102 protein-coding genes (2 of these 102 running past the window's edge) are annotated in these 115,343 nt (G+C 59.5%); 52 read left to right on the forward strand and 50 right to left on the reverse strand.

The genetic code is table 11. The annotated features are described in order from the left end of the window. The 4 genes from ACM1ZW_RS02495 to ACM1ZW_RS02510 form a co-directional block, all read right to left on the reverse strand. Positions 1-2,269: the beginning of a Tc toxin subunit A gene (locus ACM1ZW_RS02495; RefSeq protein WP_416740114.1), read on the reverse strand. Its footprint begins 2,960 nt before the window's first position; 2,269 of the gene's 5,229 nt are visible here — the first part of the coding sequence; the start codon lies at positions 2,267-2,269; its stop codon lies off the left edge, out of view. Positions 2,270-2,356: 87 nt separating this feature from the next. Continuing rightward, the gene (locus ACM1ZW_RS02500; RefSeq protein ID WP_144425288.1) at positions 2,357-2,737 is read right to left on the reverse strand and encodes a hypothetical protein; all 381 of its coding nucleotides are present in this window, start codon (positions 2,735-2,737) and stop codon (positions 2,357-2,359) included. Positions 2,738-3,077: 340 nt separating this feature from the next. Further along, the gene (locus tag ACM1ZW_RS02505; RefSeq protein ID WP_416740115.1) at positions 3,078-3,437 is read right to left on the reverse strand and encodes a PilZ domain-containing protein; all 360 of its coding nucleotides are present in this window, start codon (positions 3,435-3,437) and stop codon (positions 3,078-3,080) included. A 233-nt stretch (positions 3,438-3,670) separates the two neighbouring features. Further along, on the reverse strand, positions 3,671-4,048 hold the full coding sequence (locus ACM1ZW_RS02510; RefSeq protein WP_017340506.1) for a tetratricopeptide repeat protein: 378 nt from the start codon (positions 4,046-4,048) through the stop codon (positions 3,671-3,673). 157 nt (positions 4,049-4,205) lie between these two features. Here ACM1ZW_RS02510 and pyk point away from each other — a divergent pair, with 157 nt between their 5' ends. Next, positions 4,206-5,657 carry a pyruvate kinase gene (gene pyk, locus ACM1ZW_RS02515; RefSeq protein ID WP_017340507.1) on the forward strand — a complete coding sequence of 484 codons (1,452 nt, stop codon included), beginning with the start codon at positions 4,206-4,208 and terminating at the stop codon, positions 5,655-5,657. A gap of 172 nt (positions 5,658-5,829) precedes the next feature. On the opposite strand, the gene ACM1ZW_RS02520 is transcribed toward pyk, so the two are convergent. From ACM1ZW_RS02520 to ACM1ZW_RS02530, 3 genes are all read right to left on the reverse strand, one after another. After that, positions 5,830-6,579: an enoyl-CoA hydratase-related protein gene (locus ACM1ZW_RS02520; protein ID WP_416740116.1), complete on the reverse strand. Its 750-nt coding sequence runs from the start codon at positions 6,577-6,579 to the stop codon at positions 5,830-5,832. 63 nt (positions 6,580-6,642) lie between these two features. Then, positions 6,643-7,578 (reverse strand): iron-sulfur-binding ferredoxin reductase, encoded by a 936-nt coding sequence (locus ACM1ZW_RS02525; protein ID WP_416740117.1) that lies wholly within the window; start codon positions 7,576-7,578, stop codon positions 6,643-6,645. Further along, positions 7,571-8,677 carry a GGDEF domain-containing protein gene (locus ACM1ZW_RS02530; RefSeq protein ID WP_416740118.1) on the reverse strand — a complete coding sequence of 369 codons (1,107 nt, stop codon included), beginning with the start codon at positions 8,675-8,677 and terminating at the stop codon, positions 7,571-7,573. Before ACM1ZW_RS02530 ends, ACM1ZW_RS02525 begins: the two co-directional genes overlap by 8 nt. A gap of 468 nt (positions 8,678-9,145) precedes the next feature. On the opposite strand from ACM1ZW_RS02530, the gene ACM1ZW_RS02535 reads away from it, so the two are divergent. The 7 genes from ACM1ZW_RS02535 (at position 9,146) to ACM1ZW_RS02565 (ending at position 24,049) form a co-directional block, all read left to right on the forward strand. After that, the gene (locus tag ACM1ZW_RS02535; RefSeq protein WP_017340511.1) at positions 9,146-10,669 is read left to right on the forward strand and encodes a fumarate hydratase; all 1,524 of its coding nucleotides are present in this window, start codon (positions 9,146-9,148) and stop codon (positions 10,667-10,669) included. 184 nt (positions 10,670-10,853) lie between these two features. Further along, positions 10,854-15,500 (forward strand): SpvB/TcaC N-terminal domain-containing protein, encoded by a 4,647-nt coding sequence (locus ACM1ZW_RS02540; protein ID WP_416740120.1) that lies wholly within the window; start codon positions 10,854-10,856, stop codon positions 15,498-15,500. After that, positions 15,500-18,343: an RHS repeat-associated core domain-containing protein gene (locus tag ACM1ZW_RS02545; RefSeq protein ID WP_416740121.1), complete on the forward strand. Its 2,844-nt coding sequence runs from the start codon at positions 15,500-15,502 to the stop codon at positions 18,341-18,343. The genes ACM1ZW_RS02540 and ACM1ZW_RS02545 overlap by 1 nt, the downstream gene beginning before the upstream one ends. Before the next feature lie 122 nt (positions 18,344-18,465). Then, complete coding sequence (locus tag ACM1ZW_RS02550) at positions 18,466-20,232, forward strand: ATP-binding protein (protein WP_416740122.1); 1,767 nt, start codon at positions 18,466-18,468, stop codon at positions 20,230-20,232. Further along, the gene (locus tag ACM1ZW_RS02555; RefSeq protein WP_017340515.1) at positions 20,226-21,560 is read left to right on the forward strand and encodes a sigma-54-dependent transcriptional regulator; all 1,335 of its coding nucleotides are present in this window, start codon (positions 20,226-20,228) and stop codon (positions 21,558-21,560) included. Before ACM1ZW_RS02550 ends, ACM1ZW_RS02555 begins: the two co-directional genes overlap by 7 nt. 299 nt (positions 21,561-21,859) lie before the next feature. After that, on the forward strand, positions 21,860-23,182 hold the full coding sequence (locus ACM1ZW_RS02560; RefSeq protein ID WP_017340516.1) for an MFS transporter: 1,323 nt from the start codon (positions 21,860-21,862) through the stop codon (positions 23,180-23,182). Positions 23,183-23,419: 237 nt separating this feature from the next. After that, the gene (locus ACM1ZW_RS02565; protein ID WP_017340517.1) at positions 23,420-24,049 is read left to right on the forward strand and encodes a flavin reductase family protein; all 630 of its coding nucleotides are present in this window, start codon (positions 23,420-23,422) and stop codon (positions 24,047-24,049) included. Here the strand turns inward: ACM1ZW_RS02565 and ACM1ZW_RS02570 are convergent, their stop codons facing one another. Both ACM1ZW_RS02570 and ACM1ZW_RS02575 read right to left on the reverse strand, forming a co-directional pair. Continuing rightward, positions 24,050-24,280 carry a hypothetical protein gene (locus tag ACM1ZW_RS02570; RefSeq protein WP_017340518.1) on the reverse strand — a complete coding sequence of 77 codons (231 nt, stop codon included), beginning with the start codon at positions 24,278-24,280 and terminating at the stop codon, positions 24,050-24,052. A gap of 41 nt (positions 24,281-24,321) precedes the next feature. Further along, positions 24,322-24,675, reverse strand: a complete 354-nt coding sequence (locus ACM1ZW_RS02575; protein WP_414877848.1) for a putative quinol monooxygenase — start codon at positions 24,673-24,675, stop codon at positions 24,322-24,324. A 334-nt stretch (positions 24,676-25,009) separates the two neighbouring features. Between ACM1ZW_RS02575 and ACM1ZW_RS02580 the strand changes: the two genes are divergently transcribed. Then, a complete protein-coding gene (locus ACM1ZW_RS02580) occupies positions 25,010-25,939 on the forward strand; it encodes an AraC family transcriptional regulator (protein WP_017340520.1) in 930 nt (309 codons plus the stop codon). Positions 25,940-26,090: 151 nt separating this feature from the next. Here the strand turns inward: ACM1ZW_RS02580 and ACM1ZW_RS02585 are convergent, their stop codons facing one another. The 6 genes from ACM1ZW_RS02585 to ACM1ZW_RS02610 form a co-directional block, all read right to left on the reverse strand. Further along, positions 26,091-27,146, reverse strand: a complete 1,056-nt coding sequence (locus tag ACM1ZW_RS02585; protein WP_416740123.1) for an ABC transporter ATP-binding protein — start codon at positions 27,144-27,146, stop codon at positions 26,091-26,093. Between the two features lie 17 nt (positions 27,147-27,163). After that, on the reverse strand, positions 27,164-28,012 hold the full coding sequence (locus tag ACM1ZW_RS02590) for an ABC transporter permease (RefSeq protein WP_017340522.1): 849 nt from the start codon (positions 28,010-28,012) through the stop codon (positions 27,164-27,166). Continuing rightward, a complete protein-coding gene (locus ACM1ZW_RS02595) occupies positions 28,009-28,917 on the reverse strand; it encodes an ABC transporter permease (protein ID WP_017340523.1) in 909 nt (302 codons plus the stop codon). The genes ACM1ZW_RS02590 and ACM1ZW_RS02595 overlap by 4 nt, the downstream gene beginning before the upstream one ends. A gap of 204 nt (positions 28,918-29,121) precedes the next feature. Further along, positions 29,122-30,225, reverse strand: a complete 1,104-nt coding sequence (locus ACM1ZW_RS02600; protein ID WP_010457579.1) for an extracellular solute-binding protein — start codon at positions 30,223-30,225, stop codon at positions 29,122-29,124. A gap of 217 nt (positions 30,226-30,442) precedes the next feature. Beyond that, the gene (locus ACM1ZW_RS02605; RefSeq protein WP_017340524.1) at positions 30,443-31,891 is read right to left on the reverse strand and encodes an aldehyde dehydrogenase family protein; all 1,449 of its coding nucleotides are present in this window, start codon (positions 31,889-31,891) and stop codon (positions 30,443-30,445) included. Further along, positions 31,888-33,525: a 5-guanidino-2-oxopentanoate decarboxylase gene (locus tag ACM1ZW_RS02610; protein ID WP_414877847.1), complete on the reverse strand. Its 1,638-nt coding sequence runs from the start codon at positions 33,523-33,525 to the stop codon at positions 31,888-31,890. The genes ACM1ZW_RS02605 and ACM1ZW_RS02610 overlap by 4 nt, the downstream gene beginning before the upstream one ends. A 160-nt stretch (positions 33,526-33,685) precedes the next feature. Here ACM1ZW_RS02610 and ACM1ZW_RS02615 point away from each other — a divergent pair, with 160 nt between their 5' ends. Beyond that, complete coding sequence (locus ACM1ZW_RS02615; protein WP_017340526.1) at positions 33,686-34,567, forward strand: LysR substrate-binding domain-containing protein; 882 nt, start codon at positions 33,686-33,688, stop codon at positions 34,565-34,567. A gap of 60 nt (positions 34,568-34,627) precedes the next feature. Here the strand turns inward: ACM1ZW_RS02615 and ACM1ZW_RS02620 are convergent, their stop codons facing one another. Together ACM1ZW_RS02620 and ACM1ZW_RS02625 are read right to left on the reverse strand one after the other, a co-directional pair. Beyond that, positions 34,628-35,242: an NAD(P)-dependent oxidoreductase gene (locus ACM1ZW_RS02620; protein ID WP_017340527.1), complete on the reverse strand. Its 615-nt coding sequence runs from the start codon at positions 35,240-35,242 to the stop codon at positions 34,628-34,630. Between the two features lie 174 nt (positions 35,243-35,416). After that, positions 35,417-36,301, reverse strand: a complete 885-nt coding sequence (locus tag ACM1ZW_RS02625) for an MBL fold metallo-hydrolase (RefSeq protein WP_416740124.1) — start codon at positions 36,299-36,301, stop codon at positions 35,417-35,419. Positions 36,302-36,415: 114 nt separating this feature from the next. On the opposite strand from ACM1ZW_RS02625, the gene ACM1ZW_RS02630 reads away from it, so the two are divergent. Then, positions 36,416-37,321, forward strand: coding sequence for a LysR family transcriptional regulator (locus ACM1ZW_RS02630; protein WP_416740125.1), 906 nt, complete (start codon positions 36,416-36,418; stop codon positions 37,319-37,321). Positions 37,322-37,454: 133 nt separating this feature from the next. Continuing rightward, positions 37,455-37,631 carry a hypothetical protein gene (locus tag ACM1ZW_RS02635; protein WP_017340530.1) on the forward strand — a complete coding sequence of 59 codons (177 nt, stop codon included), beginning with the start codon at positions 37,455-37,457 and terminating at the stop codon, positions 37,629-37,631. Between the two features lie 9 nt (positions 37,632-37,640). Here ACM1ZW_RS02635 and ACM1ZW_RS02640 read toward each other — a convergent pair whose 3' ends face one another. Further along, positions 37,641-38,537, reverse strand: coding sequence for a helix-turn-helix domain-containing protein (locus ACM1ZW_RS02640; RefSeq protein ID WP_017340531.1), 897 nt, complete (start codon positions 38,535-38,537; stop codon positions 37,641-37,643). A gap of 188 nt (positions 38,538-38,725) precedes the next feature. Here ACM1ZW_RS02640 and pobA point away from each other — a divergent pair, with 188 nt between their 5' ends. Then, positions 38,726-39,910 carry a 4-hydroxybenzoate 3-monooxygenase gene (gene pobA / locus ACM1ZW_RS02645; RefSeq protein ID WP_414877909.1) on the forward strand — a complete coding sequence of 395 codons (1,185 nt, stop codon included), beginning with the start codon at positions 38,726-38,728 and terminating at the stop codon, positions 39,908-39,910. Between the two features lie 79 nt (positions 39,911-39,989). Beyond that, positions 39,990-41,507, forward strand: coding sequence for an MDR family MFS transporter (locus ACM1ZW_RS02650; protein WP_416740126.1), 1,518 nt, complete (start codon positions 39,990-39,992; stop codon positions 41,505-41,507). Between the two features lie 133 nt (positions 41,508-41,640). Here ACM1ZW_RS02650 and ACM1ZW_RS02655 read toward each other — a convergent pair whose 3' ends face one another. The 4 genes from ACM1ZW_RS02655 to ACM1ZW_RS02670 form a co-directional block, all read right to left on the reverse strand. Beyond that, complete coding sequence (locus ACM1ZW_RS02655; RefSeq protein WP_017340534.1) at positions 41,641-42,489, reverse strand: cache domain-containing protein; 849 nt, start codon at positions 42,487-42,489, stop codon at positions 41,641-41,643. Between the two features lie 259 nt (positions 42,490-42,748). Continuing rightward, positions 42,749-43,627 carry an ATPase gene (locus ACM1ZW_RS02660; RefSeq protein WP_017340535.1) on the reverse strand — a complete coding sequence of 293 codons (879 nt, stop codon included), beginning with the start codon at positions 43,625-43,627 and terminating at the stop codon, positions 42,749-42,751. A 116-nt stretch (positions 43,628-43,743) separates the two neighbouring features. Then, complete coding sequence (locus ACM1ZW_RS02665) at positions 43,744-44,736, reverse strand: NAD-dependent epimerase/dehydratase family protein (protein ID WP_017340536.1); 993 nt, start codon at positions 44,734-44,736, stop codon at positions 43,744-43,746. Positions 44,737-44,790: 54 nt separating this feature from the next. Beyond that, positions 44,791-45,684: a LysR family transcriptional regulator ArgP gene (locus ACM1ZW_RS02670; protein ID WP_017340537.1), complete on the reverse strand. Its 894-nt coding sequence runs from the start codon at positions 45,682-45,684 to the stop codon at positions 44,791-44,793. Positions 45,685-45,779: 95 nt separating this feature from the next. On the opposite strand from ACM1ZW_RS02670, the gene ACM1ZW_RS02675 reads away from it, so the two are divergent. From ACM1ZW_RS02675 to ACM1ZW_RS02720, 10 genes are all read left to right on the forward strand, one after another. Next, on the forward strand, positions 45,780-46,181 hold the full coding sequence (locus ACM1ZW_RS02675; protein WP_017340538.1) for an ACT domain-containing protein: 402 nt from the start codon (positions 45,780-45,782) through the stop codon (positions 46,179-46,181). A gap of 6 nt (positions 46,182-46,187) precedes the next feature. Next, positions 46,188-46,790 (forward strand): LysE/ArgO family amino acid transporter, encoded by a 603-nt coding sequence (locus ACM1ZW_RS02680; protein WP_017340539.1) that lies wholly within the window; start codon positions 46,188-46,190, stop codon positions 46,788-46,790. A 176-nt stretch (positions 46,791-46,966) separates the two neighbouring features. Then, positions 46,967-47,563 (forward strand): superoxide dismutase, encoded by a 597-nt coding sequence (locus ACM1ZW_RS02685; RefSeq protein ID WP_017340540.1) that lies wholly within the window; start codon positions 46,967-46,969, stop codon positions 47,561-47,563. A 467-nt stretch (positions 47,564-48,030) separates the two neighbouring features. After that, positions 48,031-50,082: a putative bifunctional diguanylate cyclase/phosphodiesterase gene (locus ACM1ZW_RS02690; protein WP_017340541.1), complete on the forward strand. Its 2,052-nt coding sequence runs from the start codon at positions 48,031-48,033 to the stop codon at positions 50,080-50,082. 300 nt (positions 50,083-50,382) lie between these two features. Next, positions 50,383-51,726 (forward strand): imelysin family protein, encoded by a 1,344-nt coding sequence (locus tag ACM1ZW_RS02695; RefSeq protein WP_414877840.1) that lies wholly within the window; start codon positions 50,383-50,385, stop codon positions 51,724-51,726. Positions 51,727-51,936: 210 nt separating this feature from the next. Further along, on the forward strand, positions 51,937-53,364 hold the full coding sequence (locus ACM1ZW_RS02700) for a di-heme oxidoredictase family protein (protein WP_416740127.1): 1,428 nt from the start codon (positions 51,937-51,939) through the stop codon (positions 53,362-53,364). 27 nt (positions 53,365-53,391) lie between these two features. Further along, positions 53,392-54,456 carry an imelysin family protein gene (locus ACM1ZW_RS02705; protein ID WP_416740128.1) on the forward strand — a complete coding sequence of 355 codons (1,065 nt, stop codon included), beginning with the start codon at positions 53,392-53,394 and terminating at the stop codon, positions 54,454-54,456. Between the two features lie 14 nt (positions 54,457-54,470). Beyond that, complete coding sequence (locus ACM1ZW_RS02710; RefSeq protein ID WP_416740129.1) at positions 54,471-55,568, forward strand: DUF1513 domain-containing protein; 1,098 nt, start codon at positions 54,471-54,473, stop codon at positions 55,566-55,568. Between the two features lie 173 nt (positions 55,569-55,741). Further along, positions 55,742-56,890 (forward strand): efflux RND transporter periplasmic adaptor subunit, encoded by a 1,149-nt coding sequence (locus ACM1ZW_RS02715; protein WP_416740130.1) that lies wholly within the window; start codon positions 55,742-55,744, stop codon positions 56,888-56,890. A gap of 13 nt (positions 56,891-56,903) precedes the next feature. Further along, positions 56,904-59,939 carry a multidrug efflux RND transporter permease subunit gene (locus ACM1ZW_RS02720; protein ID WP_416740131.1) on the forward strand — a complete coding sequence of 1,012 codons (3,036 nt, stop codon included), beginning with the start codon at positions 56,904-56,906 and terminating at the stop codon, positions 59,937-59,939. A 114-nt stretch (positions 59,940-60,053) separates the two neighbouring features. Here ACM1ZW_RS02720 and ACM1ZW_RS02725 read toward each other — a convergent pair whose 3' ends face one another. From ACM1ZW_RS02725 to colR, 5 genes are all read right to left on the reverse strand, one after another. After that, entirely contained in the window at positions 60,054-60,281 is a 228-nt protein-coding gene (locus tag ACM1ZW_RS02725) for a hypothetical protein (RefSeq protein ID WP_416740132.1), read from the reverse strand. Positions 60,282-60,283: 2 nt separating this feature from the next. Continuing rightward, positions 60,284-60,994, reverse strand: a complete 711-nt coding sequence (locus ACM1ZW_RS02730; protein ID WP_414884219.1) for a lipopolysaccharide kinase InaA family protein — start codon at positions 60,992-60,994, stop codon at positions 60,284-60,286. Positions 60,995-60,997: 3 nt separating this feature from the next. Further along, on the reverse strand, positions 60,998-61,666 hold the full coding sequence (locus ACM1ZW_RS02735) for a class I SAM-dependent methyltransferase (protein WP_414884270.1): 669 nt from the start codon (positions 61,664-61,666) through the stop codon (positions 60,998-61,000). A 177-nt stretch (positions 61,667-61,843) separates the two neighbouring features. Then, a complete protein-coding gene (locus tag ACM1ZW_RS02740) occupies positions 61,844-63,112 on the reverse strand; it encodes a sensor histidine kinase (RefSeq protein ID WP_017340551.1) in 1,269 nt (422 codons plus the stop codon). Next, the gene (gene colR / locus ACM1ZW_RS02745) at positions 63,102-63,785 is read right to left on the reverse strand and encodes a two-component system response regulator ColR (RefSeq protein ID WP_008032118.1); all 684 of its coding nucleotides are present in this window, start codon (positions 63,783-63,785) and stop codon (positions 63,102-63,104) included. The genes ACM1ZW_RS02740 and colR overlap by 11 nt, the downstream gene beginning before the upstream one ends. 216 nt (positions 63,786-64,001) lie before the next feature. Between colR and ACM1ZW_RS02750 the strand changes: the two genes are divergently transcribed. Then, positions 64,002-64,745, forward strand: coding sequence for a phosphatase PAP2 family protein (locus ACM1ZW_RS02750; protein ID WP_414877836.1), 744 nt, complete (start codon positions 64,002-64,004; stop codon positions 64,743-64,745). A 105-nt stretch (positions 64,746-64,850) separates the two neighbouring features. Here ACM1ZW_RS02750 and groL read toward each other — a convergent pair whose 3' ends face one another. The 4 genes from groL to ACM1ZW_RS02770 form a co-directional block, all read right to left on the reverse strand. Further along, positions 64,851-66,494 (reverse strand): chaperonin GroEL, encoded by a 1,644-nt coding sequence (groL, locus tag ACM1ZW_RS02755; RefSeq protein ID WP_008032122.1) that lies wholly within the window; start codon positions 66,492-66,494, stop codon positions 64,851-64,853. A gap of 49 nt (positions 66,495-66,543) precedes the next feature. After that, positions 66,544-66,837 (reverse strand): co-chaperone GroES, encoded by a 294-nt coding sequence (locus tag ACM1ZW_RS02760; RefSeq protein WP_017340553.1) that lies wholly within the window; start codon positions 66,835-66,837, stop codon positions 66,544-66,546. Positions 66,838-67,084: 247 nt separating this feature from the next. Continuing rightward, positions 67,085-67,561, reverse strand: a complete 477-nt coding sequence (locus ACM1ZW_RS02765; protein WP_017340554.1) for an FxsA family protein — start codon at positions 67,559-67,561, stop codon at positions 67,085-67,087. Positions 67,562-67,627: 66 nt separating this feature from the next. After that, entirely contained in the window at positions 67,628-68,359 is a 732-nt protein-coding gene (locus ACM1ZW_RS02770; RefSeq protein ID WP_017340555.1) for a HugZ family protein, read from the reverse strand. Between the two features lie 155 nt (positions 68,360-68,514). On the opposite strand from ACM1ZW_RS02770, the gene ACM1ZW_RS02775 reads away from it, so the two are divergent. Continuing rightward, complete coding sequence (locus ACM1ZW_RS02775; protein ID WP_017340556.1) at positions 68,515-69,273, forward strand: SDR family oxidoreductase; 759 nt, start codon at positions 68,515-68,517, stop codon at positions 69,271-69,273. A gap of 131 nt (positions 69,274-69,404) precedes the next feature. Here ACM1ZW_RS02775 and apbC read toward each other — a convergent pair whose 3' ends face one another. Beyond that, a complete protein-coding gene (apbC, locus tag ACM1ZW_RS02780) occupies positions 69,405-70,499 on the reverse strand; it encodes an iron-sulfur cluster carrier protein ApbC (protein WP_416740134.1) in 1,095 nt (364 codons plus the stop codon). 340 nt (positions 70,500-70,839) lie between these two features. On the opposite strand from apbC, the gene metG reads away from it, so the two are divergent. The 8 genes from metG (at position 70,840) to ACM1ZW_RS02820 (ending at position 77,849) form a co-directional block, all read left to right on the forward strand. Then, the gene (gene metG / locus ACM1ZW_RS02785) at positions 70,840-72,891 is read left to right on the forward strand and encodes a methionine--tRNA ligase (RefSeq protein ID WP_017340558.1); all 2,052 of its coding nucleotides are present in this window, start codon (positions 70,840-70,842) and stop codon (positions 72,889-72,891) included. A 139-nt stretch (positions 72,892-73,030) separates the two neighbouring features. Beyond that, positions 73,031-73,600 (forward strand): Rnf-Nqr domain containing protein, encoded by a 570-nt coding sequence (locus ACM1ZW_RS02790; protein WP_416740136.1) that lies wholly within the window; start codon positions 73,031-73,033, stop codon positions 73,598-73,600. After that, entirely contained in the window at positions 73,597-74,811 is a 1,215-nt protein-coding gene (rsxB, locus tag ACM1ZW_RS02795; RefSeq protein ID WP_416740137.1) for an electron transport complex subunit RsxB, read from the forward strand. Before ACM1ZW_RS02790 ends, rsxB begins: the two co-directional genes overlap by 4 nt. Next, positions 74,798-75,787: an RnfABCDGE type electron transport complex subunit D gene (locus tag ACM1ZW_RS02800; protein ID WP_416740138.1), complete on the forward strand. Its 990-nt coding sequence runs from the start codon at positions 74,798-74,800 to the stop codon at positions 75,785-75,787. Before rsxB ends, ACM1ZW_RS02800 begins: the two co-directional genes overlap by 14 nt. Continuing rightward, positions 75,784-76,392 carry an RnfABCDGE type electron transport complex subunit G gene (locus ACM1ZW_RS02805; protein ID WP_416740140.1) on the forward strand — a complete coding sequence of 203 codons (609 nt, stop codon included), beginning with the start codon at positions 75,784-75,786 and terminating at the stop codon, positions 76,390-76,392. Before ACM1ZW_RS02800 ends, ACM1ZW_RS02805 begins: the two co-directional genes overlap by 4 nt. Continuing rightward, positions 76,389-76,898 carry an Rnf-Nqr domain containing protein gene (locus tag ACM1ZW_RS02810; protein ID WP_414877832.1) on the forward strand — a complete coding sequence of 170 codons (510 nt, stop codon included), beginning with the start codon at positions 76,389-76,391 and terminating at the stop codon, positions 76,896-76,898. Before ACM1ZW_RS02805 ends, ACM1ZW_RS02810 begins: the two co-directional genes overlap by 4 nt. Positions 76,899-76,923: 25 nt before the next feature. Further along, positions 76,924-77,562 (forward strand): endonuclease III, encoded by a 639-nt coding sequence (nth, locus tag ACM1ZW_RS02815; RefSeq protein WP_008032146.1) that lies wholly within the window; start codon positions 76,924-76,926, stop codon positions 77,560-77,562. Positions 77,563-77,669: 107 nt separating this feature from the next. Beyond that, positions 77,670-77,849: a PA3496 family putative envelope integrity protein gene (locus tag ACM1ZW_RS02820; RefSeq protein WP_017340564.1), complete on the forward strand. Its 180-nt coding sequence runs from the start codon at positions 77,670-77,672 to the stop codon at positions 77,847-77,849. 90 nt (positions 77,850-77,939) lie between these two features. Here the strand turns inward: ACM1ZW_RS02820 and ACM1ZW_RS02825 are convergent, their stop codons facing one another. Further along, positions 77,940-78,566 carry a response regulator transcription factor gene (locus tag ACM1ZW_RS02825; protein ID WP_017340565.1) on the reverse strand — a complete coding sequence of 209 codons (627 nt, stop codon included), beginning with the start codon at positions 78,564-78,566 and terminating at the stop codon, positions 77,940-77,942. A gap of 477 nt (positions 78,567-79,043) precedes the next feature. On the opposite strand from ACM1ZW_RS02825, the gene ACM1ZW_RS02830 reads away from it, so the two are divergent. Further along, positions 79,044-79,670: a hypothetical protein gene (locus ACM1ZW_RS02830; RefSeq protein ID WP_414877831.1), complete on the forward strand. Its 627-nt coding sequence runs from the start codon at positions 79,044-79,046 to the stop codon at positions 79,668-79,670. A gap of 150 nt (positions 79,671-79,820) precedes the next feature. On the opposite strand, the gene ACM1ZW_RS02835 is transcribed toward ACM1ZW_RS02830, so the two are convergent. Continuing rightward, a complete protein-coding gene (locus ACM1ZW_RS02835) occupies positions 79,821-81,038 on the reverse strand; it encodes an argininosuccinate synthase (RefSeq protein ID WP_007898502.1) in 1,218 nt (405 codons plus the stop codon). A 129-nt stretch (positions 81,039-81,167) separates the two neighbouring features. Continuing rightward, complete coding sequence (locus ACM1ZW_RS02840; protein ID WP_414877830.1) at positions 81,168-82,076, reverse strand: flagellar protein MotY; 909 nt, start codon at positions 82,074-82,076, stop codon at positions 81,168-81,170. A 159-nt stretch (positions 82,077-82,235) separates the two neighbouring features. Between ACM1ZW_RS02840 and pyrC the strand changes: the two genes are divergently transcribed. Beyond that, positions 82,236-83,282 (forward strand): dihydroorotase, encoded by a 1,047-nt coding sequence (gene pyrC / locus ACM1ZW_RS02845; RefSeq protein ID WP_017340568.1) that lies wholly within the window; start codon positions 82,236-82,238, stop codon positions 83,280-83,282. Then, positions 83,279-83,956 carry a ribonuclease T gene (gene rnt, locus ACM1ZW_RS02850; protein ID WP_017340569.1) on the forward strand — a complete coding sequence of 226 codons (678 nt, stop codon included), beginning with the start codon at positions 83,279-83,281 and terminating at the stop codon, positions 83,954-83,956. Before pyrC ends, rnt begins: the two co-directional genes overlap by 4 nt. Before the next feature lie 134 nt (positions 83,957-84,090). Here rnt and ACM1ZW_RS02855 read toward each other — a convergent pair whose 3' ends face one another. Then, positions 84,091-84,693, reverse strand: a complete 603-nt coding sequence (locus ACM1ZW_RS02855; RefSeq protein WP_017340570.1) for a peroxiredoxin — start codon at positions 84,691-84,693, stop codon at positions 84,091-84,093. A 315-nt stretch (positions 84,694-85,008) separates the two neighbouring features. On the opposite strand from ACM1ZW_RS02855, the gene ACM1ZW_RS02860 reads away from it, so the two are divergent. Together ACM1ZW_RS02860 and bfr are read left to right on the forward strand one after the other, a co-directional pair. Further along, on the forward strand, positions 85,009-85,227 hold the full coding sequence (locus ACM1ZW_RS02860) for a bacterioferritin-associated ferredoxin (RefSeq protein WP_008032160.1): 219 nt from the start codon (positions 85,009-85,011) through the stop codon (positions 85,225-85,227). Positions 85,228-85,427: 200 nt separating this feature from the next. Then, the gene (gene bfr / locus ACM1ZW_RS02865) at positions 85,428-85,901 is read left to right on the forward strand and encodes a bacterioferritin (RefSeq protein WP_017340571.1); all 474 of its coding nucleotides are present in this window, start codon (positions 85,428-85,430) and stop codon (positions 85,899-85,901) included. A gap of 134 nt (positions 85,902-86,035) precedes the next feature. Here the strand turns inward: bfr and grxD are convergent, their stop codons facing one another. From grxD to ACM1ZW_RS02880, 3 genes are all read right to left on the reverse strand, one after another. Next, positions 86,036-86,377 carry a Grx4 family monothiol glutaredoxin gene (gene grxD / locus ACM1ZW_RS02870; protein ID WP_016773402.1) on the reverse strand — a complete coding sequence of 114 codons (342 nt, stop codon included), beginning with the start codon at positions 86,375-86,377 and terminating at the stop codon, positions 86,036-86,038. Positions 86,378-86,474: 97 nt separating this feature from the next. After that, positions 86,475-88,580 carry a molybdopterin oxidoreductase family protein gene (locus ACM1ZW_RS02875; protein WP_017340572.1) on the reverse strand — a complete coding sequence of 702 codons (2,106 nt, stop codon included), beginning with the start codon at positions 88,578-88,580 and terminating at the stop codon, positions 86,475-86,477. Positions 88,581-88,714: 134 nt separating this feature from the next. Then, complete coding sequence (locus ACM1ZW_RS02880; RefSeq protein ID WP_017340573.1) at positions 88,715-89,005, reverse strand: hypothetical protein; 291 nt, start codon at positions 89,003-89,005, stop codon at positions 88,715-88,717. A 405-nt stretch (positions 89,006-89,410) separates the two neighbouring features. Here ACM1ZW_RS02880 and argF point away from each other — a divergent pair, with 405 nt between their 5' ends. Continuing rightward, positions 89,411-90,331: an ornithine carbamoyltransferase gene (gene argF / locus ACM1ZW_RS02885; protein WP_031319095.1), complete on the forward strand. Its 921-nt coding sequence runs from the start codon at positions 89,411-89,413 to the stop codon at positions 90,329-90,331. Next, complete coding sequence (locus ACM1ZW_RS02890) at positions 90,328-91,437, forward strand: ABC transporter ATP-binding protein (RefSeq protein WP_017340575.1); 1,110 nt, start codon at positions 90,328-90,330, stop codon at positions 91,435-91,437. Before argF ends, ACM1ZW_RS02890 begins: the two co-directional genes overlap by 4 nt. 89 nt (positions 91,438-91,526) lie before the next feature. On the opposite strand, the gene ACM1ZW_RS02895 is transcribed toward ACM1ZW_RS02890, so the two are convergent. Continuing rightward, complete coding sequence (locus ACM1ZW_RS02895; RefSeq protein ID WP_017340576.1) at positions 91,527-92,309, reverse strand: PhzF family phenazine biosynthesis protein; 783 nt, start codon at positions 92,307-92,309, stop codon at positions 91,527-91,529. A gap of 15 nt (positions 92,310-92,324) precedes the next feature. Next, positions 92,325-92,795, reverse strand: coding sequence for a Cys-tRNA(Pro) deacylase (ybaK, locus tag ACM1ZW_RS02900; RefSeq protein ID WP_007971306.1), 471 nt, complete (start codon positions 92,793-92,795; stop codon positions 92,325-92,327). 369 nt (positions 92,796-93,164) lie between these two features. Between ybaK and ACM1ZW_RS02905 the strand changes: the two genes are divergently transcribed. The 10 genes from ACM1ZW_RS02905 (at position 93,165) to ACM1ZW_RS02950 (ending at position 105,379) form a co-directional block, all read left to right on the forward strand. Next, complete coding sequence (locus tag ACM1ZW_RS02905; RefSeq protein WP_017340577.1) at positions 93,165-94,016, forward strand: MIP/aquaporin family protein; 852 nt, start codon at positions 93,165-93,167, stop codon at positions 94,014-94,016. A 75-nt stretch (positions 94,017-94,091) separates the two neighbouring features. Continuing rightward, on the forward strand, positions 94,092-95,597 hold the full coding sequence (gene glpK / locus ACM1ZW_RS02910) for a glycerol kinase GlpK (protein ID WP_150654075.1): 1,506 nt from the start codon (positions 94,092-94,094) through the stop codon (positions 95,595-95,597). Between the two features lie 95 nt (positions 95,598-95,692). Next, positions 95,693-96,448: a DeoR/GlpR family transcriptional regulator gene (locus ACM1ZW_RS02915; RefSeq protein WP_017340579.1), complete on the forward strand. Its 756-nt coding sequence runs from the start codon at positions 95,693-95,695 to the stop codon at positions 96,446-96,448. Between the two features lie 328 nt (positions 96,449-96,776). Next, positions 96,777-98,315: a glycerol-3-phosphate dehydrogenase gene (gene glpD, locus ACM1ZW_RS02920; protein WP_414880577.1), complete on the forward strand. Its 1,539-nt coding sequence runs from the start codon at positions 96,777-96,779 to the stop codon at positions 98,313-98,315. Positions 98,316-98,671: 356 nt separating this feature from the next. Beyond that, positions 98,672-99,586 carry a glutamate/aspartate ABC transporter substrate-binding protein gene (locus tag ACM1ZW_RS02925; protein WP_416740141.1) on the forward strand — a complete coding sequence of 305 codons (915 nt, stop codon included), beginning with the start codon at positions 98,672-98,674 and terminating at the stop codon, positions 99,584-99,586. Positions 99,587-99,778: 192 nt separating this feature from the next. After that, on the forward strand, positions 99,779-100,525 hold the full coding sequence (locus ACM1ZW_RS02930) for an amino acid ABC transporter permease (RefSeq protein WP_017340582.1): 747 nt from the start codon (positions 99,779-99,781) through the stop codon (positions 100,523-100,525). Next, positions 100,525-101,196, forward strand: a complete 672-nt coding sequence (locus tag ACM1ZW_RS02935) for an amino acid ABC transporter permease (RefSeq protein WP_017340583.1) — start codon at positions 100,525-100,527, stop codon at positions 101,194-101,196. The genes ACM1ZW_RS02930 and ACM1ZW_RS02935 overlap by 1 nt, the downstream gene beginning before the upstream one ends. Next, complete coding sequence (locus ACM1ZW_RS02940) at positions 101,193-101,927, forward strand: amino acid ABC transporter ATP-binding protein (RefSeq protein WP_008032183.1); 735 nt, start codon at positions 101,193-101,195, stop codon at positions 101,925-101,927. The genes ACM1ZW_RS02935 and ACM1ZW_RS02940 overlap by 4 nt, the downstream gene beginning before the upstream one ends. A 225-nt stretch (positions 101,928-102,152) precedes the next feature. After that, positions 102,153-104,054, forward strand: a complete 1,902-nt coding sequence (locus ACM1ZW_RS02945; protein WP_414880575.1) for a sensor histidine kinase — start codon at positions 102,153-102,155, stop codon at positions 104,052-104,054. A gap of 44 nt (positions 104,055-104,098) precedes the next feature. Then, positions 104,099-105,379, forward strand: coding sequence for a sigma-54-dependent transcriptional regulator (locus ACM1ZW_RS02950; protein WP_238588354.1), 1,281 nt, complete (start codon positions 104,099-104,101; stop codon positions 105,377-105,379). A gap of 132 nt (positions 105,380-105,511) precedes the next feature. On the opposite strand, the gene ACM1ZW_RS02955 is transcribed toward ACM1ZW_RS02950, so the two are convergent. From ACM1ZW_RS02955 to metE, 5 genes are all read right to left on the reverse strand, one after another. Then, the gene (locus ACM1ZW_RS02955; protein ID WP_017340587.1) at positions 105,512-106,417 is read right to left on the reverse strand and encodes a hypothetical protein; all 906 of its coding nucleotides are present in this window, start codon (positions 106,415-106,417) and stop codon (positions 105,512-105,514) included. Next, positions 106,414-107,109: a hypothetical protein gene (locus tag ACM1ZW_RS02960; RefSeq protein WP_017340588.1), complete on the reverse strand. Its 696-nt coding sequence runs from the start codon at positions 107,107-107,109 to the stop codon at positions 106,414-106,416. Before ACM1ZW_RS02960 ends, ACM1ZW_RS02955 begins: the two co-directional genes overlap by 4 nt. Positions 107,110-107,209: 100 nt before the next feature. After that, complete coding sequence (locus ACM1ZW_RS02965; protein ID WP_416740142.1) at positions 107,210-107,875, reverse strand: DsbA family oxidoreductase; 666 nt, start codon at positions 107,873-107,875, stop codon at positions 107,210-107,212. A gap of 134 nt (positions 107,876-108,009) precedes the next feature. Next, a complete protein-coding gene (locus tag ACM1ZW_RS02970; protein WP_416740143.1) occupies positions 108,010-109,044 on the reverse strand; it encodes an alpha/beta fold hydrolase in 1,035 nt (344 codons plus the stop codon). 157 nt (positions 109,045-109,201) lie between these two features. Then, positions 109,202-111,514, reverse strand: a complete 2,313-nt coding sequence (gene metE / locus ACM1ZW_RS02975; protein WP_017340591.1) for a 5-methyltetrahydropteroyltriglutamate--homocysteine S-methyltransferase — start codon at positions 111,512-111,514, stop codon at positions 109,202-109,204. Between the two features lie 121 nt (positions 111,515-111,635). Here metE and metR point away from each other — a divergent pair, with 121 nt between their 5' ends. After that, positions 111,636-112,553 carry a transcriptional regulator MetR gene (metR, locus tag ACM1ZW_RS02980; RefSeq protein ID WP_017340592.1) on the forward strand — a complete coding sequence of 306 codons (918 nt, stop codon included), beginning with the start codon at positions 111,636-111,638 and terminating at the stop codon, positions 112,551-112,553. Between the two features lie 163 nt (positions 112,554-112,716). Here metR and ACM1ZW_RS02985 read toward each other — a convergent pair whose 3' ends face one another. From ACM1ZW_RS02985 to ACM1ZW_RS03000, 4 genes are all read right to left on the reverse strand, one after another. Continuing rightward, positions 112,717-113,226, reverse strand: a complete 510-nt coding sequence (locus tag ACM1ZW_RS02985) for a GNAT family N-acetyltransferase (RefSeq protein WP_414884269.1) — start codon at positions 113,224-113,226, stop codon at positions 112,717-112,719. Between the two features lie 2 nt (positions 113,227-113,228). Then, a complete protein-coding gene (locus tag ACM1ZW_RS02990) occupies positions 113,229-113,867 on the reverse strand; it encodes a LysE family translocator (RefSeq protein WP_416740144.1) in 639 nt (212 codons plus the stop codon). A 24-nt stretch (positions 113,868-113,891) separates the two neighbouring features. Next, positions 113,892-114,326 (reverse strand): NUDIX hydrolase, encoded by a 435-nt coding sequence (locus ACM1ZW_RS02995; RefSeq protein ID WP_414880572.1) that lies wholly within the window; start codon positions 114,324-114,326, stop codon positions 113,892-113,894. Positions 114,327-114,582: 256 nt separating this feature from the next. Then, positions 114,583-115,343 carry the 3' portion of an HD domain-containing phosphohydrolase gene (locus tag ACM1ZW_RS03000; RefSeq protein ID WP_416740145.1) on the reverse strand. It continues 619 nt past the right edge of the window, so only the last 761 of its 1,380 coding nucleotides appear in the window; the start codon falls outside the window, past its right edge; it ends in the stop codon at positions 114,583-114,585.

The following is a 115,343-nucleotide window of genomic DNA, read 5'->3' on the forward strand; positions in this document are numbered from 1 at the left end:
CAACCTCCGCCATTTCGACCGCACCGTTGATTTCGTCTTTGGCCCAGCTTTCGTACGACGCGTCATCTACAGCATGACCTTTGACGATCAAGCCCTTTTCTTCAACGATCTCGTTCAGCAAGGCCAGCCAATTCGTGCCGAGCTCTGCACGAACCGGTGGAATGCCTGCGCCCAACAGCGCTTCTTCGGTCAGGCGAGTCGGTTCCAGACGCTTGCGCAATTCTTGCAACAGCGCCAATTCGGCTTCTGAAGCCGCTGTCGGCACCTCGACCGGCGACACGTGTTGCACCAGCCAGATCACCTCAAGGTTATTTTCCCGGCACCATTTCACGCAGGACTGAACGGCATGCAGTACATCCAGCACGTCGGCCCTGCCGATCGTTCTATAGCTACCAATGTGGGGGTGCCCCAACAACTCACGCAGCCAATCGCTGCCCATGGGGCTCATGGTTTCCAGCAGCGCTGCCAGCTCTATCGAGGTCACCCCACAGAAAGACGACAGCCTGACCAGTCGATAAAAGCTTGAGACGACCCTGACACTACGCTCCAGCTCATTGCGCATGCCGTAACATTCGGCGACCACTCGAGCGAGATAACGCCAGGTTTCCAGATTAATGCCCAAGCCACTACAGATCTGATCTACCGTGCGACGATCACTGTCGGTTTGCGGGTGAATGGCAAACTTGCCGCCATCGAGGCGAAGCGGTGTGTCGAACAACGATTGGCCGTTAAACACGCGGTCAAACTGAGATTGCTCTTCGCCGCGAGCACAGACGCTCATCTCGTCGATCAATGCCGCAAAATCCTCGGCTGTGCATCTGAACTCCCGACGGAAATCCTGAAAAAGCCCAATGGCTCGCAGCGTACTGTCGGTGATTTTGTAGGATTGAGTCGCTAGCTCTTTTGCCACAGGCTCATTCGCCGATTTGCGTGCCTGGGCACGGCCGGCGGCCACCAACAGCAGATCGCATTCGTCGTACGGCAGATCGATGTGCCGAGCCAGGCGAAGCATGCGGTTAATCAGGTCGAAGTGCCGTTTGGTCGCGTTTATCAGTTTCCTGTCTGTCACCGCGCCCGAAGGTTGGGACACGCTGATTGCATCTGCATTGCCTTCCGCGTTGATAAACACCGAGCCGAACGTTTTCGCGTCCGCCATGGGAGGGGAGGAGACATTCGGAGAAATGTGGGGGGCATAACGTTCAATCGACAACAAGCTGGCCAACTGATCCGAATTGATCGAGGTCTGGGTGCAAAACGTCACTACATCAAGCAAATCGTCGTAATTGGCACCGAAATTGTCTTTGAAAAAATCGTCGTTGGTGGCTTGCGGATCAGGATCGATACGGCCTGTACGGCGATCCACTCGCTGGAGCTTCACTTCCTCGGGCTCCTCCGTCATGACGTACTTATTCTCCGACAGCAACGCCTGCATCGCCGGTCCCAGGCCGCTGGCCTGGCGCATGGCAATACTGGAGCGCCCTCCGTGAGCCCCTGCTTCTTTCCAGTACGGATATTTCGGATCGGCGATCCGCACCACATCCCCCAGGCTCAAACCCTTTTGCTGCAGCACATGGTTCCATTGCACCCGGTACCATTCGAACGGCAACGTGGTCATGGGATAGCGTGCCTGGAGCAGCCGGTCCTCAACAACTTCATCGGCCAGAAGAGGGTCTTCAGGCTGATTTTCGATGATGTGACTCAGTACTTTGTTCACCAACACCACCGTCGGTGTCATCTGGTAAGCCATTGTCGGATCGATGACACGGGTTCCCAGATCAGGCCGCCGGACCGCCATTGTTATTTTTTTTGCACAACCTGCATCTGCGCGCACTTCGAGTTCAAGGGCCTTGGTGAACAGCTCCACGAAGTACGCCACCGGTGCATCGTTGGCATCAAGGTTACCCGGCAGCGTGGTCTCACCCCAGGCGGGATTGAACAGTTTTTCATGGTTCGGGCCATCGACCAGCGCGCTGATGCCGGTGTAGTGCAAAGCGTTGCGCGGTGTATGGCGAGTCAATCGGTGATTGCGAAACTGGCGTGCAACATGCACCAGCACACTGTTGGATTTGTTCTGTACAAGTCTGGCTTCATGGCTGGACAGGCCGAACGTATCCATCAATCCCTGATGCCCCATCCGCACCAGTTGCAAGACCGAGCTGTTATCAGCGGTGAGTTGCTGGTCTTGCGTCAGGCTTTGCATCCGCTCCTGGCCGACCGTCGAATCGAAAAGTTGTGAAATGAGTGAATTACCGCTGGTTTCCTTTGTCATGGGAGATTTCCTGAAAGCGACGAGGGAGACTTCGTGCTACAGGTTTAAGCGATTCAGGAGCAAGCCGTAACCTGTGATAAATGACAGTCACGATGAACGGTCTTCGATCTTGTGCGGTGCATAGTCCAGAGAGGATGTCGCAGGGGGGGTCAATACATAGAACCATTCAACAAAGGTCCAAGGGGAATTATCCTGATCTTGCCGTTTACTGACCGCATGCAGTTGGTGGGGCCCCGGCGACAGATCCTGCCAAAAGTGCCTATCGTGTAGATTTTTGTATGTTCCCATAGGCCCAGAAGGATGAAAGTCGATCTGAAAACCATCAGGTGTTAAACGCCCTCCTTCTCCTTCCTCAAGTTCAACTCTCAGGCTACGACCAGCATGGGCGTAGTAGGCCTTATGAGATTGAGGTGTGTTTACAACAGGGGCCGCTAGATTGGATTTCGGGTCATTCTGAACTGCTGTCATGTTTTCGCTCTCCTGCGGTTGAATAGCGTTCTCCTGGCTATTGCTACCTAACCAAACAGCGAATGGCTACCTGTAATAACTGACAGTCCCGACGAGTGGCTCCCCTCAGGCAGCTTGATTTGGCCGAGAGCCTTGAAGACAATCCCCCGGCATCTGGCAGTGGCGATTTAACAATTGAGTGAGTTGGGTTGTTGCGGGTGGAGAAGTCGCTGGAAAACGGACAGGCGTTCAGCGCGGCTTAGTCTCTATACGTTCAGGATGTGTTGTTTGGTCCGGCGCTTTCGCGAGCAAGCTCCGGGCGGCGTTTCGACGAAAGCGATTGCACCGGCGCCGCAAAACGTCAGGCAGAGGCCGGCAACGGCTGAAAACTGAAGTACTGCTTCAACGCCGCCACCAGTTGCCCATACTCCGGCGGTGCCCGTTGCAGGCTGAACCCGGCGTCATAGTGGTGAGGTGTCGCGTCTTCGTGGCACCACAGGCAGCAGGCCTTGAGGTCGATGACCTGATGGCAGCCATCGGCCATGGGGATTTTCAAGCGCAGATCAAAATCGGCGCCGATCATCATCGGTAACTGACTGATGAGCATCAGCCCGTCTTCAGAGACGTTGCCCAGGAAACCAATCGGTTTGTCAGTGACGCTGTTGAACACTTTCAGAAAATACGGCAGTTGATGCCGCTCGATCCGGCGGTCAGTGAACATGCGCAATTCGCCCAGCAAGGCCCTTAAGCAGGGCCGCACTAATGCTTCGGAACGGGCCTGCCTTTATAGATAGGCAATGGGCGCGCTCTCCCCGATCCCGGTGCGACAGTCCATGGAACCGCTGTCGCTTACTCCTGCCGATCACAGGTGTTACGTCGGCTTGACAGCAAGGCTCTAAACCGGCTTATTCGACTATAGCTCACCACCGCCAGTGAGCCAGCCGCTGGATGCAATCAGAACCGGGTCGGGCGAACCACGGCGGCAGAGTTGCGCAGCGGGTAATGACCCAGCGACTGCAAGGTTTCCAGTCGGGCGCGGGCACGATAGGCGTACTCGCTTTGCGGGTAGGAGGCGATGATGAACTGGTAGGTCTGCGCCGCATCGACAAACAGCTTTTGTCGTTCCAGGCACAAACCGCGCAGCATCGACACTTCCGGCCATACGTAAGACCGCGCGCGGCTGGCGCGTTCGACTTTGGACAGTTCAAGCGTCACTTGCTCGCAATTGCCACGGTCATAAGCCTTGTAGGCATTATTCAAATGATGGTTCATCGAAAAACGGGTGCAGCCCACAACACTGAGGGCAAGAATGGCTATGAGCACGAATCGCATGGGGGTTCTCCTGTCTTGAGTTCTGTATCGACCCGTGGCGCAAAATCTTCAAGATTGTTCGTTTAAAGATATAAACGAATAAGTAGTGCAAACGAACAATGACTACAACCGGAGACCATAGTAGCCTCACTCAGCGCTTGAACTCAGGAGTCTATGCATGTCCGTCCGTCGCACCAAAATCGTCGCTACCCTTGGCCCGGCCAGTAACTCGCCGGAAGTTCTCGAACAGCTGATTCTGGCTGGCCTGGACGTCGCCCGCCTGAACTTCTCCCACGGCACCCCCGACGAGCACAAGGCTCGCGCGAAGCTGGTGCGTGACCTCGCTGCCAAGCACGGCCGCTTCGTGGCCCTGCTGGGTGACCTGCAAGGCCCGAAAATCCGTATCGCCAAATTCGCCAACAAGAAGATCGAGCTGAAGATCGGTGATCAATTCACCTTCTCCACCAGCCATCCTCTGACCGAAGGCAACCAGCAAGTGGTCGGCATCGATTACCCGGACCTGGTCAAGGACTGCGGCGTGGGCGACGAGCTGCTGCTCGACGACGGTCGTGTAGTGATGCGCGTCGATACCGCCACCGCCACCGAACTGAACTGCACCGTGACCATCGGCGGCCCGCTGTCGGACCATAAAGGCATCAACCGTCGCGGCGGTGGCCTGACTGCTCCGGCCCTGACCGAGAAAGACAAGGCCGACATCAAGCTCGCCGCAGAAATGCAGGTCGACTACCTGGCCGTGTCCTTCCCCCGTGATGCGGCCGACATGAACTACGCCCGTCAACTGCGCGACGAGGCCGGCGGTACTGCCTGGCTGGTGGCGAAAATCGAACGCGCCGAAGCCGTGGCCGACGATGAAACCCTCGACGGTCTGATCCAGGCTTCCGACGCGGTGATGGTTGCCCGTGGCGACCTGGGCGTGGAAATCGGCGACGCCGAGCTGGTGGGCATTCAGAAGAAAATCATTCTGCACGCACGCCGCCACAACAAGGCTGTGATCGTGGCGACCCAGATGATGGAGTCGATGATCCAGAACCCGATGCCGACCCGTGCCGAAGTGTCCGACGTGGCCAACGCCGTGCTCGACTACACAGACGCCGTGATGCTGTCCGCCGAATCCGCCGCCGGCCTGTATCCGCTGGAAGCCGTGCAAGCAATGGCGCGCATTTGCGTCGGCGCTGAAAAGCACCCGACCGGCAAGACCTCCAGCCACCGCATCGGCAAGGAATTCACCCGCTGCGACGAGAGCATCGCGCTGGCGACCATGTACACCGCCAACCACTTCCCGGGCGTCAAAGCGATCATCGCATTGACCGAAAGCGGCTACACCCCGCTGATCATGTCGCGCATCCGTTCTTCGGTGCCGATCTATGCGTATTCGCCGCACCGCGAAACCCAGGCGCGCGCAGCGATGTTCCGTGGCGTGTACACCATTCCGTTCGACCCGGCCTCGCTGGAGCCACACGAAGTCAGCCAGAAGGCGATCGACGAGCTGGTCAAGCGCGGCGTCGTGGAGAAAGGCGACTGGGTCATCCTGACCAAGGGCGACAGCTACCACACCACCGGCGGCACCAACGGGATGAAAATCCTGCACGTTGGCGATCCGCAGGTCTGAGTGACCGGTTGCTGAAAAAACAAAGCCCTGCCATATGAATGGCGGGGCTTTTGGTTTCTGATCCTGAAGCTGCAGTGTCTGGGCGGACCTCATCGCGAGCAGGCTCGCTCCCACAGGGGATTTGTGGTGTACCGAGCCTGCTCGCGATGAGGCCCGCCCGGCCACCGTCGATTCAATGTCGGTTGATAAACCCCGACAACGCCGCAAGCGCTTCCGGCGAGCGCAGCCGTTGGGTGAACAACGCGCCCTCTTCTTCTATCACCTTGCGCAATTGCTCGCGATCCGGGGCTTTCATCAATTGCTTGCTGATGCGCACCGCTTCCGGTGGCAGCGATTCGAAACGCAGCGCCATCTCCCGCGCCTTGGCCAATGCGGCTTCGCCACTGCCCAAAGCCTCGGTCGCAATACCCCACTCGGCCGCTTGCTCTCCACTGAAACCTTCACCGAGCAGCAACAGTTCCGCCGCTTTGGCATGCCCGAGCAATCGAGGCAAAAGCAGGCTGGAGCCAAACTCCGGGCATAAACCGAGGTTGACGAAGGGCATGCGCAAGCGCGCATCACGGCTGACATACACCAGATCGCAATGCAGCAGCAACGTCGTGCCGATCCCCACCGCTGCACCTGCCACGGCAGCGATCACCGGCTTGCGGCATTCAAGCAAGGTGAGCATGAACTGAAACACCGGGCTGTCGAGGTTGCTCGGAGGCGCTTGCAGGAAATCGGCAATATCGTTGCCGGCGGTGAAGCATTCGCTGCTGCCAGTGATCAGCACCGCGTTGATTTCGGGGTCGTTGTCAGCCTGTTCCAGCGCTTCGGCCAAATGGCTGTACATGGCGCGGGTCAGGGCGTTTTTCTTGTCGGGGCGGTTCAGGCATAGCGTCAGCAGGCCGCGTTCGCGTTCAATCTGGATGGCATCGGGCATGGCGTGTCCTGATCTGAGAGGATCAACTGTGGCGAGAGTGCTTGCTCGCTACAAAGTCAGCGCTCAACCGCGAGGCAGGAAGACGTCGGCCAGCAGTTGATTGCGCGGCAGTCCCGCCAGATACAGGCGCCGGGCAAAGGCATCGACGCTGTCGGGGGACCCGCAGAGTAAGGCTAGGGTTTGCCGGGAAACAAGCCGCAGTTGCGCCAAAGCCGCGGGCAACTCGGTCGGCGTCCACAGTTCGATACTGAGGTTCGGGCGGCTGGCGGCCATGGCCTGCAGAGGTTTGGCCAGATAATGCTCATCGGTATCATGGGCGAGGTGAATCACGCGGATGCCGCCCTGGTGATCCTGGCGCAGGGCTTCGCGCAAGACGCCGAACAACGGGCCCAGCCCGGTTCCGGCGGCCATCAGCCAGAGTGGCCGGGTGTGCCAGTCCGGATCGTAATGCAAGGCCCCGCCGCGCAATTCGCCGAGACGCAGCGGATCGCCGATTTTCAACTGACGCGCCGCCTCACTGAATTCGCCCGGTTGGCGACAGTCGACATGGAACTCCAGAAAGCGGTCTTCTTCCGGCAGGCTGGCCAAGGAATAAGGCCGCGCCACGTTGCCGCTCCACAACACCAGATGCTGCCCGGCGCTGTAGCGCAACGGGCGTTGCGGCGTCAGGCGCAGACGCAAAACGCTGCTGCTCAACCAATCGACGGCGGCGACCTCGGCCGGACGACCGTCCTGTTGCGGGTCGAAAGCATGCACCTGCAAATCCTCAACCACCTGGCACTGACACGCCAGGCGCCAGCCTTGCTGACGCTGCTCTGCGCTCAGGGCATCGGGCCGGCTGTCGCTCGGCAATCCTTGCGTGCATTGCACCAGACACGCATGACAACTGCCGGCGCGGCAGCTGTAAGGAACGGACACGCCGTTTTGATTCAACGCATCAAGCAGGTTGCTGCCAGACGCCACCGACCATTGACGATCGCCGACCCGTAACTCAGGCATCGACGTTCTCCCACGCCGCCGCGCAACGATTGCGGCCGTCGCGCTTGGCGCGATACAGCGCCTGGTCGGCGCGCTGCAAAGCGTCGTCGAGATCATCGCCCAGCTCCAGCAGGGTCATGCCTGCCGACAGGCTGAGATTGCCGACCTTCAGGCCGATCAACTCGACGTCGGTGAAAGCAATCCGCAACCGCTCGCAGCAGGAAGTCAGGCGTTCCGGGCTGCAGTCGGGCAGCAGCAACACGAACTCTTCGCCGCCATAACGAGCCAGCACGTCCCCCTCACGCAGACAGGCGCTGGCCACACCGGCAAAGGCTTGCAGCACCTGATCGCCGGCAGCGTGGCCGTGCACATCGTTGATGCGTTTGAAATGGTCGAGGTCGATCAGCGCCAGGCCATGCACCACGCCGAGCTCCATGGCGTTGAGTTCGCGTGAGGCCAGGCGCAGGAAATGCCGACGGTTGAACAGCCCGGTCAACTCGTCGGTGGCGACCAGGTCTTCGAGCTGGCGCATCATTCCGCGCAGGGTGTCCTGATGCGCCTGCAAGGCGAAGCGGCGTTGGCGCATCCGTTGGCGTGACGCCTGTACGTAGCGGGCGTAAAGCTCCAGCCAGACCAGCACGATAAACAGTACGCACACCTGCAACGCGGCCAGTGCCGGGTCGGCCAACTGGAAGTGGTAGCCCTTCCACAGCGTGATCGCGCTGAAACTGAAAAACACCAACAGCGCGCACCGCACAAAGGCCCGGCGCGACAGATGAAACAGCCCGAACAGCAAAATCAGCACGTAGAACACCAGAAAAGCGCCGCGTGCCTCATCCAGATTAGCAACCAGCCAGGTTTGCCAACCCAGCCCCAGCAACACTTGCGCTTCGGTCAGGCTGGGGTCGGAGAACCGCAGGTTCCAGCCACTGTAGAAGACCGCGAACAACGTCGCCTGGCTGATGACCACCAGCGCGCTGCCGACAGCGACATTGGCCAGGGGCTCATCGTAATGGCCGGTAAAAAACGCCAGCCACAGCAGCAGCAGGGCCAGGGCGTAGGTGCCGGCTGCGAGGGCAAAACGTTTGAGCAAAAGGCGCTGGATGGCGTTATGGGTCAATCGTTGACTCACCGTGCGAAAGGAGGCTGACCGAGTGTCCTACTCTACAGACCGAATGCCACTTTAGTGGCGTGTCTGACAAATGACCATTCAATTTTCAACGCATAAAACTGGCGTCAAAGCGATGACCCCAATGAACCGATTTCCTGTGGTGAGGGGGATTATCTGTGGCGAGGGGATTTATCCCCGTTGGGTGGCGTAGCCGCCCCAAAACATGCACCTCGGTGCGTCAGGTATTTCGCGTGTGTCGGATTGACGACTGCTTCGCAGCCGAACGGGGATAAATCCCCTCGCCACAAGATTGACTGCCGGCGCGTGTGCCGGCCTGCGAGGCGCGTTATACTGCCGCGCCTTTTTAGCGTCGCGCCAGCATGCCCGGCGTGCCTTGAAAGGTGCTTGCAACCGACCGATGCACCCAAGCTGCAAGCACCTTATTGAATGTTCCCGTCTTTTAGAGGAGCGCGACTCATGACCGTGATCAAGCAAGACGACCTGATTCAGAGCGTTGCCGACGCCCTGCAGTTCATATCCTATTACCACCCCGTTGATTTCATTCAGGCGATGCACGAAGCCTACCTGCGCGAAGAATCGCCAGCGGCCCGTGACTCGATGGCGCAAATCCTGATCAACTCGCGCATGTGCGCCACCGGCCACCGCCCGATCTGCCAGGACACCGGCATCGTCACCGTGTTTGTCCGCGTGGGTATGGACGTGCGTTGGGATGGCGCCACCATGGGCCTGGACGACATGATCAACGAAGGCGTGCGCCGGGCTTACAACCTGCCGGAAAACGTCTTGCGTGCCTCGATCCTCGCCGACCCGGCGGGCGCTCGTAAAAACACCAAGGACAACACCCCGGCTGTTATCCACTACTCCATCGTTCCGGGTAACACCGTGGAAGTGGACGTGGCGGCCAAGGGCGGCGGCTCCGAGAACAAGTCGAAAATGGCCATGCTCAACCCGTCCGACTCGATCGTCGACTGGGTATTGAAGACCGTTCCGACCATGGGCGCCGGCTGGTGCCCACCGGGCATGCTCGGCATCGGCATCGGCGGTACCGCCGAGAAAGCCGCGGTGATGGCCAAGGAAGTGTTGATGGAATCCATCGACATTCACGAGCTGAAAAAGCGCGGCCCGTCCAACCGTATCGAAGAGATGCGCCTGGAGCTGTTCGAGAAGGTCAACCAGCTGGGCATCGGCGCCCAGGGCCTGGGTGGCCTGACCACCGTGCTCGACGTGAAGATCATGGATTACCCGACCCACGCCGCTTCGTTGCCGGTGTGCATGATCCCGAACTGCGCCGCCACCCGTCACGCGCACTTCGTATTGGATGGCTCCGGCCCGGCGACCCTGGAAGCGCCACCGCTGGACGCCTACCCGGAAATCGTCTGGGAAGCCGGCCCGTCGGCCCGTCGCGTCAACCTCGACACCCTGACCCCGGAAGACGTGCAGAGCTGGAAGCCGGGCGAAACCGTCCTGCTCAACGGCAAGATGCTCACCGGTCGCGACGCCGCGCACAAGCGCATGGTCGAGATGCTGAACAAGGGTGAAACCCTGCCAGTGGACCTCAAAGGTCGCTTCATCTACTACGTCGGCCCGGTTGATCCGGTGCGCGAAGAAGTCGTTGGCCCTGCCGGTCCGACCACTGCAACGCGGATGGACAAGTTCACCCGTCAGATCCTCGAGCAAACCGGCCTGCTGGGCATGATCGGCAAATCCGAGCGCGGCCCTACCGCGATCGACGCGATCAAGGACCACAAGGCCGTTTACCTGATGGCAGTGGGCGGCGCGGCTTACCTGGTGGCGCAAGCGATCAAGAAGTCTCGCGTGGTGGCTTTCGCCGAACTGGGCATGGAAGCGATCTACGAGTTCGACGTGAAAGACATGCCGGTGACGGTTGCGGTGGATAGCAAGGGTGAGTCGGTGCATATCACTGGGCCTGCTATCTGGCAGAAGAAGATCAGTGAGAGTCTGGCGGTGGAAGTGCAGTAAGTTACGCTGCCCCCCCCTGAAAAGAACCGGCCTGTTGGTGACGACAGCCGGTTTTTTTTCGCCTGGAGTACGCCAGGGATTTTTCCGGCCAACAAGGCAGACCTGTCAGATATGACAGGTCACAACCACCGCGCCCCCTGATAAGTTGAATGCACTTGTGCGTCCTTGTCAGGTGGAAACGGAAATGGCCACGGAAGAACAAAAAGGCACTATCAATATTTCAGCTCCCGCCCAACCGAAAATCGGTGGCGCCATTGCCAGCTTTGGCGGCTGGGGGGCAGTGGGCACGACAGGTTCGGCCTCGTTGGCCATACCGCTGCCCGTTTCCCAGGCGCCCAACCGGGAAATGGTGCCGGCCCTTTCGCTTGGCTACAGCAGTCACGTGGGCAACAGTATTTTCGGTATCGGCTGGCATTTGACCGTGAATGCAATAACGGTGCGCACGAGCAAGGGCGTTCCGCTGTACGACAAGCGCAAGGATCTGCTGGTCGGCGCCGACGGCGAAACCTGGATGCCGGAGCTGGATGCCGACGGCGAGATCGTTGACAGACTCGTCACCCTCGGGACAACCAGCTATCGAGCCATTCGCTATCAGCCACGCATCGAGGGTGGTTTTGCCAAAATCGAACGGCTGATCAGTGACGACGATGCGGCAGGTTTCTGGCTGATTCATAGCGCCGATGGCAATCGCCATGTCTATGGCAAGACACTGGCGTCGCGCCGGGCGGAACCAAGGGACGAGAGCAAAGCGCTGGAACCTGAACGCGTCGGGGTCTGGCTGCTGGACGAAACCGTTACTCCCCGCGGTGAGCACATCGTCTATGAATACAAGGCCGAAACGGAAAAACCGGTCGCGCCGGATTTTCGCGACTATCGTGCCCAGCGGTATCTGCACCGGGTGCTCTATGGCAATGCAGTGGCGGAGCCTGAACTGTACTCGCTGAAAGTCGGTGAATGGAAAGACGTCGACTTCCATTTTCATCTGCTGTTCGATTACGGCGAACGCAGTCACGACCTGACGCAAATACCGGTATACGGTCCACCTTACACATCCGGCGGCGATCAGTACGGCGAATGGCTGGAACGCAGCGACCCGTTCTGGAATCACGATTACGGATTTGAACTGGGCACTCGACGTCTGTGCAGACAAGTCATGATGTTTCACCATTTCCGCGACGAACTGGGTAACTCACCGAAACTGGTTCAACGGCTTCTTCTGGAGCACCACCAAGGCGCGCTGGACTACAACCATCTGACTGCCGCTCATCTTCAGGCTTACGGCAAGCAAGACGATATCGAGAGCCGGCCACCGTTCGAATTCAACTACGCGCCCTTCGATCTGGAAAAAGCTGATCAACCCGGCTGGAAAGCGTTCCCGCAGATGCCAGGCCTCAATGAAGGTCAGCGTTACCAGTTGGTGGATTTGTACAGCAAAGGTATGCCCGGCATTTTATGCCGCTATGACAAGGCCTGGTATTACCGCGAACCGTTGCGCGATAACTACCCCAGCGATGACGTTCGCTACGGCGACTTGAAAGAACTGCCATACATTCCGCTGGCCGACAGCAGTAAATCGCTGCGTCAGACGCTCACTGACCTGAACGGTGACGGCAAGCTCGAATGGGGCGTACACGCCCCGACCATGAACGGCTGTTTCACCCTGAATCCTGACCGCCAGTGGTCAGGATTTGTCCCCTATAAAGCCTTTCCGCTGGAATATTTCCATCCTCAGGCGCAAATGACCGATCTGGTCGGCGACGGTCGCACTCACGTGGCCCTGATCGGCAGCAACAGTGTGCGTTTGTACACAAATCTGGGCGATGACCAGGGGTTCAGTGCCGGCCGGAATGTTGAACACGACAAAGACGATGCCCTGCCACTGCCGAGCAATTCAGAAACCGAAGTGGTGGGCTTCAGTGATGTACTGGGCAGCGGCAAACAGCACCTGTTCCGTATCCGTCACAACAGCCTGGAGTGCTGGCCCAACCTCGGCCATGGGCGCTTCGGGACAAGAATCGTGCTCAGCTCACCAACGTTCCCTTACGAGACATTCAATGCCTCGCAAGTGCTCCTGGCGGACCTCGACGGTTCAGGCGCAACGGACCTGATCTACCTGCAATCCGACGGATTTCTGATCTTCATGAACCACTGCGGCAAGGGCTTCGTCACCGAACCTGTCGAAGTGCCCTGGCCCGAAGGCGTGCGCTACGATCGGTTGTGTCAGGTCACCACGGCGGACCTGCTGGGAATGGGTTGCACCAGCCTGATCCTGACCGTACCGCACATGTCTCCCCGGCACTGGCGCTACGATTTCGTCAACGCCAAGCCCTACCTGGTCAACCGCAGCAACAACAACATGGGCGCCCTCAGCTTTATCGACTATCGCAGTTCGGCGCAGGAGTTCCTCGATGAGGAATACGAACATCACCTGATCGACAAGGACGCCGTCGTCGAGTCCGAACTGCCATTCGCCATGCATCTGGTCAAGCGCCAGACTCAGGTCGATGAAATCACCGGCAATAAACTGACCCAGCTCATGAGTTACCGCCAGGGTTACTACGACCCCTTCGAACGGGAGTTTCGCGGTTTTGGCCTGTTATTGCAGACCGACACCGAAGCCACCGAAGCGGTACGTGCAACCTTGGGGTTCACCGCTCCGATCCTGAGTAAAACCTGGTTTCACGTTGGCAAATCCATTAATCAGCCAAGGGTCGGGTATTACAGCGACGATGCGCAGGCTGTTGCGCTGCAACCGACCAAACTGGAACGCTTCCACCTACGGGACAGGGTTGGAGAACCGCTTGAGCCTGACGAGGAAACGACCCGCCAGATCGCACGATCGCTCAGTGGCTCGACATTGCGCTCTGAAGTGTTCGCTTTGGATAATCCAGTGGTGCCCTATGCGGTGACGGAAGCTCGCTTTCTGGTGCGCCTGCTGCGGGCGAAAAGCGAGCACTACCCCTATGCCGTGCTGCAACCCATGGCGCTGGAATCGATCAGCTATCAGTACGAACCTGAAATGCCCGACGATCCACGCTGCGAGCACACCCTCAATCTGAAATGGGATGAGTTCGGCAGTCCGCTGCACGCCTTCATCGTCTACTACGCACGGCGCAAAACCGACGAAACACCGCCCTTCGACGACGAGCATGACAACCGATACTGGAAGGACGCCCACGACGAGGCGCAACAGCGCTGGTATCTGACCGAGTCCAAGGCCGAACTCATCCATCTGTACGATGAAGCGACCTGGAAACCGGGAACGCCTTTTCGACTGGGGTTGCCGTATCGCGAGCGCGGGAATGCGCTGGTACTGGAAAAGGCGCAGTTAAGTATCAAGGATATCCATCACGAGAATTTCCTGGCGTGGAGCGAGGACGAGGGGGAGTGGGCGAAGCAGTCGGTGCTCGCCGGCATGTCGATGCAGTTATACATTGACCCTGCCACCCACCAGACCATGGAAAAAGGCGACGCGACAATTCACGCGCTGCCTGGCTACGTGGAAATCGCCGAACTGGATGCCCACGCCTTGAGCGCTTACGACAAACTCAAGGATGATCAGGGGCAGATGCCCTTCAATCTCAAGGAGAAGCTTGAATCCCCCGAGGTGGGCTATCACATCATGAAGTGGTTCCTGCCCGAGCTGGAACAGGCCGAGCCTGATGATCCGACCGAAGCGAAAAACTACCTGTGGTCCGTGCACCGTGGTTTCCCGCGCTACCTTGGTCCGGAGGGTTTCTACAATGTCGAATCCTTCCAGCAGACGCAAAGTCACGGCGTCACGAAAGTCACGTATGACCCCTACTGGTGCCTGCACACGGCAATCGAGTTACCGGACGGTTGCGTCACCCAGATCCTCGATGTCGATTACTGCACGTTCTTGCCCGCAGCCATCAAAGACCCCAACCAAAACACTCAGGAAGCGTGTTACAACGCCTTTGGCGAAGTGTTGGTCACCAGTTTTCATGGCACCGAACTGGGCCTGCCAGTGGGCTTCGATCCGCTACAGGACTACGTACGCCCTACAGATCGCAGCCCGGCTCACGCCATCGAATCGCCCAAGGTTGCCATCGGCAACTTCGCCATGGCCATGTTCAGCGATGCATTGAGCTGGATGGGGCAAATCCCCAAGACCGAGTCACCGGGTGCGCAATGGTTGGCCTGGGCACGGGAACAAGGCTTTGTGTTGCCCAGCGGGCATCTCTGCGATCGCGCCCGCCAGCACGTGCTGGCGCTCGAAAACCCGAGTGCGCAAGAACAGCTTCTTCAGCAATACGTCGACGCCGCCCACCGAGAACCGGTTCACGTCGCCACCTTGCAAGCGGACCGTTACCCGGGTGATCCGGAGTTACAGATTCGCATCGCCATCCTCCATCAGGATGGCTTTGGCCGGGTGCTGCAAACCAAACAGGAAGTCGAGCCTGGCAAGGCCTGGGTGGTGCTGGAAGACGGCACGCTGAAACTCAAGGAAGATGGCCAGCCGGAAGAAGCCGAAGCCACACGGCGCTGGCGGGTCAGCGAACCGGTCGAATACAACAACAAGGGCGAGAAAGTGCGCATCTACCGGCCTTACTTCGCGGATCAGTTCCGACGTATCAACGATGACTCGCTACGCGTGTTCGCCTATCACGACCAGCAGTTCTACGACGCCGCCGGCCGACCGACCCACACCATCCTGGCAAAAAAAATGCCGCAAGGCGAAAATTCGGAACTCAAACCGTTGCGCCGGGAACAGCGCTACCGCTGCTGGTACGTCATCGCCTTCGATGAAAACGATCTGTTTGATGAACCACCCGCAGCAACACGGCGCCTCAACAGAACGCTGCATTGATGCCAGCCATTGATGAACAAACTCCACACGTTGGAGTCATCGACAACCGTAACCTGTCAGTACGTGAGGTGGCGTACTGGCGGCGGGACGCCAGCGAACTCAAGCCTGAATCGCGGGTGACGGCTCAGCAGTACGACGCGGCCGGCCGTTTGGTTGCGCAACGGGATCCGCGCTTCCTCGCGCCTGGGTCCCGCCCGAACACGGCCACCGTTTACAGCTTGTCCGGCACTGCGTTGTGCACTGAAAGTCTCGACGCCGGATGGCGCCTGGGTTTACCGGACGGGACCGGGCAAATGCGCGAGCATTGGGATGGTCGAGGCAGTCATTGGCAGCATGATTACGACGTACAGCGACGGCTGACAGCAGTCCATGAGCACATGCAGGGCTTGACCGTACGCACCGTTGAACGCCTGACCTATGCCGACAACGCGGGCGAATTTGCCGAGCGCAACCAGTGCGGGCAACTGATCCGCCACGATGATCGAGCCGGTGCAGTGTGGCTCGACCAGCAGGCACTCAGCGGCGGAGTCGTCCGGCAACGTCGACGGTTTTTACCGGACCAATGCGAAGTCCATCCCCACTGGCCCGTTGTCGAAGCGGAACGCGACACCCTGCTGCAACCCGGCGTGGGGTACACCACCACCGCCCGCTTCGGGTCGCTGGGACAAGTGCTTGAGCAAACCGATGCCGGAAGTCACCGTAAGCACTTCAGCCTTGATCGCGCCGGGCAATTGCAGCGCATTGACCTGACCCTCGAATCTCAAGGCCGGCAACCGCTGTTGAAAGCGGCGAGCTACAACGCCGAAGGCCAACTGTTGACTCAGCTGACCGGCAACGACGTCACCAGCAGTGCGACCTACGAGGCAGCAGGCGGTCAGCTGGAACGCTTGACCGCCATCACCTCGGCAGGCGTTCGTTTGCAGGATCTGCGCTCTGAGTACGACCCGGTCGGCAACATTCTGCGACTGCTGGACCACACCCAACCCATCACGTTTTTCGCCAACCAGCGTGTAGAGGCAGCAAACACTTTTTCCTACGACAGCCTTTACCAGCTGACCTGCGCCACGGGTCGTGAGACCGTCAATGCCGGTCAGCCCCCCGGTTTGCCGGAACTCATCATTCCCAGTCCCATCGATCCTGGCAGGCTACTCAACTACACCGAGTATTACGAGTACGACGCGGGCGGTAACCGCACCGGGTTGCGCCATGTCAGCGATAGAAATCCGCTCAGGCAACAGCTGCGCGTCGATCCGCACAGCAACCGCGCCTTGCCCTGGAACGAGGGTGACGACGAACCGGACTTCCTGCGTGACTTCGACGCGAATGGCAATCTGCAACGGCTGGTTCCCGGTGCTCAGGCGATGAACTGGGATGCGCTGAATCAGCTACAAAGCGTGACCACCGTTCGCCGCCCGACCGCCGCCGATGACGGTGAAGGGTATCGCTACAGCGCTGGCGGTGAACGGGTCGTCAAATTCAGTGCCCAACAGGGCCGCGCCGTTACCCACCGACGTGTCGTCCATTACTTGCCCGGACTGGAAGTGCGCACAACCGATGACGACGAAGAACTTCAGGTCATCTGCGTTCCACTGGCTCGTGGCAGCGTGCGGTGCCTGCATTGGGTCAAAGGCAAACCCGATGATATCGACGCTGATCAACTGCGCTACAGCGTCGACGATCATGTGGGGTCTTGCAGTCTGGAACTGGATAAAGACGCGGGTGTGATCAGTCATGAAGGCTATTACCCATTCGGCGGTACAGCTTGGTGGGCGGCTCGTTCGCGAGTTGATGCCGATCACAAGACCATTCGGTATTCGGGCAAGGAACAGGATGCTTGTGGGCTTTATTACTATGGGTTCAGATATTACGCGCCGTGGCTGGGGCGTTGGGTGAATCCGGATCCGGCGGGAGATGTTGATGGGCTAAATCGCTATGGAATGGTCGGTAACAATCCTATTGTGTATAGAGACTCATGGGGGACAGAAAAAAAACCGATTAATAAAGACATTCATATGATATGGATTGGCGAAGCACCAGAAAAACTAGCCGCACACATAGCCAACATCAACAACACCGTCAAGCAGGCCAGCGGTTACAAAGTGCACTTATACTTGGAGACAGCTATCAAAGACAGATACTCCAAAATACTGACACAACTCAATGTTCACGACATTATTTATTTGAGAGACAGTGAGCTTTTCAACGAATTCCAGAAAACCGAAATATCGACCTTATACAATGATTTCAGATTGGGAGACCCAAAAAACCTCGCTTATGTAGCGGACACTTTAAGACCGTTCATCGTGTATAAACTCGGTGGAATGTACTCCGATGTCGACGATATCTACCTCGAAGACGATAGGACATATGATGGAGAGCAATTAGGCAACACACCATTAATGGCAGAACCTGACGAACTTATTACACACGAACCTGTGTATGTATCTTGGCAAGGAGAGCTGCCTGCCTCCCTGATACCTAACAGCTCGTTCGCTGCCCATGCAGGAAACTCGATTTTGAAGGACGTCATGGATGAAATGACCTTACGTTATACACAAGTTGTCAATTCCGGAAGGTACTCCAAAAGCGGTGGATATATCGGGCAGTCAATACTCGAAAAAAACCCAGATGACAGACCCACAATAATGGGCAACATGGTAGGACCTCTAGTATATACAGACGTCATTCTGCGTCATGACGAACAAGTAGCAGAAATGCTCAGCCTTGACCAAAAGATACAATCATACGAAGAAAAAGCTCCAATGCTTTTTTATCAAGAAATGACATACAAAATGCCGCTTGGCCGATACATCCAACTCGGCAACAATAACTCTTGGAAGTAAGCGCCACTTAAAACTTAGCGGCAAAAAAATCAGGGATAACGTGGTGACTGATCATTGGATTGATAGTTCATACTCACCTCCCATGCTATGGTGCCCTCCTTATTTTTACCTGTTCCCACAGCATGCTGCCGACTTCCCGATCCCTGCGCCTGGCGCTATATACCTTGCTGATCATCGCGGGCACTGTCCTCGCCGCCACCCTGGCCATGCGTCACGCCGAGCGTCAGGCCTTGGTGGAAGACGCGGCCCGCGCCAATCTGCAATTGGGTTTGTACGCCACCTCCCTGCATACCCTGATCGAACGCTACCGCGCCCTGCCCGCCGTGCTGGCGCTGGACCCGGAACTGCGTTCGGCGCTCAAAGGGCCGGTAACGCCCGAACAACAGGATGTGCTGAACCGCAAACTGGAAAAGATCAACGGTGCCGCGCAATCCTCCACCCTGGAACTGCTTGATCACACCGGCCTTGCCGTGGCGGCGAGCAACTGGCGTTTGCCCAGCAGTTATGTCGGCCACAACTACGGTTTTCGTCCCTATTTCAGCCAGACCCGAACCCAGGGCACCGGGCGCTTTTATGCAGTAGGGGTGACCAGCGGGATTCCGGGGTACTTCCTGTCCAGCGCCGTCACGGGTGACGACGGGAAGTTTCTCGGCGCGATGGTGGTGAAACTCGAGTTTCCGGAACTGGAACGCGAATGGCGTCAGGGCAGCGACACGCTGCTGGTCAGCGATGCACGCGGAATCATCTTCATCGCCAATCGGCCGGGCTGGCGCTATCGCCAATTGAAACCGCTGAGCGAGAGCGATCACGCCGAGCTCAAGGCCACCCGCCAATACGACAAGCAACCGCTGACACTGCTGGACTATCAATCGCTGCGCCGCTTCGACGACAACAGTGAGCTGGCGCAGGTCGATGGCCCGGACGGCAAAACGGACTACCTGTGGGAATCCCTGCCGCTGACCACCGAAGGCTGGACCCTGCACCTGCTGCGCCGCCCCCAGGTGGCGTTCGAAGACAGTCGCAACGCCGCACTCGCCGCTGCCGGCCTGTGGCTGACACTGGTGTTTCTCCTGCTCTTCCTCAACCAGCGCTGGCGCCTGGCGAAAATTCGCCAGCGCAGTCGCGAAGAGCTCGAACAACTGGTGGAAGAACGCACCCGCGACCTGCGCACGGCTCAGGACGGCCTGGTGCAATCGGCCAAACTCGCGGCCCTCGGCCAGATGTCTGCCGCCCTGGCCCATGAAATCAACCAGCCACTGACCGCCCAGCGCATGCAACTCGCGACCTTGCGTCTGCTGCTCGATCACGGCCGCATCGACGACGCCTACAAGGCACTGAAACCGGTGGATGACATGCTGACGCGCATGGCCGCCCTCACTGGCCACCTGAAAACCTTCGCCCGCAAAAGCCCCAGCGGCTTGCGCGAACGCCTGGACCTGGCAGCGGTGGTGGATCAGTCGCTCGAGCTGCTCGACACGCGCCTGCGCGATGAACAGGTCAGCACCGTGCTGCACCTGACGCGCCCGGCCTGGGTGCGCGGCGATGCGATTCGTCTGGAACAGGTGCTGATCAACTTGCTGCGCAATGCGCTGGATGCGATGCAGGACAAACCCTGCAAACGCCTGGAAATCCGCCTCGAAGCCGACGAACAACTGTGGCGCCTGAATGTCATCGACAACGGCAGTGGCATCGCCGAGGAAAATCTTGCGAAGGTGTTCGACCCGTTTTTCACCACCAAACCGGTGGGCGATGGCCTGGGCATCGGTCTGGCCGTATCCTTTGCCATTGTTCACGAATCGGGCGGACGCTTGAGCGCCGATAATCACGACAACGGCGCGGTGTTCACACTCACCCTGCCCATCGACCCGGAGGCGCCTGGCGCATGCTGAATTCAGTGATGGTGGTCGACGACGAAAGCAGTATCCGCAGCGCCGTCGAACAATGGCTGAGCCTGTCGGGTTTCGAGGTGCAACTGTTCAGCCGCGCCGAGGAGTGCCTGGCGCAGTTGCCGAAGCATTTCCCCGGCGTGATCCTCAGCGACGTGCGCATGCCCGGCATGACCGGGCTGGAACTGCTGGCCGAAGTGCAGCGCCGTGACGCCGATTTGCCGGTGATTCTGCTGACTGGCCACGGCGATGTGCCAATGGCCGTCGATGCCATGCGCGATGGCGCTTACGATTTCCTCGAAAAACCCTTCAGCCCGGAAACCCTGCTGGGCAGCCTGCGCCGGGCGCTGGACAAGCGCCGGCTGGTGCTGGAAAACCGCGCCTTGCATGAGCAGGCCGACAACCGCGCCAAACTCGACGCGACGCTGCTGGGTGTGTCCCGTGGCTTGCAGACGCTGCGTCGGCAAGTGCTGGACCTGGCGGCGTTGCCGGTCAACGTGTTGATCCGTGGTGAAACCGGCAGCGGCAAGGAGCTGGTTGCCCGGTGCCTGCACGACTTCGGGCCGCGCGCCGGCAAACCGTTTGTCGCGCTCAATTGCGCGGCGATTCCCGAGCAGTTGTTCGAGGCGGAGCTGTTCGGTCACGAGAGCGGCGCTTTCACCGGTGCTCAGGGCAAACGCATCGGCAAGCTCGAATACGCCGATGGCGGCACGCTGTTTCTCGATGAAATCGAAAGCATGCCGCTGGCCCAGCAGGTGAAACTGTTGCGGGTGTTGCAGGAGCAGAAGCTGGAACGGTTGGGTTCCAATCAGAGCATCCGCGTGGACTTGCGGATCATCGCTGCGACCAAACCCGATCTGCTGGATGAGGCGCGGGCCGGGCGGTTTCGCGAGGATCTGGCCTATCGGCTGAACGTCGCTGAATTGCGCTTGCCGCCGCTGCGTGAGCGTCGCGAAGACATTCCGCTGTTGTTCGAGTCGTTTGCGCACAGCGCTGCCGAACGATTGGGCCGCACATTCCCGCCGTTGAGCGGCCCGCAATTGAGCCATCTGCTGAGCCATGACTGGCCGGGTAATGTGCGTGAACTGGCGAACGTGGCCGAGCGGCAGGTGTTGGGGCTGGGCGAGCCGGAACCGGTCGGGATGGATCCCGGGCAATCGCTGGCGGCGCAAGCGGAAGCGTTCGAAGCACATTGCCTGCGCGCGGCGCTGACCCGACACAAGGGCGATGTAAAGGCAGTGCTTGAAGAGCTGCAACTGCCCCGTCGGACCTTTAATGAAAAGATGCAGCGGCATGGGCTCACGCGGGAGATGTTCCTGCAAGACAGCTGATTTTTTGTTGCCTGATCCGGCCTCATCGCGAGCAGGATCGCTCCCACATTTGAACTGTGTACACCGGCCCCTTGTGGGAGCGAGCCTGCTCGCGATGAGGCCGGCACACACAAACACAAATCCCAGGGCCATAAGCGATTATCCGCTCACCCCCAATTCCCAATAAGCGGATTTCCGCTCACTCAAACCTCAACACCCCTCTAAACCGGCCCTCATTCCGTTGGCACAGCTCCTGCTATAGCCCACGCAGGCTGCGTTTCAACGCGCTCCACAAAAACAATTAAACGAAGGATCCTTCAATGGATAACTCCAACGCCCTGCCCCTTGGGTCGGCTGCCGTGCCGGCCAAAGAAAGAACCACCGCCAGTCGCATCAAATCGATTTTCAGCGGCTCGGTCGGCAACATGGTCGAGTGGTACGACTGGTACGTCTACGCCGCCTTCTCGCTGTACTTCGCCAAAGCCTTCTTCCCCAAAGGCGACACCACCGCGCAACTGCTCAACACCGCTGCGATCTTCGCCGTGGGCTTCCTGATGCGCCCGATCGGTGGCTGGCTGATGGGTCTCTATGCCGACAAGGCCGGGCGCAAGAAAGCGCTGATGGCTTCGGTGTACCTGATGTGCTTCGGCTCACTTCTGATCGCCCTGAGCCCGGGGTATGAAACCATCGGCATCGGCGCGCCGATCCTGCTGATTTTCGCGCGTCTGCTGCAAGGCCTGTCGGTCGGCGGCGAGTACGGCACTTCGGCCACCTACCTCAGCGAGATGGCGACCAAGGACCGTCGCGGTTTCTTCTCCAGCTTCCAGTACGTGACCCTGATCTCCGGCCAGCTCATCGCGCTGGGCGTGCTGATCGTGCTGCAAAACTTCCTGACCACCGAAGAGCTGTATGCCTGGGGCTGGCGCATCCCGTTCGCCATCGGCGCACTGTGTGCCGTGGTCGCGCTGTACCTGCGTCGTGGCATGGAAGAGACCGAGTCGTTCACCAAGGTCAAGAAAGAGAAAAAAGAAAGCGCCATGCGCACGCTGATGCGCCATCCAAAGGAACTGATGACCGTGGTCGGCCTGACCATGGGCGGCACCCTGGCGTTCTACACCTACACCACGTACATGCAGAAATACCTGGTGAACACCGTCGGCATGAGCATCTCCGACTCCACCACCATTTCCGCTGCCACGCTGTTCCTGTTCATGTGCCTGCAACCGATCATCGGTGGGCTGTCGGATAAAGTCGGTCGTCGGCCGATCCTGATTGCCTTCGGCATCCTCGGCACGCTGTTCACCGTGCCGATCCTGACCACCCTGCACACCATCCAGAGCTGGTGGGGCGCGTTCTTCCTGATCATGGCGGCGCTGATCATCGTCAGCGGCTACACCTCGATCAACGCGGTGGTGAAAGCCGAGCTGTTCCCGACCGAAATCCGCGCACTGGGCGTTGGCTTGCCGTATGCGCTGACCGTGTCGATCTTCGGCGGCACCGCTGAATACATCGCGCTGTGGTTCAAGAGCATTGGCATGGAAACCGGTTACTACTGGTACGTGACGGCGTGTATTGCCGTGTCGTTGCTGGTGTACATCACCATGAAAGACACCCGCAAGCATTCGCGAATCGAGACGGACTGAGTTCGTTAGCGCCACAAAAACAGGGGCAGACCTTAACGGGTCTGCCCCTTTTCTTTGCCCCACACAAAACCCTGTGGGAGCGAGCCTGCTCGCGATAGCGGCGTATCAGCAACACATTGGCTGACTGACACACCGCTATCGCGAGCAGGCTCGCTCCCATATTTGAATCTCATCGCTGGAAATTATCCGTTCGTCCTTGCACCATGACTGCCTCCCGATCCTCCCGGAATATATGCCATGCCCGACGACATCCACTACTACGAACCCGCCAACGGCCACGGCTTGCCCCATGACCCGTTCAACGCCATCGTCGGCCCGCGCCCCATTGGCTGGATTTCTTCCCAGGATGCCGACGGCCGCCTGAACCTGGCGCCGTACAGTTTCTTCAACGCCTTCAATTACATTCCGCCGATCATCGGGTTCTCCAGCGTCGGGCGCAAAGACAGCCTGAACAATATCGAGCAGACCGGCGAGTTCGCCTGGAACCTGGCGACCCGGCCACTGGCCGAACAGATGAACCAGAGCTGCGCGATGGTCGGGCCGGAGGTCAACGAGTTCGAGTTGTCCGGGCTGACGCCTGTGGCGTCGAAAGTCATTCAGGTGCCACGGGTTGCCGAAAGCCCGGTGTCCTTCGAGTGCAAGGTCACGCAGATCATTCAGTTGCAGCGGGCCGACGGCAACGTGGTGCCGAGCTGGCTGATTCTCGGCGAAGTGGTGGCCGTGCACATTGCCAAATGGCTGCTGAAGGACGGCGTGTACGACACCGCCGCGGCAGAACCGATTCTGCGCGGTGGCGGACCCGCGGATTATTTCCAGCTGGGGCCGGAGGCCTTGTTCAAGATGTTCCGCCCGGGGGCGGTCAAGTAGTTACCAGATCAGCTCGCCGTCTTCGCCGACGCCCTTGAGGTGCGTCAGTTGCAGGGCGGCAGCCTCGTCCGCTTCTCTGGCGGTCTTGAAGGTTTGCTCTTCCAGCAATTTGTTGAAGCGCGGTGCACCCGAGCCACCGATGGCTTTGGTGGCAATCGCCGCGTAGTAACCGCCTTCGCGGGGCACTACAGCGGATACGGCTTCGAAGGTGTCAAAGGCTTTGCGTGCCATGTCGCGGATCCTGGCTGATGGAAACTCGAGCCATTAAACCCTCAACCCGCCATTTTGTGTACCCAGGACTGGGTCTGACCCAGCGCCTGGACAGCCGAGACCTCTTTGAAGGTATGAAAATCGAGGCTGTTGACCACCAGTTCCTGCACCAGCTCGGCGAAAATCTCCATCGCCGGCGTGCTGAAATAAGCGGTCATGGCTTGCTGATGGGTCCAGAAACCGGACACCAGCCACAACTCCGGATCGCATTGCGAATGCTGCAGGGTAAAGCTCAGGCATCCGGGCGCGGTGCGCGATGGTTCGATCAAGGCGCTGAGGCGCGCACCGAGCTCCGCCGAACGCCCGGCGCGGGCGCGGACAAAGGCCATATGACTGACGGGGATCTGCGTAGACATGTTCAACCCTCCCAGGTACTCGAGTGGCAGCCGTGGGACGGGCTGCGACAGGATCCAAGGTTAAGCGCCCGCACGCTGCCCTGTTAGTCGATTCCTGCCGGCTTGTTGCACAATCCTGCGAAGCTGCCTTCAGCACCTGTAACAATGTGTAAAACCTGTCACGGCGCTGAAACACGAGGTTCGAGCAAGTTTTCCCTGTGCTAAACCGCCAGAACCACCCGCCTCTGCAACCTCGTGCAGAATCAGGCAAGCTTTTGGCAGGATGTGTCTACCGCTGCGCCTTGCACAAATTTAAGCTCAGCTCATTCCCACTGCTTCGCCGAGGATGCCCTGCATGTCGTCGCTCGATCACTTTCAAGCCCCGCTGGACGCCGACATGGAGAAACAGCGCGCGGAACTGGCGGCCATCATCCGTCGTAACACCACGGAGGATGGCAATTATGAGACCGCCGTCGGTTCGCTGTTTCTGGGCAAACACAGCAAGTCCCATGACTTCGCCCCGGTGCTGGCGCAACCGGCGTTGTGCATCATGGCGCAGGGGCGCAAAGAGGTCAGGCTGGCGGACGAATTCTTCAATTACGATCCGCTGAATTACCTGGTGGTGTCGGTTTCCATGCCCCTGAGCGGGCGGATCGTGAACGTCACGTCTGATGAACCGATCCTCTCGGTACGGCTGGACATCGACCCGGCGGAAATCACCGCGCTGATTGCCGACGCCGGCCCGCTCGGCGTACCAACCCGTCCGACCGGGCGTGGCCTGTATGTCGAACGGATCGACACGGCGATGCTCGACGCGGTGCTGCGCCTGGCGCGATTGCTGGACACACCGAAAGACATCGCCATGCTCGCGCCGCTGATTCGTCGGGAGATTCTCTATCGGTTGTTGCGCAGTCAGCAGGGCTATCGGTTGTATGAAATTGCCATCGCCAACAGTCAGAGCCATCGCATCAGCCAGGCGATCAAATGGCTCAATGGCAATTATGAGCAGCCGCTGCGCATCGATGATTTGGCCAGGGAGGTGAATTTGAGCGTGTCGACGCTGCATCACCGGTTCAAGGCCATGACGGCGATGAGTCCGTTGCAGTATCAGAAGCAGTTGCGGTTGCAGGAAGCGCGGCGGTTGATGCTGGCGGAAGGATTGGAAGCGTCGGCGGCGGGGTATCGCGTCGGGTATGAAAGCCCGTCACAGTTCAGCCGGGAGTACAGCCGGTTGTTCGGGGCGCCGCCGTTGCGGGATTTGGCGCGGTTGCGGTTGACGGTCTGATTCAGCCTTGAGGGGGTAACGGATGGCCCCATCGCTGGCTGGCCAGCTCCCACAGGGATTGTGGGTGATCACAAAATCGTGTGAACACCGATAAACCTGTGGGAGCTGGCCTGCCAGCGATGGGGCCAGTAAGGCCGACATCAAATCCGGATCAGGCACCCAGTACGCGGCAAGCCTCAGCCGGCAAGGTCACCGACACCGGGTTGCCAATGCTCAGCCCAAACCCCTGGCACGGCGTGCTCAACGCCGTAAACGACACGCCCGAACACTCAACGGTCGTCTCGATCGTCGCGCCGATATCACGCACGAACGTCACCTTGCCCAGCAACCGATTCCCCGCCGTCGCCTGCGGGTGCGACAGCTGCAGGTCTTCAGGGCGGATCAGCATTTTCACTTTCTCACCGACCACGATACTGCTGCAGATCGGCACGTCCAGTGCATCGCCGCCGGGCAAGCCCACCTTGCCATTACCCAGCGCCGTGGCCGGAAAGATGTTGCCCGAGCCGATGAAGTCCGCGACGAATTCGTTGGCCGGATGACGATAAATTTCGATCGGCGTGCCGACCTGCTGCACACGATGCTCACCCAGCACCACGACGATGTCGGCCATGGTCATGGCTTCACGCTGATCGTGGGTCACCATGATGGTAGTGATGTTCAGGCGCTGTTGCAGTTGACGGATTTCCACCTGCATCGACTCGCGCAGCTTGGCGTCCAGCGCCGACAGCGGTTCATCCAGCAGAAGGATTTTCGGGTGGTTGGCAATCGCCCGGGCGATCGCCACGCGCTGGCGCTGGCCGCCCGAGAGTTTCGCCACCGGGCGATCAATCATTTCCTTTAACTGAATCAGTTCCAGCAATTCCACGACCCGCGCCTGCTGGTCAGCCTTGCTGACCCCGCGCAGTTTCAGCGGATAAGCGATGTTCTCCCCCACGGTCATGTGCGGGAACAGCGCCAACGATTGAAACACCATGCCGAAATTGCGCTGATGCGCCGGTGTGTGGCCGATGTCTTCACCGTCCAGGCGAATCTCGCCGCCGGTCAGGGTTTCGAGCCCGGCGATCATCCGCAGCAGCGTGGTTTTGCCGCAACCCGAAGGGCCGAGGAAACACACCAGTTTGCCTTCCGGCAAATGCAGGTTCACATCCTTTACCGCACAGGCCGAGCCGTAATGTTTCTCGACGTTTTCCAGAATCAGACCAGACATATGAATCACCTCAAGAATCAGAACGAAACGCCACCTTCACCGACCAGCTTCTCCAGCGCCCAGATCAGGACGAAGTCGATCAGCACGATCAGCACGGCAAACGAAAATACGGTGGGGTCGAGCGACGACACAGTGCGGCTGTACATCCAGATCGGCACGGTCATCACGTCGATGGTGTAGAGAAAATAGGTCACGGTGAATTCGTTGAACGAGACGATGAACGCCAGCAGCATCCCCGCCAGAATCCCCGACTTCATCAGCGGCACCACCACATCAATGATCGCTCGCGTTGGCGAAGCACCGAGCATTTGCGCGGCTTCTTCGACTTCGCTGCCGATGGAAAGCATCGCCGCCGTGCAGTTTTTCACCACAAAGGGCAACGCCAGGATCACGTGGGCAATCACCAGCCGCGAGGTGGTCATCTGAAACGGCAGGCTGTCGAACACCAGCAACAACGCCAGGCCCAACACCACCATCGGAAACACCAGTGGCAGCGACATCAATTGCAGCGCCACGGCTTTGCCACGGAACTCGCAACGGGTCAGCGCATACGCCGCCGGCACCGCGATGATGGTGGCGAAGACCATGGTCAGGCACGCGACCATCAGGCTGGTGGTCATGGCTTTGCCGAGGCTCAGCACATCGCTGGAATCCGGCGAAACGAAGGTGTGCCAGGCGGCCTTGTACCATTGCAGGCTGTAGCTGCTCGGCGGGAAGTCGAGGTTCGACGCACCGCTGAACGACATGACGATCATGGTCAGGATCGGCAGTACCGCCAGCAGCAGGATGAAACCCGAGAGGATACCGGCGAACTTGCCGGTATCACCCGGCAACAGTGAATGCCGCTTCTTGATCACAGCGCTCATTGCGAAGCCTCCAGCATGCGGCGACGACGGCCGGTGATGTATTCGGAGAAGGTCATGATCGCGAGCGTGGTGACAATCAGTACCACACCGGCGGCGGACGCAGCGGGCCAGTTCATCAGCGGGGCGATCTGGTCATGCACCATCACCGCCAGCATCGGCACGCGCCGGCCGCCGAGCAGCAAAGGCACCACGAAACTGCTGGCGTTGTAGGCGAATACCAACGTCGCACCGGTGATGATCCCCGGAAAACTCATCGGCAACACCACCTGACGGAACACCTGCAAACGACTGGCGCCCAGCGTGGCGGCGGCCTCTTCGTAGGTACGGGCGACGCCGCGCATGGCGCTGGCGATCGGCAACACGGCCAACGGGAACGCGGTTTGCACCAGGCCCATCAGCACGCCGTTCTGGTTGTACAGCAGCATGATCGGTCGCTTGATCAGGCCCAGGCCCATCAGTGCCTGATTGAGCATCCCGCCCGGGCCGAGAATCACCAGCCAGCCGTAGCTTTGCAGCAGCAGGTTGACCAGCAATGGCAAGAGCACGGCGGCGAGGAAGATCCGGCGCACGAACGGTGAGGTCAGGCGCGACATGGTGTAGGCCACCGGGATCGCCAGCACGACGGCGATCACTGCGCTGATCAGCGCCAGACGCAAGGTCAGCAGCAGGGATTTCAGGTAGTACGGTTCCAGCAACTGGGCGTAGCTGGCCAGGCTGAACCCGGTCCACTCCGCGCCTTTGGTGCCCACGCTCATGCGCAGCACCAGCAGGCTGGCGGCAATCAGCACGCCGAGAAACAGCATCGACGGCGAGAGGAAAAACCAGGCGCGAGTCGTCGGCGAAACACCCCGATGGGCGCGCGCCGGAGCGGTAACGACCGGATGAGTCAGAGGTTGGTGTTCCATAGCAAGGGTCTCGTCAATGGAAAGCAGCAAGACTGAGATAAGGCAAAAACCTGTGGCGAGGGAGCTTGCTCCCGCTGGGTCGCGAAGCGGCCCTGATCATTCACCGCGCCCGTTCAGACAAAACGCGGTGTCAGGTTTCGCGGCTGCTACGCAGCCGAGCGGGAGCAAGCTCCCTCGCCACAATGGATCTTCAGACCTCAAGAATCAGGAAGAAAAGATTTCCGTGTAGCGACGAATCCATTGGTCATGCACGGAGGCCAGGAAGGCGTTGTCGTGCATGATCGCCTTCTCGGCAATCTGCTCTGGCGTGAGGATGTACGGGCTCTTGCGCGCTTCGGCGGAGATGATCGCCTTGGCGTTGACCGGGCCGTTGTAGATATCTTCAGCCATCTTGCCCTGCACCAGCGGGTCCAGAGAGTGGTTGATGAAGGCGTAGGTCAGGTCGGTATCGCCCGGACGATTCTTCGGCATTACCGAGAGCATCAGGTCGGTGTAGAAACCTTCCTTCATGCCGAACGTGGCACCCAGGCCGTAGGCCGGATCGCGGATCTGTTTCGGGAAGAAGGCCGGGGCGTACAGGCCACCCATATCCAGGGAACCGGTGCGGAACAGCTCGGCGATCTGGTTCGGGTTTTCACCCAGGGTCACCACACGGTCTTTCAGCTCGGCGAGTTTCTTGAAGCCTGGCTCGATGTTGTGCTCGTCACCACCGGCCAGTTTGGCGGCGATGATGATCAGGTCCATGGCCTCGGTCCAGTTCGGCGGCGGCAGGAAGATGTTCGGCGACAGCTCCGCGTCCCACAGGGCAGCGTAACTGTCCGGCGCTTCCTTGATGGTGCGGGTGCTGTAGACCAGGCTGTTGCACCAGAGCAGGTAACCGATCCCGTGGCCGTTGGCGCCGGTGCGGTATTTCTCCGGGACGTCGACCAGATTGGGAATGCGGTTGAGGTCGGGTTTTTCCAGCAGGTTGGCGGCGGCCAGACCTTCGGCGCCGACGCCAGCCAGGGTGATGATGTCGTACTGCGGACGATCACCCGCGGCCTTGAGTTTGGCGACCATTTCCGAGGTGCTGCCGGTGCGGTCAGCGATGACCTTGCAGCCGTACTTGTCTTCGAAAGTCGCCGCAATGTTGCGCAGCGCAGCCAGGCCGGTGTCATCAGACCAGGTCAGCAAGCGCAGGGTCTTGCCCTGGAAACGGGTGTCGCTGGCATTGGCCTTGACGAAGGGCAAGCTCATGGCCGCCGCTGCAACCGAAGCCACGCCCACGGTTTTGATAAATTGACGTCTGTTCAGATCATGCTCGCCCATTACGGACTCCCTTTGTTTTTGTAGGTATAAGGCAGGTCGAAACTGTTGCATCCGCGCGGCCGGACCAGCGCTATCCCTCGTATTTTCGGGGGTTTGGCTGAACCAGTGAGTTCATCCTGAGGTCGTGCAAAAAAGCTGACTATCGATAAAAACTCATCGAAGCCATGACATCAGTGCATGCCTCTATACGAAGCATGCACTCACCTTTTTCGTGCCGTCAGACGGCGCGAATCACGTGTTTGATTTCCTGGAAAGCCTGCAAGCCCCACGGCCCCAATTCGCGGCCGATGCTGCTCTGCTTGTAGCCGCCCCAGGCGGTCTGCGGGAAGATCACTTGCGGCGCGTTGATCCACACAAGTCCCGCCTGCAAAGCGTTGGCGACCCGATCCGCCGCCTCGGCGTCGCGCGTCACAACGCTGGCGACCAGACCGAACTGGCTGTCGTTGGCCAAGGCAATCGCCTCGGCTTCGGTGGTGAAACTGCGCACACAGATCACCGGGCCGAAAATCTCCTCACACCACAACGCACTGTCGAGGGGCACTTCGGTAAAAATCGTCGGTTGCAAAAAATATCCGCGGGGCAGGTCTGCGGGGCGATTGCCGCCGCAAATCAGCTTGGCGCCGGCACTCAAACCGCGATCGATGTGACCGAGCACGCGCTGGTATTGCGCCTGATTGACCAGCGCGCCCATTTCCACGTTCGGGTCGAACGGGTCGGCAACGCGAATGGCTTCGGCGCGGGCCTTCAGGCGCAGGAGGAATTCGTCGGCCAGTTCATCGGCGACCAGCACGCGGCTGGTGGCCGAGCACATTTGCCCGGCGTTGAAGAAACCACCGCCACAGGCCACTTCCACCGCCAACGCGATGTCGGCGTCCTTGAGCACCAGCAACGAAGATTTGCCACCCAGTTCGAGGCTCACGCCCTTCACGGTTTCGGCGGCGCGTTGCATCACTTGCACGCCGACCGCATTGCTGCCGGTGAAGGAAATCCTGGCAATGCGCGGGTCTGCCGAGAGGGGCGCACCCACTGCCAGGCCGGTGCCGCAGACCACGTTGAACACGCCCTTCGGCAATCCGGCGTCGGCGATGATCGCCGCCAGTTCCAGCTCCGGCAGTGGCGTCACTTCGGACGGTTTGAGCACTACGCAGCAACCGGCGGCCAGGGCCGGGGCGAGTTTCCACGCGGTGGTGACCATCGGGAAATTCCACGGCACGATCAGGCCGACCACACCGCACGGCTCGCGGCGCACACGGGCGCTGAAGTCATCGGTGGGCAACTCGACATTGCTGTCTTGTTTGGCATCGAGGCCTTCGGCCAGACCGGCGTAGTACTCGAACGTCGCGATCACGTCATCGACGTCGATGGCCGCTTCGAACAGCGGTTTGCCGTTGTTGCTCGACTGCAACTGCATCAACTGCTCGCGACCGGCCTGCACGCCGGCGGCAATCTTGCGCAGGATCGCACCACGCTCGGTGCCGGTGGTTTGCGACCAGGCCAAGAAGGCTTCGGTCGCTGCGTTCACGGCGTCATCGACGGCGTTTGCATCGCCGCCGTTCACGGTGGTCAGCAGCGCTTCGGTGGCCGGGTTGATCACGCGCAGATGTTCGCTGCCGGCCGACCATTTACCGTTGATGAACAAGCCATCCAGGGTGGTTGGAAAACTCATTTCGACACCGCCTTCATCCACTGGGTCTGATCGATTTCGATCAGGGTCGGGCCTTGGCGATCGGTAGCGCAGCGCAGTGCATTGCGCAATTGATCGACACCGTTGACCGCTTCAGCCGCGCAGCCCAGCGCCTTGGCGACGCCGATGAAGTCCGGGGTGTAGATGTCCACGCCAACCGGTTCGATGGCGCGGTTGACCATGTATTTCTTGATCTCTTCGTAGCCCTGGTTATTCCACAGCAGGACGATCACCGGCGTGCGCGCTTCAACGGCGCTGGCCAGTTCCGGCAGAGTGAATTGCAGACCGCCATCACCGATCAGACACACCACCGGAGGACGTGCGCCACTTTCAACGCTGCCGCCGAGCCAGGCGCCAATCGCCGCCGGCAAGGCGTAACCGAGGGTGCCGTAGCCGGTGGACGAGTTGAACCAGCGGCGCGGGCGTTCCGGGTTGAAGGTCAGGTTGCCGGTGTACACCGGTTGGGTCGAATCGCCGACGAACACGGCGTCCGGCAATTCGTGCAGGACGGTTTCGAGGAAGCGGGTCTGGGCCAGGGTCGGGGCATCCCAGGTGGCGGCGAGGTCTTCACGCAGACGTGCGGCGCGGACCTGGCCCCAATCGTTGCGGCGCTCGGCCAGCGACTTGTGGGACAGCGCGCTCAACAAGGCTTGGGCAGCGTTGCGCGAATCGGCCACCAGGGCGACTGTCGGCGGGTAGTTGCGCACGGTCTGGTCAGGGTCGATGTCCACGCGCAACAGCGCACCGGGAATCTCGAAACCGCCGGCGAAGGTGACGTCGTAGTCGGTTTCCGCCAGTTCGGTGCCAATCGCCAGCACCACGTCGGCCTCGGCCACCAGGGCGCGGGTCGCGACCAGGCTTTGGGTCGAGCCGATCAGCAGCGGATGGCTGGATTCGAGCATGCCTTTGGCGTTGATGGTCAGGGCCACCGGCGCGTCGAGCAGTTCGGCCAGCTCCGTCAGTTCCGCGGCAGCATCGATGGCGCCGCCACCGGCAAGAATCAGCGGGCGCCTGGCGCCGGCGAGCAGGTCGGTCATGCGGCTGATCGCGCTTGGCGAAGCACCGGCGCGGTCGATGTTGACCGGCCGGCTGGCGAGCAGGTCATCGGCCTCTTCGACCAGCACGTCCAGCGGAATTTCGATGTGCACGGGACGCGGGCGACCGGCCTGGAACAGGGCAAAGGCGCGAGCCAATACACCCGGCAATTCGGACGCCGACATCAGGGTGTGGGAGAACGCTGCCACGCCACCGACCAATGCGCCCTGGTTCGGCAGCTCATGGAGCTTGCCGCGACCGCCGCCCAACTGGTTGCGGGTCTGCACGCTGGAGATCACCAGCATCGGAATCGAGTCGGCGTAGGCCTGGCCCATGGCGGTGGTGATGTTGGTCATGCCAGGGCCGGTGATGATGAAGCACACACCCGGTTTGCCGCTGGTGCGTGCATAGCCGTCGGCCATGAAACCGGCGCCCTGTTCGTGACGCGGAGTGACGTGGTTGATGCTCGAACGGGCCAGCCCGCGATACAGCTCCACGGTGTGAACCCCGGGAATGCCGAACACCTGCTCAACCCCGTAGTCTTCGAGTAACTTGACCAATACTTCGCCGCACGTCGCCATGTCTTTTGCCCTTTTTGTTCGTTTGAGACGCCGGGCCTGCGCAGTGTTTATGATGAATGGGCAGGTCCAGGGATGGCCTCATTGGAACGGGCGACACGTAGCCGTAACAATGGATAAAAAGTCATACTAGCCATGTCCTCACGTCATACCTTGGATCCCAATGAAACGATTGCCTCCCCTGCCGGCGCTGCACACTTTTCTGATCACCGCGCAGTGCTGCAACTTCACCCGTGCGGCCGAACAGCTGTTCATCACTCAGGGCGCGGTGAGTCGGCAGATCGCCGGGCTGGAAGAACATCTGGGTTATGAGCTGTTCATTCGCCAGGCCCGCGGCCTGGATTTGACGGCTGAAGGGCGGGAGTGGCTGCCACGGGTGCAGCAGATTTTCGGCTTGATCGACGAGGCAGTCGAACAGATCGGCGAGAAGCGCGAAACCCTGCAACTCAAGGCACCGACCTGCGTGATGCGCTGGTTGTTGCCGCGTCTGTTGCAGTGGCAACGGGAGCGTCCGGACGTGCCCGTGGAATTGACCACCACGGTGAAGCACGGTGTGGATTTCCATCGCGAACAGTTCGATGCGGCGGTGATGTATGGAGCGCCACCGGACCGTGCGTTGACGTCTTATCTGCTGTTCGATGAGCAACTGACGCCGGTGTGTTCACGGCCGATGCTGGACGGGCCGATGGCGTTGCAGACACCGGCAGATCTGCAACAACACTTGCTGCTGCACCCGACACGGGATGAGCGCGACTGGAATGCCTGGTTGAAAGCGGCGGATCTGCAATTGAGCAACGTCAGCAAAGGCCAGCATTTCGAGACCCTGGACCTGGCGATGTCGATGGCGTCCCAAGGGACCGGTGTGGCGATCGGCGATTGGTCGTTGATCGGCGACGACCTGAGTGCCGGGCGGCTGGTCATGCCGTTTGAATTGAAGGTGAAGACGGGGTTGGCGTATTACCTGGTGTTCCCGGAGAAACCGGCACCTTCACCGCAGTTGCGCGAGTTGATGGGGTGGTTGGTAGCGCAGGCTCAGGCCCGCTGAGCGGACAAACTCCGTAGGAGCTGCCGAAGGCTGCTCCTACGGATGGGCGGTGTTTCTGGATCAGTAGCCGACTGTAAACCGCTGACGGGAATGCTTCGGCGCTTCCACTTCATCGATCATCGCAATCGCATAATCGGCGAAGGTAATCCAGCTGCGCCCTGCACCGCTCACCAGCAAATCGTCCTTGCCAATCCGGAACGTACCGGTGCGCTCACCTTCGACAAACTCTGCCGACGGCGACACAAAGGTCCAGTCCAGTTCGTTTTCCTGACGCAGGTTCTCCAGGAATTGAGCACCGGCACTGGCCTCGGTTTTGTACGCTTCAGGGAAACCTTTGCTGTCGATCACGCGAGTACCGTCCGGCAACAACAGCGAACCCGCACCCCCGACCACCAACAGACGTTTCACCCCGGCCTGTTTCACCGGCCCGATGACGGCGCGGGCTGGAAGGGTCGCAAAGTGCGCGGCGCTGATCACCACGTCATGACCTGCGACCGCCGCTTGCAACGCTTCGGCATCGAGGGCATCAACTTTCTTGCTGACGACTCCGGCACGCTGACCGATCTTCGACGTATCGCGGGCAATGGCCGTGACGCTATGGCCTCGGCGCAGGGCTTCTTCCAACAGCTGGCTGCCGGCACGGCCGGTGGCACCGATGATTGCGATGTTGCTCATGATGTTCTCCAGTTGGCTTGGGTGATCTTTGCAAATTTGAATGGTAGAAGGGCTTTTGTGGCGAGGGGATTTATCCCCGTTCGGCTGCAAAGCAGTCGTCAAAGCTTGGGACTGCTGCGCAGTCCAACGGGGATAAATCCCCTCGCCACAGGTGTGCGTGTTCATCACATAAATTCACTCACCCCACTTCATCTCGCCCTTGGCGACCTTGGCGCTCAGCTCCAGTGAGCTTTCTTCGCCGAGGGTCGGGAAGCGTTTTTTCATCGCAGCAATCAACGCCGCAGCGTCTTTGGCCTTGGCGGTTTCTTCGTCGAAGGCCTTGATGTAGTCCGCAGTGAATTGCACAGCGGCCAGGGAGCGCGCGCTCTTGCCGAGGTAATGACCCGGCACGAGAGTATTCGGTTTCAGGGTTTCAATGCTGTGCAGCGTAGCCAGCCAGTCGGTGTGGGATTGTGCGGTTTGGGTGTCGGCCATCCACACGTGAATGTTTTCCGCGACCACCACGCCCCCGACCACCGCCTTGATCGACGGGATCCACACAAAGGTGCGATCCGGTTGCTTGCCCTCCAGCCCCACCACCTGCAACTTCTGCCCTTCGAGTATCAGGCTGTCGCCCTCAAGCACGCCCGGCACGATGGTTCTGGCCGGTACATCGGCGCCCATTTTCGGGCCCCAGAACGCCAGTTTGCCGTCGACGGTTTTCTTGATGTGATCCACTGTCGCTTGCGAAGCGAGCACCTTGGCGTGGGGGAACGCAGCGGTCAGGGTGTCGAGGCCGAAGTAGTAATCCGGGTCACCGTGGCTGATGTAAATGGTGGTCAGTTGCTTGCCACTGGCGCGGATTCTTTCAACCACTTGCTCGGCCTGGGATTTGCCGAATTGCGCGTCCACCAGGATCGCGTCTTTCTCGCCACTGACCAGAACCGAGGTCACCGGGAAGATCGCCTTGTCGCCCGGGTTGTACACATCCAGTGTCAACGTCGATGCCGCCGCGTGAGCCGCGAAGCCAAGGGTGGCCGTGGCCAGCAAAATACGCTTGATGGAAGTGAAACCGATCATCTGTTGCTCCGTTGTCCGAGTGCCGTGCTTGGCGATGGATCAGAGCTTAGTTGCACGACTCAGTACAAAAAATGCGATGCTGGAACATAGTTTGTTTCTGAAATCGGGCAAATCATGGATCGTCTACAAGCAATGCGGGTGTTCGTCACGGTGGTCGACCTCGGTAGCCAGTCGGCCGCCGCCGATCATCTGGAGCTCTCACGGCCGGTGGTTTCGCGGTATCTGGCAGAACTGGAAGACTGGGTCGGCGCGCGCCTGATGCACCGCACCACACGCAAGTTGAGCCTGACAGCCGCCGGCAGCGAGATCCTGCCACGGTGTCGGCAGATGCTCGACTTGTCTTCGGACATGCAGGCTGCCGTCAGCGAGCCGGACGATGCACCGCGCGGCCTGCTGCGGATCAGCGTCAGCACTTCGTTCGGCCAGGCACAACTGGCCGATGCCATGGCGGCGTACGTCAAGCGTTACCCCGGCGTCAGCATCGACCTGCAGATGCTCGACCGCACGGTAAACCTGGTGGATGAGCGCATCGACCTGGCGATTCGCACCAGCAATGACCTGGACCCGAACCTCATTGCGCGGCGGCTGACGGTCTGCCGCTCGGTGATCTGCGCCGCCCCCGCTTACCTGGACGAGCATCCGGCACCGACGCAGGTCGAAGACCTGAGCCTGCACAACTGCCTGACGCACTCCTATTTCGGTAAAAGCCTGTGGCATTTCGAACAGGATGGAGAACAGGTCTCGGTACCGGTGCAGGGCAACATCAGCGCCAATGAAGCCAGTACGTTGCTGCGCGCGACGATGGCCGGCGCCGGGGTGGCGATGTTGCCGACTTATCAGGCCGGTGTGCATATCCACCGTGGTGAACTGATCCGCCTGTTGCCCCAGGCCGAACCACGCCAGATGAATATCTACGCGGTGTACGCCTCACGCAAACACATGCCGGCGGCACTGCGCAGCGTGCTGGATTTTCTGGTGCTCAGATTCCCCGAAGACCCAGCCTGGGATATCGGACTTTAAGAGGCCCGCTCCCACGGGGAACATCAGTGTTCTGAATGTCGGCCTACATGCGCAGAACGCGTGACTGGCAACTCACTGCCGCTGACCTATGCTGAAATAAGTACCGAAGGGTATTCGTTCAGAGGTCAACGCCATGAACATCAAAACAAGAAGATACCTCGCGATTTTCATCACCTGCGCGGCCACGCTGGCGCTGTATGGCACGGCGGCCTGGCGCGTCGAGCAGTTGCGACAACTGCCCCGTGAATACGCGAGCTGTAACTTCGAGCGTTGCATCCCCCACAACGCGACCCTCAACGCCCTTCGATAACGAAGCGGATCAGGCCTCGTTGTCCTGATCGGCCTTCAAGCGGTCGCGAAAAGCCTTGGGCGAGATCCCCACCCGGCGCCGGAACAGGCGCGTGAAGTTGGTCGGATCGGAAAACCCCAACACGTCGGACATTTCGTAAATGGTCATGCTGGTGTAGGTCAGCAAACGCTTGGCCTCCAGCAATTGCCGCTCGTGCATGATCTGCAACGCCGGTTGTCCTGCCAACTCACGGCAGGTGCCGTTGAGGTGCGACACGGAAATTCCCAGCCGATGCGCCAGGTCCTCTACCTTGACGTGTTGGCGATACGTCTCTTCCACCAGCTGGATGAACCCGTTGAGGTATTCCCGCGCACGCTGCGGACGTTGACTGGCGGAGCGACGTTGAAGCGCCTGACGGCTGACCCACACCATGATCACGCTGACCAGCGAATGCATGAGCATTTCCCGGGCCGGTTGATGGCCGGTGTACTCGTTCTGCAATGCAGAAAACAGACTGTTGAGGTACTCACCGTCATTGCCGGCCGGATAACTTTCGGCCTGGGCCAGGGCATTCACCGAGTTGCCCAGTTGCGCCTGGAGATGAGCGACCAGCGGCGCGGCCAGGGTCACGACAAACCCTTCGACATCCTCGGAAAAACGATAACCGTGCACCGATAACGGCGGCAGAACCAGGATCGCCGGTTCGCTCAGCTGCGTGCGTTTGCCTTCGATTTCAAGCTCTGCCTGACCTTTGAACACGAAGAGCAACTGGCACAGATCGGCGTGGCGATGGGGTTTGATTTCCCACTGATGTTCGCGGCTGCGTTTGGAGATGGTTTCGCAGTGCAACAAGTCCGGGGTCGGCCATTCCAGGCTTTCACCATAGAGCTTGAACACCGGTATCGAAGGCAGGTCAGGCTTGTTCATAACTTCAATCCAGGCCTCGGAAGGTGGTGGGCGATAATCGCACCGATTGGCAGAATGTACAGCTATCGGCTCAGTTTTCACCTTCAATTGACAGACCCGCAAGTGAAAAATGCAAGCACTCGATCCATAAAAATAATTCACCGACTCTGGTCGCGTGGAGCTTGCGAGTCATAAAAACAATGAAAACGCTGAAAACCCAAATCGCCATCATCGGTGCCGGCCCGTCCGGATTGCTGCTCGGCCAATTGCTGCACAACGCCGGTATCGACACCCTCATCCTCGAACGCCAGACCCCGGACTATGTGCTCGGGCGAATCCGCGCCGGTGTTCTCGAACAAGGCATGGCAGAGCTGCTGCGTCAGGCCGGCGTCGGCCAGCGCATGGACGCCGAAGGGCTGGTTCACGGCGGCTTCGAACTGGCCCTCGACGGGCGTCGGGTGCACATTGATCTGCAGGCCCTGACCGGGGGAAAAACCGTGATGATCTACGGGCAGACCGAGGTCACCCGTGACTTGATGGCCGCTCGTCGGGAGGCCGGCGCGCAGACGATTTACGAAGCCGGCAACGTCGTACCCCACGGCATGAAAACCGATGAAGCCTTCGTGACGTTCGAAAAGGATGGCGAAACCTGGCGGCTCGATTGCGACTACATCGCCGGTTGCGACGGCTTCCATGGCGTGGCGCGGCAATCGATTCCCGCCGAGAATTTGAAGGTGTTCGAACGGGTTTATCCATTCGGCTGGCTTGGGATTCTCGCTGACACCCCCCCCGTCCACGATGAGTTGGTCTACGCCCGTCACGAACGCGGCTTTGCCCTGTGCAGCATGCGCTCGGCGACGCGTACCCGGTATTACCTTCAGGTTCCTGCCGACGAACACGTCGAGAATTGGTCCGATCAGCGTTTCTGGGATGAGCTCAAGTCCCGGCTGCCTGCTGCGTTGGCAGAGTCTTTGGTGACCGGGCCGTCCATCGAAAAAAGCATCGCGCCGCTGCGCAGTTTCGTGGTCGAACCGATGCAGTACGGGCGGATGTTTCTGGTCGGCGACGCCGCGCACATCGTGCCGCCCACCGGCGCCAAAGGCCTGAACCTGGCGGCGAGCGACGTCAGTACGTTGTTCAATATTCTGCTGAAGGTTTACCGCGAAGGCCGGGTCGACTTGCTGGAGAAGTACTCTGAGGTTTGCCTGCGCCGGGTCTGGAAAGCCGAGCGGTTTTCCTGGTGGATGACCTCGATGTTGCATCGCTTTGACGATCACGACGGGTTCAGCCAGCGCATCAGTGAGTCGGAGCTGGACTACTTCGTCAGTTCTGAGGCGGGTCGAAAAACCATTGCAGAAAATTACGTCGGACTTCCGTACGAGGCTATCGAATAGCCTCCTATCGACTTACACTGGCGAGCATCCCCGCTCGCCCATGCCTCTTGCGGGACCCTCACTGCCCGCAGGTTCTCCCGTGACCAATCTCAACCAGCCTGACACGCCCAAACCGGCCATTCGCAGCGTGCTGATCGCCCTGATGCTGGCGATTTTTCTCGGCGCACTGGACCAGACCATTGTCGCCGTATCGATGCCGGCTATTTCCGCGCAGTTCAAGGATGTCAGCCTGCTGGCCTGGGTGATTTCCGGCTACATGGTGGCGATGACCGTGGCGGTGCCGATCTACGGAAAACTCGGCGACCTGTACGGTCGGCGCACGTTGATGCTGTTCGGCATGGGGCTGTTCACGATGGCTTCGTTGTTCTGCGGCATGGCCCAGAGCATGGAGCAACTGGTACTGGCGCGGATTGTTCAGGGCATCGGTGCCGGCGGGATGATTTCGGTCAGCCAGGCAATCATCGGCGATATCGTGCCGCCTCGCGAACGGGGTCGCTATCAAGGTTACTTCAGCAGCATGTACGCGGTGGCCAGCGTGGCCGGTCCGGTGCTCGGCGGTTACATGACCGAATACCTGTCGTGGCGCTGGGTGTTCCTGATTAATCTGCCACTGGGCCTGGGGGCGTGGCTGGTGGCCAATCGCACGCTGGTGGGGCTGCCCGTACCACAGCGAAAGCCGATCATCGATTACCTTGGCACGCTGTTAATGATCATCGGCCTGACGGCCTTGTTGCTCGGTATCACCCAGTTCGGCCAGGGGCATTCGTGGCGCAGCGCCGAAGTGTTGGGCTTGCTGGGTTGTGCGGTGGTGGTCCTGGCCTTGTTCGTCCGGCATGAGCGCCGTGCGCAGGAGCCGTTGCTGCCCATGCACCTGTTCGCCAACCGCAATGCGATCCTGTGCTGGTGCACAATTTTCTTTACCAGTTTCCAGGCGATCTCGCTGATCGTGCTGATGCCGTTGCGCTTCCAGAGCGTGACGGGTGCCGGGGCTGACAGTGCCGCGCTGCACCTGTTGCCCTTGGCCATGGGATTGCCGATCGGTGCGTATTTCGCCGGGCGGCGGACCTCGGTGACCGGGCGCTACAAACCGATGATCCTCACCGGTGCGATCCTGATGCCAATGTCGATTCTCGGCATGGCGTTCAGTCCGCCCCAGGCGGTGGTGCTCAGCAGCTTGTTCATGGTGCTCAGCGGTATCGCCTCTGGCATGCAGTTCCCGACCTCACTGGTCGGGACACAGAATTCAGTGGAGCAACGGGACATCGGCGTCGCGACCAGCACCACCAACCTGTTCCGTTCCCTGGGCGGTGCGGTGGGGGTGGCGTTGATGTCGGCGCTGTTGCTGGCGTTGCTGCAAGACTCGAGTTTCGCACACCTGGCTGGCTCGACACTGATTGCCGAGGGCCGTTCGGGGAACGTCTTGCTGGACGGCCTGAACGCAGCGCCGGGGGATGCGCAGGACGCCTTGCGCGCTGAGCTGTTGCTGACCTTCCGGCATTTGCTGATGGTCAGTGCAGCGGTGTCGTTGCTGGGGTTGGCGGCGGCGATTGCCATGCCGAACCGGGTGTTGCGGGGGCGCGAAGACAAGGCTCGATAGATAGACCGAGTCGCCTGCAATCGCGAGCAGGCTCGCTCCCACACTTGATCTCTGTCGCACACAATTCTGTGATCACTGGAGATCTACTGTGGGAGCGAGCCTGCTCGCGATTGCGGTCTGTCAGTCACCACCATCAAGGGCTGTAATACCCGACCGCCACCAGAAAATGCCCGACCTTTTTCAGGTACGCATGCTTGTTCTCGATCTTGCCGGTCACCGGGTTTTTCCACCGATATTCGTATTCGCCATAATCCTGTTCAGCCATCAACCCCAGGATCGGCTCGCCCACCGGCTTGCCTTCAGGGTCCTTGATCTTGCCGAAATCGGTATTGATCAGCCGCAGGTTGGTGCCGTGCGCGACATAGCGCTGGGTGTCCAGGTCGACGACGAACACATACAGGTCATCCTGCAAATAACCACCCTTGAGTGAGTTGATGGCGGTGAGCGTGCCCTTCTCGTCCCTGGCCAGGTCGGTTGCCGCTTTGTTCAGCAGCGCCATCGCCTGCTCCGCCGACGCCCGTGGCAGGTAATAACCCACTGCCAGAATGCGCTGGCCGATCCGTTGGTAGAACACATGCTTGCGTTCGACCTTGCCGTCTGACCAGTTCTGCCAGCGATATTCCGCCTGCTGGATGCCATTGCCCTCCGGCACTTTCAACGCGTCCTTGAAGGCTTTCTGCACATCCGGGCCGAGCACCTCAGACACATCGCGCCCGATCAACGCCGAAGACGGCCCGCCACTGGCGAGCATCACACCTTTGGTATCGACGACGAACACGTAGCGGTCCTTGTCGACAAACTCGCCCTGGCGGCTGAAGGCCGCGAACGCCTTGTCACCGTTGTCGTGGTAGTAGGCCAGGGCTTTTTCCAGCAAGGCGATGGCGGCCTGGCTGTCATCCTTCTCGGTCCCGGCAGCTTGAGCCTGCCCCAGACACAGCAACAGCATCCCGCCCAGCAGGGCCAACCTGTGCAAAAACCCCATTGCGCATTCCTCATTCTTGTCGATGTTTCAAGAGCGTAGACGGCTTGGGGATATGTACGAACATTCAGGGAACGGTGTGAGGGTGGGGAGCTGAGGTTTTTGTGGCGAGGGAGCTCGCTCCCGCCGGCCGATCCGCGTCCGGGCGCAGCAGACGCAAATCAGGCACCGCGGATTATCTGAAAATCCGCGGTGGATGCTTTGGGGCGGCTTCGCCCCCAGCGGGAGCAAGCCCCCTCGCCACAAGTATTCGCGTGCAGGGTTATTGCGCTCGGGCACGCAACTGCTGCTGCAAATTCTGGATCTGCGCCTGCAGGGTGTTGATGTTGCGGGTGACAGAAGCACGGAAAGCGTCGAACTCGGCCGTGCTGGACGAGGCAGGCCCGGCGGCCGGGCGGTTGTCCTGTTCGCTTTTGAGCACAATCATGTCTTGTTCCAGACGTTCAATGGCGGCGCTCGGGTTGCCTTGTTTTTTCAGCGCAACGATGTCGGCACCGAGGCTTTTCAGCTGAGCGTCGAATTTGTCAGTGTCCGCCGGCGCGCTTTTCAGGGCGGCCAGTTCACCGCTCAGGGCTTTGACCTGGGCCTGCAATTGCGTGTTGGCGGTCTGGTGCTCGGTGTTCTGGGCGGTGGCTTGCGCCAGGCGCTTGTCCAGATCGGCGGTTTGCGCGGTCATTTGCGCCAGGCGCTTGTCCAGGTCGGAAGTCTGGCCGACAACGCCCTGCTGCTGCTTGCTCTGATCCTGGAGTTTGCTTTCCAGCTGCTTGATCTGCAGTTTCAGTGCTTCGCTGTCGCTGGTGACGTTGGTCTGGCTGGCGACGACCTTGCCGGAAATGTCCTGCAAGCGCCCCGCCGCATCCTCACTGATGCGCGCGAAACTTTCCTGGGTCGCCACCAGTTGCTGTTCCATCAGCGAGATCTGCTGGAAGCTCCACCAGGCAAGGCCGGCGAAGGCAAAAAACAAGGCGCCGACCAGTGCCCACAACGGGCCGGTGCTGGCAGCCTTGACCTTGACCACCGGCGGGGTGCGCGAATGCACGGCGGTGCGGGCGGAGGGCACAAAATCATCGTCGTCGAGGCTGTCGGCACGCAGGCTCGGTACATCGTCGAAGTCGTCGTTGGCATCGTTACGCATGGACATTGAGTCAACCTTTGTGGAACGCGGTGATGGCTTGATGGGGCGAAGTATAAACCCGTCAGCCGCATCGATTGACCCTTGATTCCCGGACTCGGTTCAGTATCGGGACTGCCTGTGTGTCAGCGAATGTCCTGAGCCTTCCACCAGCCGCAGAATTCATCGAGGGCGGTCCAGAGACTGACCTTCGGATCGTAGTCCAGATAATGCCGCGCGCGGCTGATGTCCAAGGTGAAATTTTTGTTCATCACCTGCATGCCCAGGCGCGACAGGGTTGGCTCGGGACGACCCGGCCAGAGCTTGCACATGCCCTCGTTGAGCGCCGCCACGGTGTAGGCCAGGCCGTAGGAACGGTAGCGGGTCACCTGTGGGACATCCATCTTGCGCATGACGTAATTGACCACGTCCCACAACGGGATCGGCGTTCCGTTGCTGATGTTGTAGGCCTTGCCCAACGCCGATCCGCCGGCCAGCAAACTGCTGAGCAACGCCTCGTTGAGGTTTTGTACGCTGGTGAAATCGACTTTGTTCAAACCGTTGCCGACAATGGCCAGCCGCCCCTTGCGTTGCATCGTCAGCAGACGCGGGAAGATGCTCATGTCGCCCGCACCGGTCACGAAGCGCGGACGCAGGGCCAGGGTTTCGAGGCCGAATTCCTGGGCACCGAAGACCTTCTGCTCGGCCAGGTATTTGGTCGCGGCGTAGGGATGTTTGAAGCGCTTGGGGACCTGCTCTTCGGTCAACCCGAGGTGATCGCGGCCATCGAAGTAGATCGACGGCGAGGACAAGTGCACCAGCCTCCGGACACGCTGTTTCAGGCAGGCTTCGACGATGTTTTCGGTGACCTGCACGTTGCCCAGATGAAAGTCCTGATAACGTCCCCACACGCCTACAGCGCCGGCGCAATGCACCACGGCTTCGACGTCGGAACACAGGTTGCGCGCCAGTTCCGGGTCGCTCAAGTCACCCTGCACGAACTCGGCGCCTCGGCGCACCAGGTGTTCGACGCTTTCGGCCCGGCGACCGTTGACCCGCACGTCCAGGCCCTGCTCCAGGGCGAAACGCGCAAAGCGTCCGCCGATGAAGCCGCTTGCGCCGGTGACCAGAATCTTCATGTAGTGCTCCGAATATTTCGTTTTGCGTAGTGCGTGAGGTCTTGACGCTGCCGGTCAGTCCAACGGCACCAGCCATTGCTTCGACGAGCGCACCAATTGATCGGTCAGCAACCCCAGCAACTGACCGCCATTGCGCCAATGATGCCAGTACAGCGGCACATCGATGGGCTTATCTGGCAAAAGCTCGCGCAAAACCCCGCGTTCCAGCTGATCGCGCACCTGCAATTCAGGCACCAGCCCCCACCCCAGGCCGGCTTCGGTCAGGCGAATGAAGCCTTCGGACGACGGGCACAAATGGTGTTCGAAACCGCCATCTACGCCGAGGGACGCGAGGTAGCGATGCTGCAGGAAATCGTCCGGGCCAAAGACCAGCGCCGGCGTTTTCGACAACTGATCGGCGCGAACGCCTTGCGGAAAATGCCGGGCGATGAAGGCCGGGCTGGCCAATGCGCGATAACGCATGGCGCCCAACAGAACGCTGCGCGCCCCGGCGACCGGACGTTCGCTGGCACAGACACACGCCGCCACTTCGCCTGCGCGCATGCGCTTGAGGCCGACGGTCTGGTCTTCGACCACCAGATCCAGCAACAGGTGTTGTTCGGCGCAAAAATCTCCGACCGCTTCGGCCCACCACGTGGCGAGGCTGTCGGCGTTCAGGGCGATGCGCAGACGTTCCGGCAGGCCTTCTTCATCCAGCGCCGGAACCAGGGTTTGCAGGTCCCGCTCCAGGAGGCGCACCTGCTGCACATGGTTGAGCAAACGCCGACCGATTTCAGTCGGCGCCGGCGGTGTCATCCGCACCAGCACCGGTTGGCCGACCCGCGCTTCCAGCAGTTTGATGCGCTGGGAGATCGCCGATTGCGACAAGCCGAGCACCTGGGCGGCGCGTTCAAAACCGGCCTGCTCGATCACGGCGGCCAACGCGGAAAGCAATTTATAGTCGAACATCAGTTTTCCTAATGAGCGATCAGCATGATTGGTTTTTCTTATACCGCTTGTGGACGGAGAATGGCCAGCAAGAACTCTGAGCAAGGAACACCGACATGGCTGGCGAAACTTCATTGGCAACGCTTTTGCGCAGCATGAGCCCGCAACTCAACGCGGGCGAGTATGTGTTCTGCACGTTGCGCGACGGCCATTTGCCGCCGGGTCTTGAGATCATCGGCAGTTTTCGCGAGCAGGAAGGCCTGACGGTGATTCTGGAACGCTCCCAGGCCGAGAAGGCCGGTTTCAGCTTCGACTACGTTGCCGCCTGGATCACCCTGAACGTGCACTCCGCGCTGGAAGCCGTCGGCCTGACAGCCGCCTTCGCCACGGCATTGGGCCAGGCCGGCATCAGCTGCAACGTGATCGCCGGTTATTTCCACGACCATTTATTCGTCGGCCAGGCCGATGCCGAACGCGCCCTGCACGTGTTGCGGGATCTGGCAGCGAATGCGGAGTAAATCCTTATGTGGCAAAGCTATGTAAACGGCCTGTTGGTGGCCGCGGGGCTGATCATGGCGATCGGCACTCAGAACGCGTTTGTGCTGGCCCAGAGCCTGCGGCGGGAACATCACCTGCCGGTGGCGGCGCTCTGCGTGACGTGCGATGCGTTGCTGGTGGCTGCCGGCGTGTTCGGTCTGGCCACCGTGCTGGCGCAAAATCCGACATTGCTGGCGGTGGCCCGTTGGGGCGGCGCGGTGTTCCTGATCTGGTACGGCAGCCTCGCGTTGCGCCGGGCCTTCTCGAAACAGAGCTTGCAACAGAATGAAAACCAGACCGTACGTTCACTGCGCGCCGTGCTGCTCAGCGCCTTGGCGGTCACCCTGCTCAACCCGCACGTTTATCTGGATACCGTATTGCTGATTGGCTCCCTTGGCGCACAACAGACCGAGCCTGGTGCCTATGTCGTGGGCGCGGCCAGTGCGTCGTTGCTGTGGTTCTTCACGTTGGCGCTGGGCGCTGCATGGCTGGCGCCGTGGCTGGCTCGGCCGAGCACCTGGCGGATTCTGGATCTGTTGGTCGCCGTGATGATGTTCACCGTAGCCTTTCAATTAATCATCGTCTCCTGATTATTCCAAAAGGCTCTGGAACCTCTATTCCACACAGTTGTTGCGTGGTTATGCCGCACCCCCGGTGCTATGATCCGGTTCGATGCGCCGCAAAGAGTACAAACTCCCCGGCGCTTGTCTGGCCGCCCGTGATCGGCCTTGCGACCACCGCAACTGACCTGATTAGGAGAATCATCATGGCTTTCGAATTGCCGCCGCTGCCCTACGCACACGATGCCCTGCAGCCGCACATTTCCAAGGAAACCCTGGAATACCACCACGACAAGCACCACAACACCTACGTCGTGAACCTGAACAACCTGGTGCCAGGCACCGAGTTCGAAGGCAAGACCCTGGAAGAAATCGTCAAGTCTTCCTCGGGTGGCATCTTCAACAACGCCGCTCAGGTCTGGAACCACACTTTCTACTGGAACTGCCTGGCGCCAAACGCCGGCGGTCAACCAACCGGCGCACTGGCTGAAGCCATCAACGCAGCCTTCGGTTCGTTCGACAAGTTCAAAGAAGAATTCAGCAAAACCTCCATCGGTACCTTCGGTTCCGGTTGGGGCTGGCTGGTGAAAAAGGCTGACGGCTCCCTGGCCCTGGCCAGCACCATCGGCGCCGGCAACCCGCTGACCAGCGGCGACACCCCGCTGCTGACCTGCGACGTCTGGGAACACGCTTACTACATCGACTACCGCAACCTGCGTCCGAAGTACGTAGAAGCGTTCTGGAACCTGGTCAACTGGAAATTCGTGGCTGAGCAGTTCGAAGGCAAAACCTTCACCGCTTAAGATCGACGCCAGTCAAGAAACCCGGCTTTTGCCGGGTTTTTTTTGGGTTTTGGAATGCCTGCCGAATTCGAGTACAGCCGAAGAATATCTGTCCTCTGTCAGGTCGTCATCGCTGGCAAGCCAGCGCCCACAAGGTCCGAGGACACCCGCGAAAATCGGGCCGCCCTCACAAGCAGTCTCGTCCCCGCACAAAGGCCGATTTCCCACAATGAAACCAGCCTTCCCCCCCTTGCCCCACCGCCATAGCCGTCTAACATCAACCAAATGGAAAATATCTCTACCCTCCCCTCAAGTTGAAGGACTCGACTACCGACACAGTACTAATAGGACAAATACTCCAGGCAACAGCATTTCGGCCAACCCACAGGCAAATTCCCCTGTGTTTGATTGTCCCTTTGACTGCCATCACGGGATTGCCAATACTCATGGCAACTTGATGCTACCTGCACGGAACAAGGAATGACTCTTTGAAGCTGGAACTCAAGAACAGCTTGTCGGTAAAGTTGCTCCGGGTCGTGCTCCTGTCGGCATTGATCGTCGGCGTGGTCTTGAGCTGCGCGCAGATCGTTTTCGATGCCTATAAAACACGCCAGGCCGTGGCCAGCGATGCCCAGCGCATCCTCGACATGTTCCGCGACCCCTCGACCCAGGCCGTCTACAGCCTGGACCGGGAAATGGGCATGCAGGTGATCGAAGGCCTGTTCCAGGACGACGCTGTGCGCCAGGCCTCCATCGGCCATCCCAATGAAGCCATGCTCGCGCAAAAATCCCGCGACCTGCAGCAATCCAGCAGTCGCTGGCTGACCGACCTGATCCTGGGCAAGGAACGCACCTTCACCACTCAACTGGTGGGTCGCGGCCCCTACAGCGAGTACTACGGCGACCTGAGCATCACCCTCGACACCGCCACGTACGGCGAGGGATTTATCGTCAATTCGGTGATCATCTTCATTTCCGGTGTATTGCGGGCCCTGGCCATGGGGCTGGTGCTGTATCTGGTCTATCACTGGCTGCTGACCAAACCGTTGTCGCGGATCATCGAGCACCTCACCGAAATCAACCCGGACCGCCCGAGCGAGCATAAGATTCCGCAGCTCAGGGGCCACGAAAAAAACGAACTGGGCATCTGGATCAACACCGCCAACCAGTTGCTCGAATCCATCGAACGCAACACGCACCTGCGCCACGAAGCGGAAAACAGCCTGCTGCGCATGGCCCAATACGACTTCCTCACCGGTCTGCCGAACCGCCAGCAATTGCAGCAACAACTGGACAAGATTCTCGTCGACGCCGGCAAGTTGCAGCGGCGGGTTGCGGTGCTGTGTGTCGGCCTCGATGACTTCAAGGGCATCAACGAACAGTTCAGCTATCAGACCGGCGACCAGTTGTTGCTGGCCCTGGCTGATCGCCTGCGGGCCCACAGCGGTCGCCTCGGCGCCCTCGCCCGCCTCGGTGGCGACCAGTTCGCCCTCGTTCAGGCCGATATCGAACAACCCTACGAAGCGGCCGAACTGGCCCAGAGCATTCTCGATGATCTCGAAGCGGCGTTCGCCCTCGATCATCAGGAAATTCGACTGCGCGCCACCATCGGCATCACCCTGTTCCCCGAGGACGGTGACAGCACCGAGAAGCTGCTGCAAAAGGCCGAGCAGACCATGACCCTGGCCAAGACCCGCTCGCGCAACCGTTATCAGTTCTATATCGCCAGCGTCGACACTGAAATGCGTCGCCGTCGCGAGCTGGAAAAAGACCTGCGCGACGCCCTGGCGCGCGACCAGTTCTACCTGGTCTACCAACCGCAGATCAGCTACCGCGATCATCGGGTAGTGGGCGTCGAAGCATTGATTCGCTGGCAGCATCCCGAACATGGGCTGGTGCCACCGGACCTGTTCATCCCGCTGGCCGAGCAGAACGGCACCATCATCGCCATCGGCGAATGGGTGCTGGATCAGGCCTGCAAACAATTGCGCGACTGGCATGACCAGGGTTTCACCGACCTGCGCATGGCCGTGAACCTGTCCACCGTCCAGTTGCACCACGCCGAACTGCCGCGAGTGGTCAACAACCTGCTGCAGATGTACCGCCTGCCACCCCGCAGCCTGGAGCTGGAAGTCACCGAAACCGGCCTGATGGAAGACATCAGCACCGCCGCCCAGCACCTGCTGAGCCTGCGTCGCTCCGGCGCGCTGATCGCCATCGACGACTTCGGCACCGGGTACTCATCGCTCAGTTATCTGAAAAGCCTGCCACTGGACAAGATCAAGATCGACAAGAGCTTCGTTCAGGACCTGCTCGATGACGACGACGATGCGACCATCGTCCGGGCCATCATTCAGTTGGGCAAGAGCCTGGGCATGCAGGTCATTGCCGAAGGTGTGGAAACCATCGAACAAGAGGCCTACATCATCTCTGAAGGCTGCCATGAAGGTCAGGGCTACTTCTACAGCAAACCGCTGCCGGCGCGAGAACTGGGCGCTTACCTGAAACAGGCCCAGCGCAGTAATGCCGCGATCCTCTGAACCTGTGGCAGGGAGCTTGCTCCCGCTGACTGGCAAAGCCGCCCCAAATCCTGCCCCCACGGTTCTGACAGAAAATTCCAGTCGACCTGATTACGACTGTTGCACTTTCCAGCGGGAGCAAGCTCCCCTCGCCACAGTGATTGCCAGCTGATACAGGTCATGCTGCTGGCATTCATTCGTGTGAATAAGACATATTTACAAGCACAACCCTTTACAGATAATGCGAAAGATTTGCATTATGTCGCAGTTTCGCGCGCTTGCTGCGCCATTCCACCCCCCTTTCGAAGCAGGATGTTCGCCATGATTCGTATGCCTCTGGCTACCGCCAGTCTGTTGGCCATCGCTATTTCCCTCGCCGGTTGTGGCGAAGGCAAAGACAAAGCTGCCGCTCCAGCGCCGACTCCGTCCGCCAGCACCGCTGCACCGGCTGCCGCACCCGCAGCGACCAGTAAAGTCGACGAAGCCGCCGCCAAAGCCGTTGTCGCGCACTACGCCGACATCGTCTTCGCCGTTTACAGCGATGCCGAATCCACTGCGAAGACCCTGCAAACCGCTATCGACGCTTTCCTCGCCAAGCCGAACGCCGACACCCTGAAAGCCGCCAAGGCTGCCTGGGTCGCAGCTCGCGTTCCTTACCTGCAGAGCGAAGTGTTCCGCTTCGGCAACACCATCATCGACGACTGGGAAGGTCAGGTGAACGCCTGGCCACTGGACGAAGGCCTGATCGACTACGTCGACAAATCCTACGAGCACGCCCTGGGTAACCCGGGTGCCACGGCCAACATCATCGCCAACACTCAGGTTCAGGTCGGCGAAGACAAGATCGACGTCAAGGACATCACCCCGGAAAAACTCGCCAGCCTGAACGAGCTGGGCGGTTCCGAGGCCAACGTCGCCACCGGTTACCACGCCATCGAATTCCTGCTCTGGGGCCAGGACCTGAACGGCACCGGCCCTGGCGCCGGCAACCGCCCAGCTTCCGACTACCTGGAAGGCAAAGGCGCTACGGGCGGTCACAACGATCGTCGTCGCGCTTACCTGAAGTCGGTGACCCAGCTGCTGGTCAGCGACCTTGAAGAAATGGTCGGTAACTGGAAACCGAACGTGGCCGACAACTACCGCGCCACCCTGGAAGCGGAACCGGCCGAATCCGGCCTGCGCAAAATGCTGTTCGGCATGGGCAGCCTGTCCCTGGGCGAACTGGCGGGCGAGCGGATGAAGGTTTCCCTGGAAGCCAACTCCCCGGAAGACGAACACGACTGCTTCAGCGACAACACCCACAACTCGCAGTTCTACGATGCCAAAGGCGTTCGTAACGTGTACCTGGGCGAATACACCCGCGTCGACGGCACCAAAATGACCGGCGCCAGCCTGTCGTCCCTGGTGGCCAAGGCCGACCCGGCTGCCGACACCGCGCTGAAGGCCGACCTGGCTGCGACCGAAGCCAAGATGCAGGTCATCGTCGATCACGCCAACAAGGGTGAGCACTACGACCAATTGATCGCCGCCGGCAACACTGCCGGTAACCAGATCGTCCGTGACGCCATCGCTTCGCTGGTCAAACAGACCGGTTCGATCGAAGCCGCCGCCGGCAAACTGGGCATCAGCGACCTGAACCCGGACAACGCTGATCACGAGTTCTGATCAACGCTGGCTGAACAAAAGGCGACCTTCGGGTCGCCTTTTTTATTGGTCCGAACACCGCTCCCACATTGGACGGTGCTGAATCAGTAAGAGTGATGACAGTTTTGAAAAACCCTGCTCCACATCAACCAAACGATAATTCCTCTTATTCAATCTCCACTGCCCTGTTAGACTTTGCGCCCTTGTTTTGCTCGTCTTGCAGGATGTCTGATGCCTTCGCTGCCTCTTCGCTTGTCCGCACTGTTTCTGGCCCTGGGCTTGAGTGCCTGCGATGACGCCCCGCGTTTTACCAAAGCCGAACCCGGTGAAGCCCGGTCCGGTGGCGCCGCGACCGTGCGCAAGACCGATCAGAACGCCTTCTCCCTGCCCTCCGCCAATCTGCCGCCCTCCCGGCGTGTGGACTTCAGCGTCGGCAACAGCTTCTTCCGCAACCCGTGGGTGATCGCCCCGTCGACCACCACCGCCCGGGACGGCCTCGGGCCGTTGTTCAACACCAACGCCTGCCAGAACTGCCACATCAAGGACGGCCGCGGTCATCCGCCCACGCCTGATGCGCAGAGCGCCGTGTCGATGCTGGTGCGCCTGTCGATCCCTGATGCGCCGGCCTACGCCAAAATCATCGAACAGCTCGGCGTGGTCCCCGAGCCGGTCTACGGCGGGCAACTCCAGGACATGGCCATCCCCGGTGTACTTCCGGAAGGCAAGGTGCGGGTCGACTACACGCCGGTGCCGGTCCGCTTCAAGGACGGCACCGAGATCGAATTACGCAAACCCAGCCTGAACATCACCCAACTGGGGTACGGTCCGATGCACCCTGACACCCGTTTCTCGGCCAGGGTCGCGCCACCCATGATTGGCCTCGGCTTGCTTGAAGCCATCCCCGATGAGGCGATCCTGGCCAATGCCGAGGCTCAGGCAAAAGAGAAAAACGGTATCGCCGGACGCCCGAACCAGGTCTGGGATGACGCCCAACAGAAAACCGTCCTCGGACGATTTGGCTGGAAGGCCGGGCAACCGAACCTCAATCAACAAAACGTTCATGCGTTTTCGGGAGACATGGGCCTCACCACAAGCCTGCGCCCGATGGACGACTGCACCGATGCGCAAACCGCGTGCAAACAAGCGCCCAGCGGCAATGGCCCGGAGGGCGAACCGGAAGTCAGCGACAACATCCTGCGTCTGGTGCTGTTCTACAGCCGTAACCTGGCCGTACCGGCCCGACGCGACGTCGGCACGCCTGAAGTGCTGGCCGGCAAGAGCCTGTTTTTCCAGGCCGGCTGCCAGTCCTGTCACACACCGAAATACACCACTGCCGCCAACGCGGCAGAACCTGAACTGGCCAATCAAGTGATTCGCCCCTACAGCGATCTGCTGCTGCACGACATGGGCGACGGACTGGCTGACAACCGCAGCGAATTCCAGGCCAGTGGCCGCGACTGGCGCACCCCGCCGTTGTGGGGCATCGGCCTGACGCAGGCGGTCAGTGGCCACACCCAATTCCTGCATGACGGCCGCGCTCGCAATCTGCTCGAAGCCGTGCTCTGGCATGGCGGCGAGGCGCAGGCCGCGCAGCAACAGGTTTTGTCTTTCAACGCCGAACAGCGCGCCGCGTTGCTGGCATTTTTGAATTCCCTTTAAACACTTATAAAGAATCGGGAGCCCGACATGTTCCGTCCCAAGTTGTTATTCACCAGCCTTGCCGCACTCGCCCTTGGTGCCTGCTCACCGCAGGATCCGCAAGCTGTCACGTCGGCGGCCATTGCCAAGTCGGTGATCCTGCCGACCTACACCCGCTGGGTTGAAGCCGACCGCCAACTGGCTGTCAGCGCGCTGGCCTACTGCGAAGGCAAGGAAAATCTCGACACCGCCCGCGCCGACTTCCTGCACGCGCAGAAAGCCTGGGCCGAGCTGCAACCGCTGCTGATCGGTCCGCTGGCTGAAGGCAATCGCGCCTGGCAGGTGCAGTTCTGGCCGGACAAGAAAAACCTTGTCGGCCGTCAGGTCGAGCAAATGGTCGACGCCCAGCCGCAGATCGATGCCGCGGCGCTGGCCAAATCCAGCGTTGTGGTTCAGGGCCTCTCGGCCTACGAATACATCCTGTTCGACAACAAGCCTGACGTGGCCAACGACGCGCAGAAAGCCAAGTACTGCCCGCTGCTGAAAGCGATTGGCGAGCGCCAGAAACTGATGGCCGAAGACATTCTGAAAAGCTGGAACAACACCGACGGCATGCTCGCGCAGATGAGCAAGTTTCCGAACCAGCGCTACGCCGATTCCCACGAGGCCATCGCCGATCTGCTGCGCGTGCAGGTCACCGCCCTGGACAGCCTGAAGAAAAAACTCGGCACGCCGATGGGCCGTCAGAGCAAGGGCGTGCCGCAACCGTTCCAGGCCGATGCATGGCGCAGCCAGTCTTCCCTGACCGGCCTCGAAGCCAGCCTCGCCGCCGCCAAAACCGTCTGGGAAGGTGTCGACAACAAAGGCCTGCGCGGCTTGTTGCCGAGCGAGCAGAAGCCGTTGGCCGACAAGATCGACGCCGCTTATGCCTCCTCGCTGAAGCTGTTCGCCAGCAACCAGCGCTCACTGACCGAGATGCTCAACGACGACGCCGGTCGCCAACAGCTCAACGACCTCTACGACAGCCTCAACGTGGTCCATCGCCTGCACGAAGGCGAGCTGGCCAAGGCGCTGGGCATCCAACTGGGCTTCAACGCCAACGACGGTGACTGATGAGGGCGAGTGCCATGCTGCGACGACAGGCTCTGACGTTAGGTAGTTTGCTGCTGGGAGCAGTGACACTGGGCGGCTGGACGCTGTTCAAGCAAAAGGACAAGAGCCCGCTATTGCTCTCGGCGCGGGACGATACGGACGGCAAGCATTACGCCGTCGGATATCGGTTGGACGGTACACGGGTATTCGCTACCCAGGTCGGTCAGCGTTGCCACGACATCATCAATCATCCGGCCCTGCCGATTGCGCTGTTTGTCGCCCGTCGCCCAGGCACCGAGAGCTACCTGATCGACCTGCGCGACGGCACGCTGTTGCAAACCGTAGCCTCGCAGCCGAACCGCCATTTCTATGGTCACGCGGTGATTCACCACAGCGGCGACTGGCTGTACGCCACCGAGAACGACACGACCGACCCGGGTCGCGGCTTGCTCGGTGTGTATAAGTTCGAAGGCGAGCGCCTCGTGCACAGTGGCGAAATGTCCACCCACGGTATCGGCCCGCATCAGGTGTCGTGGATGCCCGATGGCGAAACCCTGGTGGTGGCCAACGGCGGGATTCGCACCGAGGCGGAAAGCCGGGTCGAGATGAACCTGAACGCCATGGAGCCGAGCCTGGTGCTGATGCAACGCGACGGTACTTTACTGAGCAAGGAAACCCTCGCCCAGCAGATGAACAGCGTGCGGCACCTGGGGATCGCCAGTGACGGCACCATCGTCGCCGGTCAGCAATTCATGGGCCCGTCCCACGAATCTTCGGAACTGTTGGCCATCAAGCGGCCCGGTCAGGCGTTCGTGGCGTTCCCGGTGCCCGAGCACCAGTTGCAGGCGATGGGGCATTACACCGCCAGCGTCGCGGTACACAGTGACTTGCGGCTGGTCGCGTTGACCGCGCCACGGGGCAATCGCTTTTTCATCTGGGACCTGGACAGCGGTGAAGTGCGCCTCGATGCGCCACTTCCCGATTGCGCCGGGGTCGGTGCAGTGGCTGACGGTTTTGTCGTGACGTCGGGTCAAGGGCGTTGCCGTTACTACGATTGCCGCCAGACCGATCTGGTTGCTAAACCGTTAGAGCTGCCTGCGGGGCTTTGGGACAACCACCTTCATTTGATCTGACGCCACCTCCCTTTCGGTGGATCTAACCTGTGGTGAGGGAGCTTGCTCCCTCACCACAGGTTTTTTGTTCCCCCGCAGTGCATGCTCGCCTGTGAAAAGTGGCAGTTGGATTCACTGCCGCTCTCGGAGTAATGTTCCCGTCTGTCTCATGATTTCTCCAAGGAACTGGAAATATGCTGCGTCGCCGCATGCTGATCATGTTGGGTGTTGTTCTGCTGGTCGTGCTGGTCCTGGCCGGTTATAAAGCCTTCTCCATCTACACGATGATTCAAGGCTTCTCCGCGCCGAAACCGCCTATAAGCGTTGCCGTGGCCACGGCCATCGAACGGCCCTGGCAAGCCCGCCTGCCTACCGTCGGCACGCTCACGGCGCTGCAAGGCGTAGACCTGAGCCTGGAAACCGACGGCACCGTCATCGATTTGCAGTTCGAGTCAGGGCAGAAGGTCAAGGCCGGCCAACCCCTCATGCGTCTCGACAGCGCCGTGGAAACTGCCTTTCTGGAAACCGCCCAGGCCGACCTCGGGCTGGCCCAGCTCGATTACGGTCGCGGTAGCCAACTGGTGGGCAGCCAGGCCATTTCCAAAGGCGAATTCGACCGTCTTTCGGCGGTGCTGAAAAAAAGCAAAGCCACCGTCAATCAACTCAAGGCTGCGCTCGGCAAAAAAAGCATCGTTGCGCCCTTCAGCGGCACTATCGGCATTCGCCAGGTGGACGTTGGCGACTATCTTGCCAGCGGCACCATGATTGCCACTCTGCAAGACCTCAGCAGTCTCTACGTCGACTTTTTCGTGCCCGAGCAGTCGGTGCCGAAGATCGCCATCGGTCAGCCGGTCGAAATCATTGTCGCGGCCTACCCGACGCAGACCTTCCCCGGCACCATCAGCGCGATCAATCCGAAACTCGAGAACAGCACGCGCAACATGCAGGTCCGCGCGACCCTGGCCAACCCCGACGGCAAACTGTTGCCGGGCATGTTCGCCAACCTGCAGGTGATATTGCCCGACCCGCAGTTACGCGTCGTCGTGCCGGAAAGCGCGATCACGTACACGCTGTACGGCAATTCGCTGTACGTCGTCGCACAGAAAAAAACCGAAGACGGCCAGGTTGAAAAAGACGCCAAGGGTGAACCCATCCTGATCGCCGAACGCCGTTTCATCGAAACCGGTGAACGCCGCGACGGTGTGGTGGTGATTGCCAAAGGTGTGCGCAACGGTGAAAAAGTGGTCACCGCCGGCCAGATCAAACTGGACAACGGCGCACACATTGCCATCAGCGACGACAAGACTTTAGCCGAGCAGAACAGCCCGCCGCGCGCGGACTGATCAAGGAATCCCCATGGCTTTTACCGACCCGTTCATCCGCCGCCCGGTGCTCGCCTCCGTGGTCAGCCTGCTGATTGTGCTGCTGGGTTTCCAGGCCTGGAGCAAGCTACCGCTGCGCCAGTATCCGCAAATGGAAAACGCCCTGATCACGGTGACCACCGCGTACCCCGGCGCCAACGCCGAAACCATCCAGGGCTACATCACGCAACCGATGCAGCAAAGCCTGGCGAGTGCCGAAGGCATCGACTACATGACCTCGGTCAGTCGCCAGAACTTCTCGGTGATCTCGATCTACGCGCGCGTCGGTTCCAACAGCGACCGATTGTTCACCGAGTTGCTGGCCAAGGCCAACGAAGTGAAAAACAAGTTGCCTCAGGACGCCGAAGACCCGGTACTGAGCAAGGAGGCCGCCGACGCCTCGGCGCTGATGTACATCAGCTTCTTCAGCAAGGAACTGAGCAACCCGCAGATCACCGACTACCTGTCGCGGGTCATCCAGCCCAAACTTGCCACCTTGCCGGGCATGGCCGAGGCCGAGATTCTCGGCAACCAGGTGTTCGCCATGCGCCTGTGGCTGGACCCGGTGAAACTGGCTGGCTTCGGCCTGAGCGCCAGCGATGTGACCGATGCCGTGCGCAAGTACAACTTCCTTTCCGCTGCCGGTGAAGTGAAAGGCGAGTACGTGGTCACCAGCATCAACGCCAACACCGAGCTCAAATCCGCGCAAGCCTTCGCTGCGATTCCACTCAAGGTCGATGGTGACAGCCGCGTGCTGCTCAGTGATGTCGCGCGGGTGGAAATGGGCGCGGAGAACTACGACACCATCAGCTCCTTTGGTGGCACGCCCTCGGTCTACATCGGCATCAAGGCCACCCCCGGCGCGAACCCGCTGGACGTGATCAAGGAAGTGCGCAAGATCATGCCGGACCTTGAGGCCCAGCTGCCGCCGAACCTCAAGGGTGAAATCGCCTACGACGCCACACTGTTCATCCAGGCTTCGATCGACGAAGTGGTGAAAACCCTGTTCGAAGCGGTGCTGATCGTGATCGTGGTCGTGTTCCTGTTCCTCGGGGCGCTGCGCTCGGTCGTGATCCCGGTGGTGACGATTCCGCTGTCGATGATCGGCGTGATGTTCTTCATGCAGATGATGGGCTACTCGATCAACCTGCTGACCCTGCTGGCGATGGTGTTGGCCATCGGCCTGGTGGTGGACGACGCCATCGTGGTGGTGGAAAACATTCACCGGCACATCGAGGAAGGCAAGCCCCCGCTGGACGCGGCTATCGAGGGTGCACGGGAAATCGCCATGCCGGTGGTTTCGATGACCATTACCCTGGCGGCGGTCTATGCGCCCATCGGTTTCCTGACCGGCCTCACCGGAGCGCTGTTCAAGGAGTTCGCCCTGACCCTGGCCGGGGCGGTGGTGATCTCCGGCATCGTCGCCCTGACGCTGTCGCCGATGATGTGCGCCTTCCTGCTGCGCCACGACGAAAACCCCAGCGGCCTGGCTCACCGGCTGGACCTGATTTTCGAAGGCCTCAAGCGCCGCTACCAGCGTCTGTTGCACGGAACGCTCAACACGCGGCCGGTGGTGCTGGTGTTCGCGGTGATCGTACTGTGCCTGATTCCGGTGCTGCTCACCTTCACCAAGTCGGAACTGGCACCGGACGAGGATCAGGGCATCATCTTCATGCTGGCCAGCGCCCCGCAGCCAACCAACCTTGATTACCTGAACACCTACACCGACGAATTCATCAGCATCTTCAAGGCGTTTCCCGAGTACTACTCCTCGTTCCAGATCAACGGCTTCAACGGCGTGCAATCGGGGATTGGCGGTTTCCTGCTCAAACCGTGGAACGAGCGCGATCGCACGCAAATGGAAATCCTGCCCGAGGTGCAGAGCAAACTGGAGAGCATTCCGGGATTGCAGGTTTTCGGCTTCAACCTGCCCTCCCTGCCGGGCACCGGCGAGGGGCTACCGTTTCAGTTCGTCGTCAATACCGCCAACGATTACGAGTCGCTGTTGCAAGTGATGGACCGGGTGAAGAAACGCGCGATGGCGTCCGGCAAATTCGCCTTCGTCGACGTCGACCTGGCGTTCGACAAACCCGAAGTCGTGGTCGATATCGATCGCGCCAAGGCCGCGCAGATGGGTGTGTCGATGCAGGATCTGGGCGGGACATTGGCGACGTTGCTGGGTGAAGCGGAAATCAACCGTTTCACCATTGAAGGCCGCAGTTACAAAGTGATCGCGCAGGTTGAACGGCCATTCCGGGACAACCCCGGCTGGCTGAACAACTATTACGTGAAAAACACCAAGGGTGAGCTGCTGGCCCTGTCGACCCTGATCACCGTTTCCGACCGGGCCCGCCCACGGCAATTGAATCAGTTCCAGCAGCTCAACTCGGCCATTCTCTCCGGGGTTCCGCTGGTGAGCATGGGTGAAGCCCTCGACGCGGTGCGGCAGATTGCCCGGGAAGAGGCGCCGGCGGGTTTTGCCGTCGACTATGCCGGGGCATCGCGGCAGTACGTTCAGGAAGGTAGCGCGCTGTGGGTGACGTTTGCCCTGGCGCTGGCGATCATTTTCCTGGTGCTGGCGGCTCAGTTCGAAAGTTTCCGCGACCCGTTGGTGATTCTGGTAACGGTGCCGCTGTCGATCTGTGGTGCGTTGATCCCGCTGTTCCTCGGCTGGTCGAGCATGAACATCTACACCCAGGTCGGGCTGGTGACGCTGATCGGGCTGATCAGCAAGCACGGGATCCTGATCGTCGAATTCGCCAACCAGCTGCGCAAGGAAAAGGGCCTGACGCCGCGCGAGGCGGTCGAGGAGGCAGCGGCCATACGCCTGCGCCCGGTGTTGATGACCACCGCGGCGATGGTGTTCGGCATGGTGCCGTTGATCATTGCCACGGGCGCGGGCGCTGTCAGCCGGTTCGACATCGGCACGGTGATCGCTACGGGGATGTCGATCGGGACGTTGTTTACGTTGTTCGTATTGCCGTGTGTGTACACGTTGTTGGCTAAACCCGATAAACCTGTAAACGCTTGACCCCTGTAGGAGCCAGAAAGCCGACTCCTGCAAGGGTCGACGCAGGTCTCGAGTCATCAGGCATAAACAAAAGGCCTCGCATATGCGAGGCCTTTTATTTGGGCTTCAATCTGGTCAACTCTGCGGCCTCAGTCCTTGAGAAAGTCCGAACATGAACAGCAATAAATCATGATCGGGTTGGGTTGCAACGGTTGCCTTTGCAACCCGTGGCATCGGACAACGCATGTCCCCGTTCACTGAACTGAGGACTTGCGTGCGGGGCTGCTCCCAAGCCGCCACCGCCAGTGAAGCAACTGCCAAGGCTCCTATTAAAAACAAACCTCGTGCAATTTCGAGTTTCATTGCTATAAACCCTTGATAGCGCTGCCAAACGCTGTCTCATAAAGGTAGACGAGTTTCTTCCAGTCTGTCGTGCTGAACGACGAGTGGCGACGCAGTTGCTTCAGGTCATGGGACGCGGCGCGACGGGCGGTCAAACGCTGACGGCATTTCTCCAGATCGATCAACGCAACTTCGACTTTCGTCGCCTCGCCCTCACCGGTAACCCGGACAAAGACGTGCTTGATGTAGAGGCAACTGTGCTGCCACCGCCCCTTGTGCATGCGCACCAGGTTATCGGCCAGTTCCTTCAGCACGCGATCATGCACCGCCTCGCCATGACGTTCGCGGCCACCGCCTGCGTACCAGTGCTCGATTTCCTCAAAACCGTCCAGAGCCTTGGTCACCAACAACGCGCGCCACTTGTGGACAGGATCGCGTTGCGCACCACAGAAAATTATCTCCGGAACACGCACGCCGATCCGACTCAACCCGATGAGCGCGTCCCGCTCACGCAGCACCGTCGGCCGACCCAACGGGTACTGCCAGCTGCGATAGACATGCCCGTTCTGACGCTTGGCGTAGAACAACTGTCCATCAATGCTCTTGATGCGTTGCACACCACTTTCACCACCGCGACGAACGTTAGGCTCTTCAACCCATTCGCCCTGCTGGTTCCAGTAATAGTCAAAGTCCCGGGAATCGATGTCCGCATCTGCTGCATATTGCACTGCCATCAGTTACCTCTTGCGTAATACATAAACCCGCCACATGGCATAGAGCGGTATAAAGTCCAGTTGTTCCTGAATACGGAACCCCGCCTGCTCGAATTCCTTTTCGACCGTAGCAGCCGGTAACACAAACCGATTTTGGTAACCTTCCTGTTCACGCTTTTTCTCGGAGCGCTTGCGTTTCCAGGCTTTGAAATTGCCGTCGACCCATAACGAAAGGATCACGCTGTCACGGCTGACGCGCTCGAATTCACGCAGAATGGCCAGTCGATGCTCGGCTTCACCGATGTGGTGCAGCAAACGCATGCAAAAAATGCTGTCGACGGCGTTATCAGGCAAGGCGATGTCGAATGCAGAAGTGTGCAAGGGTTGTACCCTTTTCACGACTTGCGCGGGTTGCGCCTGCAAAGCGATCTTGAGCATGGATTCGGAGTTGTCCGCACCGATGATCACCCGGTTGGTTTTTTCCGCCAGCAATGGCCAGAAACGTCCGGCACCACAGGGTAGATCGAGGACAAGTCCGGGTTCGCCGACCAACGCCAGTGCCTTGCGCGCCAGTTGTTCATCGCGCCAATGGGACAGTCGACGACCGAGGCCGTCCTGATGTTTTTGCAGGTATTTCCGAGCATGCTGATCGTCGTATTTATCGGAAAAATCGAGTTTGATCGGGGCGGCCATCATCAAGGACTCCTGAACGTCTGATGACAATTACCTTAGGTAGCGCCGTGTCAGCGTCCGGTCATGCCTTTGTGAAAAAATTGTCATGTTAACCCCCGAATTATTTCAGGGTTTTACATGAGCAAAATGATGGCTTAGGGCCACCCAATACCAGGCGTTCGATCAGTACGAGGGTGGTTAACCCAGTTCCACCTGAAACCGACAGCCATGAGGCTCCATGTTGGTCAGACTGACGCTCCACCCCTGGTTTTCGCAAATCCGCTGCACCAGCGACAGGCCCAGTCCCAGGCCCTCGCCGCGTTTTTCATTACCCCGCACGAAAGGTTCGAACATCGCTTCGCGTTTTTCCTCGGGAATGCCTACGCCACTGTCTTCGACCCGGAAACCCGTAGTGGTCAGGGTCAAGCGAATGAAACCCTGTTCGGTGTAATGCAGCGCATTGCGTAACAGGTTGCCCATGACCGCGTGCAGAAGCGTGGCGTTGTAGCAGGTGCTGTCCGGATTGCCCGGTTCGAACATCAGCGACAGCCCTTTGGCCTCGATCGGTTCGCGCCACAGGTTGAGCAGACCGTCGGCGACCTGGGCCAGCGACTGTTGCGGCGCCATACTGGCGTCTTCACGTTGGGCCCGGGCCAGCATCAGAAAGGTCTGCACCAGCTCGCGCATCTCTTCGCAGGCACGGGCGATTCGTTCGACCTGAGCCCGACCGCGCTGGTCGATGCCGGAGTTTTCCAGCAACAGCTCACAGGAACTGGCCAACACCATCAACGGGGTGCGCAACTCGTGGCTGACGTCACTGGTGAACAAGCGCTCCCGGGTCAATGCCTGGCGCAGGCGACCGAGGGTGGCGTCGAAAGCCACGGCCAGCTCGCCCACTTCATCCGCGGCATAGTCCGGTGCCAGCGGTGGCGCCAGCCCCAGCAACTGGTCGCGGTGGCGCACCTGACGGGCCAGCCGCACCACAGGCGCCATCACCTTGCGCGCCAGGATCCAGCCGAGGAATACCGCCAACGCCAGACTCAGGACGAAGCCCACCAGCACCACGGCGAACAACACCCGCTCCCGTTCTTCGAAATCACTCTGGTCCTGCAGCAACACATAACGCCGGCCATCGACGACTTCGACCATCGCGTGATACGACAGCTGCTCGCGAAACACTTCGTGGAAACCCGGATCAAGATGGCGCAAATCCTTGGGCAGCTCGAAATCGCCCGGTCCGCCGCTGAAATAGAACAGCTGGTCCGGCTCGGGGCGATGGCTCCAGTCCGACACACTGTCCATCAACAGCAGGCGTTGCAAATCCCCGCCGAGGCCTGCCGAAATCAGTTTTTCTTCTACCAGGTGCACGGTCGCCACAATCCCCATGGCGAAGGCCCCGGCCACCAATGCGCTCATCAGCGCAAAGGCGATGATGATCCGTTGAGCAAGGCTCTGTCTAAACTCCATCACGGCCCTCGGCCAAGCGATAACCCACACCGTGCACGGTTTGCAGCAAAGGCTTGGCGAACGGTTTGTCGATCACCTGACGCAATTGGTGGACGTGGCTGCGCAGGCTGTCACTGTCCGGGCAATCATCGCCCCACAGGGCTTCTTCGAGAATTTCCCGGCGCAGGACGTGCGGGCTTTTCTGCATCAGCACGGCCAGCAACTTCAGGCCCACCGGGTTGAGCTTCAGCAAGCGCCCTTCGCGGGTGACTTCCAGGGTATCGAGGTCGTAACTCAAATCCCCGACCTGCAAGGTACGACGGCCGCCGCCCTGTGCCCGACGCATCACGGCTTCGATCCGCGCAGCCAGTTCAGACAGGGCAAAGGGTTTGATCAGGTAATCGTCGGCGCCGGACTTGAAGCCTTGCAGGCGGTCGTCCAGTTGATCGCGGGCTGTGAGCATGATCACCGGCGTGTCGCGACGGGCGTCTTCGCGCAGGCGTTTGCACAAGGTGTAGCCGTCGATACCGGGCAACATGATGTCGAGCACGATCAAATCGTAGTGCTCGGTGGCCGCCAGGTGCAGGCCTGACAAACCATCCTGCGCGCAATCCACGGTGTAGCCCTTGAGCCCCAGGTAATCGGCCAGATTGGCCAGGATATCGCGGTTATCTTCAACCAACAGAATGCGCATGGGCACCTCCTCCGTACACAGTAACGGCCGTCTTGGCCCGCGCAGCTTAAGGCCTGGCGTGGCTGAGGGCTAGGACTGCGTGCAGTGGAAAACCCTGCCGGCAAACCTGTCGAGCCCTTGACGACTTTTTCACTATCGATTCACACAGCAGCGACACAACCGGGTTCAAACTCCGCGCGGCTGCGCTCTCAAGAACTTACCGACTAAGGAACTGCCATGGTTTCGACCCTTGCCCGCCCCGCCTCTCGCCCGCTCAATTTCTGGGTGTGCCTGGGTGTTCCCGTCGTTGCGGCGATCATTCTGGTGCTGCTCGAACTGACGTCCCTGGACATGGACCTGGCCCGGCTGTTCTATGACCCGGCGGCTGGAGACTTCATCGGGCGCCACAGTTTTTTCCTCGAAGACATCCTGCATGACCGTGCCAAGCAAGTGGTCATCGCCTTCTCGGTGTTCGCGATTTTCGGTTTCATCGGTGCCTTTTTCATCGACAGGCTCAAACCGTTCAAACGGGAATTGGGTTGTATGGTGCTGTCCCTGGGACTGGCGACATCCTTTGTCACGCCGATGAAAGCGGTGACGGCGGTTCAATGCCCGTGGAGTCTGGAACAATTCGGCGGGCATGAGACCTACAGCGAACTCCTCAGCCCTCGCCCGCAGACGGACAAACCCGGCCGTTGCTGGCCCGGCGGGCATGCCGCGACCGGGTTCACGCTGTTTGCCTTGTTCTTTGTGCTGCGGGATCGGCGTCCGCGTCTGGCACGTAAAGCCTTTATTTTTGCCTTCACGTTGGGCACGGTGTTTTCCGTGAGCCGGATGATGCAGGGCGCGCACTTTTTCTCGCACAACGTGTGGACGGCGATTTTCTGCTGGCTCATTTGTCTGGGATCGTACTACTACACCCTGTATCGCCCGGCTACCAACGTTGAGCGGGTTACCAAGTCACAAGCGGTTAGCGTTTGAACTGACATCATCGCGACTCGGTCTCCGGACGGCCCCACATCAAAGGCAATAAAAAACCCCGCCTGCTTTCGCAGGCGGGGTTTTTTCGTACGGGGTAAGGCTGGCTTACATCATGCCGCCCATGCCGCCCATACCGCCCATGTCTGGCATACCGCCGCCAGCTGGTGCGTCTTCCTTGATCTCGGCGATCATGGCTTCGGTGGTGATCATCAGGCTGGCAATCGACGAAGCCGCTTGCAGAGCCGAACGAGTCACTTTGGCCGGGTCCAGGATACCCATTTCGATCATGTCGCCGTATTCGCCGGTGGCAGCGTTGTAACCGTAGTTACCCGAACCCTGCTTGACCTTGTCGACCACTACGCTTGGCTCGTCGCCGGAGTTGGCAACGATCTGGCGCAGTGGCGCTTCAACAGCGCGACGCAGCAACTGGATGCCAACGTTCTGGTCATCGTTGTCGCCTTTCAGCTCGGAGATTGCCTGCAGAGCGCGAACCAGTGCCACGCCGCCGCCAGGTACCACGCCTTCTTCAACGGCTGCACGGGTAGCGTGCAGGGCGTCTTCAACGCGGGCTTTCTTCTCTTTCATTTCAACTTCGGAACCAGCGCCAACCTTGATCACAGCAACGCCGCCGGACAGCTTGGCCAGACGCTCTTGCAGTTTTTCACGGTCGTAGTCGGACGAAGTGTCGGCCACTTGCTGACGGATCTGCAGAACGCGAGCCTGGATGTCAGCCTCAACGCCGGCGCCGTCGATCACGGTGGTGTTTTCTTTGGACAGGATCACGCGCTTGGCATTACCCAGGTGTTCCAGGGTAGTGCTTTCCAGGCTCAGACCGATCTCTTCGGAGATAACGGTACCGCCAGTCAGAACAGCGATGTCCTGCAGCATGGCCTTGCGACGGTCGCCGAAGCCTGGAGCCTTGACGGCTGCGACTTTGACGATGCCACGCATGTTGTTCACAACCAGAGTCGCCAGGGCTTCGCCTTCAACGTCTTCAGCCACGATCAGCAGTGGACGGCCGGCTTTGGCAACGGCTTCCAGGACTGGCAGCATTTCGCGGATGTTCGAGATCTTTTTGTCGACCAGCAGGATCAGCGGACCGTCCAGCTCGGCAGTCATGGTCTCTGGCTTGTTGACGAAGTACGGGGACAGGTAGCCACGGTCGAACTGCATGCCTTCAACAACCGACAGTTCGTTTTCCAGGCCCGAGCCTTCTTCAACGGTGATCACGCCTTCTTTACCGACTTTTTCCATGGCTTCGGCAATGATGTCGCCGATGGAGTTGTCGGAGTTGGCCGAGATGGTGCCGACCTGAGCGATGGCCTTGGTGTCAGCGCAAGGCTTGGACAGGGCTTTGAGCTCTTTGACGATCGCGATGGTCGCTTTGTCGATACCGCGCTTCAGGTCCATCGGGTTCATGCCGGCAGCGACGGCTTTCAGGCCTTCGTTGACGATCGACTGAGCCAGAACGGTAGCGGTGGTGGTGCCGTCGCCTGCGTCATCGTTGGCACGGGAGGCAACGTCTTTGACCAGCTGCGCGCCCATGTTTTCGAAACGGTCTTTCAGTTCGATTTCTTTAGCGACGGACACGCCGTCCTTGGTGATGGTCGGAGCGCCGAAGCTCTTCTCGATGATCACGTTGCGGCCTTTAGGGCCCAGGGTCGCTTTTACTGCGTCAGCCAGGACGTTGACACCGGCGAGCATTTTCTTACGGGCGGAATCGCCGAATTTAACTTCTTTAGCAGCCATGATCGATATTCCTTAAATACTTTGTAGTAGCGGGAAAATGAGCGGGAAATCAGCCTTCGACAACAGCGAGGATTTCGCTCTCGCCGATGACCAGCAGGTCTTCGCCGTCAACTTTCACAGTGTTGCTGCCGGAGTAAGGGCCGAACACAACCTTGTCACCCACTTTCACGGACAGCGCACGCACTTCACCGTTTTCCAGAACTTTGCCTGGGCCTACAGCGAGGACTTCGCCCTGGTTTGGCTTTTCAGCAGCCGAACCTGGCAGGACGATACCGCCAGCGGTTTTCTTTTCTTCTTCGCTGCGACGGACGACGACGCGGTCATGCAGAGGACGAAGCTTCATTGTCGATCTCTCCTAATTGTGGTTTTCATCGGCCGGTGTATTCCCGGCGGGTTTAACAAATCCGGCAGTGCCGGGTGCGGTTCGTCAAGCGAACCGCGGAAGTCTGTCTGGCATGATCGCCAGAAACCTTGCGGTGACCGTTACATAAGGGCGCATAAGCTTATTACAAGGGCGCGGATCGAAAATTTTTACATCCATGACCCGAAAACGAACACGGCACCCGAAGGTGCCGTGCAGGTGAAACGGTTTACTTGGAATCCCGGTGCTCGAACTCGCCTTCGATCACGTTCGGCTCGCGGCCCAGCGGCTGCTGCGGGGCAGGACCGCCCCGAGGCTGAAGGTCATCGGCGAACGCACGCTGACGGATCGCCGCCTCTTCGGCGCGCTGGCGCATTTTATTGGCCAGCAACCGGCGAGAGATCGGCAGCAACATGATCAGGCCCAGCACGTCGGTGACGAAGCCCGGCAGAATCAACAAACCACCCGCCAGGGCCAGCATCAGGCCTTCGAGCATGGTCTGGGCCGGCAGCTCGCCGCGGTTCAGGCTTTCACGCGCACGCAGCGCGGTTGCCAGGCCGGCGATACGCAGCACGAACACGCCGAGCATCGAGCCGAGAATGACCAGTAGCAGGGCCGGGAAAAACCCGATTGCACCGCTCACCTTGACGAATACGAACAGCTCCAACACCGGAAACAGTACAAAGAGCAATAAAAAAGGGCGCATCAAATGGTTCCTCAACGCAAGAATGCCTTGCCAGTGTTCCCTAGATGACGTCGCCATTGCGTGAATTCAAGCGTCGGCCACTTCATTTTTCGGCCAATGCTCGGCGTGAGCCAGAAAAACCAAGGCTTCGCGTACTTGTGTCGGCGTATTACATGGGGCTTGGAACGGTAGCCAGTAGAGCCCCTGGCCGATGCGCAGGTGCATGCCTTCCGAGTCGATCCCGGCCAATTGCGCCGGCTCGGTGTCCGGCAGGCCGGCGAGCTCGACATAGTGGGCGATGGCTTTGGCGTGGTCGGCATTCATGTGCTCGACCATGCTCACTTCCGCCTTGCCCGCGAAAGGATTGGCCAGTGTCAGCTGATCGACCCAGTGAATCGCACCAAAACCGCCGATGTAGCGGTGACGCACAGGGTTGAGCACCCAGAAATCGAAATCGTGGGCCTTGTGGTAGCTCTGCGAATCCGGGAAATAGCGGTAGTAACGCTCGGCCGCCGCATCGATGGCGGCCTCGTCCTCAAGCTTTTGCGCTTCGGCGAGGTAAGTCAGGCGACCGACGGCTTGCACGTCTTCGGCTTCACGCTCGCCCACGAACAGCGAACATTTCGGGTCTTTTTGCAGGTTATGCGTGTGCTGGGCGATGCGGCTGATCAGGATCAGCGGCCGACCCTGCCCGTCCAGGCAGTACGGAACCACCGAGCCAAACGGGAAGCCGGGCATCGCCTTGGAGTGCGTCGAGAGCACTCCACGGTATTCCTTGAGAAGCAATTCTCGGGCATTCTTGGCCGCTTCAACGCTCAATTTATGACTCCTTATATAGAATCCGTCGAAAAAACGGACAGGCGACTGATGAAAGTTACAGTCCGCCATCGGGGCAGTTCTCATGTGCACGTCCGGTGCAGATCGAGAGGCTCTCTTGCAGGAAGACCACTTCAACCTGTTACCGGGGCATGCGAATGCAACTCACTGACAAAGTAATCATTATCACGGGCGGTTGCCAGGGTTTAGGCCGCTCCATGGCCGAGTATTTCGCCGGCAAAGGCGCGAAGCTTGCGCTGGTTGACCTGAACCCGGAAAAGCTCGATGACGCCGTTGCCGCGTGCAAGGCCAAGGGTGTCGAGGCCCGCGCCTACCTGTGCAACGTCGCCAATGAAGAGCAAGTGACGCACATGGTCGCCCAGGTGGCCGAAGACTTCGGCGCGATCCATGGTCTGATCAACAACGCAGGGATCCTGCGCGACGGCCTGCTGCTGAAGGTCAAGGACGGCGAGATGACCAAGATGAGCCTGGCTCAATGGCAGGCGGTCATCGATGTCAACCTGACCGGCGTGTTCCTGTGCACCCGTGAAGTCGCGGCGAAAATGGTCGAGCTGAACAACAACGGCACGATCATCAATATCTCGTCGATCTCCCGTGCCGGCAACGTCGGTCAGACCAACTACTCCGCTGCCAAGGCCGGTGTCGCGGCAGCGACCGTGACTTGGGCAAAAGAGCTGGCGCGCTACGGCATTCGTGTGGCGGGTATTGCTCCGGGCTTTATCGAAACCGAGATGACGTTGGGCATGAAGCCTGAAGCGCTGGAGAAAATGACGTCCGGGATTCCGCTCAAGCGGATGGGCAAGCCGGAAGAAATCGCCCACTCGGCGGCGTACATTTTCGAGAATGACTACTACACCGGCCGGATCCTGGAGATGGATGGCGGGTTGCGGATCTAAACCCCGACGCAAAACAACTGTGGGGGCGACGGACCTGCTCGCGATAACGGTGTGCCATTCAACAGATGAGTTGACTGATCTAACGCTATCGCGAGCAGGCTCGCTCCCACAGGGGATCGTATTTCAGATCATCAATCGTCGCTGATGGTGATATTCGGCATCGCCGGGGTCGCCGCTTCCTGCAACACAATCCGCGCGCCGACATGGCGGGCGAGTTCCTGGTAGACCAGCGCGATCGGGCTGTCCGGCTCGGCGATCACCGTTGGCTTGCCGCCGTCGGCCTGTTCGCGAATGGCCATTGCCAGCGGCAACGAAGCCAGCAGTTCAACGCCATATTGGTTCGCCAGTTTCACACCACCGCCCTCACCGAACAGATGCTCGGCATGCCCGCAGTTCGAGCAGATGTGCACGGCCATGTTTTCCACCACGCCCAGCACCGGGATGTTGACCTTGCGGAACATCTCCACGCCTTTGCGCGCGTCCAGCAACGCCAGGTCTTGCGGGGTGGTGACAATGACCGCGCCGGCCACCGGGACTTTCTGCGCCAGGGTCAGCTGAATGTCACCGGTGCCTGGCGGCATGTCGATGACCAGGTAATCCAGGTCGCCCCACGCGGTTTGCGTGACCAGTTGCAACAGCGCGCCGGAAACCATCGGACCGCGCCAGACCATCGGCGTGTTGTCGTCGGTCAGGAACGCCATGGACATCACTTCGACGCCATGGGACTCGATTGGCACGAACCACTTCTGATCCTTTACCTTTGGTCGGGTGCCTTCGGGAATACCGAACATGATGCCCTGGCTCGGCCCGTAAATGTCCGCGTCGAGGATCCCGACCTTGGCGCCTTCGCGGGCCAGGGCCAGCGCGAGGTTGGCGGCGGTGGTGGATTTGCCCACGCCGCCTTTGCCGGACGCCACGGCGACAACATTCTTGACGTTGGCCAGGCCCGGAATCTGCGCCTGCGCCTTGTGCGCGGCGATCACAGTGGTGATATCAACGCGGGCACTGGTGACGCCGTCGAGGCCTTCGATGGCCATCTGCAGCATCTGTGCCCAGCCACTTTTGAACAGACCGGCGGCGTACCCCAACTCCAGCTGGACGCTGACGCGATCACCCTGGATGTCGATGTTGCGCACGCATCCGGCGCTGACCGGGTCCTGGTTCAGGTAAGGGTCGGTGTACTGGCGAAGGACGGCTTCCACCGCTGCGCGATTGACGGCGCTCATGGGCAACTCCGATAGCAAGACTGGAAAATCAGGCAGGTATCCTACGCCGGACATACATTTGTGGCGAGGGAGCTTGCTCCCGCCGGCCGATCCGCGTCCGGGCGAAGCAGTCGCAATCAGGCAGACGCACTCCTTCCGCCGAAAACGGGTTGCAGGGTTTGGGGCGGCTTCGCCACCCAGCGGGAGCAAGCTCCCTCACCACACACAAGCATTTTCACGCTGTTACTGCCTGTTCACAGGTTTGGGCATTCGATGCAACCGGAAACAGGCTGACGGGGTGAAAAATATGCGCCAGCGCTTTATAGTGGCCGACCTCCGTTTCATCAAGTAGCCGAGCCCCATGTCCGAGCCACGCAAGATCCTCGTCACCAGCGCCCTGCCCTATGCCAATGGTTCGATCCATCTTGGCCACATGCTGGAATACATCCAGACCGATATGTGGGTGCGCTTCCAGAAGCACCGCGGCAATCAATGCATCTATGTCTGCGCCGACGACGCCCACGGTTCGGCCATCATGCTGCGTGCGGAAAAGGAAGGCATCACCCCGGAACAACTGATCGCCAACGTCCAGGCTGAACACAGCGCCGACTTTGCCGAGTTCCTGGTGGACTTCGACAACTTCCACTCCACTCACGCCGAAGAAAACCGTGAGCTGTCGAGCCAGATCTACCTGAAGCTGCGTGACGCCGGGCACATCGCCACGCGCTCGATCACGCAATACTTCGACCCGGAAAAGAAAATGTTCCTGGCCGACCGCTTCATCAAGGGCACCTGCCCGAAATGCGGCACTGAAGACCAGTACGGCGACAACTGCGAAAAATGCGGCGCGACCTACGCACCGACCGACCTGAAGGATCCGAAGTCGGCGATCTCCGGCGCTACCCCGGTGCTCAAGGATTCCCAGCACTTCTTCTTCAAGCTGCCGGACTTCCAGGAAATGCTGCAAGCCTGGACCCGCAGTGGCACACTGCAAGACGCCGTCGCGAACAAGATCGCCGAATGGCTGGATGCCGGCCTGCAACAGTGGGACATTTCCCGCGATGCGCCGTACTTCGGTTTCGAAATTCCGGGCGAGCCAGGCAAATACTTCTACGTCTGGCTGGACGCGCCGATCGGCTACATGGCCAGTTTCAAGAACCTCTGCAACCGTAAGCCGGAGCTGGATTTCGATGCGTTCTGGGCCAAGGATTCCACGGCCGAGCTGTATCACTTCATCGGCAAGGACATCGTCAACTTCCACGCCCTGTTCTGGCCCGCGATGCTCGAAGGCGCCGGTTTCCGTAAACCGACCGGCATCAACGTGCACGGCTACCTGACCGTCAACGGTCAAAAAATGTCCAAGTCCCGTGGCACCTTCATCAAGGCCCGGACCTACCTGGATCACCTGTCGCCGGAATACCTGCGTTATTACTACGCGGCCAAGCTGGGTCGTGGCGTCGATGACCTCGACCTGAACCTCGAAGACTTCGTGCAGAAGGTCAACTCCGACCTGGTCGGCAAAGTCGTCAACATCGCCAGCCGCTGCGCCGGTTTCATCCACAAAGGCAACGCCGGCGTGCTGGTAGCGGGTAACGCCGCACCGGAACTGACCGAAGCGTTTCTTGCCGCAGCGCCAAGCATCGCCGAAGCCTACGAGGCTCGCGACTTTGCCCGTGCGATGCGCGAAATCATGGGCCTGGCCGACCGCGCCAATGCGTGGATCGCCGACAAGGCACCGTGGTCGCTGAACAAACAGGAAGGCAAGCACGACGAAGTCCAGGCCATCTGCGCGCTGGGCATCAACCTGTTCCGCCAACTGGTGATCTTCCTCAAACCGGTGCTGCCATTGCTGGCCGCCGATGCCGAGGCGTTCCTGAACGTCGCGCCGCTGACCTGGAACGACCACGCGACCTTGCTCAGCAACCATCAGCTGAACGAGTTCAAACCGTTGATGACCCGTATCGACCCGGTGAAAGTGCAAGCCATGACCGACGCTTCGAAAGAAGACCTGACCGCGAGCCAGACCGACACGGGCGAAGCGGCACCTGCCGGCAACGGCGAACTGGCCAAGGATCCACTTTCGCCAGAGATCGATTTCGACGCCTTTGCCGCGATCGACCTGCGCGTCGCGCTGATCGTCAAGGCCGAACATGTAGAAGGTGCCGACAAACTGCTGCGCCTGACCCTGGACATCGGTGACGAGCAACGCAACGTGTTCTCCGGAATCAAGAGCGCTTACCCGGACCCGTCCAAGCTCGATGGTCGCCTGACCATGATGATCGCCAACCTCAAGCCACGGAAAATGAAATTCGGGATCTCCGAAGGCATGGTGATGGCGGCCGGCCCTGGCGGTGAAGAAATCTACCTGCTCAGCCCCGACAGCGGCGCCAAGCCGGGTCAGCGCATCAAGTAAGGTTCTGCGCGAAACCGATCCCACAGTCGTGCCCGGCGTGACTGTGGGATTTTCATGTCTGGCCCATAATGTCTCTGAAGTCGGGCAGCTCCTGCAGAGTTATCCAGCAACCAGCAATAATGTATGGATACAGACGATCATGACCGAGATTGTTCTTACGCTTATCAGCGCTGCCCTGATCAACAACTTCGTGTTGCACTGGCCGCTGGGCGTCGATCCGCTACTGAGCGCCGAGCGCCGCCAGGTGCATGCGCTGGGTATCGCGACGACCTGCCTGATGCTGATCGTCGGCATGCTCGGTCATGCCCTTTACCACGGACTGCTGGTGCCGTTGGGGTTGAGATCGCTGGGCCTGTTCGTGTTTTTACCCTTGAGCGTTTTGCTGATCGCGCCACTGCTGACGTTGCTGCCGAAGGTGTTTTCCACGCTTTCGTTCGAAGGTCTCTGGCCATTGCTTCTCGGCAATGCCGGCGTCCTGGGGCTGGCGTTGATCAACGTGCGGGACGACGAGGGGTTTTTCCACGCTACAGCCCTGAGCCTAGGCGCCGGGCTGGGTTTCTGGCTGGTGCTGAGTCTGTTCTGCGACTTGCGCCAGCGCACCCTCGATAACGATGTTCCCCTGCCCTTTCGCGGCCTGCCGATCGACCTGATCGGCGCCGGATTGATTGCAGTGGCTTTTCTCGGATTCAGCGGACTGATCAAAACATGAGTCTGATTCAACGCATCGACGCGCTTTTGCCGCAGACCCAGTGCGGCAAGTGTGGCCACCCCGGATGCAAGCCGTACGCCGAGGGCATTGCCAGTGGCGAGCCGATCAACAAGTGTCCGCCGGGGGGCAGCGAAACCATCTCGGCGCTGGCCGAGTTGCTGAAAGTACCGGTGCTGGAACTGGACGTCAGTCGCGGTCCGGCACCGGCGCAAATCGCCTACATCCGAGAGGCCGAATGCATTGGCTGCACCAAATGCATTCAGGCCTGTCCGGTAGATGCCATCGTCGGCGCAGCGAAGTTGATGCACACGGTGATCATCGACGAATGCACCGGTTGCGACCTCTGCGTGGCGCCTTGCCCGGTGGATTGCATCGAGATGCATCCGTTGCCGCTGGCCACGGTGTTGCCGATTGTCGGTGGCCTGGCGTTCAGCCCTGAAGAACAACAGGCGCGCACCGCCAAACGCAATCACGCACGACGCCGTTTTGAACAGCGCAATGCACGTTTGCATCGCGAAGAAGAACAGAAACTCGCCGAGCGCCAGGCTCGGGCACACCGCGCGGCGCAACACACTGAAGTGACAACGCTCGACCCGGTTCAGGCCGCGCTGGAAAGGGTCCGTGCGCAAAAAGCGGCGAATGCCGACGCTGCGTTGAAAAAAGCCAAGATCGATCTGGCAATGAGCCGTGCCCAACTGAACAAATCGCTCAAGGCGTTCGGCCATCCGCCGACCTTCGAACAGCAATCGCAACTGATTGTCCTGCAACAGCAGTTTGAGGCGTCCGAACAAGCGCTGGCGCAGTTGGAAAGCAGTGCACCGCCAGCCGCCGTGCCCACGGCGCCAGTGAAGGACGCCGAGCTGAAACGGGCGAAAATCCAGCTGGCCATGCGCCGCGCCGAACTCAAGAAAGCCCAGGCCAGCGAGGCGCCGGCCGAACAGATCAAAGCCTTGGAACACGCACTCGGCGACGCCGAAACAGCCCTCCACACCGCGGAGGCTGCGAGCGAACAACCTTTACCTGACCTGGCGCGTGTTGAAAAACGCCCCATCGACAACCAGCTTCGTCAGTTGAAAACGGAATTGGCCTACGCTCGCGCTGACGTCAGCAAACTCGAACGACGCAACGACACACCTGCCGAGCTGATGAACAAGGCGCGCGCCCGTCTCCAGGAAGCCGAGCGTCAGGTGGATGCCTATGTCGCCCCTTGAATCGGTCGACGAGCGCCTGCAGCAAGCCATGAAGTTGGTGTTGCTGGCCACCCTGCCGGGCATGCTGGTGTTGTTCTGGCTGTATGGCTGGGGGGTATTGATCAACCTGATGCTGGCCGGCGTTACTGCGTTGGCCGTTGAAGCGGTGGTGTTGCAGTTGCGCAAGCGGGAGCTCAAACCCACCTTGAGCGACGGCAGTGCGTTGGTCAGTGCGACGTTGCTGGCCCTGGCCTTGCCACCGTATTGCCCGTGGTGGCTGACGGTCTGTGCCGCGGCGTTCGCGCTGTTTGGCAAACAGCTGTATGGCGGAGTCGGGAAAAATCCGTTCAACCCGGCGATGCTCGGTTTTGCCCTGGTGCTGGTGACGTTTCCCCAGCAGATGACCCATTGGCCGTCCTCCCACGGCATGGACCTGCTCGGTGGTTTGCGACAAGTGTTCGGTTTCAGCCTGAGCCAGACGCCGGATGCCTGGGTCCAGGCCACGGCACTGGACAGCTTGCGAATCAATAAAAGCCTGACCATGGACGAACTCTTCGCGGGCAATCCGGCCTTCGGCCACGTCGGTGCGCGCGGCGTGGAATGGGTCAACCTCGCCTTTCTGGCGGGCGGCGTGTTTCTGCTGCAACGACGGGTATTCAGTTGGCATGCGCCGGTGGGCATGCTTGCCAGCCTGTTCGTCATCAGCCTGCTGTGCTGGAACGGCTCGGGATCCGATTCCCATGGCTCGCCACTGTTTCATCTGCTCACCGGCGCAAGCATGCTGGGGGCGTTCTTTATCGTCACGGAGCCGGTGTCGGGCGCCAAAAGCCCTGGCGGGCGACTGCTGTTCGGCGCGGGTGTGGGGCTGCTGACCTACCTGATTCGAACCTGGGGCGGTTATCCGGACGGCGTGGCGTTTGCGGTGCTGCTGATGAACCTCTGCGTGCCGGCGCTGGACCGGTTTGTCACGTCGAGACAGGAGCGAGTTGCGCCATGAGCCGAGTGTCGAGCGTGGTGATTCTGGTGGTGCTGGCAGGCGTGGGGATTGGCGCAACTTACCTTGTGCAGCACAGTAGCGCGCCACGCATTGCGAACGAACAGCGCCTGATCGACAGCCGCAACCTGCTGGACCTGCTGCCCGCTGACAGCTACGACAATCAACCGCTGGAACAACCGTTGCGCCTCGACGATACGGGATTGACCAATAGCACATTGCTAGGCGGCTACCTCGCGACCAAGGCCGGCCAACCCAGTATCGTTTTGTTGCGCAGTCAGGCATTGGGTTATGCGGGCAGCATCGACTTGTTGATCGCCATAGGCGCAAACGGCAAGTTGGTGGGGGTCAAAACCCTCAGGCAATCCGAGACTCCGGGGCTGGGCGCGCGCATTGCCGACTGGCCAAATGCCTGGCTCAATGACTTTGCCGGCAAATCGCGAAGCGAACCGGCTGACAATGGCTGGGCGTTGAAAAAAGATCAGGGCCAGTTCGATCAGATCGCAGGGGCGACCATCACTTCAAGAGCCGTGATCAACGCCATCCACGATGCCTTGCGCTACTTCGATGAACATCAGCAACAGTTGATCGGGATCAGTCCCCCATGAATAAGTCATCGACGCTGCAAAACTCGCTGATGCTCGCACCGCTGATCGGCGCCACCGGCTCATGGATGACCGCGCTGGGCCTGTGGTTGATGTTCATTGTGGTGATCAGTGCCTACGGCGTCGGCATGGCGGCCCTGGGACCACGACTTGTTCCGTCTGCCCGTTTGTTTGCCGGCATTTTGCTGGCCGCCACGCTGACCAGTTGCGCGGAGATCGCCGCACAAGTCTTATCACTCAAATGGCATCAGCAGGTGGGAATCTATGCCGGACTGATCGCCTTGCAATGTGTCGTTCTTGATCACATAGGCTTCTTCCAGAGCGCATTACGTGACCGCCTTCGCCTGTGTGGCCTGTTCGGTGCGCTGATGGTGGGCCTGGGCCTGCTGCGCGAACTCATCGGCTATGGAGGCCTGCACCTGGTCACTCTGGTCCCCGGTGGATTCATTTTGCTGGGTCTGGTGATCGCTGCATGGCAGGCCTGGTCCCGCCCGAATCCCTCACACTGACCGCTTTCGAGGAAATGCACTGCCCATGAATGCTGCAAAACGTCTGGAAATTTTCCGCAGGCTGCATGAAGACAACCCGGAACCGAAGACCGAACTGGCTTACTCCTCGCCCTTCGAATTGCTGATCTCCGTGATTCTCTCAGCGCAATCGACCGATGTCGGCGTTAACAAGGCCACCGCCAAGCTCTACCCGGTGGCCAACACGCCGCAGGCGATTTATGCACTGGGTGTCGAGGGATTGTCGGAATACATCAAGACCATCGGCCTGTTCAACAGCAAGGCAAAAAACGTGATCGAGACCTGTCGCTTGCTGGTGGAACGCCATGGAGGCGAAGTACCGCAGACCCGCGAAGAGCTGGAAGCGCTACCCGGCGTCGGCCGCAAAACCGCCAACGTGGTGCTCAACACTGCCTTTCGCCAACTGACCATGGCTGTGGATACCCACATTTTTCGGGTCAGTAACCGTACCGGCATTGCGCCGGGTAAAAACGTGGTCGAGGTCGAGAAAAAACTGATGAAGTTTGTGCCCAAGGAATACCTGCTCGATTCCCATCACTGGCTGATTCTTCACGGACGTTACGTCTGCCTGGCCCGCAAGCCCCGTTGCGGCAGTTGCCGGATCGAAGACCTGTGCGAATACAAGCACAAGACTTCGGACGATTGAGGCGCTATTAGGTTTTTTGATTTATCGATTGAAAAAATCTTTTTTACCCACGCAGAGATTGTCGCTATAAGGGGCGCCAAAGGCAGTCTTAGCCTGGAGTTAACCTTATGAGCACTGGCAAAGAGCAATTGGACGTAGAAGAGGACTTCACACCCATTGAGGCCGATGATGCGGAACCGGTGGTTGAAGTGGCAAAGACCAACCTGAGCAAACGCCGCACGATCGACAACCTGCTGGAGGAGCGCCGACTGCAAAAACAGTTGGCCGATTACGATTTTGACCTATAACACCTGAAAGCCTCCCGAAACGGAGGCTTTTTTTTAAGTGCGAAACCTCGAAAACACCCATTCACCCAGTCCCGTGAAGCGCTGGTGCAGTCACACCAGCCCATTGCGTTGAGCCAGTTCGATCAAGTCCACCAAGGACCGCGCATTGAGCTTTAACAACAGGCGAGTCTTGTAAGTGCTGACGGTTTTATTGCTGAGGAACATTCCATCGGCAATTTCCTTATTGGTCTTGCCCCGGGCCAACTGTTGCAAAACCATCATTTCCCGCCCCGACAAACGATCCACCATATCGGCTTCACTGGCGTTCCCCAGACTGGCACGCACTGTATGCAAAGCTTGATTGGGAAAATAACTGTAGCCAGACAATACTGCTTTTATTGCACTGAGCAACTCAGTGAGATCCTGTTGTTTGCAAACATATCCGGCAGCGCCAGACTGCATGCAACGCATCGAAAAATGTCCAGGTGCCTGGGAAGTCAATATCAGTACTTTCATTGGCATTGCTGCCGAGACAAGGCGCGCAATGACTTCCAGTCCATCCAGCTTCGGTATTCCTATATCCAGGATGACAATATCCGGCATATGTTCACGAGCCAGTTGTAATGCATCCACGCCATTATCTGTTTCTGCAATGACCTCGTAGCCATGACGTTCCATCAGCATACGTACCGCAAGACGAATGACGGGGTGATCATCCACGATCAGCACTTTATTCATGGGCAAGTCCAATTTTCGCTGTTCGAATTTTTAGAGCCCGCACAATAGCCTAGTCGTTTCACCCATGGCACGCCGCCCCTCCCGGTCACCCACACCGAGAGACATTCCCTACAAACAATGAGGAATATTCTTACAAGAAACCTTCGAGAGCTGCACGTCGGAAACTTTATTTGCTTTATGACATTACACTCTTCAACAAATTTTTTGTATCAATTTGAAAAATCAAAACCAAAATAATAAATCGATATCGGTGGTCCGACCTGCGCCTACAGTTGAGCTACCCTTAACGGACACCTGCATTTCAGGGTTCGCGAGACACATTGAAAACAACATATACAAAATCTTACATTCCACAACAACTTAACCGAAATAAAACAGACATAGGCCAACAATAAATTCACAGCTAATATAAAAACTGCAAAACAACTATCAGCCATTAACCAATAGAGAAAAGACAAACCTATATGAGTACGAAACATGACAAAACCCAAACAAAGAATCACCACCCCCATGACAGTCATCGCCATATTCGCAACACTGTCTGAAACGTCGGCAGCCGTCTCCCTGCCTTTCCTCGATAACAAGGAAAGAGAACTCTACATCTGGTTTTTGATCAGCTTTCCGTTTTATTTGCTTCTACTGTTCTTCGCCACACTTAACTTCAATTATCGATCGCTCTATGCGCCGTCCGATTTTGAGAAAGGAAAACACTTCATAAAAGTCATGGACAATGCCGAGCGTCCGGATATTGCTCAAGGCACGCCAGGCGAGAACAGAGGGCGAGAAAGTCTATCGGTCCAGCATCACATCGAATTGCCGGAGAAATTGAAGGACCTGCACATCATTGATGCAAGATGGATGAACAGAAAAATCGAATTCCGCGAGCTTCTGGAAAGGATTCGATTGCCCAAGGGCGATTCGGCGCAAGTGGTCGTGTTTCTCACCAGTGCCGAGTCAGAGAATCTGCTGAAAGAAAACGCGCTCAAATTTTTCAGACACGTAAAGAAACGCAACGGTGCACCGTTTTGCATTGCTTACAACGTGAGCTCACGCCATGTGACGGTCATTGATCAACTCGCCAGACTGACCCACAGCGGTCAGTAGCGTTTACGATCGAAAGGAGAGAAGCAGGCAAAAATGCCGCTTGCGAAAACAAGAAGAAAGATGAATCGCAATGTCAGAAAAAAACCCTATTCCCAAATTTGTGGCCTTGTCGAAAACAAGGCCACAAATTCCATCAAGGCGTCAGAAACTTTAGAAAAGCTTCCGGCCTTTGTTCGCCGCAATGCGCATGCGCAGGGCGTTTAGCTTGATGAAGCCAGCCGCATCCGCCTGATTGTAAGCGCCGCCATCTTCTTCAAATGTCGCAATGTTGGCGTCGAACAACGATTCGTCGGACTTGCGCCCCGTGACGATCACATTGCCCTTGTACAGCTTCAGGCGCACAACGCCGTTCACGTGTGCCTGGGAAGCATCGATCATCTGTTGCAGCATCAGACGCTCAGGACTCCACCAGTAACCGGTGTAGATCAGGCTGGCGTATTTAGGCATCAACTCGTCTTTGAGGTGAGCCACTTCGCGGTCCAGGGTGATCGATTCGATCGCACGGTGGGCGCGCAGCATGATGGTGCCGCCTGGGGTTTCGTAGCAGCCACGGGACTTCATGCCCACGTAACGGTTCTCGACGATGTCGAGGCGGCCGATGCCGTGTTCGCCACCGATACGGTTCAGGGTCGCCAGCACCGTAGCCGGAGTCATTTCGACGCCGTCCAGTGCAACGATGTCGCCGTTGCGATAGGTCAGTTCCAGGTATTGCGCTTTATCTGGAGCCTTCTCCGGGGAGACGGTCCATTTCCACATGTCTTCTTCGTGCTCGGTCCAGGTGTCTTCCAGCACGCCGCCTTCATAGGAGATGTGCAACAGGTTGGCATCCATCGAGTACGGGGATTTTTTCTTGCCGTGACGCTCGATCGGGATGTTGTGCTTTTCAGCGTAATCCATCAGCTTTTCACGGGACAGCAGGTCCCATTCGCGCCACGGTGCAATCACTTTTACACCTGGCTTCAAGGCGTAGGCGCCCAGTTCGAAACGAACCTGGTCGTTGCCTTTGCCGGTGGCGCCGTGGGAAATGGCGTCAGCGCCGGTTTCGTTGGCGATTTCGATCAGGCGCTTGGCGATCAACGGACGAGCGATGGAAGTACCCAGCAGGTACTCGCCTTCGTAAACGGTGTTGGCGCGGAACATCGGGAAAACGAAATCGCGCACGAATTCTTCGCGCAGATCGTCGATGTAGATCTCTTTCACGCCCATGGCCTGAGCCTTGGCACGTGCAGGTTCGACCTCTTCGCCCTGACCCAGGTCAGCGGTGAAGGTCACGACTTCACAGTTATAAGTATCCTGCAGCCACTTGAGGATCACCGAAGTGTCCAGGCCGCCGGAATACGCCAGAACGACCTTGTTTACGTCCGCCATGCCATCACTCCACGGGGTTCTACGGAAAGCCGGGAAGTCTACCGCTCATACGGAATAATTTACAGTGGCGCGACAGCTTATGACGACGAAGCGACAGATTATGTCGACCGCGCGACGATGACCGATGGGTCAGGAAGTCTTCGCCGCGCTCGCCGATGCTGTTGATTGAGGCGCCGGCGGCTCGGTGGGTGCGACCCGCGCGAGGTGCACATTGACTCGACGATTCTTCGCCCGATTGGCCGCATTGGTGTTGGGTACCAATGGATAACGCTCACCATGAAAGCGCACGGTAACCTGCGATTCCTGCACACCGTTGGCCTTGAAGAACTCCATGACCGCCAGGGCCCGACGCCGCGACAGGTCTCGATTGGTCAGGCGGTTGCCGCTGTTGTCGGAGTGGCCGTCAAGCTCGATGTGATTGACCGTGGGATCGGCCTTCATGAACTCCAGCATCACCTGCAGCTGAGCCTTGGCCTGCGCGTCGAGGTCCAGGCCGTCGCCGGGAAAGCCGATCTGCGTTTGCTTGATCTGCTCGAAATTCTTCGGCAGCAGTTTCGCCACGCAGCCCTGATAATCGTTGAACGCCTTGCTGAACTTGACCGGCAACAGCCGCACTTCCGAGACCCGGCCATCGCCCGAAGAATGCCGGACGACCGGGCTGCGCCCATCCATCAAGCCGCTGATCAAGCGCCCGGCCTGAACCTGCGAACTGTTGAACAGCACATTGCCGCTGCCGATCCGCACGGAACCGAGATTGATGTCGCCACGCCCCGGCTGCCAGGGTGCAGCAGCCGCCAATAAGGTCGCCGAGCCGCCGCCGACCATCGAGTTATAAGCTTTCAGACGAAACGTCGCCTGCTCGCCGGCGCGACGCACGAACTCACCCGAACCGAAATCGGTGATCGGTTGAATCAGGCGGCACTCGAACTTGTCCCCTTCGACCGTCCACTCGATGCTCTCCAGACGGGTCTGGAAAGTGAGCGCCATCGCGGGAAGGCTGGCAAACACACTGAGCAAGGCTAAATAACGCTGGCGCACGGGAGGCTCCACTGGCTTCTACAACAAAAAGACCGACACACACATGTTTACGGCGTACCTGTTGGATATCGGAAGCTTCCCGCAAAACTTGATAGCGAGTGCCTGAGAGAGTCTTTTCCGGTAGCATTCCCCTGAGTTTGACCCGCCTGGAATCCCCTCATGTCCGACCGCCTGACCCTGCTGCGTCCCGACGACTGGCACATTCATCTTCGCGATGGTGCCGTGTTGACCAATACCGTTGCGGATGTCGCGCGCACCTTTGGTCGCGCCATCATTATGCCCAACCTGGTACCTCCGGTGCGCAACGCCGCTGAAGCCGACGGCTATCGCCAGCGGATTCTCGCTGCACGTCCGGCCGGCAGCCGTTTCGAACCGTTGATGGTGCTTTACCTGACCGACCGCACCCAGCCCGAAGAAATTCGTGAAGCCAAGGCCAGCGGTTTCGTGTTCGCCGCCAAGTTGTACCCGGCCGGCGCGACCACCAACTCGGATTCTGGCGTCACCAGTATCGACAAGATTTTCCCTGCGCTCGAGGCCATGGCCGAAGTCGGGATGCCTTTGTTGATTCACGGTGAAGTAACCCGTGGCGATGTCGACGTGTTCGACCGCGAAAAAATCTTCATCGATGAGCACATGCGTCGTGTGGTCGAGCGTTTCCCGACGCTCAAAGTGGTGTTCGAACACATCACCACCGCGGACGCCGTGCAGTTCGTCAACGAGGCTTCGGCCAATGTTGGCGCGACCATCACCGCGCATCACCTCTTGTACAACCGCAACCACATGCTGGTCGGCGGAATTCGGCCGCACTTCTACTGCTTGCCGATTCTCAAGCGCAACACCCACCAGGAAGCGCTGCTCGACGCCGCCACCAGCGGCAGCGACAAGTTCTTCCTCGGCACCGACTCGGCACCGCATGCCCAGCACGCCAAGGAAGCCGCTTGCGGTTGTGCCGGTTGCTACACCGCTTATGCGGCGATCGAGATGTACGCCGAAGCGTTCGAACAGCGCAATGCGCTGGACAAGCTCGAAGCCTTCGCCAGCCTTAACGGCCCGCGCTTCTATGGCCTGCCGGTGAACACCGATCGCATTACCCTGGTCCGCGACGAGTGGACCGCCCCAACCAGCCTGCCATTTGGCGAGCTGACCGTTATCCCGCTGCGCGCCGGTGAAAAACTGCGCTGGCGCCTGCTGGAGGAACACGCGTGAGTGAAGACCATTTCGATGACGAACAGGACGGTCAAGGCGGCGGAAGTGGTCCACGCCACCCGATGGCAGCTCGATTCCGTGGATACCTGCCAGTCGTTGTCGACGTTGAAACCGGTGGTTTCAACTCTGCCACTGACGCTTTGCTGGAAATAGCCGCTACCACCATCGCCATGGATGAAAAGGGCTTTGTATACCCTGATCACACCTATTTCTTCCGCGTCGAGCCGTTTGAAGGCGCCAACGTCGAAGCGGCCGCCCTGGAGTTCACCGGGATCAAACTCGATCACCCGCTGCGCATGGCAGTAAGTGAAGAAGCGGCGCTGACCGATATCTTCCGTGGTATCCGCAAGGCGTTGAAAGCCAACGGCTGCAAGCGGGCGATCCTGGTCGGGCACAACAGCAGTTTCGACCTGGGCTTCCTGAACGCAGCGGTTGCGCGCCTGGACATGAAGCGCAACCCGTTCCATCCATTCTCCAGCTTCGACACGGCAACCCTCGCCGGTCTGGCCTACGGTCAAACCGTGTTGGCGAAAGCCTGTCAGGCCGCCGACATCGACTTCGACGGTCGCGAGGCTCACTCGGCTCGCTACGACACCGAGAAGACGGCTGAGCTGTTCTGCGGCATCGTCAATCGCTGGAAGCAGATGGGCGGCTGGGAAGACTACAACGACTGATCCAACACTTGTGGCGAGGGAGCTTGCTCCCTGGCCACAGACTCAGCGTCGTGCTTGAGCGAACGGCATCGGTTTTATCCCGCCCATAAAAAAACCGGCCTCGACGGCCGGTTTTTTTATGCCTCGAACGCGCCTTACAGGGCAGCAGCGTTCTCGGTCAGGTAGGCCGCGACGCCTTCGGTCGAAGCGGTCATGCCTTTGTCGCCTTTTTTCCAGTTGGCAGGGCAGACTTCGCCGTGCTCTTCGTGGAATTGCAGAGCGTCGACCAGACGGATCAGCTCTTCCATGTTACGGCCCAGCGGCAGGTCGTTGATGATCTGCGAGCGGACAACGCCTTTGTCGTCGATCAGGAACGCGCCACGGAAAGCCACGCCGCCTTCGGACTCAACGTCGTAGGCCTTGGCAATTTCGTGCTTCATGTCGGCAGCCATGGTGTAGCGAACTTGGCCGATACCGCCATTGTTCACCGGGGTGTTGCGCCATGCGTTGTGAGTGAAGTGCGAGTCGATCGAAACGGCGATCACTTCAACATTGCGTGCCTTGAAGTCGGACATGCGGTTGTCCAGAGCGATCAGCTCGGATGGGCACACGAAGGTGAAGTCCAGTGGGTAGAAGAACACCAGGCCGTATTTGCCTTTGATGGCCGAAGACAGGGTGAAGCTGTCGACGATTTCGCCATTGCCGAGTACGGCCGGTACGGTGAAGTCAGGGGCTTGCTTGCCTACGAGTACGCTCATTGAATATCTCCTGGTGTAAAAACGTGAAGTTCCGGGTTGGCGCCAGCCTGCCACCCTCAGGCGACAGCCCTGTGACACCCACCCGCTTCATAAGGACCGGCCATCATACACTGCGTTTTTGAGCTGTCCTCAACGGTTTTTCGTCAACACCTCAAATTGCTGTCTTCGCGATTACTGGCAGATTGCCCTGGGGAAAACCGTTCGTCAGCCACGCACGTTTATAACGCAAAGCTTTCAGAAACCACTTTGACAATCATTCTCGTTAACATTAAGATCCATCGCAACTGAGTCACCACCAGCGACGGTTCTTAGCTTATGTATGTCTGCCTCTGCACTGGCGTCACCGACGGACAAATCCGCGAAGCGATCTATGAAGGATGCTGCAGCTACAAGGAAGTCCGCCAGGCTACCGGCGTAGCCAGCCAATGCGGCAAATGCGCCTGCCTTGCCAAGGAAGTGGTGCGTGAAACCCTGACCAAATTGCAAACAGCCCAGGCAGCAATTCCTTTCCCTGTAGAATTTACTGCCGCATAGATACCCTATTCCAAAGAACCGGACTTCATGTCCGGTTTTTTTTATTCCTGAAAATCAATCGGTTACGGGTTAGACGCGGAACACAAACATTCTTATTCCGATTAATTTTCATATAAGTTTCAATAACTTAGGTTTGACACTCTTAGTTGTGCGGCTCAGACTCCGCTTTATAGACAGCTAATACAGGGCAGGACCCCATCATGAAAGGCGACATTACAGTCATCCAGCATCTCAACAAGATCCTTGCCAATGAACTGGTCGCGATCAATCAGTATTTTCTGCATGCGCGCATGTATGAAGATTGGGGCCTGAACAAGCTCGGCAAACACGAATACCACGAGTCCATCGACGAGATGAAACACGCGGACAAGCTGATCAAGCGCATCCTGTTCCTGGAAGGCCTGCCGAACGTGCAGGACCTGGGCAAGCTGCAGATCGGCGAGCACACCCAGGAAATGCTTGAGTGCGACCTGCGCATCGAACGTACCGGCCACGCCGACTTGAAAGTTGCGATTGCTCATTGCGAAACGGTTGGCGATTTCGGTAGCCGTGAACTGCTCGAAGACATTCTCGAATCCGAAGAAGAACATATCGACTGGCTGGAAACCCAACTGGGCCTGATCGATAAAGTCGGTCTTGAGAATTATCTGCAATCGCAGATGGGCGAAGAATAATTAGCGCCCGCTAACTCGAGACAATAAAAAGCCCCGCTCTCTTTTAAAGAGGCGGGGCTTTTTCATGTCCGGAATTTCGGCTCACCTGAATCGTGCAGGAGCTGCCCGCAGCAAGCGGGCTCCTACAAGGTGAATCAGGCTTCGGACTTGTTGGCAGCAGCCGCTTCAACAGCAGCCTTGATGGTGCTTTGCAGCGAACCGTCTGCAGCCATCTCGGTCATGATGTCGCTACCGCCGACCAGTTCACCACCAACCCACAGTTGCGGGAAAGTTGGCCAGTTGGCGTATTTTGGCAGGTTGGCGCGGATTTCCGGGTTCTGCAGGATGTCCACGTACGCAAACTTTTCACCACATGCCATCACGGCCTGCGCGGCTTTCGCGGAGAAGCCACACTGCGGGGCATTCGGCGAACCTTTCATGTAAAGCAGAATGGTGTTGTTAGCAATCTGCTCTTTAATCGTTTCGATGATATCCATGGAGCACCTCGGCTGAACTTTCCGACTCAGGGGTCGGCACGGTGGCGCATTGTAACGGAAACCCGAGCGCCATGCTCGGTCTCCCCGACAGACTCAATCAAGCCGCCGCCACGGTCACCGGCACACCGTTCAACGCCGCATTACCCGACAACTCGTCGAGCAGACATTCATCGGTCAGGTCATTGGCGCTGGAACCTGGCTGGCTGCTGGCAATCGTCAGCTGCACGCCAGGCCGCGCATGACCCCAACCGTGCGGCAGGCTGACCACGCCTTTCATCATATCCAGACTGCCCAGCACTTCCACCTCGATCATGCCGACCCGGGAACTGACCCGCACCCGCTGCCCGTCGCTGAGGCCGCGACTGGCCAGGTCGTCCGGATGCATCAGCAATTGATGGCGTGGCTTGCCCTTCACCAGTCGATGATAGTTGTGCATCCACGAGTTATTGCTGCGTACGTGACGACGGCCAATCATCAGCAATTCATCGGCGGCCGGCGCTTGCAGCGCGGCGAAGCGAGCCAGGTCGGCAAGGATGGCTGCGGGGGCTGCCTGGATGCGCTGGTTAGGGGTTTTAAGGCGCGGAGCCAGGTTGGTTTTCAACGCTCCAAGATCAACACCATGCGGATGATCGAACAACGTCGCCAGGGACAACCGGTGCTCCGAGGCATCGCCATACAAGCCCATGCGCAAACCACGATCAATCATCTGTGCGGGCGGGATCGTCGGTTTAAGTTCCTTGCCGGTCTTCGCGGCAAAGGCCTTGGCCAGCCCGACAAAAATTTCCCAGTCGTGCAGTGCGCCTTCCGGTCTGGCCAGGATCGCGCGGTTGAACCGGGTGACGTTACGCACCGCGAACATGTTGAAGGTGGTGTCGTAGTGATCGTTTTCCAGGGCCGATGTCGACGGCAGGATCAGATCGGCATAGCGCGTGGTTTCGTTGATGTAGAGATCGACACTGACCATGAACTCCAACCCGTCCAGCGCCTGTTCAAGCTGTCGACCATTAGGCGTCGACAGCACCGGGTTACCGGCCACGGTGATCAGTGCGCGGACCTGCCCTTCCCCTTCGGTGAGCATCTCTTCGGCCAGCGCCGACACCGGCAACTCGCCGCCGTATTCCGGACGCCCGGAAACGCGGCTCTGCCATAAGTTGAAATGCCCGCCCGAGGTGGACGCTACCAGGTCCACTGCGGGTTCTGTGCACAACGCGCCACCCACGCGGTCGAGGTTGCCGGTGACCAGATTGATCAGTTGCACCACCCAATGGCACAACGTCCCGAACGCCTGGGTCGAGACACCCATGCGGCCGTAGCAGACGGCTGTCGGGGCCGCGGCGAAGTCCCGCGCCAGTTGGCGAATCTGCTCGGCCGGCACAGCGCACAGCGGGCTCATGGCCTCGGCAGTGAAACCCGCGACGGCGGCGCGCACTTCATCCAGACCGTCCACCGGCAGATGGCTGCCGCGGGTCAGGCCTTCGGCGAACAAGGTGTTGAGCAGCCCGAACAACAGCGCCGCATCGCCACCGGGACGCACGAACAGATGCTGATCGGCCATCGCCGCCGTTTCGCTGCGGCGCGGGTCGACCACCACCACTTTGCCACCCCGGGCCTGAATCGCCTTCAGGCGCTTTTCCACGTCCGGCACGGTCATGATGCTGCCGTTGGAGGCCAGCGGGTTACCGCCGAGGATCAACATGAAATCGGTGTGATCGATGTCCGGGATCGGCAACAGCAGACCGTGGCCGTACATCAAATGGCTGGTCAGGTGATGGGGCAACTGATCGACCGACGTCGCGGAAAACCGGTTGCGGGTTTTCAGCAGGCCGAGGAAGTAATTGCTGTGGGTCATCAGCCCGTAGTTGTGCACGCTGGGGTTGCCTTGGTACACCGCCACCGCGTTCTGCCCGTGCCGCGCCTGAATCCCGGCCAGGCGTTCGGCGACCAGGTTGAAGGCGTCTTCCCACTCGACAGGTTGCCATTCGCTGCCGACCCGCAGCATCGGCTGACGCAAGCGGTCCGGATCGTTCTGGATATCTTGCAGGGCGACAGCCTTGGGGCAGATATGCCCGCGACTGAACGTATCCTGGGCGTCGCCCTTGATCGAGGTGATCCGGAGATCGCCATCGACCTCGGTGGTCTCGATGGTCAGGCCGCAGATGGCTTCACACAGGTGGCAGGCACGGTGATGGAGAGTCTTGGTCATGGCCAGTCTCTGTTTTGTTCTGGGCGGGCAATATCGGCCGCGGGATCAAAACTATGGCCTGCACTCCGCCGCTGCGCCAGCGACGTTCATCTTGTGAATCGGCGACCATCAGGCCAGCCGATGGCCGACAGGGATCACTTGGGCAGCAGCCTCGCCGGCGCCTGCAGCTGGATCTCCTGAACGGTTTCGATCTGCTCGTGGGCGACATGCACCCCGGTGAGTTCGCCGATCAGTCGCCAGTGCTCGTCGAGACCTGCGCTGATGGTAGCCATGCGATCGATCATCCGCCGTCCAGCGGCCTTGGTCACTTCGTCGTTGCTTCGCAAAAGCTCGAAGGACATCGAGGTCATGGAGGCCGTGAGATGCGTCAGTGAGCGGGCCGTGAGGCCGAGCAGTTCCATGAGTTGCTGTTCTTTCGATTCCATTCCGAAGGCTTCCTGCGTCATTCGTGACTTAGTTATAACCCAGCACATTGCATTAGCAAGTGTTTCAGACGAGGCACATTGCCATCTGACACCCGGAATACCGTACCGGAAACCGACCATCAGTAAACCATGCCCGCCCCGCTTGATTGCAAAGCCCCGCAAGCCCAGTGTACAAATGACGGGCTGCTGTCAGGAAACCGGCTTCAAATGCGCTACTGCGGTCACCCCGTAGCCCCTCTGAAATCCCCTAAACACCGTAGCCTATTGGAAAAACGCGACATTTAATGTCAAGATCGCGCCTTCCCTATTTCGTCGCCCCGTGCGGCTTACGCCGCAGGTCTCGCCCGTTTTTCAATTAAACAAGGCTTTGAGTATCTGCGGTCTGTTGCAAAAAGGTAGTCAATGATGAGCGCAAGGCACTTTCTCTCCCTGATGGATTGCACGCCCGAAGAGCTGGTCAGCGTGATCCGTCGAGGCGTTGAGCTCAAAGACCTGCGTAACCGCGGCGTACTGTTCGAGCCTCTGAAAAACCGCGTACTCGGGATGATTTTCGAGAAATCCTCGACCCGCACCCGTATCTCGTTCGAAGCCGGCATGATCCAGCTCGGCGGCCAGGCCATCTTCCTGTCGCCGCGCGACACTCAACTGGGTCGCGGCGAGCCGATCGGCGATGCCGCCATTGTCATGTCGAGCATGCTCGATGCGGTGATGATCCGTACATTTTCCCACAGCACACTGACCGAATTCGCCGCCAACTCGCGCGTCCCGCTGATCAACGGCCTGTCCGACGATTTGCACCCGTGCCAGTTACTGGCCGACATGCAAACCTTCCTCGAGCATCGCGGCTCGATCCAGGGCAAAACCGTTGCCTGGATCGGAGATGGCAACAACATGTGCAACAGCTATATAGAAGCGGCGATCCAGTTCGACTTCCAGCTGCGCATCGCATGCCCTGAAGGCTATGAACCCAACCCCGAATTCGTGGCCAAGGCCGGCGATCGGGTGACCATCGTTCGCGACCCGAAGGATGCCGTGCGTGGCGCCCACCTGGTGAGCACCGACGTCTGGACCTCCATGGGCCAGGAAGAAGAAACCGCCAAGCGCCTGAAGCTGTTCTCGCCGTTCCAGGTCAATCGCGCGCTGCTGGATCTGGCCGCCGAGGATGTGCTGTTCATGCATTGCCTGCCCGCCCACCGTGGCGAAGAGATCAGCCTCGACCTGCTCGATGACCCGCGCTCCGTCGCCTGGGATCAAGCGGAAAACCGTCTCCACGCACAAAAGGCGCTGCTCGAGTTTCTCGTCGAACCGGCGTATCACCACGCATGAGCCAGCCATTACTGCTTAATCTGCGCAATCTCGCTTGCGGCTATCAAGACCAGCGCGTTGTGCAGAACCTCAACCTGCATTTGAATGCCGGCGACATCGGTTGCCTGCTCGGCTCTTCAGGCTGCGGCAAAACCACCACCCTGCGGGCGATTGCCGGTTTCGAACCGGTTCATGAAGGTGAAATCACCCTGGCAGGCGAGACAATCTCCAGCGCCGGCTTCACCCTCGCCCCGGAGAAACGCCGGATCGGCATGGTGTTCCAGGATTACGCCCTGTTTCCCCATTTGAGCGTGGCCGAGAACATCGGGTTCGGGATCCGCAAGCACCCGCAGAAGGATCGCGTTATCGAAGAACTGCTGGAACTGGTCAACCTGAAAAACCTCGGCAAGCGCTTCCCGCACGAGCTATCGGGTGGCCAGCAGCAGCGTGTCGCATTGGCCCGCGCCCTGGCGCCGGAGCCGCAGTTGCTCCTGCTCGACGAACCGTTTTCCAACCTTGACGGTGAACTGCGGCGCAAGCTCAGCCACGAGGTGCGCGACATCCTCAAGGCCCGTGGCACCAGCGCAATTCTGGTGACCCACGACCAGGAAGAAGCCTTCGCGGTGAGCGATCATGTGGGGGTCTTCAAGGAAGGTCGCCTGGAACAGTGGGACACGCCCTACAACCTGTATCACGAACCGCTGACGCCCTATGTGGCCAGTTTCATTGGTCAGGGTTACTTCATTCGCGGTCAGTTGAGCAGTCCGGAATCGGTGCAGACCGAGCTGGGTGAGTTACGCGGCAATCGGGCTTACACTTGGCCGATTGGTGGCGCGGTGGATGTGCTGCTACGTCCGGACGATATCGTTTATGCACCGGACAGCGCCTTGAAGGCGCGGATTATCGGCAAGTCGTTCCAGGGTGCGTCGACGTTGTATCGGTTGCAGTTGCCAACAGGCGCGCAGCTGGAGTCGATTTTCCCGAGCCATGCTGATCATCTGGTCGGTGCAGAAGTTGGCATTCGCGTGGCGGCCGAACATCTGGTGTTGTTCCAGGCGTCCGGCAGCACGGCGGCGCAGATTCCGGCGGTAGACTCCGGCGTCCGTCGCTACAGCACTGCCAGCTGACGAAAGATCAAAAGATCGCAGCCTTCGGCGGCTCCTGCAGAAACACGCGTTCCATGTAGGAGCTGCCGAAGGCTGCGATTTTTTGCTTCCTAACCCAACATCAGCGTTCCGCTCGCCACCAGCGTCGCATTCCCGCCGATCTTGACCCGATCCCCTTCTAACCGACAGAACAACTCCCCGCCGCGTTTCGAACACTGAAACGCTGTCAGACTCGACTTGCCCAAACGTTTCGACCAGTACGGAATCAGGCTGCAATGGGTGGAACCGGTCACCGGGTCTTCATTGATGCCGATCGCCGGTGCGAAGTACCGAGACACAAAATCATGCTTGCTGCCCTTGGCGGTGACGATGGCGCCCGGCCACGGCAGTTTGGCCAAAGCCACCATGTCTGGCTGACAATCGAGCACCGCCTGCTCCGACTCCAGCACCACGAACAATTCATTCGAACCCAACACATCGACCACTTCGACGCCCAAGGCGCGTTCGACATCCAGTGTCACGCCCACTTCAGACGGCACGATTGCCGGGAAATCCAGCCAGAAGCGACCGCCCTCACGACTTACGCTCAACGGGCCGGATTTACAAATGAAGTCCAGGCGTTCGACCGGTTCTTTATAGATCTCGAACAATACGTAAGCGCTGGCCAGGGTGGCATGCCCACACAAAGGCACCTCGGTGGTGGGAGTGAACCAGCGGATGTGCCAGCCCAGCCCTTCACGCACCACAAAAGCAGTTTCAGCGAGGTTGTGCTCGGCCGCGATCTTCTGCATCAACTCGTCGGCGAGCCAGGCATCGAGCCGATAGACCATCGCCGGGTTGCCACTGAACGGCCGATCACTGAACGCATCGACCTGATGAAACTCAAGCTGCATAACCTTCTCCCTGATTCAGGCGCGGCCGATATCGGCGAACTTGGCCTGCGTGTGTTCGGCCAGTACTGCGGGGGCCAGTTCCACTTCCAGACCGCGCCGACCGGCACTGACAAAAATGCTGGCGAAGGGCTGGGCCGAATTGTCGATAAACGTGCGCAAGCGCTTTTTCTGCCCCAGCGGGCTGATGCCACCCAACAGATAACCCGTCGAACGTTGCGCCGCGGCCGGGTCGGCCATTTCGACTTTTTTCACCCCAGCCGCATGCGCCAGGCCCTTCAAGTCGAGACTTCCGACGACCGGCACCACAGCCACCAGTAATTCCCCTTTCTCGCTGGCCGCCAGCAATGTCTTGAACACTTGCGCCGGGTCCAGGCCCAGTTTCTCCGCGGCCTCCAGCCCATAGGATGCTGCCTTCGGATCATGTTCATAACTGTGCACGCGATGTTCGGCACGAACTTTTTTCAACAAATCCAATGCGGGGGTCATGACAGCTCCAGACTGGGCGGCAGAGAAAAAATACTGCGCTGGATTCTAGGACATTGCTGCATAAAAGGCTCTATCACGGCAGCGTTTCCACAGCCTGGCGCTGGTTTTTACCGTTCGTCAGAGATCGCCTCGCCCGCCAAACAAAACGATCATTCATGTGACTAATAGTTTCAATGTGACCGGTAGTTCACTTTCGACCTTTGACAGCAGTGTTTCTTGTCTATATTTTTTCGAATCTGAATACCGTACAACGTGAAAATGCAGCAACCAGCAGTAAGCCGGGAACAGGATGGGGATCCTGCCTCGGTGAAAATCGCGCTTTGGCCATGACGAAAAAAGCGCCAGACAACAAAAACAAAGAGGTTTTCGATGACAACTGCTTTACAACAACCGTCGCTCTCCAGCCAATGCATGGCCGAGTTTCTGGGTACTGCACTGCTGATCTTTTTTGGTACCGGTTGCGTTGCCGCCCTCAAGGTCGCGGGTGCCAGCTTTGGCTTGTGGGAAATCAGCATCATCTGGGGCGTCGGCGTCAGCATGGCGATCTACTTGACCGCCGGGGTTTCCGGGGCTCACCTCAACCCTGCCGTCAGCATCGCGCTGAGCATTTTCGCCGACTTCGAAAAACGCAAACTGCCGTTTTACATTCTTGCCCAGGTGGCTGGCGCGTTCTGTGGCGCGTTGTTGGTTTACACGCTGTACAGCAATCTTTTCTTCGATTACGAACAAACTCACCATATGGTTCGTGGCACTCAAGCCAGCCTCGAACTGGCGTCGGTGTTCTCCACGTTCCCCAACCCGGCCCTGTCCACGGCCCAGGCCTTCCTGGTTGAAGTGATCATCACCGCCGTCCTGATGGGCGTGATCATGTCCCTGACCGACGACAACAACGGCCTGCCTAACGGGCCCATGGCGCCACTGCTGATCGGCCTGCTGATTGCGGTGATTGGCAGCTCGATGGGGCCGCTGACCGGCTTTGCGATGAACCCGGCGCGTGACTTCGGACCGAAACTGATGACTTTCTTTGCGGGCTGGGGTGAAATTTCCTTCACCGGTGGACGCGATATCCCGTACTTCCTGATTCCGATTTTTGCACCGATTGTCGGTGCCTGCCTCGGTGCTGCCGCGTATCGCGGGCTGATTGCCCGTCATCTGCCCAGCGCCATACCTGCTACAAAGGACGCAACACCGGCCATTGACGGCAAACCAAGAACTTCTTGATACCGTAGGCGCGCGACTCTGCCCATTTGGTCCCGCGCCTGACCTCACTTCCTTATTTCGTCCAAGGCAATCGACATGACCGACATTCAGAATAAGAACTACATCATTGCCCTCGATCAGGGTACGACCAGTTCCCGCGCGATCATTTTCGACCGCGACGCGAACGTGGTTTGCACGGCCCAGCGCGAATTCGCCCAGCATTATCCGCAAGCCGGTTGGGTCGAACACGACCCGATGGAAATCTTCGCCACCCAAAGCGCCGTGATGGTCGAGGCCCTGGCGCAAGCCGGCCTGCATCACGACCAGGTCGCGGCGATCGGCATCACCAACCAGCGTGAAACCACCGTGGTCTGGGACAAGACCACCGGCCGCCCGATCTACAACGCGATCGTCTGGCAGTGCCGGCGCAGCACCGAGATCTGCCAGCAACTCAAGCGTGACGGCCACGAGCAATACATCAGCGAAACCACCGGTCTGGTCACCGACCCGTACTTCTCCGGCACCAAACTCAAGTGGATCCTCGACAACGTCGAAGGCAGCCGTGAACGTGCGCGCAAGGGCGAGTTGCTGTTCGGCACCGTCGACAGCTGGCTGATCTGGAAATTTACCGGCGGCAAAGTGCACGTCACCGACTACACCAACGCCTCGCGTACCATGCTCTTCAACATCCACACCCTGGAGTGGGATGCGAAGATGCTGGAAGTGCTGGATATTCCGCGCGAAATGCTGCCGGAAGTTAAGTCCTCGTCGGAAATCTACGGCCACACCAAAAGCGGCATCGCCATCGGCGGTATCGCGGGCGACCAGCAGGCCGCCCTCTTCGGCCAGATGTGCGTTGAGCCAGGCCAGGCGAAAAACACCTACGGCACCGGTTGCTTCCTGCTGATGAACACTGGCGACAAAGCCGTGAAATCCAAGCACGGCATGCTGACCACTATCGCCTGCGGTCCGCGTGGCGAAGTGGCCTACGCACTGGAAGGCGCTGTCTTCAACGGTGGCTCAACCGTTCAGTGGCTGCGTGATGAATTGAAAATCATCAATGACGCCCACGACACCGAATACTTCGCCAACAAGGTCAAGGACAGCAATGGCGTGTACCTGGTACCGGCCTTCACCGGTCTGGGCGCACCGTATTGGGACCCGTATGCCCGTGGCGCACTGTTCGGACTGACCCGCGGCGTACGCGTGGATCACATCATTCGTGCAGCGCTGGAGTCGATTGCCTACCAGACCCGCGACGTGCTCGACGCCATGCAACAGGATTCCGGCGAGCGCCTGAAAGCCCTGCGCGTGGATGGCGGCGCGGTGGCGAACAATTTCCTGATGCAGTTCCAGGCCGACATCCTCGGCACCCAGGTCGAGCGTCCGCAAATGCGCGAAACCACCGCGCTGGGCGCCGCTTACCTCGCCGGTCTGGCGTGTGGTTTCTGGGGCAGCCTGGAAGAGCTGCGCGGCAAGGCGGTGATCGAGCGTGAATTCGAACCGACGCTGGACGAAACCGCGAAGGAAAAACTCTACGCCGGCTGGAAAAAAGCGGTCAGCCGCACGCGTGATTGGGAACCTCATGAAGGCGCTGAATAAGCCAACGTAAGTACTCGTATCTGTATGTAACTGGTAGGGAGCAGATTCCTGCGGCATCATGGGCAAATTTTGCACGGCAGCCCAAAGGAAGCCCCATGAATCTGCCTCCCCGTCAGCAGCAAATCCTCGAACTGGTTCGCGAACGCGGCTATGTCAGCATCGAGGAAATGGCCACGCTGTTCGTCGTTACACCGCAAACCATCCGCCGCGACATCAATCAGCTCGCGGAAGCCAATTTGTTGCGTCGCTACCATGGCGGCGCGGCCTACGATTCCAGTGTCGAAAACACCGCCTACGCCATGCGCGCCGATCAGATGCGCGATGAAAAGCAGCGTATCGGCGAAGCCATTGCCGCCCAGATCCCCGATCACGCCTCGCTGTTCATCAACATCGGCACCACGACCGAATCGATTGCCCGGGCGCTGCTCAACCACAATCACCTGAAGATCATCACCAATAACCTGCACGTGGCCTCGATGCTCAGCGCCAAGGACGACTTCGATGTCCTGCTGACCGGTGGCAATGTGCGGCGTGACGGAGGGGTGGTCGGTCAGGCGAGTGTCGACTTCATTAACCAGTTCAAGGTCGATTTTGCCTTGGTCGGCATCAGCGGTATCGATGAAGACGGCAGCCTGCTGGACTTCGACTACCAGGAAGTACGGGTGTCGCAAGCGATCATTGCCAATGCCCGGCAGGTGATTCTGGCGGCGGACTCCAGCAAGTTCGGGCGCAACGCCATGGTTCGCCTGGGGCCGATCAGTTTGATCGATTGCCTGGTGACGGATCAGCAGCCTGTGCCGGCGTTGGCGCAGCTGTTGAGTCAGCACAAGATTCGACTCGAAGTGGTTTAACCCCTTTCGAAAACACCACGCTCCCCTGTGGCGAGGGAGCTTGCTCCCGTTCGGCTGCGCAGCAGACGCAGTTCAGACAACATGCTCCTCCTGAAAAACCGCGTTCGCCGGTTCAGGCTGCTTCGCAGCCCAGCGGGAGCAAGCCCCTCGCCACAAAAGCCTCCAACAGCATCATTAATGTTCGGAAATTTTCCTTTGACGGCCCTTCGATCAGTATTTTCAATCGAAGTTGACTGGCTGTGTGCGTCTTTATGGGCTACCATTTTCGCAAATGAACATTTATGTTCGAAATCCAATACCGAAAATCATAAAAGCCCGAGGCCAGCCGATGCCCACTTCTACCTTGCCTACGCCCCCTCTCGCTGAGGTCTACGACATTGCCGTCATCGGTGGCGGGATCAATGGCGTGGGGATCGCAGCGGATGCCGCCGGCCGCGGTCTTTCGGTGTTCCTTTGCGAAAAGGATGATCTTGCCAGCCACACCTCGTCGGCCAGCAGCAAACTGATCCACGGTGGCCTGCGCTACCTCGAACATTACGAATTCCGCCTGGTACGTGAAGCCCTTGCGGAGCGCGAAGTGTTGTTGGCCAAGGCGCCACACATCGTCAAGCAAATGCGTTTCGTGCTGCCGCACCGTCCGCACCTGCGTCCGGCGTGGATGATCCGCGCCGGTTTGTTCCTTTATGACAACCTGGGCAAACGGGAAAAACTGGAAGGTTCGAAAAGCCTGAAGTTCGGCCCGGACAGCCCGCTGAAAAGCGAAATCACCAAAGGCTTCGAGTATTCCGATTGCTGGGTCGACGATGCTCGCCTGGTGGTACTGAATGCCATGGCCGCCCGCGAGAAAGGCGCCCACGTTCACACCCAGACCCGTTGCGTCAGCGCTCGTCGCACCAAAGGCCTGTGGCACCTGCACCTGGAACGCGCCGACGGCAGTCTGTTTTCGATTCGCGCCAAGGCGCTGGTGAATGCGGCCGGCCCGTGGGTCGCCAAGTTCATTCGTGACGACCTGAAAATGGAATCGCCCTATGGCATCCGCCTCATCCAGGGCAGCCACCTGATCGTGCCGAAGCTGTACGAAGGCGAACACGCGCATATTCTGCAAAACGAAGATCAGCGCATCGTGTTCACCATCCCGTACCTGAACCACTTCACCCTGATCGGCACCACCGACCGCGAATACACCGGCGATCCGGCGAAGGTCGCAATCACCGAAGGTGAAACCGATTACCTGTTGAAAGTGGTCAACGCTCACTTCAAAAAGCAGATCAGCCGCGACGACATCCTGCACAGCTATTCCGGTGTTCGTCCGCTGTGCAATGACGAATCCGACAATCCGTCGGCCGTCACCCGCGATTACACCCTGGCCTTGTCGGGCACGGGCGAAGAAGCGCCGCTGCTGTCGGTGTTCGGTGGCAAGCTGACCACCTACCGCAAACTGGCCGAGTCGGCGCTGGCACAACTGGCGCCGTACTTCACCCACATCAAGCCGAGCTGGACCGCCACCGCGACCCTGCCGGGCGGCGAAGACATGACCACCCCGCAGGCGCTGAGCTCACGGATTCGTGACCAGTTCGACTGGGTGCCGACTGAAATTTCCCGCCGCTGGGCCACGACCTACGGCAGCCGCACGTGGCGCATGCTCGAAGGCGTGCAGAGCCTCAGCGATCTGGGCGAACACATTGGCGGCGGTCTCTACACCCGCGAAATCGATTACCTGTGCAGCGAAGAGTGGGCGACCACGGCGCATGACATTCTGTGGCGCCGCAGCAAGCTAGGGTTGTTCACCACCCCGGATGAGCAACAGAAGCTCGCGGATTATCTGAGCAAGGTCGAGCAGAACCGCAGCAAGATCGAAGCGGCCTGATCTCATCCGCGCTAAACGAAAGCCCCTGAATCTCGCGATTCAGGGGCTTTTTTGCATTCATGTCGCTCCCTCGCTCCCGCAGGGAATATGCAGGCACAAGATTTCGTTCGGTTTTCCGAACGCGACTTGTCGGTCTATTCGGTTAACCGGATTCTCTAACCCAAAATGACACGCCATGAATATTTAATATCGTTATAAATCAATGAATTAACCTTAACCACCTGGCCTGGCACGAGTCATGCTCTACACTTTTGGACGAATGCTTGTTGCGCGGTCCTTAGAAGCCGACGGACATTCGAAGCACAAAAGGGCCGATGAACTGGCTCCATAAAAAAAACAATGTCGAGGAAAATTTGATGCGCATCGTTCCCCATATCCTGGGCGCAGCCATTGCTGCCGCTCTGATTACCACTCCAGTTTTCGCTGCCGAACTCACCGGCACACTGAAGAAGATCAAAGAGTCCGGCACCATCACCCTCGGGCATCGTGACGCTTCCATTCCGTTTTCCTATATCGCGGACGCTTCCGGCAAACCGGTTGGCTACTCCCACGATATCCAGCTGAAAATTGTTGAAGCGATCAAGAAAGACCTGGACCTGCCTAACCTTCAGGTCAAATACAACCTGGTGACCTCGCAAACCCGTATTCCGCTGGTGCAGAACGGCACCGTGGACCTGGAATGCGGTTCCACCACCAACAACGTCGAGCGTCAGCAGCAAGTTGACTTCTCCATCGGCATCTTCGAAATCGGCACCAAGCTGCTGGCCAAGAAGGATTCGCCGTACAAAGACTTCGCCGATCTGAAAGGCAAGAACGTAGTGACCACAGCGGGCACCACGTCCGAGCGTATTCTGAAGTCGATGAACGCCGACAAGCAGATGGGCATGAATGTCATCTCCGCCAAGGACCACGGCGAATCCTTCCAGATGCTGGAATCGGGTCGTGCCGTTGCGTTCATGATGGACGACGCACTGCTGGCCGGTGAAATGGCCAAGGCCAAGAAGCCGACTGACTGGGCTGTGACGGGCACTGCACAATCCTACGAAATCTACGGCTGCATGGTCCGCAAGGGCGACGAGCCGTTCAAGAAGGCTGTAGACGACGCCATTGTGGCGACCTACAAATCCGGCGAGATCAACAAGATCTACGAAAAATGGTTCATGCAGCCAATCCCGCCTAAAGGCCTGAACCTGATGTTCCCGATGAGCGACGAGCTCAAGGCCCTGATCGCCAATCCGACCGATAAAGCGGCTGACGACAAGAAATCCTGATTTCTGACTAACCTTACCTCCTGAGAGGGCTACTACTCTTTCAGGAGGTTGTCACTCCCTGCTGGCATTTCTGGAAACACTCGAACAGGCGGCTGTCGAGCCGATCGCGTGTGCCTGACTCTCAAGTCGGGCGGGAACGGAGCTTCCCCAGGCGGGCACTAGTACATCGATCGAATCCGAGGGGAGACCCTAATGAATTACAACTGGGACTGGGGCGTGTTCTTCAAGTCTACCGGCGTGGGCAGCGAAATTTATTTCGACTGGTACCTCACCGGCCTGGGCTGGACCATCGCCATCGCCATCGTGGCCTGGATCATCGCCCTGACGCTGGGCTCGATCCTGGGCGTCATGCGCACCGTACCGAATCGCATCGTGTCGGGCATCGCGACCTGCTACGTCGAACTGTTTCGTAACGTGCCGCTGCTGGTGCAGCTGTTCATCTGGTACTTCCTGGTGCCCGACCTGCTGCCACAAAACCTGCAGGACTGGTACAAACAGGACCTGAACCCGACCACCTCGGCGTTCCTCAGCGTTGTTGTCTGCCTGGGCCTGTTCACCACGGCTCGCGTTTGCGAACAAGTACGCACAGGCATTCAGGCGTTGCCGAAAGGCCAGGAAGCCGCTGCTCGCGCCATGGGCTTCAAGCTGCCACAGATCTACTGGAACGTGCTGCTGCCCCAGGCTTACCGGATCATCATTCCGCCGCTCACCTCGGAATTCTTGAACGTGTTCAAGAACACCTCCGTCGCCTCGCTGATCGGTCTGATGGAGTTGCTCGCACAGACCAAACAGACCGCCGAGTTTTCCGCGAACCTGTTCGAGGCCTTCACCCTGGCAACGCTGATCTACTTCACCCTGAACATGGGCCTGATGCTGCTGATGCGCCTGGTCGAGAAGAAAGTCGCCGTACCGGGCCTGATCTCCGTAGGGGGTAAATGATGGAATTCGACTTCTCGGGCATCATCCCGTCCCTGCCAGGACTGTGGAACGGCATGGTGATGACCCTGCAACTGATGGCGCTGGGCGTTATCGGCGGCATCATCCTCGGCACGGTCCTCGCGCTGATGCGCCTGTCCCACAGCAAACTGCTGTCGAACATTGCCGGCGCCTACGTTAACTACTTCCGTTCGATCCCGCTCCTGCTGGTCATCACCTGGTTCTACCTGGCGGTGCCGTTCGTGCTGCGCTGGATCACTGGCGAAGACACGCCGATCGGCGCGTTCGCTTCATGCATCGTGGCCTTCATGATGTTCGAAGCGGCGTACTTCTGCGAAATCGTCCGCGCCGGCGTGCAGTCGATTCCCAAAGGCCAGATGGGCGCTGCCCAAGCCCTGGGCATGACGTACGGCCAGATGATGCGTCTGATCATCCTGCCGCAAGCGTTCCGCAAGATGACCCCGCTGCTGTTGCAACAGAGCATCATTCTGTTTCAGGACACCTCACTGGTGTATGCGGTCGGTCTGGTGGACTTCCTCAATGCCTCGCGTGCCAGTGGCGACATCATCGGCCGCTCGAATGAGTTCCTGATCTTCGCAGGTCTCGTGTACTTCACAATCAGCTTTGCCGCCTCGCTGCTGGTCAAGCGTCTGCAAAAAAGGTTTGCCGTATGATCTCTATCAAGAATGTCAACAAGTGGTATGGCGACTTCCAGGTACTGACTGACTGCAGCACCGAGGTCAAAAAAGGCGAAGTGATCGTGGTTTGCGGCCCGTCCGGTTCCGGCAAATCCACCTTGATCAAATGCGTCAACGCGCTGGAACCGTTCCAGAAAGGCGACATCGTCGTCGACGGCACGTCCATCGCCGACCCAAAGACCAACCTGCCGAAACTGCGCTCTCGCGTGGGCATGGTGTTCCAGCATTTCGAGCTGTTCCCGCACCTGACCATCACCGAAAACCTGACCATCGCGCAGATCAAGGTGTTGGGCCGCAGCAAGGAAGAGGCCACCAAGAAAGGCCTGCAATTGCTCGAGCGCGTGGGTCTCTCGGCCCACGCTCACAAGCATCCGGGTCAGCTCTCCGGTGGTCAGCAACAGCGTGTGGCGATTGCCCGTGCACTGGCGATGGACCCGATCGTCATGCTGTTTGACGAACCGACCTCGGCGCTCGACCCTGAAATGGTCAATGAAGTACTCGACGTGATGGTGCAACTGGCCCATGAAGGCATGACCATGATGTGCGTGACCCACGAAATGGGCTTCGCCCGTAAAGTGGCGGACCGGGTGATCTTCATGGACGCCGGCAAAATCATCGAAGACTGCAAGAAAGAGGAGTTCTTCGGCGATATCAGCCACCGTGCCGAGCGTACGCAGCACTTCCTCAACAAGATTCTGCAGCACTAAAAAAGACACCGCTCCCCAACTGTGGGAGCGGGCTTTTGTGGCGAGGGGATTTATCCCCGTTCGGCTGCGAAGCAGTCGTCAACCCATTGCATGCGGTTTGACTTTTAATGCTGGGGCCGCTTCGCAGCCCAACGGGGATAAATCCCCTCGCCACAAAAGTTCGCTCCTACAGGGGCCGGTGGCGGCGCTCTAAGTAAGTGTTGTGGTTGACCCAAGGCATCTGTGATGAAATGCGACCCCACTCTCTATCGCGCAGCAAAGCCATCACTCGCCGTGAAACCCCGTCTGATCCGCCATCTGTTCCTGCCGCCGCTGGTCATCGCCCTGATGATCGGATTGGGTTTTCTCGGCTTCTGGGTCAGTGAGCACTACGGAATCCGCAGCCTCAGCGAGAACGGCCAGCGTCAGCTCGAACTGCACGCCCGCGCCGTCGAGAGCGAGATCAGCAAATACACCTACCTGCCCAGCTTGCTGGAACTCGAATCCAGCGTCTCGAAGCTGTTGGCCGACCCGTCTCCGGAACACCGGCAAACGGTCAATGAATACCTCGAAGGCCTGAACCGGCGCAGCCGCAGTCGGGCCATCTACGTGATGGACACCACCGGTCGTGTCATGGCCACCAGCAACTGGCGCGACGTCGACAGTTACCTCGGTGAAGACCTGTCCTTCCGCGCCTACTTCCAGAACGCCGTGCGCGGCCAGCCCGGCCGTTTCTATGGCATCGGCAGCACCAACGGCGAACCCGGTTATTACCTGGCCCATGGCCTGGAAGAACACGGCAAGATCATCGGTGTCGCGGTGGTCAAAGTCCGCCTCGAAGCCATGGAAGAACGCTGGCAGCGCGCGCGCCTCGAAGCCTTTGTCAGCGACGAAAACGGCATCATCATTCTCTCCAGCGATCCGGCGCGCCGGCTGAAATCAGTCGTGCCACTGAGCGACGAGACCAAGGAGAAACTCGCCCGCAGCCTTCAGTACTACTGGTTTCCACTGAACGAACTGCAACCGCTGGCCCGGGAAAAACTGGCCGAAGGCGAAGAAAAACTGACCTTCCCGGCCAACAGCGAAGTGGAGTCCGACGAAGAGGACATCAGTTACCTCTCGCAAACCCGCCCCTTGAGCGACACCCCGTGGAATTTCACCCTGCTCACGCCGCTGCAGGATTTGCGTCGCGAAGCGATCAATCAGGGGATTCTGGTGGCCGTGGCGTTTGCCCTGGTGGCGTTCCTGCTGATTGCCTGGAACGAGCGCCGCAAGGTGATCGCCACCCGCCTCGCCGCCCGGGAAGCCTTGCAGGAAGCCAACAATCAACTGGAGCGTCGGATTACCGAACGCACCACCGATCTGCGCGCCAGCAACGAGCGACTCAAGGGTCAGATCCGCGAACGCCGTCAGGCCGAAGAGACATTGCGGCGCGCCCAGGATGAACTGGTGCAGGCCGGAAAACTCGCCGCCATCGGCCAGATGTCCACCAGCATCGCCCACGAATTGAATCAACCGCTGGCGGCGCTACGCACCCTGTCCGGCAACACCGTGCGCTTTCTCGAGCGCGGGCAACTGGATGTGGCCAGCACCAACCTCAAGACCATCAACGAACTGATCGATCGCATGGGCCGGATCACCGCCAGCCTGCGCTCCTTTGCCCGGCGCGGCGACGACAAGGGCCAGGCCTGCCTCGGCAAAGCAATGGACGCCGCGCTGCAACTGCTCGGCGGACGCGTGGAAAGTGTCCCGCTGCAATTACATCGAGAATACGCCGACGTACAGGTGCAGATTGACCAGACCCGCCTGGAGCAGATTCTGGTCAACCTGATCGGCAACGCCCTCGATGCCATGCAGTCGCAGCCCCAACCGGAGCTGTGGCTTGAAGGCGAAGAGTTCGATGGCAAATATCGCCTGCGGGTCCGCGACAACGGTCATGGCATCGACGCCGAAGCGCGCAAGCACCTGTTCGAACCGTTCTTCACCACCAAACCCGGTGAGCAGGGTCTGGGCCTCGGCCTGACCCTTTCCGCCAGCCTGGCCGCCGCGACGGGCGGACATTTGGGTGTCGAGCACCCGGCCAGCGGTGGTACCACCTTCGTCCTCAGTTTACCGTTGGTAAGCCCTACTCCTGCCGAGCCAATATGAACAACGACCTTAGTGTGCTGATCGTCGAAGACGACCCCCATGTGCTGCTCGGCTGCCAACAGGCGCTGACCCTGGAAGACATTCCCTGCGTCGGCGTGGGCAGTGCCGAAGAAGCGCTGGAGCGGGTCGGCGACAATTTTGCCGGCATCGTCATCAGCGATATTCGCCTGCCCGGCATCGACGGCCTCGAACTCCTGACCCGGCTCAAGGCTCGCGATCGCAGCCTGCCGGTGGTGCTGATAACCGGCCACGGCGACATCTCCATGGCCGTCGGCGCAATGCAGAAAGGCGCCTATGATTTCATGGAGAAACCCTTCTCCCCGGAACGGCTGGTGGATGTCGCACGTCGTGCGCTGGAACAACGCAGCCTGGCGCGGGAAGTGTCTTCGCTGCGTCGGCAACTGGCGGAACGGGATTCCCTGGAAGGCCGGATCATCGGCCGCTCGCCAGCGATGCAGAACCTGCGGGAATTGATCGCCAACGTCGCCGACACTTCGGCCAACGTGCTGATCGAAGGCGAAACCGGCACCGGCAAGGAACTTGTCGCACGCTGCCTGCACGACTTCAGTCGGCGTCACACCAAGCAGTTCGTCGCGCTGAACTGCGGTGGACTGCCGGAGAACCTTTTCGAAAGTGAAATCTTCGGCCACGAAGCCAACGCCTTCACCGGCGCCGGCAAGCGGCGGATCGGCAAGATCGAACACGCCGACGGCGGTACGCTGTTCCTCGACGAAGTGGAAAGCATGCCGCTGCCGTTGCAGATCAAACTGCTGCGGGTGTTGCAGGAACGCACCCTCGAACGCCTCGGCTCGAACCAGAGTGTGGCGGTGGATTGCCGGGTGATCGCGGCGACCAAATCCGACCTCGACGAGTCGAGCAAGGCCGGCGAATTCCGCAGCGACCTGTATTACCGCCTGAATGTGGTGACCCTGGAACTGCCGCCGCTGCGCGAACGCCGCGAAGACATCCTGCAACTGTTCGAACACTTCCTGCAGCAGTCGTCCTTGCGCTTCGACCGCGCGGTACCGGAGCTGGACAACCAGACCCTGTCAAACCTGATGAGCCACGACTGGCCGGGCAACGTGCGCGAACTGCGCAACGTCGCCGAGCGTTTTGCCCTCGGCCTGCCGGCCTTCAAGAAAACCGGTACCAGCGGCAGCAATCAGGGCCTGGCCTTTGCCGAAGCGGTGGAAGCCTTCGAACGCAACCTGCTCAGCGACGCCTTGCAACGCAGCGGCGGCAACCTGACCCAGGCCAGCCTGGAACTGGGCATGGCCAAAACCACCCTGTTCGACAAAGTGAAGAAGTACGGGCTGAGCCACTGACGGACCTGATGCTCAAGGCTGGCTCCGGGCGGTGTTCCGACGAAGACGGCGTGTCAGACACTTCATGACTGTTCCGTCGCCTTCGCCGGCACGTCGGATCACCGCACCGATCGCTCCTGCAGGTTCTGCGTTTTACTGCCCGTAAACCTTCTGCAACTGCGCTTGCGTCAGCGCATCCTCGAACGGCACCGGCACTGATTTCACTGCGCCGTAGAGGTTGCGATAACGCCAATAGGTGCCGTTATTCGCCAACTGATAACCGCGCTCTACCACACGCTGGCCATCGAGCACATACCGCAAGGTTTCCTGGGCGGCCTCCGGCGGTGCCGGCAGCATCAGGTCGGTGGCTAAAACACGCATGGACTCGTCGATGCACTCGTCGAGCACGGCCGTGACCCTCGCCAGATCCAGAGTGCCGTCGTCGATGCATTGCTTGCCGCAACGCCGAACTGGCTGGCTCGCCACTTCAATGCGCATGCGGTACAGCGCAGAACCGGCAATGTCCTGGACCTGCACCTGATTGACCAGCACAAAACTGCCGCGATCGGGGGTGAGCATCAGTTTCGGTTCGATCACCAGCCGCGCGGTGACTTGCCCCTCACCTTGTTTCAGCCCGGCCACTTGCGACGCTTGTTGATAGCGCTGTTGCAGACGCTCCTGCAATGGCACGCCGGCGAGCAGGTCGGCCATCGGACGCGAATCCTTGAGCGCAGAGTTTTCCGCATCGCGCTGCAAGCTGCCGCTGCCCATCTGAGTGTTGATCAGGCTCGCCACCAGCAAACCTGCCAGTCCTGCCGCATTGGCACCCGCCACCAGGTTATGACTCGACGAAGCCGCCTTCTGCGCCGCCTCGGCGTCAATCACCGTGCTGGCACCGACAAACGCCTGCGGCAGTTGCATGTCCACTTTCAGTCCATGAGCCTGGACGTAGGACGCGGCACTCTGCGACTTGAAACCGGCCTCGGGCGCCGGTTTCTGCGCGCAACCGGCGAGCACCAGCAGGGCCAGCGCACTGGCCCCCATGATCGAGCGCTTCATTGCTCGAACGGTGTGATCATTTGCTGACGACTATTGTCCATGGCCTGGTAGAAGGCATTGGACAGGTTGGTGTAGGTCGGCTCATCCCACTCGCCCTGAGCCGCTTGCACCGCCGCGAAGGGTTTGAACCACAACAGTTTGTTGTCGGCCAGATCGACCACCAGGCCCTGCCCGCTCACCTGCGCCATCGGCACGCTGGTCGGCACGAATCCGTAGTAGCTGCGGGTGGCGCCGGTGGCGAAGACATTCACCAGCAACAGGCGATCGACGCCGTAAGCGCCCTTGATCGGAGTCAGGTCCCGGCCCATGTAGCCTTCGCGGAAACTGGTTTGTTTATAGACATTCAGGTCGACCGGCTCATTGATCCTCTTGACCTTGTAGCCCTTGGCCTGCAGTTTGGCGACGATGACATCCGGCAACGTGTTCAGGTCGCGCACTTGCCATTTTTCGACGTTGTCGCTGAGTTTGCTGTTCACGCCCCGATTGATCGCGTAATCGAGCATCCCCTGTTGACCGGTCAGTGCCAGCACCGGTGCCGGCACCACAGTGATGGCAACGCCGATGGTCGGCTCCTTGGCATCCCAGAATTGTTTATCCAGCGGAACAGGCGGTTGGATGTGGGCGCAGCCGGTAAGGCTCAGGCAAGCGAGTAAAGTGAGCGCTGCCCACGTGCGAAAGGCGTGAAGAGTCATGGATCAAATCCCTATGATTGAAATCGTTGCTGCCTATATCGGCAAGAACGGCTGAAACCATAGTGGCATATTGATATATTTCTATTCAACTGCGATCCGATCAACTGACCGTGCCGCCCTTCGCCTCGCTCATGATCTGTCGAATCGCCCCGACAAAGGTTTCCACCGGTTGCCCGCCGCTGACCGCGTACTGCCCGTTGAAGACCACGGTCGGCACCGAACTGACGCCGCGGGACAGCCACAACTGCTCTTCCTCCCGCACCTCCCTGGCGAACTCGTCCGATGCCAGAATCGCCTCGGCCCGCTGCCGGTCCAGCCCAACGCTTTGCGCGATCTGCGCCAACTGAGCGTGGTCGGAAGGATTGCCGCCGTTGGTGAAATACGCCTTGAACAGCGCCTCCTTCAGATTGAACTGCAACCCTTCCAGCCCCGCCCAGTACAACAAACGGTGAGCATCGAAAGTGTTGTAGATGCGGCTGTTACCGTCCGTGCGAAAGGCAAAGCCGACTTCGGCGCCGCGTGCGCGAATCATCTCGCGGTTCTTTTGCGATTGCTCCGGGGTCGAACCGTATTTCTCGGTGATGTGTTCGGTGATGTTCTGCCCTTCAGGGCTCATCTTCGGATTCAGCTCGAACGGCTGGAAACGGATTTCGGCCTGGACCTCGTCGCCCAGCAAATCCAGAGCGCGGGTCAGGCCGTACAGACCCACAACGCACCACGGGCAGGACACGTCGCTGACGAAATCGATCTTCAGGGGAGCACTCATCACACACCTCGCAGGCTGAACACAGGCCGAAAATGATGAACGATACACCTGTGGAAGCGGCATGGTTGTCTGTCTGCAAGAGACAGGCCGCCTTCGCCAGAATGCCGGCCCCGTTCCCACAGTGGATTTCGGTGCTACAGAAGGTTGTGTTCAACCACAGGATCAATCTGCGCCCAATGCGAAGTGTCTTCGCGATGAGCCTGCAGATAAGGCAACACCGCCGCCAGCAACGGTGCTTTAAACGCCTCCTGAAAACGATGGGCCAACCCAGGAATCAGCTTCAACTGACTACCTTGAATATGCGCCGCCAAATGCACCCCATGCATCACCGGCAACAGCGGATCGGCAGTGCCATGAACCACCAGCGTCGGCACCCGCAACTGATTAAGCAACGCCACCCGACTTGGCTCCGCGAGGATCGCCATGATCTGGCGCTTCACACCCTCGGGGTTGAACGCCCGGTCATAAGACAGCGCCGCCTGATGCAGCAGGGCCTGCCGATCATCGCTCACCGTCGGACTCCCCAGCGCTGCCAGCAAGTCGGCCTGCTGCTCCAGCGCCACTTCGCGATTCGGCGCACCACGGCGCGAGAGCAACTGCACCAAGGCCGCATTGGGCGCCGGCAAACCTTCGGCACCGGAAGTGGTCATGATCAACGTCAGACTCTCGATCCGCTGCGGCGCCATGGCCGCCATATGCTGGGCGATCATCCCGCCCATGCTCGCGCCCAGCACATGGAATTGATCGACGTGCAACGCATCCATCAGACCCAGCGCATCATCGGCCATGTCCGTCAGGGAATACGGTGCCGAAACCGGCAAACCGAGTTTGTAGCGCAGCACTTCGAAGGTCAGATTGGCGTCGACCGGCGCCTGTCGCCAGGTGGACAGGCCGACATCGCGATTGTCATATCGAATCACCCGAAAGCCCTGCTGGCAGAGCGCAACCACCACCTCGTCCGGCCAGTGAATCAACTGCCCGCCCAGCCCCATCACCAGCAGCAGTGCCGGGTCCGAGGCACGGCCGATGCTCTGGTACGCCAGGCTCACCTGCGCCAGATCGGCGTGTTCGGTCGGAACATTCACATCACATCGAGAGGCCGCAAAGGATGGCAGGCCGAACAACAACGCGGCCAGGAAAACCGCTGTCGAAAAAAAACGTGCACTCATGAAAAAACACCGAAACGCAGAACCCCAGTAGAGCGCGAGTCTGATGAAGTTTGATCAAGCGCGCTGCCACAGTTACGTGACAGTTTGATGAAGAGTGCTGAACGGTCATATTCAACACCGCGCTTTCATTCATCGTCCGGGCAGACGCCACAGAAGCTTAAGCCAACTGACTCCGCAACTGCCGCGCCGCCGCCACCATGTTCACCAACGCCGCTTCCGTCTCCGGCCAAGCCCGGGTTTTCAGACCGCAATCCGGGTTCACCCACAACCGTTCCGCCGGAATCCGCTTCACGGCCTTGCTCATCAACTTGACCATCTCCGCCGTGTCCGGCACCCGTGGCGAGTGAATGTCATACACACCCGGGCCGATATCGTTCGGGTAGTCGAACGCTTCGAAGGCCTCCAGCAATTCCATGTCCGAACGCGAGGTTTCAATGGTGATCACGTCAGCATCCATCGCCGCGATGGCCTCGATCACGTCGTTGAATTCGCTGTAGCACATGTGGGTGTGGATCTGGGTTTCATCGCGCACACCGGACGCACTCAAGCGAAACGCTTGCACCGCCCAATCGAGGTATTCCTGCCATTGCGCCCGACGCAGCGGCAAACCTTCGCGGAACGCCGCTTCGTCGATCTGGACGATCTTGATGCCGGCGTTTTCCAGGTCCAGCACCTCGTCACGCAGGGCCAGCGCCAACTGCTGCGCCTGGACTTTGCGCGAAACGTCTTCCCGCGGGAACGACCACATCAGCATGGTCACCGGACCGGTGAGCATGCCTTTCATGACTTTGTCGGTCAGGCTTTGCGCATAAGTGATCCAGTCGACAGTCATGGCGTTCGGACGGCTCAGGTCGCCGTAGATGATCGCCGGTTTCACACAACGGGAACCGTAGCTCTGTACCCAGCCAAAACGGGTGAACAGGTAGCCGTCCAGCTGCTCGGCGAAGTACTCCACCATGTCGTTGCGTTCGGCTTCACCGTGGACCAGCACATCCAGGCCCAGGCGTTCCTGGACTTGCACCGCGTGGCGGATTTCGCTGTGCATGGCGTCGGTGTAATCGTTGGCCGACAGCTTGCCTTGCTTGAACGCCTGACGCGCCAGGCGGATCGAACCGGTCTGCGGGAACGAACCGATGGTGGTGGTCGGAAACGCCGGTAGCTTCAACCTTGTGCGCTGTTGCTCGATGCGTTTGGCAAACGGCGAGTGGCGCTGGCTGTCGGCTGCACCGATGGCGTTGATGCGGGCTTGCACTTGCGCTTTGTGGATACGCGGAGACTCGGCGCGGCTGGCCTGAATCGCCCGGCTTTCGCCCAGGGCGGCTTGCACCTTGGGCGACTGCGGGTCGTTAAGTGCATCACGCAGCACAGCGATTTCGCCACACTTCTGCACGGCAAACGCCAGCCAGCTTTTCAGTTCCGGATCGAGTTTGTCTTCACGCTCCAGGTCCACCGGACTGTGCAGCAACGAGCAGGAACTGCTGACCCACAGGTTGTCGCCAAAGCGTTCCTGGGCCAATTGCAGTTGTGCGAGCACCGGCTCCAGTTCGCAACGCCAGACGTTGCGGCCATTGACCAGGCCCACCGAGAGAATCTTGTAGGTCGGCAGACGATCGAGCACGTGGAGCAGTTGGTCGGGGGCGCGCACCGCATCGATGTGCAAACCTTGCACTGGCAAACCGACGGCCAGACCGAGGTTGTCTTGCAGGCCACTGAAGTAGGTCGCCACCAGCTTTTTCAGCGGCGAATACTGGAGGATGTGATAAGCGCGTTCGAAAGCATTTTTCCATTCTTGCGGCAGGTCGAGGGTCAGGATCGGCTCGTCGATCTGCACCCACTCCACGCCTTGGGCGGCGAGACGACCGAGGATTTCGCCGTAGATCGGCAGCAGGCGTTCCAGCAGGTCGAGCTTGTCGAAGTCGTTGCCTTTGGCCTTGCCCAGCCACAGGTACGTCAGCGGGCCGATGATCACTGGTTTGACGTTATGGCCAAGGGCCCGGGCTTCGTCGACTTCGTCGAACAACTGTTCCCAGCTAAGCTTGAACTGTTGGTCTGCGCTGAATTCCGGGACCAGGTAGTGGTAGTTGGTATCGAACCACTTGGTCAGTTCCTGTGCATATTGCGCCTTGGTGTGTTCGCCGCCGCAGCAGGCTGCAGTTGCACCTCGGGCCATGGCGAACAGCGTGTCCAGCGTCGGCAGGCCGTTGGCGTTTTTGGCACTGTCGAAACGCTCCGGGATCACACCAAAGGTCAGGGAATGGGTCAGCACCTGGTCGTACCAGGCGAAGTCGCCGACCGGCAGCAGGTCGATGCCGGCGTCTTTCTGCAATTGCCAGTGGGTGGCGCGCAGTTGGGCACCGACGTTTTTCAGCGCGTCCTGATCGAGATCGCCCTTCCAGTAGGATTCGAGGGCTTTTTTCAGTTCGCGGTCAGCGCCGATGCGTGGAAAACCAAGTGTGTGGGCCAGAGCCATGGTGAGTTCCTTCCTAGATTAGAGGCCGTAAAACATGGCCCTATTGTCGACAGCCAACCCAACATGAGACAAACTCAACCTTTTCGTGTTGATCACAAGTTTTCCTCATGGAGCCCAACCGGTGCTTGAAATCCGCCACTTGAAGACCCTGCACGCCTTGCGCGAAGCCGACAGCCTGGTCGATGCCGCCGACCGCCTGCACCTGACGCAATCAGCCCTGTCCCACCAGTTCAAGGAGCTGGAAGAGCGCATGGGCATGCCGTTGTTCGTACGCAAGACCAAACCGGTGCGTTTCACCAGCGCCGGTTTGCGCCTGCTGCAATTGGCCGACGCCACTTTGCCGCTGCTACGCGGCGCCGAGCGTGATATCGCGCGGCTGGCCGGTGGCACCGCCGGGCGCTTGCACATGGCAATCGAATGCCACAGCTGCTTCCAGTGGCTGATGCCAACCATCGACCAGTTCCGCGATGCGTGGCCGGAAGTCGAACTGGACCTGGCGTCGGGTTTCTCCTTCGCCCCGTTGCCAGCCCTGGCCCGTGGCGATCTGGATCTGGTGGTGACCTCCGATCCGCTGGAAATTGCCGGTATCACCTATGTACCGCTGTTCACTTATGAAGCAATGCTCGCGGTGGCCAATCAGCACCGTTTGGCGAACAAGGCGTATATCGTTCCTGAAGATTTGCTGACCGAGACCTTGATCACTTACCCGGTGGAGCGTGATCGGCTGGATATTTTCACCCGTTTCCTGGAGCCGGCCGACATCGAACCGGCCCAGGTCCGCACCTCGGAGCTGACGGTGATGATGATGCAACTTGTAGCCAGCGGGCGTGGCGTGTGCGGCATGCCGCACTGGGCGCTGCATGAATACAGTTCACGGGGCTATGTGAAGGCCAAGCGGCTGGGTGAGAAAGGCTTGTTTGCGACGTTGTACGCGGGGATCCGCGCGGACATGCTGGATGCGCCGTACATGCGTGATTTTCTGCTGACGGCGAAGGACACGTCGTTTTCTACGCTGGATGGGGTCAGCGCGGTTCGATAGCCGATACGGTCCCCTGTGGCGAGGGCGCTTGCTCCCGCTCGGCTGCGCAGCAGACGAAAATCCAGCCTATGCGGTGTACCTGAGAGAATAAGGTTGCAGGTTTTGGGGACGCTTCGCAGCCCGGCGGGAGCAAGCGCCCTCGCCACAAAAGCGGCCTTATGCCTCAAGTTCCTGGGGTGACCTCCCGCCACATGTGGATCTTGTCGAAGTACTCTTCACCAACCCGCAGCGCCAGCGGCTCCAGGCCGAACTGGATGAAGCCGCATCGCTGGTACAAGTTGAACGCCGCTTCGTTGCCGGCGGTGACGGTCAGCTGAACCAGCCTCAGGACCGGGTGGGTTTGCGCCTCGGCCAGCGCCGCCTGCACCAATTGATAACCGAGCCCGCGCTGACGAACCTGGCCGGATACGTACAGGCCGAACAGCGTCGCCTTATGCCGGGCCTTTTCACGAGGTTCGAAGGCCAGGCCGACGATGCCTGCCAATTGCCCTTGTTCAAATGCGCCGAACAGCACATCGAGCTTGCTGGTCAGGCGCGACTCCCACCAGCTCAGCGGCATCGTGGCGCGCTCACGCACGCTGGAGGTGAACGCCTGAGGATGCAAGTCGTAGGCTTCGAGCATCAGCGCCCGATAGGCCAGCGCATGGCTGGCATCAAGCCGTTCAATCCACATGTTCACGCCGCCCTTCGTTGCTCAAGCATCAGCCGCACCGCCAGCGCCGACAGCACGAACCCCATGAAATAGCGTTGCAGCGCCAGCCAGGTCGGGTTGTTGACGAACCAGGACGCGATGCCTGCCGCAAACACCGCGATCAACAGATTGACGCAAAAACTGACGCTGATCTGGGTCAAACCGAGAACGATGCTCTGGGTGAAGACAGAGCCATGCTCAGGCGTGATGAACTGCGGAAACACCGACAGGTAAAACACGGCGATCTTCGGATTCAAGGCACTGGTCAGAAACCCCATGGTAATCAATTTGCGCGGCGAATCCGGCGGCAACTGCTGCGCCTCGAACGGCGACCGCGCTCCCGGTTTGACCGCCTGCCAGGCCAGCCACATCAGGTACAGCGCCCCGGCCCACTTCAACACTTCATAGGCCATCGGCACGGCCAGGAACACCGCGGTCAAACCCGCCGCTGCGGCGAACAGATGCACGAAGAATCCGGCGACCACACCGAGCAACGAAGTCACCCCGGCCTTGCGCCCCTGGCAGATCGAACGGGAGATCAGGTAGATCATGTTCGGCCCCGGCGTCAGTACCATCAGCAACGCGGCAGCGGCGAAGATCAGCAAGTCTTGAAGCGGAATCATGGGCAATCCTTGGTCCGTGAATAATCAGGCGATCGCGGTCAGCGAGGCTCGATAAAACGGCAGGATCAGGTCCCGTGTCAATGGCGCGAGGGTGACATCACCGTCGGTCGCCGGATCGATCCAGCGCACCTCTTCGATCTCCGCTGCCGGGGACACGTCTGCATCGATCGTCAGCTGAAAGAGTTCGGCCTGCACGATAAATCCCGGCTCATTGGCGGCCGGTGCCGAGAATTGCCCCAGATACATCGCGTGCGCCGGATCAATGACCAGTCCGAGCTCTTCATCCAGTTCACGGGCCAGCGCACAGACCGGTTGTTCATGGGCCTCGATCTTGCCACCCGGTTGCATGAAGGCCTCGGTGCCGCGTTTGCGAACCAGCAGGGTACGACCGTCGGGACCGATCAACAGGGCGGCGGCAATGCGGATGATGCGGGGTGAAGCGGCGGATGAAGGTGTCATGAAAAGGATTGGCCTTGGCTGAAAGGCGCAAGGATCACATGAGTGCCGGCGCGTGGTCACGCCGAAAAACTTCTGCGAAACACAGCCCGCCTGAGCGCGAGCCTGGTGGCGAGGGGATTTATCCCCGTTCGGCTGCGAAGCAGTCGCAAACTAAGTGGATGCGGTTTGTCTGAGATACCGAAGTCACAGGTTTGGGGCCGCTTCGCGACCCAACGGGGATAAATCCCCTCGCCACAAAAGCTCGCTCACACAGTGATCAGTGCAAGGCGTCGGAAGTCTCCCCCCCCTCGAGAATCGCGCCGTTCACGTCTTCCGGCACCTTCACGAAAATGCTGTATTTCGCCCCTTCCATGGCTTCGAAAGCGATCAGCTTCTCCACCAGCGGTCCATTCAATACCTTGCCGGCATTGAGCAGCAGCATGCCGTTGTCGGCATTGAGGTTGCGCGCCAGGATCATCCCCGCTGCCAATTCCCGGGTGGTGATGACCTTGACCGCCGGATCGGCCAGAGAAACATCGCTCAGGTAGGCGGCGCACACCTGAATGAAATCCTCCACCATCCCCGGGTCATAGAGTTTTCCGGCATAGCTGCGGATATACACCAGCGCCTCATCGCTGTTCATCTGCCGTTCCAGGATCAACCCGCGCTGCAACTCGATGAAATCCACCGCCAGCTTCAGTAACCGCGAACCGACGGGAATCGCTTCACCCTTGAGCCGGTCGGGAAAACCGCTGCCGTCCCAACGCTCCTGATGGTGCAGAATCAGACGGGCGGCATCCTTCATCGGATCGAGCGTCATCAACAGCGATTCGCTCTGCTTCGGGTAATTGCGGTAACGCTCACGATCATTGTGATGCAACAGGTCCGCAGGGGCGGTCATCATGCTGTCGGTCCAGCTGAGCTTGCCGATGTTGTAGAGCGCCGCCGCCATGGTCAGGTCGCGACTGGTGCCCGCATCCAGGTCATGGAGCTTGCAGTACACCCGCACCAACTCGATGATCTGGCGGTTGGTCTGTT

Source organism: Pseudomonas sp. NFX71 (genome assembly GCF_048079215.1).
GTDB lineage: Bacteria > Pseudomonadota > Gammaproteobacteria > Pseudomonadales > Pseudomonadaceae > Aquipseudomonas > Aquipseudomonas fluorescens_B.

What these genes read in the sequence shown, in the direction of transcription:
- ACM1ZW_RS02500 (WP_144425288.1), bottom strand. Translation starts at nt 2,737, where the DNA reads ATGACAGCAGTTCAGAATGACCCGAAATCCAATCTAGCGGCCCCTGTT.
- ACM1ZW_RS02505 (WP_416740115.1), bottom strand. Translation starts at nt 3,437, where the DNA reads ATGTTCACTGACCGCCGGATCGAGCGGCATCAACTGCCGTATTTTCTG.
- ACM1ZW_RS02510 (WP_017340506.1), bottom strand. Translation starts at nt 4,048, where the DNA reads ATGCGATTCGTGCTCATAGCCATTCTTGCCCTCAGTGTTGTGGGCTGC.
- pyk (WP_017340507.1), top strand. Translation starts at nt 4,206, where the DNA reads ATGTCCGTCCGTCGCACCAAAATCGTCGCTACCCTTGGCCCGGCCAGT.
- ACM1ZW_RS02520 (WP_416740116.1), bottom strand. Translation starts at nt 6,579, where the DNA reads ATGCCCGATGCCATCCAGATTGAACGCGAACGCGGCCTGCTGACGCTA.
- ACM1ZW_RS02525 (WP_416740117.1), bottom strand. Translation starts at nt 7,578, where the DNA reads ATGCCTGAGTTACGGGTCGGCGATCGTCAATGGTCGGTGGCGTCTGGC.
- ACM1ZW_RS02535 (WP_017340511.1), top strand. Translation starts at nt 9,146, where the DNA reads ATGACCGTGATCAAGCAAGACGACCTGATTCAGAGCGTTGCCGACGCC.
- ACM1ZW_RS02540 (WP_416740120.1), top strand. Translation starts at nt 10,854, where the DNA reads ATGGCCACGGAAGAACAAAAAGGCACTATCAATATTTCAGCTCCCGCC.
- ACM1ZW_RS02545 (WP_416740121.1), top strand. Translation starts at nt 15,500, where the DNA reads ATGCCAGCCATTGATGAACAAACTCCACACGTTGGAGTCATCGACAAC.
- ACM1ZW_RS02550 (WP_416740122.1), top strand. Translation starts at nt 18,466, where the DNA reads ATGCTGCCGACTTCCCGATCCCTGCGCCTGGCGCTATATACCTTGCTG.
- ACM1ZW_RS02555 (WP_017340515.1), top strand. Translation starts at nt 20,226, where the DNA reads ATGCTGAATTCAGTGATGGTGGTCGACGACGAAAGCAGTATCCGCAGC.
- ACM1ZW_RS02560 (WP_017340516.1), top strand. Translation starts at nt 21,860, where the DNA reads ATGGATAACTCCAACGCCCTGCCCCTTGGGTCGGCTGCCGTGCCGGCC.
- ACM1ZW_RS02565 (WP_017340517.1), top strand. Translation starts at nt 23,420, where the DNA reads ATGCCCGACGACATCCACTACTACGAACCCGCCAACGGCCACGGCTTG.
- ACM1ZW_RS02570 (WP_017340518.1), bottom strand. Translation starts at nt 24,280, where the DNA reads ATGGCACGCAAAGCCTTTGACACCTTCGAAGCCGTATCCGCTGTAGTG.
- ACM1ZW_RS02575 (WP_414877848.1), bottom strand. Translation starts at nt 24,675, where the DNA reads ATGTCTACGCAGATCCCCGTCAGTCATATGGCCTTTGTCCGCGCCCGC.
- ACM1ZW_RS02580 (WP_017340520.1), top strand. Translation starts at nt 25,010, where the DNA reads ATGTCGTCGCTCGATCACTTTCAAGCCCCGCTGGACGCCGACATGGAG.
- ACM1ZW_RS02585 (WP_416740123.1), bottom strand. Translation starts at nt 27,146, where the DNA reads ATGTCTGGTCTGATTCTGGAAAACGTCGAGAAACATTACGGCTCGGCC.
- ACM1ZW_RS02590 (WP_017340522.1), bottom strand. Translation starts at nt 28,012, where the DNA reads ATGAGCGCTGTGATCAAGAAGCGGCATTCACTGTTGCCGGGTGATACC.
- ACM1ZW_RS02595 (WP_017340523.1), bottom strand. Translation starts at nt 28,917, where the DNA reads ATGGAACACCAACCTCTGACTCATCCGGTCGTTACCGCTCCGGCGCGC.
- ACM1ZW_RS02600 (WP_010457579.1), bottom strand. Translation starts at nt 30,225, where the DNA reads ATGGGCGAGCATGATCTGAACAGACGTCAATTTATCAAAACCGTGGGC.
- ACM1ZW_RS02605 (WP_017340524.1), bottom strand. Translation starts at nt 31,891, where the DNA reads ATGAGTTTTCCAACCACCCTGGATGGCTTGTTCATCAACGGTAAATGG.
- ACM1ZW_RS02610 (WP_414877847.1), bottom strand. Translation starts at nt 33,525, where the DNA reads ATGGCGACGTGCGGCGAAGTATTGGTCAAGTTACTCGAAGACTACGGG.
- ACM1ZW_RS02615 (WP_017340526.1), top strand. Translation starts at nt 33,686, where the DNA reads ATGAAACGATTGCCTCCCCTGCCGGCGCTGCACACTTTTCTGATCACC.
- ACM1ZW_RS02620 (WP_017340527.1), bottom strand. Translation starts at nt 35,242, where the DNA reads ATGAGCAACATCGCAATCATCGGTGCCACCGGCCGTGCCGGCAGCCAG.
- ACM1ZW_RS02625 (WP_416740124.1), bottom strand. Translation starts at nt 36,301, where the DNA reads ATGATCGGTTTCACTTCCATCAAGCGTATTTTGCTGGCCACGGCCACC.
- ACM1ZW_RS02630 (WP_416740125.1), top strand. Translation starts at nt 36,416, where the DNA reads ATGGATCGTCTACAAGCAATGCGGGTGTTCGTCACGGTGGTCGACCTC.
- ACM1ZW_RS02635 (WP_017340530.1), top strand. Translation starts at nt 37,455, where the DNA reads ATGAACATCAAAACAAGAAGATACCTCGCGATTTTCATCACCTGCGCG.
- ACM1ZW_RS02640 (WP_017340531.1), bottom strand. Translation starts at nt 38,537, where the DNA reads ATGAACAAGCCTGACCTGCCTTCGATACCGGTGTTCAAGCTCTATGGT.
- ACM1ZW_RS02655 (WP_017340534.1), bottom strand. Translation starts at nt 42,489, where the DNA reads ATGGGGTTTTTGCACAGGTTGGCCCTGCTGGGCGGGATGCTGTTGCTG.
- ACM1ZW_RS02660 (WP_017340535.1), bottom strand. Translation starts at nt 43,627, where the DNA reads ATGTCCATGCGTAACGATGCCAACGACGACTTCGACGATGTACCGAGC.
- ACM1ZW_RS02665 (WP_017340536.1), bottom strand. Translation starts at nt 44,736, where the DNA reads ATGAAGATTCTGGTCACCGGCGCAAGCGGCTTCATCGGCGGACGCTTT.
- ACM1ZW_RS02670 (WP_017340537.1), bottom strand. Translation starts at nt 45,684, where the DNA reads ATGTTCGACTATAAATTGCTTTCCGCGTTGGCCGCCGTGATCGAGCAG.
- ACM1ZW_RS02675 (WP_017340538.1), top strand. Translation starts at nt 45,780, where the DNA reads ATGGCTGGCGAAACTTCATTGGCAACGCTTTTGCGCAGCATGAGCCCG.
- ACM1ZW_RS02680 (WP_017340539.1), top strand. Translation starts at nt 46,188, where the DNA reads ATGTGGCAAAGCTATGTAAACGGCCTGTTGGTGGCCGCGGGGCTGATC.
- ACM1ZW_RS02685 (WP_017340540.1), top strand. Translation starts at nt 46,967, where the DNA reads ATGGCTTTCGAATTGCCGCCGCTGCCCTACGCACACGATGCCCTGCAG.
- ACM1ZW_RS02695 (WP_414877840.1), top strand. Translation starts at nt 50,383, where the DNA reads ATGATTCGTATGCCTCTGGCTACCGCCAGTCTGTTGGCCATCGCTATT.
- ACM1ZW_RS02700 (WP_416740127.1), top strand. Translation starts at nt 51,937, where the DNA reads ATGCCTTCGCTGCCTCTTCGCTTGTCCGCACTGTTTCTGGCCCTGGGC.
- ACM1ZW_RS02705 (WP_416740128.1), top strand. Translation starts at nt 53,392, where the DNA reads ATGTTCCGTCCCAAGTTGTTATTCACCAGCCTTGCCGCACTCGCCCTT.
- ACM1ZW_RS02710 (WP_416740129.1), top strand. Translation starts at nt 54,471, where the DNA reads ATGCTGCGACGACAGGCTCTGACGTTAGGTAGTTTGCTGCTGGGAGCA.
- ACM1ZW_RS02715 (WP_416740130.1), top strand. Translation starts at nt 55,742, where the DNA reads ATGCTGCGTCGCCGCATGCTGATCATGTTGGGTGTTGTTCTGCTGGTC.
- ACM1ZW_RS02720 (WP_416740131.1), top strand. Translation starts at nt 56,904, where the DNA reads ATGGCTTTTACCGACCCGTTCATCCGCCGCCCGGTGCTCGCCTCCGTG.
- ACM1ZW_RS02725 (WP_416740132.1), bottom strand. Translation starts at nt 60,281, where the DNA reads ATGAAACTCGAAATTGCACGAGGTTTGTTTTTAATAGGAGCCTTGGCA.
- ACM1ZW_RS02730 (WP_414884219.1), bottom strand. Translation starts at nt 60,994, where the DNA reads ATGGCAGTGCAATATGCAGCAGATGCGGACATCGATTCCCGGGACTTT.
- ACM1ZW_RS02735 (WP_414884270.1), bottom strand. Translation starts at nt 61,666, where the DNA reads ATGGCCGCCCCGATCAAACTCGATTTTTCCGATAAATACGACGATCAG.
- ACM1ZW_RS02740 (WP_017340551.1), bottom strand. Translation starts at nt 63,112, where the DNA reads ATGGAGTTTAGACAGAGCCTTGCTCAACGGATCATCATCGCCTTTGCG.
- colR (WP_008032118.1), bottom strand. Translation starts at nt 63,785, where the DNA reads ATGCGCATTCTGTTGGTTGAAGATAACCGCGATATCCTGGCCAATCTG.
- ACM1ZW_RS02750 (WP_414877836.1), top strand. Translation starts at nt 64,002, where the DNA reads ATGGTTTCGACCCTTGCCCGCCCCGCCTCTCGCCCGCTCAATTTCTGG.
- groL (WP_008032122.1), bottom strand. Translation starts at nt 66,494, where the DNA reads ATGGCTGCTAAAGAAGTTAAATTCGGCGATTCCGCCCGTAAGAAAATG.
- ACM1ZW_RS02760 (WP_017340553.1), bottom strand. Translation starts at nt 66,837, where the DNA reads ATGAAGCTTCGTCCTCTGCATGACCGCGTCGTCGTCCGTCGCAGCGAA.
- ACM1ZW_RS02765 (WP_017340554.1), bottom strand. Translation starts at nt 67,561, where the DNA reads ATGCGCCCTTTTTTATTGCTCTTTGTACTGTTTCCGGTGTTGGAGCTG.
- ACM1ZW_RS02775 (WP_017340556.1), top strand. Translation starts at nt 68,515, where the DNA reads ATGCAACTCACTGACAAAGTAATCATTATCACGGGCGGTTGCCAGGGT.
- apbC (WP_416740134.1), bottom strand. Translation starts at nt 70,499, where the DNA reads ATGAGCGCCGTCAATCGCGCAGCGGTGGAAGCCGTCCTTCGCCAGTAC.
- metG (WP_017340558.1), top strand. Translation starts at nt 70,840, where the DNA reads ATGTCCGAGCCACGCAAGATCCTCGTCACCAGCGCCCTGCCCTATGCC.
- ACM1ZW_RS02790 (WP_416740136.1), top strand. Translation starts at nt 73,031, where the DNA reads ATGACCGAGATTGTTCTTACGCTTATCAGCGCTGCCCTGATCAACAAC.
- rsxB (WP_416740137.1), top strand. Translation starts at nt 73,597, where the DNA reads ATGAGTCTGATTCAACGCATCGACGCGCTTTTGCCGCAGACCCAGTGC.
- ACM1ZW_RS02800 (WP_416740138.1), top strand. Translation starts at nt 74,798, where the DNA reads ATGTCGCCCCTTGAATCGGTCGACGAGCGCCTGCAGCAAGCCATGAAG.
- ACM1ZW_RS02805 (WP_416740140.1), top strand. Translation starts at nt 75,784, where the DNA reads ATGAGCCGAGTGTCGAGCGTGGTGATTCTGGTGGTGCTGGCAGGCGTG.
- ACM1ZW_RS02810 (WP_414877832.1), top strand. Translation starts at nt 76,389, where the DNA reads ATGAATAAGTCATCGACGCTGCAAAACTCGCTGATGCTCGCACCGCTG.
- nth (WP_008032146.1), top strand. Translation starts at nt 76,924, where the DNA reads ATGAATGCTGCAAAACGTCTGGAAATTTTCCGCAGGCTGCATGAAGAC.
- ACM1ZW_RS02820 (WP_017340564.1), top strand. Translation starts at nt 77,670, where the DNA reads ATGAGCACTGGCAAAGAGCAATTGGACGTAGAAGAGGACTTCACACCC.
- ACM1ZW_RS02825 (WP_017340565.1), bottom strand. Translation starts at nt 78,566, where the DNA reads ATGAATAAAGTGCTGATCGTGGATGATCACCCCGTCATTCGTCTTGCG.
- ACM1ZW_RS02830 (WP_414877831.1), top strand. Translation starts at nt 79,044, where the DNA reads ATGACAAAACCCAAACAAAGAATCACCACCCCCATGACAGTCATCGCC.
- ACM1ZW_RS02835 (WP_007898502.1), bottom strand. Translation starts at nt 81,038, where the DNA reads ATGGCGGACGTAAACAAGGTCGTTCTGGCGTATTCCGGCGGCCTGGAC.
- pyrC (WP_017340568.1), top strand. Translation starts at nt 82,236, where the DNA reads ATGTCCGACCGCCTGACCCTGCTGCGTCCCGACGACTGGCACATTCAT.
- ACM1ZW_RS02855 (WP_017340570.1), bottom strand. Translation starts at nt 84,693, where the DNA reads ATGAGCGTACTCGTAGGCAAGCAAGCCCCTGACTTCACCGTACCGGCC.
- ACM1ZW_RS02860 (WP_008032160.1), top strand. Translation starts at nt 85,009, where the DNA reads ATGTATGTCTGCCTCTGCACTGGCGTCACCGACGGACAAATCCGCGAA.
- bfr (WP_017340571.1), top strand. Translation starts at nt 85,428, where the DNA reads ATGAAAGGCGACATTACAGTCATCCAGCATCTCAACAAGATCCTTGCC.
- grxD (WP_016773402.1), bottom strand. Translation starts at nt 86,377, where the DNA reads ATGGATATCATCGAAACGATTAAAGAGCAGATTGCTAACAACACCATT.
- ACM1ZW_RS02875 (WP_017340572.1), bottom strand. Translation starts at nt 88,580, where the DNA reads ATGACCAAGACTCTCCATCACCGTGCCTGCCACCTGTGTGAAGCCATC.
- ACM1ZW_RS02880 (WP_017340573.1), bottom strand. Translation starts at nt 89,005, where the DNA reads ATGGAATCGAAAGAACAGCAACTCATGGAACTGCTCGGCCTCACGGCC.
- argF (WP_031319095.1), top strand. Translation starts at nt 89,411, where the DNA reads ATGAGCGCAAGGCACTTTCTCTCCCTGATGGATTGCACGCCCGAAGAG.
- ACM1ZW_RS02890 (WP_017340575.1), top strand. Translation starts at nt 90,328, where the DNA reads ATGAGCCAGCCATTACTGCTTAATCTGCGCAATCTCGCTTGCGGCTAT.
- ACM1ZW_RS02895 (WP_017340576.1), bottom strand. Translation starts at nt 92,309, where the DNA reads ATGCAGCTTGAGTTTCATCAGGTCGATGCGTTCAGTGATCGGCCGTTC.
- ybaK (WP_007971306.1), bottom strand. Translation starts at nt 92,795, where the DNA reads ATGACCCCCGCATTGGATTTGTTGAAAAAAGTTCGTGCCGAACATCGC.
- ACM1ZW_RS02905 (WP_017340577.1), top strand. Translation starts at nt 93,165, where the DNA reads ATGACAACTGCTTTACAACAACCGTCGCTCTCCAGCCAATGCATGGCC.
- glpK (WP_150654075.1), top strand. Translation starts at nt 94,092, where the DNA reads ATGACCGACATTCAGAATAAGAACTACATCATTGCCCTCGATCAGGGT.
- ACM1ZW_RS02915 (WP_017340579.1), top strand. Translation starts at nt 95,693, where the DNA reads ATGAATCTGCCTCCCCGTCAGCAGCAAATCCTCGAACTGGTTCGCGAA.
- glpD (WP_414880577.1), top strand. Translation starts at nt 96,777, where the DNA reads ATGCCCACTTCTACCTTGCCTACGCCCCCTCTCGCTGAGGTCTACGAC.
- ACM1ZW_RS02925 (WP_416740141.1), top strand. Translation starts at nt 98,672, where the DNA reads ATGCGCATCGTTCCCCATATCCTGGGCGCAGCCATTGCTGCCGCTCTG.
- ACM1ZW_RS02930 (WP_017340582.1), top strand. Translation starts at nt 99,779, where the DNA reads ATGAATTACAACTGGGACTGGGGCGTGTTCTTCAAGTCTACCGGCGTG.
- ACM1ZW_RS02935 (WP_017340583.1), top strand. Translation starts at nt 100,525, where the DNA reads ATGGAATTCGACTTCTCGGGCATCATCCCGTCCCTGCCAGGACTGTGG.
- ACM1ZW_RS02940 (WP_008032183.1), top strand. Translation starts at nt 101,193, where the DNA reads ATGATCTCTATCAAGAATGTCAACAAGTGGTATGGCGACTTCCAGGTA.
- ACM1ZW_RS02945 (WP_414880575.1), top strand. Translation starts at nt 102,153, where the DNA reads ATGAAATGCGACCCCACTCTCTATCGCGCAGCAAAGCCATCACTCGCC.
- ACM1ZW_RS02955 (WP_017340587.1), bottom strand. Translation starts at nt 106,417, where the DNA reads ATGAAGCGCTCGATCATGGGGGCCAGTGCGCTGGCCCTGCTGGTGCTC.
- ACM1ZW_RS02960 (WP_017340588.1), bottom strand. Translation starts at nt 107,109, where the DNA reads ATGACTCTTCACGCCTTTCGCACGTGGGCAGCGCTCACTTTACTCGCT.
- ACM1ZW_RS02965 (WP_416740142.1), bottom strand. Translation starts at nt 107,875, where the DNA reads ATGAGTGCTCCCCTGAAGATCGATTTCGTCAGCGACGTGTCCTGCCCG.
- ACM1ZW_RS02970 (WP_416740143.1), bottom strand. Translation starts at nt 109,044, where the DNA reads ATGAGTGCACGTTTTTTTTCGACAGCGGTTTTCCTGGCCGCGTTGTTG.
- metE (WP_017340591.1), bottom strand. Translation starts at nt 111,514, where the DNA reads ATGGCTCTGGCCCACACACTTGGTTTTCCACGCATCGGCGCTGACCGC.
- ACM1ZW_RS02985 (WP_414884269.1), bottom strand. Translation starts at nt 113,226, where the DNA reads ATGTGGATTGAACGGCTTGATGCCAGCCATGCGCTGGCCTATCGGGCG.
- ACM1ZW_RS02990 (WP_416740144.1), bottom strand. Translation starts at nt 113,867, where the DNA reads ATGATTCCGCTTCAAGACTTGCTGATCTTCGCCGCTGCCGCGTTGCTG.
- ACM1ZW_RS02995 (WP_414880572.1), bottom strand. Translation starts at nt 114,326, where the DNA reads ATGACACCTTCATCCGCCGCTTCACCCCGCATCATCCGCATTGCCGCC.